107 protein-coding genes and 2 tRNA genes (1 of these 109 cut by a window edge) are annotated in these 113011 nt (G+C 64.2%); 56 read left to right on the top strand and 53 right to left on the bottom strand.

Annotated elements, in window-relative coordinates; all coding sequences use genetic code 11:
- The 4 genes from A8950_RS13635 to A8950_RS13620 all read left to right on the top strand — a co-directional run.
- On the top strand, window position 1 holds a 1-nt sliver of the coding sequence (locus A8950_RS13635; protein WP_133614230.1) for an NADH:ubiquinone oxidoreductase subunit NDUFA12. 353 nt of this gene lie to the left of the window's left edge; only 1 of the gene's 354 nt is visible here; its start codon lies off the left edge, out of view; the stop codon is cut by the window's left edge — 1 of its three bases falls inside, at window position 1.
- Between the two features lie 63 nt (window positions 2–64).
- Window positions 65–517: an outer membrane lipid asymmetry maintenance protein MlaD gene (gene mlaD / locus A8950_RS13630; protein WP_133614229.1), complete on the top strand. Its 453-nt coding sequence runs from the start codon at window positions 65–67 to the stop codon at window positions 515–517.
- Window positions 518–564: 47 nt separating this feature from the next.
- Entirely contained in the window at window positions 565–798 is a 234-nt protein-coding gene (locus A8950_RS13625) for a hypothetical protein (protein WP_133614228.1), read from the top strand.
- Window positions 798–1250, top strand: a complete 453-nt coding sequence (locus A8950_RS13620) for a DUF2155 domain-containing protein (protein WP_133614227.1) — start codon at window positions 798–800, stop codon at window positions 1248–1250. Before A8950_RS13625 ends, A8950_RS13620 begins: the two co-directional genes overlap by 1 nt.
- On the opposite strand, the gene aat is transcribed toward A8950_RS13620, so the two are convergent.
- The 4 genes from aat to aroQ all read right to left on the bottom strand — a co-directional run bounded on the left by aat (window position 1184) and on the right by aroQ (window position 4372).
- Complete coding sequence (gene aat / locus A8950_RS13615) at window positions 1184–1834, bottom strand: leucyl/phenylalanyl-tRNA--protein transferase (RefSeq protein WP_133614395.1); 651 nt, start codon at window positions 1832–1834, stop codon at window positions 1184–1186. The genes A8950_RS13620 and aat overlap by 67 nt on opposite strands.
- A 273-nt stretch (window positions 1835–2107) precedes the next feature.
- On the bottom strand, window positions 2108–3442 hold the full coding sequence (gene accC / locus A8950_RS13610) for an acetyl-CoA carboxylase biotin carboxylase subunit (protein ID WP_133614226.1): 1335 nt from the start codon (window positions 3440–3442) through the stop codon (window positions 2108–2110).
- A 19-nt stretch (window positions 3443–3461) separates the two neighbouring features.
- Window positions 3462–3914: an acetyl-CoA carboxylase biotin carboxyl carrier protein gene (gene accB / locus A8950_RS13605; protein ID WP_133614225.1), complete on the bottom strand. Its 453-nt coding sequence runs from the start codon at window positions 3912–3914 to the stop codon at window positions 3462–3464.
- Window positions 3911–4372: a type II 3-dehydroquinate dehydratase gene (aroQ, locus tag A8950_RS13600; protein ID WP_279513060.1), complete on the bottom strand. Its 462-nt coding sequence runs from the start codon at window positions 4370–4372 to the stop codon at window positions 3911–3913. Before aroQ ends, accB begins: the two co-directional genes overlap by 4 nt.
- A gap of 261 nt (window positions 4373–4633) precedes the next feature.
- On the opposite strand from aroQ, the gene A8950_RS19985 reads away from it, so the two are divergent.
- Window positions 4634–6358 carry a methyl-accepting chemotaxis protein gene (locus A8950_RS19985; protein WP_166645172.1) on the top strand — a complete coding sequence of 575 codons (1725 nt, stop codon included), beginning with the start codon at window positions 4634–4636 and terminating at the stop codon, window positions 6356–6358.
- On the opposite strand, the gene A8950_RS13590 is transcribed toward A8950_RS19985, so the two are convergent.
- Window positions 6355–7101, bottom strand: a complete 747-nt coding sequence (locus A8950_RS13590) for a DsbA family protein (protein ID WP_243735642.1) — start codon at window positions 7099–7101, stop codon at window positions 6355–6357. The two genes, A8950_RS19985 and A8950_RS13590, sit on opposite strands and share 4 nt — an antisense overlap.
- 149 nt (window positions 7102–7250) lie before the next feature.
- Window positions 7251–8624, bottom strand: a complete 1374-nt coding sequence (locus A8950_RS13585; protein WP_243735641.1) for a M48 family metalloprotease — start codon at window positions 8622–8624, stop codon at window positions 7251–7253.
- A gap of 194 nt (window positions 8625–8818) precedes the next feature.
- Between A8950_RS13585 and A8950_RS13580 the strand changes: the two genes are divergently transcribed.
- The gene (locus tag A8950_RS13580; RefSeq protein WP_166645171.1) at window positions 8819–10213 is read left to right on the top strand and encodes a gamma-glutamyltransferase; all 1395 of its coding nucleotides are present in this window, start codon (window positions 8819–8821) and stop codon (window positions 10211–10213) included.
- Between the two features lie 11 nt (window positions 10214–10224).
- Window positions 10225–11367 (top strand): pyridoxal phosphate-dependent aminotransferase, encoded by a 1143-nt coding sequence (locus A8950_RS13575; protein WP_133614220.1) that lies wholly within the window; start codon window positions 10225–10227, stop codon window positions 11365–11367.
- 3 nt (window positions 11368–11370) lie between these two features.
- Here the strand turns inward: A8950_RS13575 and tyrS are convergent, their stop codons facing one another.
- Entirely contained in the window at window positions 11371–12636 is a 1266-nt protein-coding gene (gene tyrS, locus A8950_RS13570; protein WP_133614219.1) for a tyrosine--tRNA ligase, read from the bottom strand.
- Window positions 12637–12736: 100 nt separating this feature from the next.
- On the opposite strand from tyrS, the gene A8950_RS13565 reads away from it, so the two are divergent.
- The 3 genes from A8950_RS13565 (at window position 12737) to A8950_RS13555 (ending at window position 15318) form a co-directional block, all read left to right on the top strand.
- Window positions 12737–13864, top strand: a complete 1128-nt coding sequence (locus tag A8950_RS13565; protein WP_133614218.1) for an anhydro-N-acetylmuramic acid kinase — start codon at window positions 12737–12739, stop codon at window positions 13862–13864.
- Entirely contained in the window at window positions 13861–14298 is a 438-nt protein-coding gene (locus A8950_RS13560; RefSeq protein ID WP_133614217.1) for a GFA family protein, read from the top strand. Before A8950_RS13565 ends, A8950_RS13560 begins: the two co-directional genes overlap by 4 nt.
- A gap of 120 nt (window positions 14299–14418) precedes the next feature.
- The gene (locus A8950_RS13555) at window positions 14419–15318 is read left to right on the top strand and encodes a DMT family transporter (protein WP_133614216.1); all 900 of its coding nucleotides are present in this window, start codon (window positions 14419–14421) and stop codon (window positions 15316–15318) included.
- Between the two features lie 28 nt (window positions 15319–15346).
- On the opposite strand, the gene A8950_RS13550 is transcribed toward A8950_RS13555, so the two are convergent.
- Entirely contained in the window at window positions 15347–16015 is a 669-nt protein-coding gene (locus A8950_RS13550) for an alpha/beta hydrolase (protein WP_133614215.1), read from the bottom strand.
- A 273-nt stretch (window positions 16016–16288) separates the two neighbouring features.
- On the opposite strand from A8950_RS13550, the gene epsC reads away from it, so the two are divergent.
- The 14 genes from epsC to A8950_RS13480 all read left to right on the top strand — a co-directional run bounded on the left by epsC (window position 16289) and on the right by A8950_RS13480 (window position 27899).
- Window positions 16289–17074: a serine O-acetyltransferase EpsC gene (gene epsC / locus A8950_RS13545; RefSeq protein ID WP_243735639.1), complete on the top strand. Its 786-nt coding sequence runs from the start codon at window positions 16289–16291 to the stop codon at window positions 17072–17074.
- A 64-nt stretch (window positions 17075–17138) separates the two neighbouring features.
- Entirely contained in the window at window positions 17139–17654 is a 516-nt protein-coding gene (locus A8950_RS13540) for an Rrf2 family transcriptional regulator (protein WP_133614214.1), read from the top strand.
- 9 nt (window positions 17655–17663) lie between these two features.
- Window positions 17664–18818, top strand: coding sequence for a cysteine desulfurase family protein (locus A8950_RS13535; protein ID WP_133614213.1), 1155 nt, complete (start codon window positions 17664–17666; stop codon window positions 18816–18818).
- 28 nt (window positions 18819–18846) lie between these two features.
- On the top strand, window positions 18847–20118 hold the full coding sequence (locus A8950_RS13530; protein WP_133614212.1) for an IscS subfamily cysteine desulfurase: 1272 nt from the start codon (window positions 18847–18849) through the stop codon (window positions 20116–20118).
- A 41-nt stretch (window positions 20119–20159) separates the two neighbouring features.
- On the top strand, window positions 20160–20582 hold the full coding sequence (gene iscU, locus A8950_RS13525; RefSeq protein ID WP_133614211.1) for a Fe-S cluster assembly scaffold IscU: 423 nt from the start codon (window positions 20160–20162) through the stop codon (window positions 20580–20582).
- Window positions 20579–20983: a HesB/IscA family protein gene (locus A8950_RS13520; RefSeq protein ID WP_133614210.1), complete on the top strand. Its 405-nt coding sequence runs from the start codon at window positions 20579–20581 to the stop codon at window positions 20981–20983. The genes iscU and A8950_RS13520 overlap by 4 nt, the downstream gene beginning before the upstream one ends.
- A 9-nt stretch (window positions 20984–20992) precedes the next feature.
- Window positions 20993–21631: a Fe-S protein assembly co-chaperone HscB gene (gene hscB / locus A8950_RS13515; RefSeq protein ID WP_133614209.1), complete on the top strand. Its 639-nt coding sequence runs from the start codon at window positions 20993–20995 to the stop codon at window positions 21629–21631.
- A 3-nt stretch (window positions 21632–21634) separates the two neighbouring features.
- Window positions 21635–23521 carry a Fe-S protein assembly chaperone HscA gene (gene hscA, locus A8950_RS13510; protein ID WP_133614208.1) on the top strand — a complete coding sequence of 629 codons (1887 nt, stop codon included), beginning with the start codon at window positions 21635–21637 and terminating at the stop codon, window positions 23519–23521.
- Between the two features lie 57 nt (window positions 23522–23578).
- Window positions 23579–23914: a ferredoxin family 2Fe-2S iron-sulfur cluster binding protein gene (locus tag A8950_RS13505; RefSeq protein ID WP_133614207.1), complete on the top strand. Its 336-nt coding sequence runs from the start codon at window positions 23579–23581 to the stop codon at window positions 23912–23914.
- A 6-nt stretch (window positions 23915–23920) separates the two neighbouring features.
- A complete protein-coding gene (gene iscX / locus A8950_RS13500) occupies window positions 23921–24127 on the top strand; it encodes a Fe-S cluster assembly protein IscX (RefSeq protein WP_208109861.1) in 207 nt (68 codons plus the stop codon).
- 21 nt (window positions 24128–24148) lie between these two features.
- Complete coding sequence (locus A8950_RS13495) at window positions 24149–25453, top strand: alpha/beta hydrolase (RefSeq protein ID WP_133614206.1); 1305 nt, start codon at window positions 24149–24151, stop codon at window positions 25451–25453.
- Between the two features lie 36 nt (window positions 25454–25489).
- Entirely contained in the window at window positions 25490–26662 is a 1173-nt protein-coding gene (gene mnmA / locus A8950_RS13490) for a tRNA 2-thiouridine(34) synthase MnmA (RefSeq protein WP_133614205.1), read from the top strand.
- 31 nt (window positions 26663–26693) lie between these two features.
- Window positions 26694–26996: an SCP2 sterol-binding domain-containing protein gene (locus A8950_RS13485; protein ID WP_133614204.1), complete on the top strand. Its 303-nt coding sequence runs from the start codon at window positions 26694–26696 to the stop codon at window positions 26994–26996.
- Between the two features lie 39 nt (window positions 26997–27035).
- A complete protein-coding gene (locus A8950_RS13480) occupies window positions 27036–27899 on the top strand; it encodes an amino acid ABC transporter substrate-binding protein (RefSeq protein WP_166645170.1) in 864 nt (287 codons plus the stop codon).
- Window positions 27900–27908: 9 nt separating this feature from the next.
- Here the strand turns inward: A8950_RS13480 and A8950_RS13475 are convergent, their stop codons facing one another.
- Window positions 27909–29078 (bottom strand): THUMP domain-containing class I SAM-dependent RNA methyltransferase, encoded by a 1170-nt coding sequence (locus A8950_RS13475; protein ID WP_243735638.1) that lies wholly within the window; start codon window positions 29076–29078, stop codon window positions 27909–27911.
- Window positions 29079–29131: 53 nt separating this feature from the next.
- Window positions 29132–29206: transfer RNA gene (locus A8950_RS13470), tRNA-Met, on the bottom strand.
- A 199-nt stretch (window positions 29207–29405) separates the two neighbouring features.
- Between A8950_RS13470 and A8950_RS13465 the strand changes: the two genes are divergently transcribed.
- The 3 genes from A8950_RS13465 to A8950_RS13455 all read left to right on the top strand — a co-directional run bounded on the left by A8950_RS13465 (window position 29406) and on the right by A8950_RS13455 (window position 36012).
- Window positions 29406–29756, top strand: coding sequence for a DUF962 domain-containing protein (locus A8950_RS13465; RefSeq protein WP_133614202.1), 351 nt, complete (start codon window positions 29406–29408; stop codon window positions 29754–29756).
- Window positions 29757–29845: 89 nt separating this feature from the next.
- Window positions 29846–31708, top strand: a complete 1863-nt coding sequence (locus A8950_RS13460) for an autotransporter assembly complex protein TamA (RefSeq protein WP_133614201.1) — start codon at window positions 29846–29848, stop codon at window positions 31706–31708.
- A complete protein-coding gene (locus tag A8950_RS13455) occupies window positions 31708–36012 on the top strand; it encodes a translocation/assembly module TamB domain-containing protein (protein WP_133614200.1) in 4305 nt (1434 codons plus the stop codon). The genes A8950_RS13460 and A8950_RS13455 overlap by 1 nt, the downstream gene beginning before the upstream one ends.
- Window positions 36013–36024: 12 nt before the next feature.
- On the opposite strand, the gene A8950_RS13450 is transcribed toward A8950_RS13455, so the two are convergent.
- Entirely contained in the window at window positions 36025–36798 is a 774-nt protein-coding gene (locus A8950_RS13450) for a ferredoxin--NADP reductase (RefSeq protein ID WP_133614199.1), read from the bottom strand.
- A 285-nt stretch (window positions 36799–37083) separates the two neighbouring features.
- On the bottom strand, window positions 37084–37713 hold the full coding sequence (locus A8950_RS13445; protein WP_133614198.1) for a DUF1989 domain-containing protein: 630 nt from the start codon (window positions 37711–37713) through the stop codon (window positions 37084–37086).
- 186 nt (window positions 37714–37899) lie between these two features.
- Between A8950_RS13445 and A8950_RS13440 the strand changes: the two genes are divergently transcribed.
- Window positions 37900–38409, top strand: coding sequence for a cytochrome b (locus A8950_RS13440; RefSeq protein ID WP_133614197.1), 510 nt, complete (start codon window positions 37900–37902; stop codon window positions 38407–38409).
- 16 nt (window positions 38410–38425) lie between these two features.
- Here the strand turns inward: A8950_RS13440 and A8950_RS13435 are convergent, their stop codons facing one another.
- From A8950_RS13435 to A8950_RS13425, 3 genes are all read right to left on the bottom strand, one after another.
- Window positions 38426–39355 (bottom strand): alpha/beta hydrolase fold domain-containing protein, encoded by a 930-nt coding sequence (locus tag A8950_RS13435; protein ID WP_133614196.1) that lies wholly within the window; start codon window positions 39353–39355, stop codon window positions 38426–38428.
- A 179-nt stretch (window positions 39356–39534) separates the two neighbouring features.
- A complete protein-coding gene (locus A8950_RS13430) occupies window positions 39535–39909 on the bottom strand; it encodes a hypothetical protein (RefSeq protein WP_133614195.1) in 375 nt (124 codons plus the stop codon).
- Between the two features lie 116 nt (window positions 39910–40025).
- Entirely contained in the window at window positions 40026–42587 is a 2562-nt protein-coding gene (locus A8950_RS13425; RefSeq protein ID WP_133614194.1) for a GcvT family protein, read from the bottom strand.
- Between the two features lie 318 nt (window positions 42588–42905).
- Here A8950_RS13425 and A8950_RS13420 point away from each other — a divergent pair, with 318 nt between their 5' ends.
- Window positions 42906–44483, top strand: coding sequence for a trimethylamine methyltransferase family protein (locus A8950_RS13420; RefSeq protein WP_133614193.1), 1578 nt, complete (start codon window positions 42906–42908; stop codon window positions 44481–44483).
- 53 nt (window positions 44484–44536) lie between these two features.
- Here A8950_RS13420 and A8950_RS13415 read toward each other — a convergent pair whose 3' ends face one another.
- The 4 genes from A8950_RS13415 to A8950_RS13400 form a co-directional block, all read right to left on the bottom strand.
- A complete protein-coding gene (locus tag A8950_RS13415; protein ID WP_133614192.1) occupies window positions 44537–45070 on the bottom strand; it encodes a PAS domain-containing protein in 534 nt (177 codons plus the stop codon).
- A gap of 153 nt (window positions 45071–45223) precedes the next feature.
- Complete coding sequence (locus A8950_RS13410) at window positions 45224–45745, bottom strand: PAS domain-containing protein (protein ID WP_166645169.1); 522 nt, start codon at window positions 45743–45745, stop codon at window positions 45224–45226.
- Window positions 45746–45892: 147 nt separating this feature from the next.
- Window positions 45893–46663 carry a sulfite exporter TauE/SafE family protein gene (locus tag A8950_RS13405; RefSeq protein WP_133614190.1) on the bottom strand — a complete coding sequence of 257 codons (771 nt, stop codon included), beginning with the start codon at window positions 46661–46663 and terminating at the stop codon, window positions 45893–45895.
- Window positions 46664–46670: 7 nt separating this feature from the next.
- Window positions 46671–47243 carry a septation protein A gene (locus tag A8950_RS13400; protein ID WP_133614189.1) on the bottom strand — a complete coding sequence of 191 codons (573 nt, stop codon included), beginning with the start codon at window positions 47241–47243 and terminating at the stop codon, window positions 46671–46673.
- Between the two features lie 91 nt (window positions 47244–47334).
- On the opposite strand from A8950_RS13400, the gene can reads away from it, so the two are divergent.
- Window positions 47335–48003: a carbonate dehydratase gene (gene can, locus A8950_RS13395; RefSeq protein ID WP_133614188.1), complete on the top strand. Its 669-nt coding sequence runs from the start codon at window positions 47335–47337 to the stop codon at window positions 48001–48003.
- Window positions 48004–48063: 60 nt separating this feature from the next.
- On the opposite strand, the gene A8950_RS13390 is transcribed toward can, so the two are convergent.
- The 5 genes from A8950_RS13390 to A8950_RS13370 all read right to left on the bottom strand — a co-directional run bounded on the left by A8950_RS13390 (window position 48064) and on the right by A8950_RS13370 (window position 54269).
- Window positions 48064–48942: a DMT family transporter gene (locus A8950_RS13390; protein WP_133614187.1), complete on the bottom strand. Its 879-nt coding sequence runs from the start codon at window positions 48940–48942 to the stop codon at window positions 48064–48066.
- A gap of 148 nt (window positions 48943–49090) precedes the next feature.
- Window positions 49091–49699, bottom strand: a complete 609-nt coding sequence (locus tag A8950_RS13385; protein WP_166645168.1) for a sarcosine oxidase subunit gamma — start codon at window positions 49697–49699, stop codon at window positions 49091–49093.
- The gene (locus A8950_RS13380; RefSeq protein ID WP_133614185.1) at window positions 49692–52706 is read right to left on the bottom strand and encodes a sarcosine oxidase subunit alpha family protein; all 3015 of its coding nucleotides are present in this window, start codon (window positions 52704–52706) and stop codon (window positions 49692–49694) included. The genes A8950_RS13385 and A8950_RS13380 overlap by 8 nt, the downstream gene beginning before the upstream one ends.
- A 1-nt stretch (window position 52707) precedes the next feature.
- Window positions 52708–52998 (bottom strand): sarcosine oxidase subunit delta, encoded by a 291-nt coding sequence (locus A8950_RS13375; protein ID WP_133614184.1) that lies wholly within the window; start codon window positions 52996–52998, stop codon window positions 52708–52710.
- Between the two features lie 17 nt (window positions 52999–53015).
- Entirely contained in the window at window positions 53016–54269 is a 1254-nt protein-coding gene (locus A8950_RS13370; RefSeq protein WP_133614183.1) for a sarcosine oxidase subunit beta family protein, read from the bottom strand.
- Window positions 54270–54684: 415 nt separating this feature from the next.
- On the opposite strand from A8950_RS13370, the gene A8950_RS13365 reads away from it, so the two are divergent.
- Window positions 54685–55689, top strand: a complete 1005-nt coding sequence (locus A8950_RS13365; protein ID WP_243735637.1) for a GlxA family transcriptional regulator — start codon at window positions 54685–54687, stop codon at window positions 55687–55689.
- A gap of 35 nt (window positions 55690–55724) precedes the next feature.
- On the opposite strand, the gene A8950_RS13360 is transcribed toward A8950_RS13365, so the two are convergent.
- From A8950_RS13360 to A8950_RS13345, 4 genes are all read right to left on the bottom strand, one after another.
- A complete protein-coding gene (locus tag A8950_RS13360) occupies window positions 55725–57626 on the bottom strand; it encodes an MASE3 domain-containing protein (RefSeq protein ID WP_133614182.1) in 1902 nt (633 codons plus the stop codon).
- A 155-nt stretch (window positions 57627–57781) separates the two neighbouring features.
- Window positions 57782–58042 (bottom strand): hypothetical protein, encoded by a 261-nt coding sequence (locus A8950_RS13355; RefSeq protein WP_133614181.1) that lies wholly within the window; start codon window positions 58040–58042, stop codon window positions 57782–57784.
- A gap of 342 nt (window positions 58043–58384) precedes the next feature.
- A complete protein-coding gene (locus A8950_RS13350; protein ID WP_133614180.1) occupies window positions 58385–58663 on the bottom strand; it encodes a hypothetical protein in 279 nt (92 codons plus the stop codon).
- Window positions 58664–58669: 6 nt separating this feature from the next.
- Complete coding sequence (locus A8950_RS13345) at window positions 58670–59248, bottom strand: HD domain-containing protein (protein ID WP_133614179.1); 579 nt, start codon at window positions 59246–59248, stop codon at window positions 58670–58672.
- 92 nt (window positions 59249–59340) lie between these two features.
- Between A8950_RS13345 and A8950_RS13340 the strand changes: the two genes are divergently transcribed.
- Entirely contained in the window at window positions 59341–60048 is a 708-nt protein-coding gene (locus A8950_RS13340) for a 4Fe-4S dicluster domain-containing protein (protein WP_133614178.1), read from the top strand.
- Window positions 60049–60063: 15 nt separating this feature from the next.
- Here the strand turns inward: A8950_RS13340 and A8950_RS13335 are convergent, their stop codons facing one another.
- Window positions 60064–60576 carry a DUF4410 domain-containing protein gene (locus A8950_RS13335; RefSeq protein ID WP_133614177.1) on the bottom strand — a complete coding sequence of 171 codons (513 nt, stop codon included), beginning with the start codon at window positions 60574–60576 and terminating at the stop codon, window positions 60064–60066.
- A gap of 570 nt (window positions 60577–61146) precedes the next feature.
- On the opposite strand from A8950_RS13335, the gene A8950_RS13330 reads away from it, so the two are divergent.
- Both A8950_RS13330 and A8950_RS13325 read left to right on the top strand, forming a co-directional pair.
- A complete protein-coding gene (locus A8950_RS13330; RefSeq protein WP_133614176.1) occupies window positions 61147–62094 on the top strand; it encodes a hypothetical protein in 948 nt (315 codons plus the stop codon).
- A 190-nt stretch (window positions 62095–62284) separates the two neighbouring features.
- Window positions 62285–63823: a trimethylamine methyltransferase family protein gene (locus A8950_RS13325; protein ID WP_133614175.1), complete on the top strand. Its 1539-nt coding sequence runs from the start codon at window positions 62285–62287 to the stop codon at window positions 63821–63823.
- 28 nt (window positions 63824–63851) lie between these two features.
- On the opposite strand, the gene A8950_RS13320 is transcribed toward A8950_RS13325, so the two are convergent.
- Entirely contained in the window at window positions 63852–64802 is a 951-nt protein-coding gene (locus A8950_RS13320) for a fatty acid desaturase (RefSeq protein ID WP_133614174.1), read from the bottom strand.
- Between the two features lie 141 nt (window positions 64803–64943).
- On the opposite strand from A8950_RS13320, the gene A8950_RS19665 reads away from it, so the two are divergent.
- The 6 genes from A8950_RS19665 (at window position 64944) to A8950_RS13285 (ending at window position 68910) form a co-directional block, all read left to right on the top strand.
- Window positions 64944–65807 (top strand): GFA family protein, encoded by an 864-nt coding sequence (locus tag A8950_RS19665; protein WP_208109860.1) that lies wholly within the window; start codon window positions 64944–64946, stop codon window positions 65805–65807.
- A gap of 22 nt (window positions 65808–65829) precedes the next feature.
- The gene (locus A8950_RS13305; protein ID WP_133614173.1) at window positions 65830–66645 is read left to right on the top strand and encodes a phosphate/phosphite/phosphonate ABC transporter substrate-binding protein; all 816 of its coding nucleotides are present in this window, start codon (window positions 65830–65832) and stop codon (window positions 66643–66645) included.
- Window positions 66642–67610, top strand: a complete 969-nt coding sequence (locus A8950_RS13300) for a DMT family transporter (protein WP_133614172.1) — start codon at window positions 66642–66644, stop codon at window positions 67608–67610. Before A8950_RS13305 ends, A8950_RS13300 begins: the two co-directional genes overlap by 4 nt.
- Window positions 67607–67834, top strand: a complete 228-nt coding sequence (locus A8950_RS13295; RefSeq protein ID WP_133614171.1) for a sulfurtransferase TusA family protein — start codon at window positions 67607–67609, stop codon at window positions 67832–67834. The genes A8950_RS13300 and A8950_RS13295 overlap by 4 nt, the downstream gene beginning before the upstream one ends.
- Window positions 67835–67845: 11 nt before the next feature.
- Complete coding sequence (gene crcB / locus A8950_RS13290) at window positions 67846–68223, top strand: fluoride efflux transporter CrcB (RefSeq protein ID WP_133614170.1); 378 nt, start codon at window positions 67846–67848, stop codon at window positions 68221–68223.
- 84 nt (window positions 68224–68307) lie between these two features.
- The gene (locus A8950_RS13285) at window positions 68308–68910 is read left to right on the top strand and encodes a cation transporter (RefSeq protein WP_133614169.1); all 603 of its coding nucleotides are present in this window, start codon (window positions 68308–68310) and stop codon (window positions 68908–68910) included.
- On the opposite strand, the gene A8950_RS13280 is transcribed toward A8950_RS13285, so the two are convergent.
- Window positions 68907–70043: a TAXI family TRAP transporter solute-binding subunit gene (locus A8950_RS13280; protein ID WP_133614168.1), complete on the bottom strand. Its 1137-nt coding sequence runs from the start codon at window positions 70041–70043 to the stop codon at window positions 68907–68909. The genes A8950_RS13285 and A8950_RS13280 overlap by 4 nt on opposite strands.
- A 124-nt stretch (window positions 70044–70167) precedes the next feature.
- Complete coding sequence (locus A8950_RS13275; RefSeq protein ID WP_133614167.1) at window positions 70168–71664, bottom strand: N-acyl-D-amino-acid deacylase family protein; 1497 nt, start codon at window positions 71662–71664, stop codon at window positions 70168–70170.
- Between the two features lie 110 nt (window positions 71665–71774).
- Here A8950_RS13275 and A8950_RS13270 point away from each other — a divergent pair, with 110 nt between their 5' ends.
- From A8950_RS13270 to A8950_RS13260, 3 genes are all read left to right on the top strand, one after another.
- Window positions 71775–73895, top strand: coding sequence for an acetate--CoA ligase family protein (locus A8950_RS13270; protein WP_133614166.1), 2121 nt, complete (start codon window positions 71775–71777; stop codon window positions 73893–73895).
- Between the two features lie 149 nt (window positions 73896–74044).
- The gene (locus tag A8950_RS13265) at window positions 74045–75235 is read left to right on the top strand and encodes a pyridoxal-phosphate-dependent aminotransferase family protein (protein WP_133614165.1); all 1191 of its coding nucleotides are present in this window, start codon (window positions 74045–74047) and stop codon (window positions 75233–75235) included.
- A 60-nt stretch (window positions 75236–75295) separates the two neighbouring features.
- A complete protein-coding gene (locus A8950_RS13260; RefSeq protein WP_133614164.1) occupies window positions 75296–76330 on the top strand; it encodes a histone deacetylase family protein in 1035 nt (344 codons plus the stop codon).
- Here the strand turns inward: A8950_RS13260 and A8950_RS13255 are convergent.
- From A8950_RS13255 to sfsA, 6 genes are all read right to left on the bottom strand, one after another.
- Window positions 76327–77862, bottom strand: a complete 1536-nt coding sequence (locus A8950_RS13255) for a sensor histidine kinase (RefSeq protein ID WP_133614163.1) — start codon at window positions 77860–77862, stop codon at window positions 76327–76329. The two genes, A8950_RS13260 and A8950_RS13255, sit on opposite strands and share 4 nt — an antisense overlap.
- Window positions 77859–78989 carry a DUF2336 domain-containing protein gene (locus A8950_RS13250; RefSeq protein ID WP_133614162.1) on the bottom strand — a complete coding sequence of 377 codons (1131 nt, stop codon included), beginning with the start codon at window positions 78987–78989 and terminating at the stop codon, window positions 77859–77861. The genes A8950_RS13255 and A8950_RS13250 overlap by 4 nt, the downstream gene beginning before the upstream one ends.
- Window positions 78990–79289: 300 nt before the next feature.
- Complete coding sequence (locus tag A8950_RS13245) at window positions 79290–80099, bottom strand: DODA-type extradiol aromatic ring-opening family dioxygenase (RefSeq protein WP_243735636.1); 810 nt, start codon at window positions 80097–80099, stop codon at window positions 79290–79292.
- A 12-nt stretch (window positions 80100–80111) separates the two neighbouring features.
- Window positions 80112–80840 (bottom strand): RadC family protein, encoded by a 729-nt coding sequence (gene radC / locus A8950_RS13240; protein WP_133614161.1) that lies wholly within the window; start codon window positions 80838–80840, stop codon window positions 80112–80114.
- Window positions 80830–81651: a type I methionyl aminopeptidase gene (gene map / locus A8950_RS13235; protein ID WP_133614160.1), complete on the bottom strand. Its 822-nt coding sequence runs from the start codon at window positions 81649–81651 to the stop codon at window positions 80830–80832. The genes radC and map overlap by 11 nt, the downstream gene beginning before the upstream one ends.
- Before the next feature lie 126 nt (window positions 81652–81777).
- A complete protein-coding gene (gene sfsA / locus A8950_RS13230) occupies window positions 81778–82458 on the bottom strand; it encodes a DNA/RNA nuclease SfsA (protein WP_243735635.1) in 681 nt (226 codons plus the stop codon).
- A 113-nt stretch (window positions 82459–82571) separates the two neighbouring features.
- Here sfsA and A8950_RS13225 point away from each other — a divergent pair, with 113 nt between their 5' ends.
- From A8950_RS13225 to A8950_RS13215, 3 genes are all read left to right on the top strand, one after another.
- Window positions 82572–82907, top strand: coding sequence for a hypothetical protein (locus A8950_RS13225; RefSeq protein WP_133614159.1), 336 nt, complete (start codon window positions 82572–82574; stop codon window positions 82905–82907).
- A gap of 8 nt (window positions 82908–82915) precedes the next feature.
- Window positions 82916–83677, top strand: coding sequence for a competence/damage-inducible protein A (locus tag A8950_RS13220; protein WP_133614158.1), 762 nt, complete (start codon window positions 82916–82918; stop codon window positions 83675–83677).
- A gap of 158 nt (window positions 83678–83835) precedes the next feature.
- Window positions 83836–83920, top strand: a tRNA-Leu gene (locus tag A8950_RS13215).
- Window positions 83921–83942: 22 nt separating this feature from the next.
- Here A8950_RS13215 and cysC read toward each other — a convergent pair.
- Genes cysC through A8950_RS13200 form a run of 3 tightly spaced genes read right to left on the bottom strand, consistent with a single transcriptional unit; the run spans window position 83943 to window position 87429 of the window.
- The gene (cysC, locus tag A8950_RS13210) at window positions 83943–85871 is read right to left on the bottom strand and encodes an adenylyl-sulfate kinase (RefSeq protein WP_133614157.1); all 1929 of its coding nucleotides are present in this window, start codon (window positions 85869–85871) and stop codon (window positions 83943–83945) included.
- 11 nt (window positions 85872–85882) lie between these two features.
- A complete protein-coding gene (cysD, locus tag A8950_RS13205; protein WP_133614156.1) occupies window positions 85883–86692 on the bottom strand; it encodes a sulfate adenylyltransferase subunit CysD in 810 nt (269 codons plus the stop codon).
- Between the two features lie 11 nt (window positions 86693–86703).
- A complete protein-coding gene (locus tag A8950_RS13200) occupies window positions 86704–87429 on the bottom strand; it encodes a phosphoadenylyl-sulfate reductase (protein WP_133614155.1) in 726 nt (241 codons plus the stop codon).
- Window positions 87430–87714: 285 nt separating this feature from the next.
- Between A8950_RS13200 and A8950_RS19495 the strand changes: the two genes are divergently transcribed.
- Together A8950_RS19495 and A8950_RS13195 are read left to right on the top strand one after the other, a co-directional pair.
- Entirely contained in the window at window positions 87715–87858 is a 144-nt protein-coding gene (locus A8950_RS19495) for a hypothetical protein (protein ID WP_166645167.1), read from the top strand.
- A 126-nt stretch (window positions 87859–87984) separates the two neighbouring features.
- A complete protein-coding gene (locus tag A8950_RS13195) occupies window positions 87985–88782 on the top strand; it encodes an enoyl-CoA hydratase-related protein (RefSeq protein WP_133614154.1) in 798 nt (265 codons plus the stop codon).
- Between the two features lie 70 nt (window positions 88783–88852).
- Here the strand turns inward: A8950_RS13195 and A8950_RS13190 are convergent, their stop codons facing one another.
- From A8950_RS13190 to A8950_RS13165, 6 genes are all read right to left on the bottom strand, one after another.
- A complete protein-coding gene (locus A8950_RS13190; protein WP_133614153.1) occupies window positions 88853–90013 on the bottom strand; it encodes an acyl-CoA dehydrogenase family protein in 1161 nt (386 codons plus the stop codon).
- Window positions 90014–90018: 5 nt separating this feature from the next.
- Window positions 90019–90516 (bottom strand): thioesterase family protein, encoded by a 498-nt coding sequence (locus tag A8950_RS13185; RefSeq protein ID WP_133614152.1) that lies wholly within the window; start codon window positions 90514–90516, stop codon window positions 90019–90021.
- Between the two features lie 4 nt (window positions 90517–90520).
- Window positions 90521–91480, bottom strand: coding sequence for an L-carnitine dehydrogenase (locus A8950_RS13180; protein WP_133614151.1), 960 nt, complete (start codon window positions 91478–91480; stop codon window positions 90521–90523).
- A gap of 25 nt (window positions 91481–91505) precedes the next feature.
- Window positions 91506–92396 carry a BKACE family enzyme gene (locus tag A8950_RS13175; protein WP_133614150.1) on the bottom strand — a complete coding sequence of 297 codons (891 nt, stop codon included), beginning with the start codon at window positions 92394–92396 and terminating at the stop codon, window positions 91506–91508.
- A 140-nt stretch (window positions 92397–92536) separates the two neighbouring features.
- Window positions 92537–93187 carry a MarC family protein gene (locus A8950_RS13170; protein WP_133614149.1) on the bottom strand — a complete coding sequence of 217 codons (651 nt, stop codon included), beginning with the start codon at window positions 93185–93187 and terminating at the stop codon, window positions 92537–92539.
- Between the two features lie 14 nt (window positions 93188–93201).
- Complete coding sequence (locus tag A8950_RS13165; RefSeq protein ID WP_133614148.1) at window positions 93202–94194, bottom strand: GlxA family transcriptional regulator; 993 nt, start codon at window positions 94192–94194, stop codon at window positions 93202–93204.
- A 128-nt stretch (window positions 94195–94322) separates the two neighbouring features.
- Here A8950_RS13165 and A8950_RS13160 point away from each other — a divergent pair, with 128 nt between their 5' ends.
- The 6 genes from A8950_RS13160 (at window position 94323) to A8950_RS13135 (ending at window position 102801) form a co-directional block, all read left to right on the top strand.
- Window positions 94323–95276, top strand: a complete 954-nt coding sequence (locus A8950_RS13160) for an alpha/beta hydrolase (protein ID WP_166645166.1) — start codon at window positions 94323–94325, stop codon at window positions 95274–95276.
- Between the two features lie 220 nt (window positions 95277–95496).
- Window positions 95497–97083 (top strand): ABC transporter substrate-binding protein, encoded by a 1587-nt coding sequence (locus A8950_RS13155; protein ID WP_133614146.1) that lies wholly within the window; start codon window positions 95497–95499, stop codon window positions 97081–97083.
- A gap of 120 nt (window positions 97084–97203) precedes the next feature.
- The gene (locus A8950_RS13150) at window positions 97204–98172 is read left to right on the top strand and encodes an ABC transporter permease (protein WP_133614145.1); all 969 of its coding nucleotides are present in this window, start codon (window positions 97204–97206) and stop codon (window positions 98170–98172) included.
- Between the two features lie 52 nt (window positions 98173–98224).
- Entirely contained in the window at window positions 98225–99115 is an 891-nt protein-coding gene (locus tag A8950_RS13145; RefSeq protein ID WP_133614144.1) for an ABC transporter permease, read from the top strand.
- Window positions 99105–100751, top strand: a complete 1647-nt coding sequence (locus A8950_RS13140; RefSeq protein WP_243735634.1) for an ABC transporter ATP-binding protein — start codon at window positions 99105–99107, stop codon at window positions 100749–100751. The genes A8950_RS13145 and A8950_RS13140 overlap by 11 nt, the downstream gene beginning before the upstream one ends.
- A gap of 25 nt (window positions 100752–100776) precedes the next feature.
- Complete coding sequence (locus A8950_RS13135; RefSeq protein WP_166645165.1) at window positions 100777–102801, top strand: CocE/NonD family hydrolase; 2025 nt, start codon at window positions 100777–100779, stop codon at window positions 102799–102801.
- 10 nt (window positions 102802–102811) lie between these two features.
- Here the strand turns inward: A8950_RS13135 and sseA are convergent, their stop codons facing one another.
- The 5 genes from sseA to A8950_RS13110 form a co-directional block, all read right to left on the bottom strand.
- Complete coding sequence (gene sseA, locus A8950_RS13130; protein ID WP_133614143.1) at window positions 102812–103666, bottom strand: 3-mercaptopyruvate sulfurtransferase; 855 nt, start codon at window positions 103664–103666, stop codon at window positions 102812–102814.
- 14 nt (window positions 103667–103680) lie between these two features.
- Window positions 103681–104391 (bottom strand): alanyl-tRNA editing protein, encoded by a 711-nt coding sequence (locus tag A8950_RS13125; protein ID WP_133614142.1) that lies wholly within the window; start codon window positions 104389–104391, stop codon window positions 103681–103683.
- A gap of 88 nt (window positions 104392–104479) precedes the next feature.
- Window positions 104480–105478, bottom strand: coding sequence for a cysteine synthase A (locus tag A8950_RS13120; RefSeq protein ID WP_133614141.1), 999 nt, complete (start codon window positions 105476–105478; stop codon window positions 104480–104482).
- A gap of 116 nt (window positions 105479–105594) precedes the next feature.
- Window positions 105595–107304: an adenine deaminase gene (ade, locus tag A8950_RS13115; protein WP_133614140.1), complete on the bottom strand. Its 1710-nt coding sequence runs from the start codon at window positions 107302–107304 to the stop codon at window positions 105595–105597.
- A 56-nt stretch (window positions 107305–107360) separates the two neighbouring features.
- Window positions 107361–110480 carry an EAL domain-containing protein gene (locus tag A8950_RS13110; protein ID WP_133614139.1) on the bottom strand — a complete coding sequence of 1040 codons (3120 nt, stop codon included), beginning with the start codon at window positions 110478–110480 and terminating at the stop codon, window positions 107361–107363.
- A gap of 341 nt (window positions 110481–110821) precedes the next feature.
- On the opposite strand from A8950_RS13110, the gene A8950_RS13105 reads away from it, so the two are divergent.
- Window positions 110822–111154, top strand: coding sequence for a hypothetical protein (locus tag A8950_RS13105; protein WP_133614138.1), 333 nt, complete (start codon window positions 110822–110824; stop codon window positions 111152–111154).
- Window positions 111155–111204: 50 nt separating this feature from the next.
- Here A8950_RS13105 and A8950_RS13100 read toward each other — a convergent pair whose 3' ends face one another.
- Window positions 111205–111540 (bottom strand): hypothetical protein, encoded by a 336-nt coding sequence (locus A8950_RS13100; RefSeq protein ID WP_133614137.1) that lies wholly within the window; start codon window positions 111538–111540, stop codon window positions 111205–111207.
- A 402-nt stretch (window positions 111541–111942) separates the two neighbouring features.
- Here A8950_RS13100 and A8950_RS13095 point away from each other — a divergent pair, with 402 nt between their 5' ends.
- Window positions 111943–112602 (top strand): ribbon-helix-helix domain-containing protein, encoded by a 660-nt coding sequence (locus A8950_RS13095; protein ID WP_166645164.1) that lies wholly within the window; start codon window positions 111943–111945, stop codon window positions 112600–112602.
- Window positions 112603–113011: the final 409 nt, after the last annotated feature.

Genomic DNA, 113011 nt, shown 5'->3' with positions numbered 1-113011 from the left:
ACTCGACCTTTCGTCCCGACGCCCTTTCCGCCACGCACCAGACCAGGACCAGCACGGGTGAAGCATGCAGCGTAATGTCCTCGAGACCATCATGGGCGCCGTGGTGCTGGTTGCGGCGGCCGCCTTCCTCTACGTCATCTATAGCGGCAGCGGCATGCGCGAGGATCGCGGCGGCTATCAGCTCACCATCCGCTTCGATCGCGGGGGCTCTGTCCTTCCCGGCACCGACGTGCGGATGAGCGGCGTCAAGGTTGGCGCCGTGACCTCGCAGGATTTCGACCCCAAGATGTACCAGGCGGTTGTCACCATCAATGTGCGCAGCGATATCGAACTGCCGCAGGACACCTCGGCGATCATCACCAGTGACGGTTTGCTGGGGAACTACTACGTCAAGCTCGAGCCCGGTGCCGCCGACGAGATCCTGAAGGATGGCGACGAGATCACCTATGCACAGGGTGCGTTGGATCTGGTCGAGTTGATCAACAAATTCGTGGTCGGCGGCTCGTCGATGGAATAGGCCGTTCGCCGGGCCATGTGGCTTGGGCGGCAAGGGCGGTGAATCTCATGAGCAATAAGAAGGCGCCGGAATTCCACATCCCGGTCTGGAAGCAGCCGGATGGCCAGCCGGTCTCATGCCTCGAAAAAGTCAAAGTCCTCAATCAGAATGTCATCGAGATCAGGCAATTGGCGCAGGACGCGCTGGAAGATGCCATCCTGATGGGCTGTGACGAGGACCAGGTGCGCGCCGTGTTCTACGATCTCGTGGCGAAGCTCGAGAATCCGTACGGAAAGAAGTGATGCGTCAGTTTTCCCGGTGCGCTTTCGCGGCCCTGGCCTTTTCGGGTGTGCTCTCTGCAATTGCTCTCCCGGCGGCGGCCATCCCGGCCGACAACGTGGTGCTGCGCGCGATGGACAAGATCACGGCGCGGGTCTCGACCGTTACCGTGCCGGTCGGCGACACCGTCGCCTTCGGCTCGCTGCAGATCACGGTCCGGGCCTGCGACAAGCGCCCGCCGGAGGAGACACCGGAAGCGGCGGCTTTTCTGGAAGTGGTGGAGGAGAGGCCCGGCGAGGCGCCGCAACCGCGCTTCAACGGTTGGATGTTCGCCTCCAGTCCGGCCCTTTCGGCGCTGGAACACCCGGTCTACGACCTCTGGGTGCTGGATTGCAGCGGCGGCGAGGATCAGGCCGTGGAACCGGCCCCGGCCGAGAGCGAGTCCAGCACCACCGAATCCGGCACCAATCCGTAGAACACAGCCGGTACGGCAAGGGCGGCGGACAGCTTCTGCCGGTATTCCTCGCGCGGGATCTCGATGGTGCCGAAGCGGGCGAGGTGCTGGGTCACGAATTGCGTGTCGAGCAGCCGATAGCCGCCATGTCTCAGTCGCGCCACGAGGTGGACCAGCGCCACCTTGCTGGCATCGGTCGCCCGGCTGAACATGCTCTCGCCGAAAAAGGCGCCGCCCAGGCTGACCCCGTAGAGGCCCCCCACCAGCTCATCGCCCAGCCAGACCTCGACGCTGTGGGCATGGCCCATGACGAAGAGCTGGCGGCAGAGGTCGAAGATGGTGTCGTTGATCCAGGTCTGCTGGCGCCCCGGCGCCGGTGTCGCACAGCCGCGCACCACCGCCTCGAAGGCCTGGTCGCAGGTGACGCGATAGAAGGGCGCCTTGCCGGCAAGACACTGGCGAACGGTCTTTCTGAGGCTTGCCGGGATGTGGAAGCCTTCCAGCTGCAGGATGCCGCGAAGCTCCGGATCGATCCAGTAGAGCTCCGGATCGTTGCGCGCCTCCGCCATCGGGAAGATGCCGATCGCATAGGCGCGCAGCAGCATCTCCGGGGTGATCTTCGGCTGCCTGGTCCGGTTGGACACGCGTCACCTCATGGTGGTGCGGGGCTTCGAATCGAAGCCTAGCGCCAAAAGGGGCGGTGAGTCATGTCTGCAATTACCACCCCTCACCCTAACCCTCTCCCCGCAGGCGGGGCGAGGGGATGAGGTGCCGATGGCAGTAGCCTGCGCGACTTATAGATTCTGTCCCATGCACGCGCGTAGCCCCTCGTCCCATTGGGGAGAGGGGGCAACTGGAGAATGAAGAAAGCGCCGCCCTTACTTGGCGACGAACTTCTCCAGCCAGCGGATGTCGTAATCGCCGTTGATGAAATCCGGGGCGGCGACCAGGCGCTGGTGGAGGGGGATGTTGGTCTTCACCCCCATGATGACCATTTCCTCGAGTGCCCGCCTTGCGCGCATCAGGCATTCGTTGCGGGTCTTGCCGTGGACTACCAGCTTGGCGATGAGGCTGTCGTAATTGGAGGGCACCTTGTAGCCGGCATAAAGTGCCGAATCGACGCGCACACCAAGGCCGCCCGCGGCGTGGAAATCCGTGATGCGGCCGGGCGAGGGCATGAACGTCTCGGGGTCTTCGGCGTTGATGCGGCATTCCACGGCATGGCCGTTGAAGGTGATGTCGCTCTGCGAGAGGCCCAAGGGAGCGCCGGAAGCGACGCGGATCTGCTCGCGCACCAGATCGATGCCGGTGATCATTTCCGAGATCGGGTGCTCGATCTGCAGGCGCGTGTTCATCTCGATGAAGTAGAACTGGCCGTCCTGGAACAGGAATTCGATGGTGCCGACCGAGCGGTAGCCCATGGCCTTCACGGCCTTCACAGCGATTTCGCCGATTTCGGCGCGCTGGCCGGCATTCAGAGCCGGCGAGGGCGCTTCCTCGAGCACCTTCTGGTGGCGGCGCTGCAGCGAGCAGTCGCGCTCGCCCAGATGCACCGCATTGCCGTGATTGTCGGCCAGGATCTGGATTTCGATATGGCGCGGATGAGAGAGGTACTTCTCCATATACATAGCGTCGTTGCCGAAGGCAGCCTTGGCTTCTGCCCGCGCAAAGGCAAGCGCTTCCTTCAACTCGCCGGCGCTGTTGGCCACCTTCATGCCCTTGCCGCCGCCGCCGGCCGCCGCCTTGATGAGGACCGGGTAGCCGATGCCCTCGGCGATCGATGCTGCTTCCGCATCGCTGATGGCGCCGTCGGAGCCTGGCACGCAGGGAATGCCGAATCTCTTGGCGGTGATCTTGGCCTCGACCTTGTCGCCCATCTGCGAAAGATGTTCCGGCGAAGGCCCGATGAAGGTGAAGCCGTGTTCCTCGACCATCGCCGCGAATTTGGCGTTTTCGGAGAGGAAGCCGATGCCGGGATGGATCGCATCGGCGCCGGTGATGGTGGCGGCCGAAATGATCGCCGCCATGTTGAGATAGGAATCGCGCGAGGGCGCCGGGCCGATGCAGACACTTTCGTCGGCGAGGCGCACATGCATGGCATCGGCATCGACGGTCGAATGCACGGCGACAGTGCGGATGCCCATCTCGCGGCAGGCGCGGTGGATGCGCAGGGCGATTTCACCGCGATTGGCGATGAGGACCTTTTCGAACATCGGCTGGGCTGCTTCCCGTTTACTCGATGACCAGCAGCGGCTCGGCGAATTCGACCGGCTGCGCGTCCTGGACCAGCACTTCCTTGACGACGCCATTGGCCGGCGCCGAGATCGGATTCATGACCTTCATCGCCTCGATGATGAGGACGGTCTGGCCCTTGGTGACGCGATCGCCCACCTTGACGAAGGGCGTGCCGCCGGGTTCGGAGGCGAGATAGACGGTGCCGACCATGGGCGAGGTGAGGGCGTTTTTCGGTGCCGCCGCCGGCGCTGCGGCGCCCGGATTGCCCGCCGCCGCCGGGGCCACGTTCTGCACGGTGGGCGCGGCATGCACGACGGTGGTGGGTGCAGCCTGCGCCGTCACCCGGATGCGCTGGTCGCCACTTTCGAACTCGAGCTCGGTGAGGCCGGTTTCCTTCAGCAGCAGGCCCAGCTTGCGGACCAGGGCCTCGTCGATGTCGAACTTGCTCATGCGCGTGCTTTCTTCGGATTGACAAGATTGGCCATCGCCTGCAGCGCCAGCAGGTAACCCTGGGCGCCCAGCCCGCAGATAACGCCGGTGGCGATCTGCGAGACGTAGGTCTGATGGCGGAACGGCTCACGCCGGTGGATATTGGACAGATGCACCTCGATCACCGGCAGCTCCGTGAGGGTGAGGGCATCGAGAATGGCGATCGAGGTATGGCCATAGGCGCCGGGATTGATGACGATCCCGGCCTGGCGCCCGCGGGCCTCCTGGATCCAGGTGACCAGTTCGCCTTCATGGTTGGACTGGCGGAAATCGACACCGAGGCCGAGCGTCTTCGCCTCGGCCGCGCAGGCCCTGGCGATGTCCGCGAGGCTGTCGCGGCCATAGACCTCCGGCTGGCGCACACCCAGCATGTTCAGGTTCGGCCCGTTGAGGACGAGAATGCTCTTTGACTTGGCCAAGGATCGGGTTCCGCTGGTGCCTGCCCAGAAAGTGCAAACCATCGCACGGATTCGCCTTTTTGGGGACGAAACCGGATGATTTCCGGCACTTATACCGGGGGCGCCCCATCAGGGCAACCGGAGCATGGCCGGTATCGCGATACCGGCGCCATACCGAGGCTCGATTGGCCTTCAAAAAAATTCACTGACAGGAAACGAATCCGCTATCCTGCTCGACGGATTCGCGACGCATGGGCGGAAAGCGGGGGAGGCATACTTCCAATGCGGGATGACGAAGCGATTGGCGGGGCGACTGGTGGGGCCGGTCCTGCCGCGCCGGCGGACAATCTGGGGCCGATGGGGGCTTCGGGGCTGCACGGCCTGGAAAGCCTGCAGCATGCCATCGGGCGCGCCCTGGAGGCACAAGCCCTGGCGCTGGGCGAGATTGCCGAACGCAGCGCCCGGATGAACCAGTCGCTGGAGAAATCGGCCGCCGAGGTGGCGGCGAGCGGCACCATCGCCAATGACCTGCGTCGCACCCTGGCTGCGGAAATGGACCGGGCCGTAGGCGCGATCAAGGCCGAACTCGATGCCGTGGTCAACGGCATTGAGGAGAAGGCCGGCGCCGCCATCACCGTGCTGCGCGAGATCGAGAGCATTGCTAAATCGGTCAATCTGCTGGCACTCAACGCCACGATCGAGGCAGCCCATGCCGGCGAGCATGGCAAGGGCTTCGGCGTGGTCGCTGCGGAAGTCCGCAACCTCGCGCAGCGCACCCTGCAGAGCGCCAAGGAGGCCGGAAAGAGCATCGATCTCAGCGATATCCAGCGTCGCGTGGCCGAGACGGCAGGCGCGGCCGACCGGCTGCTGCAGACCCTGTCCGGGCAGCTGGTGCAATCGCTTGACGGTCTCAGCGGCAATTTTGCCGCGCTCGACGGGCAGATCGACGACCTCAAGGCCAACAACCGGGTAATTGCGGTGGCTGTGCCGCAGGCGGCCGCGCGCAACGACAATGTCATTGCCAAGGCGCATTGGTCGCTGGAACTGGCGCGGGAACTCGCAAGGGCGCTGCCGTCGGGCGAAGGCGCGGTGCGCACCGTGCTGCGTCGCCACCAATTGCCGGACGATCCGGCTTTCGACCGCCTCGCGGACATCCAGCGGCGCGGCACGATCCGTATCGCCGTGGAACCGGCCTTCGTCGGCCTGTCATTCCGCCTGCGGCCGGGCGGGCCGCTCACCGGCCTCGACATCGACTATGCGACGGCTTTTGCGCAATGGCTGGGGGTCAAGCCGGAATTCGTCGAATATCCCTGGGACCAGTGTACCGAATTGCTGCATCTCGGCCCCAAACTTGGCGAGCGGCCGGTCGATCTGGTCTGGAGTGCGCTGCCGCCCAATGCGGCCTACCATGCCGTCGCCTTTTCCGAGGCCTATACCTATCTCAATTACATCCTGGCCCGGCGGGCGGGGGATGCACGCATCAACGGAATCGGCGATCTCGATGGCAAGGTGCTGGGCTGCATCAACGATCCCGGCGCCTTTGCAACGCTGGAAGCGGCCGGCATACGCTGGGGCGCCAATGCCGATGTCGCGGGTGGCCGTGTTCGGCTGGCCAATCTCATTGCCTATTCGGATCAGAGCCAGATCCATGACTGCCTGGTCGACGGCCAGGTGGATGCCTTCGCGGTCGACCAGCCGATCTATCACTGGGCGGCGACGGGGGCAGAGAGCCGCTGGCGCGGCAAGCTGGAAGTACTGCCGGGAAATCTCGCTGCGGCACCCTGGTACTATTCGGTCGGTGTCGCTGCTGCAAAATCCAGCCATCGCCTGCTCGCCAAGGTGAACGAATTCATCACCTGGTTCGCTACCCAGCCGGCGCGCGCGACCCTGGAGCGGAAATGGCAAGGCGAGAGTGTCAGCGGGACGGCCAGTTATCGCGACGAGGCCGGCGATCTTATGGGCGAGGCGGAATTGGCGGCGCTGGCCGCGCCCGTGGGGGACGCCTAGCTGCCGCGCGCTGCCGCGATCAGCGCCTTCATGTCATCGATCGAGATGGCGCCTGGCACGATCTGTTCGCCGATGACGAAGGTCGGTGTGGAGCGGATGGCCATGGCCTGGGCAAGGGCGTGGTTGTCGGCCAGTTGCTGATCCACCTCCGGTGCCTTCATATCGGCGCGCAGCTTGGCGACATCCATGCCGAGTGATTCAGCGATCGTGCCGATTGCGGCGTCATCGAAGTCGCCGCGATGGGCCATCAGGGCGTTGTGGAAATCGAAGTAACGGTCCTGCATCTGCGCGGCCAGCGCGGCGCGCGCTGCAAGCAGCGACGATTCTCCCAGGATGGGGAATTCCTTGAACACGACACGCACGCCCTTGTCGGCCTCGATCAGTTCGGCCAGGGCCGGCGTCACGCGCTTGCAGTAGGGGCATTTGTAGTCGAAGAATTCGACGATGGTCACGTCGCCCATGGGATTTCCGGCGACCGGCGAGGCGGGATCGGCCAGCAGGCGATCCTTGTGCGCCACCAGGGCGCCGGCCTGCTTGTCCGCCTTGGCGGCCTGTTCTTTGGCCTGCAGTGCCTCGATCGCGTCGCGGATCACCTCAGGATGCTCCAGCAGATAGGCGCGGACGATTTCCTCGATGCCCTTGGTTTCGGCCTCGTTGAACAGCGCATCCTGGGCCAGTACGGGCTGCGCCGGAACGAGCAGGACAAGGGCGAGGGTGGCAGCAAGCCGTCGCAGAAAACGCATCGTGGGCATCCTCGGTGTAGCAGGTTGGTCGGCACTTGATAGCAGGGCGCTGTCGCGCTGCCTATCGGCATACGGTCCCAGGCGACACCCCTCCCGCATATTCACGTATTCTTGTCCCGTTCACTTACTCTTTCTCGGGGCAGCGCTTGTTACGGCCCCTCGTAGCGATCCAGTCGCTGCTGTGCCTCGCCGATCACGTCGTTGGCGCGCAGCCAGCCCGGCGAGCCTGTGTCAAATCCTTCCAGCGCGCGCTTCGCCTGGCCCCAGGCCGTTTCCGGGTCGCCCTGCGCCATCGCCTGTTCGGCCAGAGCCAGATGTGCCATCGGCAGATTGCCGCTGCGGCCATAGGCCACCGACAGCAGATACCAGACGCGGGAATTGCGCGGTTCGACCCGCGTGATCTCCTCCAGGCGGCGGATGGCGGAGAGGTCGAAATCCGGCTGCTCCAGCCCAATCTCGACCTGGGCCAGGCCCATGGCGATCATGGTCTGCTGGGGCGCCCGCTCATAGGCTTGGGTATAGACCGGCAGGGCGGCCGCCAACTGGCCGCTGTCATAGAGGATCTGCCCCTTTTGCTCGAGAAAATAGGGGTCGTCCGGCGCTTCCGCCAGCAGGCTGTCCATCAGCTTGACCGCCTCCTGCATCTGGCTGGCGCGGTAGAGTGCCACGGCGCGGGCATAGCGGGCCGGCACCGAGGTGTCGCTCGGCGGGTATTCCTGCTCGACCCGCGAGAGCGGCCAGAGATAACCCTTCAGCTTGGCCACCATGCGCTGGTGGCGTGCCTGCAGGTCGGGTGCGTCCGTGATTGCGCTAAAGGGCGATTGGTCGACATGCTGCTGCACCGAATCGATGCGGTCGCTGGTCAGCGGATGCGTGCGCAGATAGGGGTCGCGCGGCTCGGAGAGGAACTCCTGTCCCGCCAGCTTGCCGAAGAACTCCAGCAAGCCGCGTGATGACTGCTTGGTGGCATCGAGATAGCTCATGCCGGCCTGGTCGGCGGCAGATTCCATGGTCCGCGTGTATTTGAGCAGGTTGCGCCTCGCGATCTCGCTGCCCAGCGACGATCCGGCGACCACGGCACCGGCATTGCCGCTGGCTGCTGCTGCGGCCCCGCCCAGGACCATGCCGATAATCTGTTCGATCGTCGCATTGCGCAGTTCGTCCTGGATTCGCGACAGGTGCGCGCCGGCGATGTGGCCGGTTTCATGGGCGATGACGCCGATCACCTGGTTGGCATTGTCGGCCCGCAGCAGAAGGCCGGTATGAATGAACATGCGCATGCCGCCGGCGACGAAGGCATTGATCGAATCATCGTTGACGAGGAACACGCGGATGCCGGCGGGGTCGAGGCCGGCGGCCCGGAAGAGCGGATCGGCATAGTCGCGGATCAGGGTCTCGGTCTCGGCATCCCGCAGCAGGCTGATCGGCCGCGATTGCGCCTGGACCGGACCGACGGCCGGGATCACCAGCAGCAGGGCCATCAGGCCGGCCAGCATTCGGCGCAAATTCGCTCGGTTGATCAAGCCGGGTTTCCTTCTCTATGCTCCGGCCCCTGGGTTGGGCCCCGCTATCTGTATCGGACCGGGAAAATGGGGCAACTTCAAGACGATATTCAAGAACGACCATGCCGGAGCCGGAAATGCCAGCGAACCATCTTAATTGCCCCCGGGGCGACAGCAAGCACCGCCACCCCGGGAACGGCGACCCTGCATGGACGGTGCGACGTCTCGCCGCCCTGGCGGGAATTGCCATCTTGCCGCTGCTGACCGCTTGCGAAAACACGCGCTCGATCGCCTCCGACGCGACCCAGATCGACGGCTTCCGGGCCGGCGTCGTAGCCGACGACCCGCGCGCGGCACTTATCGGCCGGACTGTCATCGCCAATGGCGGGAACGCGGCCGATGGGGCCGTGGCCGCCTATTTCGCCATGTCGGTCCTGATGCCGTCGGCCGCGGGGCTTGGCGGCGGCGGTGTCTGCATCGCCCACGACGCCGAAGAAAAGCGGACCGACGTGATCGATTTCCTGCCGCGCGCTGCCGCGGCCGGTCAGGTCGCCGTTCCAGGCAATGTGCGGGGCATGGCGGCGCTCAACGCGCGCTATGGCAACCTGCCGTTTGCCGGACTGGTTGGCCCGGCCGAGAATCTTGCCCTCTCCGGCTCCACGGTGCCCAAGGCGCTGGCGCGCGACCTGCAGGAATTCGATTATACGCTGCGCGAGGATCCGGCGCTTGCCGCGGTGTTTCACGACCTCAACGGCGCGCCGCTGAAGGAGGGCGACAATTTCCGCCAGCCGGAACTGGGCGCTTCGCTCGGCCAGGTGCGGGCCCTCGGCGTCAACGGGTTCTACAGCGGGCTGCTTGGCCAGAAGATCGCCGACGGCGCCCAGGCCATCGGCGCCCCGTTGACCATCGATGATCTGCGCAACCACAAGGTCCAGATCTATGCGCCGGTCGATACGCCCTTCCTCGACCTCAGCCTGTGGACCACATCGGCCCCGTCCGGTGGCTCGCTGGTGGCGCAGGCGATGGGCCAGTTCTCGGGCGACAATTCCCCCGGCGCCCAGGCGAATGTGTCGCGCCAGCTGATGCCGGCGCGGGCGCAGCAGGAAGGGCTCGGCGGTGCCACGGAAAATCCGAGTGCCGCCACGGTGGTGGCGGTTGATTCGGATGGCGTTGCGGTCGCCTGCGCCTTCACCATGAACGCGCCATTCGGGGCCGCGCGGACGGCGCCGGGGACCGGTATCATCCTGGCGCCGGCGCCCAATGATCAGGGCATCGGCTTCTCGGCCCTTGCGCCCGTCATGGTGGGCAGCAAGTTCAACGGCCAGCTCTATTTCGCCAGCGCCGCCGCTGGCGGCGCCCCGGGGGCGCTGGCCCAGGCTCTGGTGCTCGACGCCGTTATGCGCCGCGCGTTGCCGCTCGACCAGGCGATGCAGCTGCCACGCGCCTTCGACGATGGCGCCGGTCAGAGCTATGACGAAGCCGGCGGGCTGAGCCTCGGTCGCCTCAACAGCATCTTCTGCAGCCGCGGCACGCCGAGCAGCCCGGATACCTGCCAGCTCAGGAACGATTACCGCGGCAACGGCCTTGCCACGATCCTGGGTGAGGACTGACGGGCCGCGCGATGACCCTGAAGATCGCGCAGCGGGCCGCCATCGACCCGTTCATCGTGATGGAGGTGATGCGCGCCGCCAATGAGCGCGTGGCCGAGGGCGGCGACATCATCCATATGGAGGTCGGCCAGCCTTCTACACCGGCTCCGGTGAAGGTGCGTGAGGCGGCGGCACGCGCGCTGGCGGGCGACCTCATCGGCTATACCGATGCCTTGGGGGTGCCGCAATTGCGCCGGCGGATCGCCCAGCACTACCGCGAGTTCTATGATGCGGCAGTGGCACCGGAACGAATTGCGGTGACGACGGGGTCCTCCGGCGGATTCCTGCTGGCCTTCCTGGCGGCCTTCGATCCTGGCGACCGCGTGGCGCTGGCGGCTCCTGGCTATCCCTGCTATCGCCATATCCTCAGCGCCCTCGGTCTCGATCCGGTGCTGATCGAGACGCAAGCGGAGACCAAGTTCCAGCCGACGCTGGCGCAGCTTGATACGGCAGGAAGGATCGACGGACTCATCATCGCCTCGCCATCCAATCCGGTGGGGGCGGTGGTGGGCCAAGCCGACCTCGGCGGCATCGCCGCCTGGTGTGGGCGAAAGGGTGTCCGTCTGGTCTCGGACGAGATCTATCACGGGATTACCTTCGGCACCGAGGCGGCGACGGCGGCCGATCTGGACGGCGCTATCGTCATCAACAGTTTCTCGAAATATTTCAGCATGACCGGCTGGCGCCTCGGCTGGATGGTGTTGCCTGACGATCTGGTGAAGCCGGTCGAGCGCCTTCTGCAGAATTTCTTCATCTCGGCGCCGACCCTCTCGCAACTGGCCGGGATCGCCGCCTTCGACGCCCATGAGGAATTGCAGGCCAATGTCGCGCGCTATGGCCGCAACCGCGAATTGCTGTTGAACGAGCTGCCCGGCGCGGGATTCGGCAAACTGGTGACGACCGATGGCGCCTTCTACATCTATGCCGACGTATCTGGGCTGACCGATGACAGCTTGGCCTTCTGCCGCCGCATGCTGGCGGAAACCGGCGTCGCCGCGACGCCCGGCATCGATTTCGACCCGGCGCGCGGGCGCCACTTCATGCGCTTCTGCTTCAGCGGCGCGACCGGGGACATGGCCGAGGCCGCAAGGCGCCTGAAGGCCTGGCGGAAGTAGGGCCTAGCCAACCTTCACGACGACATGCTTCTTCTTGCCGGCCGAAAGCTTGATGACGCCCTCGGCATTGAGATCGCTGGTTGAGGCCTTCATCGCGTCATCGCCGATCGCCTGGTCGTTGAGGCGGGCGCCGTTCCCCTTGATGAGGCGGCGCGCGTCCGATTTTGACGTGGCAAGCCCGGCCTGGACCAGCAGATCGATCACCGGCAGGCCGGAATCGAGTGCCGCCTGCGCCACCGTGATCACCGGCAGATCGCCGCCAAGGCCACCTTCGGCGAAGACCTTGCGCGCGGTCGCCTCGGCGCTTCTGGCGGCCTCTGCACCCCGGCACATCGCGGTTGCCGCATTCGCGAGGACGATTTTCGCCTCGTTGATCTCGGCGCCTTCGAGGGATTCCAGCCGCTCGATCTCGTAGAGGGGCAGTTCGGTGAAGAGGCGCAGGAAGCGGCCGACATCGGCGTCCTCGGTGTTGCGCCAGAACTGCCAGTAATCATAGGCCGAGAGGCGTTCCTCGTTGAGCCAGACGGCGCCCGCCGCCGTCTTGCCCATCTTGGCGCCGGAGGAGAGGGTAATCAGCGGCGAGGTGAGGCCATAGAGAGTTTTGTCGTCGCAGCGGCGCCCCAGCTCGACGCCATTGACGATATTGCCCCACTGGTCGGAGCCGCCTAGCTGCAGGGTGCAGTTGTGACGCCGTGCCAGCTCCAGGAAATCATAGGCCTGGAGGATCATGTAGTTGAATTCGAGGAAAGTCAGCGCCTGCTCGCGCTCGAGCCGCAGTTTCACGGAATCGAAGCCGAGCATGCGGTTGACCGAGAAGTGGCGTCCGTAGTCGCGCAGGAAGCCGAGATAGTTGAGCTGGTCCAGCCAGTCGGCATTGTTGACCATGACGGCATCCGTCGGGCCGTCGCCGAAGGTGAGAAACTGCGAGAACACCTTCTTGATGCCGGCGATGTTGCGGGCGATGTCGTCGTCGCTCAGGACCTTTCTCATGTCGTCGCGGCCGGTGGGGTCGCCCACCTTGGTGGTGCCGCCACCCATCAGGACGATCGGCTTGCCGCCCGATTTCTGCAGCAGGCGCAGCATCATGATCTGCACCATGGAGCCGACATGGAGCGAATCCGCCGTGGCGTCGAAGCCGATATAGGCGACCAGCGGTCCCGCCTTGGCGCTGTCCAGGAGGCGCGCGTCGAGTTCCTCGAGCGCGGTGCACTGGTGCATGTAGCCGCGGGCGATGAATTCGCGCAGGAAGGGGGATTTGGGCTGGAACATGATCGGTCTCGGTTCGGCGTGACTTGTGTTGCGGGCGGTCATGTAACACATTCCGGAAGAAGCGGCCAAGCCGGGTCAAAATCGATTGGGAATCAGGTAAATGGCGGGAAAATGGGCAATCGGGCTGATGAGCGGGACCAGCGCCGACGGGGTCGATGCGGCGCTGATCCGGGCGGAGGCGGATGCGGTCCATGAATTCGGCCCGGCCTCGTCGGAACCCTATGACCGGGCCTTCGGGAACCGCATCAAGGCCTGCTATGGCGGCAGGGCGCCGGAAGCCGAGATAGACGCCGTGGCGCGAGAGCTGACCCAGCGCCATGCTGCGGCGGTCCGGAGATTGCTCCAGATGGCGGGTATGGCGCCATCCGGGATCCATGTCATTGGCTTCCACGGCCAGACCATCCTGCACGCGCCCCATGAGCGCCGCACATGGCAGATTGGCGACGGGGCCCTGCTGGCCAGCCTCACCGGGATTGATGTGGTCGATGATTTTCGCTCGGCCGACGTGGCGGCGGGCGGGCAGGGGGCTCCGCTGGTGCCCGTCTTCCACCAGGCGCTGGCCGCGATGCTGCCGCCGGAGGTGCCGCGCCCCATCGCGGTCCTCAATATCGGCGGCGTCGCCAATGTCACCTGGATCGGGCGCGATGGCAGCCTGCTGGCCTTCGATACCGGGCCCGGCAATGCCCTCATTGACGACTGGACGCAGCGGCATGAGGGGCGGCCGGTCGATCTCGGTGGTGTGCTGGCACGTGGTGGACGCATCGATGAGGACGTGCTGGCAACATTGCTGAGCCACCCCTATTTCGATCTGCCGGCGCCGAAATCCCTCGACCGCAACGCCTTCCATTCCGAAGTCGCCGATCGGCTATCACCCGCGGATGGTGCGGCGACGCTTACCGCCTTCACCGCCGCCGCCATCGCGCGCAGCCTCTATCTCTTCCCCGAAATGCCGCAAGTTTGGCTGGTCTGCGGCGGTGGTCGGCACAACCCGGTCCTCATGGAAGCATTGGAGGAGCGCCTCGACGCGCCAGTGAAGGGCGTCGATGAAATGGGCTGGAACGGGGACGCGCTGGAAGCCCAGGCCTTCGCCTATCTGGCGCTCCGCAGCCTCGCCGGGCTGCCGATCAGCTTCCCGACCACGACGGGTGTCCCTGTGCCGATGACGGGTGGCCGGCTGCATCGCCACGCGATTGCGGCGCAGGAAACTGCTGGAGGATCGAGGCCATGACAGTACGTCACGAAGGCGGATGCGTCTGCGGTGCCGTGCGGTTCTTGGTACTGGGCGATCCGGAGCGAGTCACGATGTGTCATTGCACCTGGTGCCAGCGGCGCACCGGCTCGGCCTTCGGCACCGAGGCGGTCTATCCCAAGGACCGTGTTACGGTCAGCGGCGAGGCGCTGCGCGTCTATCGCCACCGTTCTGATCTTTCGGGCCGCTGGCTCGACCAGCATTTCTGCGGTACCTGCGGCACCAATCTGGGGCTGACGCTGGAGGTGGCGCCGGAGGTCCGCTCGCTGCCGGCCGGTGCGTTCGACGATCCCGCCTTCCTGAAAGCGAGCGGCATACCCTTCCGCCACATCTTCCTGAGCTCATCGCGCGGCTGGGCCGACGTGCCGGATGGGATGGAAGCTCATGAAATGCATTTTCGCCCGGGTGGGTGATCTCCGCGTTCCATTGGATTTGGTGTAAACAATTCGTGGATGGCTCGCCTGCGCCGGCCATGACAGAGTGCTGGCAGCCGATCGCACCCACGCAATATCTTCAAACCGGAACCTCCCCGCATGACCACCACGTCCACCGCCGGCCACGGCACCGGCATCGCGCTTTACCTCGCCGGGGTGGCGCTGTTCGCGGCCAATGATGCGCTGGGAAAGTGGCTGGTGGCCGAATTCTCCGTGGCCGAGGTGATGCTGATCCGGTCGCTGGGCGCGGGGCTGCTGCTGCTGGGTCTTGGCCGTGCGGTGGGCGCCACGCTGAGAGTGCCGGCGGGGCAAGGGCGGCTGCATGGCCTGCGCATCCTGCTTCTGGCCGGCGACAGCTATTGCTTCTACTTCTCCACCAAGGCGCTGCCGCTTGCCGACGTCATGACCTTCTATATGTCGGCGCCGCTGATCATCACGGCGGCCTCCGCCCTGCTGCTGAAGGAGAAGGTGGGGCTGAAGCGCTGGGGGGCGATTGTTACCGGCTTCATCGGCGTCATCGTCGCCCTGCAGCCGACCTCGGCGGCCTTTTCGCTCTCGGCGCTGGTGGCCCTCACCGGGGCCGCCTGCTTCGCGCTTGCGATGGTCATCACAAGGCGCCTCAGCGATTGCCACTGGCTGACCCTGGTGGCGTGGCAGTTCATCGGCTGCGGCATTTTGGGCGCGGTGCTGAGCCCGGTCGGCTGGGTGACGCCGAATGCGTTCGATTTCTTCCTGATGGCCCTGGTCGGCCTCGTCGCCTGCGGCTGCTTCATGCTGATCACCAAGGCGCTGGCGCTGGCGCCTGCCTCGCTGCTGGCGCCCTTCCAGTACTCGGCGATCTTCTGGGCGAGCCTCTTCGGGTGGATCGTCTTTGCCGACAAGCCGACGCCGCCCATCATCTTCGGCAATGTCATCATCATCGCCAGCGGGCTCTTCGTGCTCTATCGCGAGCGCACCCTGAAGGTTGCGGTCAACACAAGGATCGAACCGATTCCGTAAGGCGCGCTCGCCGCACTGGCAGCCGGAGTTATTTCCCGGCGCGGGCCTTGGCCGCGGCTTCCGGCAGGGCGTCGTCGAGATAGGTGTTGGTGATGCGGGTGAGATCGTCGAGATGCTCGGTGAAGAAATGCGAGGCGCCGGGCACGATCTGGTAGTCGATCTTGATGCCGCGCTGATGAGTGAGCTTGGTCACCAGCTTCTGCACCGATTCCTGCGGCACCACCGAATCCTGGTCGCCCTGGATGACGAGGCCCGAGGATGGGCAGGGGGCCAGGAAACTGAAATCATAGATGTTGGCGGGCGGCGCCACGGAGATGAAGCCGGAGATCTCCGGCCGGCGCATCAGCAGCTGCATGCCGATCCAGGCGCCGAAGGAAAAGCCGGCGATCCAGCATTGCGGCGCATTGGGGTTCCAGGTCTGCAGCCAGTCGAGTGCCGCCGCGGCGTCCGACAATTCGCCCTCGCCGCGATCGAACTTGCCCTGGGAACGGCCGACGCCGCGGAAGTTGAAGCGCAGCACCGAAAAGCCACGCTGCTGGAAGCACTGGTAGAGGGTGTAGACCACCTTGTTGTTCATGGTGCCGCCATGCTGCGGGTGCGGGTGCAGCATGAGGGCAATGGGGGCGTTGGGAGAACTCGCCTGCTGATAGCGGCCTTCCAGCCGGCCTTCAGGGCCGTTCATGATGATTTCAGGCATCTCTCGTCCAATTAGCCCATAAGGATCAACGGGTTGGCGGCGGACCGCGACTTTCGGCCGGCAGGGCGGGCGCTGATCTTGCGATCATAGTTGACTTAGGCCAATGGTATTCGGCCCGCGCGCCCCGACCTTCCGGGATATCAATACTTGATCGCCGTAGTCGGAGATACTATATCAACTCTGACCGGACGAACCGGCCGGGACGGCGCCGATATAGTTGACTAAGCGAATCAGCTATTGAAGGCGCCAACCGGCGGCGCGCTAATAAACACGATGGCGATGATGTTTTTCAAGAACATTACGGCTGAACTGGATGCAATGATGGCGCGGGACCCCGCCGCCAAGTCGCGCCTCATGGTGGCGCTGACCTATCCATGCTTCCACGCCATCATGCTGCATCGCCTCGCGCGGCCGGTCTATCTGGCCGGATTCCCGACCATCGCGCGCATGATTTCCCAGCTTTCCCGCTTCCTGACTGGGATCGAGATCCATCCCGGGGCGCGCCTAGGCAAGCGACTGTTCATCGATCACGGCATGGGCGTTGTGATTGGCGAGACGGCGGTGATTGGCGACGACGTCACCCTTTATCACGACGTAACGCTGGGCGGCATCGCGCCGTCGATCAATTCCGCGGCCCAGGTCAATGTGAAGCGCCACCCGACGCTGGAGGACGGCGTCATCGTCGGCGCCGGCGCCCAGATCCTGGGCGACATCACGGTGGGCAAGGGGGCGCGGGTCGGCGGCAATGCCGTGGTGATCAAGAACGTGCCGGAGAACAGCGTTGCCGTGGGTGTTCCGGCGCGGATCGTCATGCCCAAAGAATGCGGCAACGAATTCGCCGCCTATGGCATTCCGACCCAGGATCTGCCCGACCCGGTCGCCCGCGCGATCGAGGGGCTGCTCGACCAGATCTCGCGCCTGCAGGGCCGCATCACGGCGCTCGAAAGCGAGCTTGAGACATTCGCGGCGGGAACCAGCGGCGCTGAGGCGCCGGAGAGCCCCGCCATCGTGAAACAGGATACCGGCGCGGATCTGCCGCGCCGCTTCGGCCGCTCCTGAGAGGGCTGCCGGCTGAAATGGCGGGCCCGCCGACCGGGTCGCGCCAAGCTGAGGAGACGACATCATGCGCTTGAGCACCAAAGGCCGCTACGCCGTCATGGCGCTCGTCGATCTGGCCACCCACAGCCAGGGCCGGCCGGTTTCGCTGGCGGATATTTCCGGTCGCCAGGAGATCTCGCTGTCCTATCTCGAGCAGCTGTTTGCCAAGCTGCGCCGCGCCGGCCTCGTCAAATCGGTGCGGGGACCAGGCGGCGGCTATCTGCTGGCGCGGTCAGCCGAGGATACACGCATCGCTGACGCGATCGTCGCGGTGGATGAGCCGATCCGGGCGACCCGCTGCAAGCCCAATGCGGCAACCGGCTGCCATTCCGACAAGTCGCGCTGCCTGACGCACGATCTCTGGGAGGAACTGTCGCGACAGATCCACCTGTTCCTGAGTTCGGTCACGCTCGCCGACGTGGTCGAGCGGCGCGTGCTCGGCACGGCGCACAAGATCGACGGCCAGATGATCGACGGCCAGAAGGCGGAAGCGAATGGTGCACAGCCGCGCGGCGCCGAAGCGGCAGCGGCAGCGGAGTAGATCGACGGCATGATGCGCGGCATCTACATGGACTGGAATGCGACCGCACCTTTGCGCCCGGCGGCGCTGGCGGCCATGTCGGCGGCATTGGCCGAGTTCGGCAATGCCTCGTCGGTCCATGCCTTCGGCCGACGCGCCCGCGCCTGGATTGACCAGGCGCGCGAGGAGGTGGCGGCGCTGGTCGGTGCCCGCGCATCCCTCGTCACGTTCACCTCCGGCGGGACCGAGGCCAACAATCTCGCACTGCTCAGCCGGGGTGCGCGGCCACTGGTCACCACGGCGATCGAGCATGAATCGGTATTGAAGCCGGCTCGCCTCGCTGGCGCCGAGGTAGCGCGCGTTGCGCGAAGCGGCGAGATCGATGTGGCGCACCTTTCCTATCTGATCGACCGGGCGAGCGATCGTGCCGGCAAGCCGGCCTTCGTCTCGGTCATGCTGGCCAATAACGAGACCGGTGTCATCCAGCCGGTGGCGGAGATCGCGCGCCTCGCCCATACCAAGGGGGCGCTGGTGCATTGCGATGCCACCCAGGCGGTGGGCCGCGTGCCGGTCGACATCAACGAACTCGGCGTCGACTACATGACCCTTTCCGCCCACAAGCTGGGTGGTCCGCAGGGCGCCGGCGCCCTTATCCTCGGCGATGATTTGCCGGTCGAGCCGCTGGTGATCGGCGGCGGGCAGGAGCGCAACCGCCGGGCCGGCACCGAAAACGTCGCCGCCATCGCCGGGTTCGGCGCAGCTGCAAAAGAGGCGCGCGCCCTGCACGACATGGACCGGATCGCCGACTTGCGCGATCACCTGGAGGACCGCCTGGTGTCGTTCGGCCAGCCGGTAACCGTATTCGGCCGCAACGTGCCGCGGCTGCCAAATACCACCTGCTTCGCCAGCGGCACCAAGACCTCCGAGACGCTGGTCATGGCGCTGGATCTGTCAGGCATAGCGATCTCGGCGGGTTCCGCCTGCTCCTCCGGCAAGGTGCGGCCGAGCCACGTCATATCGGCCATGGGATTCGATGCGGCCACGGCCGGTTCCGCCATTCGCGTCAGTCTGGGCTGGCAGAACGACATCGCCGACATAGATTCATTCATAGCGGCCTGGGGGCGCGTGCAGCGCGCTGGGCCGGCTCGCAGTGACGCGGCGGATGCGCACATTTCCGCAGCGTGAAGAGAAGGGTGACGACAGGATCATGAACATGGCAACGCAGAACACCAAGACGGCCAGCAGCACTGGCCTGGATCATGGCGTCAACGTGCCGAAACTGCCGATCTATCTGGATTACCAGGCGACGACGCCGTGCGACCCGCGCGTGGTCGAGGCGATGCTGCCCTTTTTCACCGAGCATTTCGGCAATCCGCATTCGCGGAACCATAAATATGGCTGGGATGCCGAAGCCGCGGTCGAGAAGGCGCGCGCCCAGGTAGCCCACATCATCGGCGCCGATGAGAAGGAGGTGATTTTCACCTCGGGGGCGACGGAATCCAACAACCTGGCACTCAAGGGTGTGGCGCATTTCTACAGGGACAAGAAGAACCACATCATCACCACGGTGACCGAGCACAAATGCGTGCTCGATTCCTGCCGGCATCTGGAACTCGAAGGCTTCGAGGTCACCTATCTGCCGGTGCAGCAGAACGGCCTCATCGATCTCGACGTGCTGCGGAATGCGATCACGCCGAAGACCGTGCTGGTCTCGGTGATGGCGGTCAACAACGAAATCGGCGTCATCCAGCCGCTGGCCGAGGTCGGCAAGATCTGTCGCGAGAAGGGTGTCTTCTTCCATACCGATGCGGCGCAGGCGGTGGGCAAGATTCCGCTCGATGTCGATGCCATGAACATCGACCTGCTCTCTATTTCCGGCCACAAGATCTATGGGCCCAAGGGCATCGGCGCGCTCTATGTCCGGCGCAAGCCGCGCGTGCGCCTGGAGGCGCTGATCCATGGTGGCGGCCAGGAGCGCGGATTCCGCTCCGGTACCCTGCCGACGCCGCTCTGTGTCGGTCTCGGCGAGGCCTGCGCCATCGCCGAGAAGGAGATGGGCGCCGAGGCGGAGCGCCTGCGCCGTCTGCGCGACCGCTTCTTCGATCAGATCAAGGCGCGGCTGCCGGAAGTCTATCTCAACGGCGATGCCGAGCACCGTATTCCCGGCAACCTCAACCTCTCTTTTGCCCATGTCGAGGGCGAGGGGTTGATGATGGGGATCAAGGATCTCTGCGTCTCGTCGGGTTCGGCCTGTACTTCGGCCTCGCTGGAGCCTTCCTACGTGCTCCGCGCGCTCGGCGTCGAGGTGGAAATGGCGCATACCTCGCTGCGCATCGGCCTTGGCCGCTTCACCACCGAGCAGGAAGTGGACTATGCCGTCGAACATCTGGTTGAGGCGGTCTCCCGCCTCCGCGAGATGAGCCCGCTCTGGGAGATGGCGCAGCAAGGCATCGACATCAAGTCAATCCAGTGGTCCGAGCATTGAGCAAGGCCAGGCGCTGGCATCGAAAGTAAGGGAGCAACACCATGTATAGCGAAAAGGTCGTCGATCACTACGAGAACCCGCGCAATGTCGGCGGTTTCAAGAAGGAAGAAGCCGGTATCGGCACCGGGCTGGTGGGAGCGCCGGCCTGCGGCGACGTGATGAAACTGCAGATCAAGGTTGGGGCCGACGGCCGCATCGAGGATGCGCGTTTCAAGACCTTTGGTTGCGGTTCGGCAATTGCCTCTTCCTCGCTCGCGACGGAATGGGTGAAGGGCAAGACACTCGAGGAAGCCGAGAGCATCAAGAACACCGAGATCGCGCAGTATCTGTCGCTGCCGCCGGTCAAGATCCATTGCTCGGTCCTGGCCGAGGACGCGATCAAGGCGGCGATCAAGGATTACCGCGAGAAGAGCGGTTCGCCGGCCGGTACCGACGGCAATGCGGCGGGCAAGGCAGCGGAATGAACGACGCCACCACATCGGCACCGGTGTCGGCTGAAGCGAAGGCTGCGCCAAAGCCGGCACGCAGACCCCTGCCGACGGCCATAACGGTGACGCCGGCGGCGATCGAACGTGTCCGCGCGCTCATCGACAAGCGCGGCAAGCCGACCTTCGGCATCCGCATCGGCGTGCGCTCGAAGGGCTGCTCGGGCCTGTCCTACACCATCGAATATGCCGACGAGCGCAATACCGGCGACGAGATGGTGGAACAGGACGGTGTCCGCATCCTGGTCGATCCGAAGGCATCGCTGTTCATCTTCGGCACCGAGATGGATTTCGTCGAGGAAAAGCTGCAATCCGGCTTCGTCTTCCGCAATCCCAACGAAAAGGGGCGCTGCGGCTGCGGCGAATCCTTCCACGTCTGAGAGTTCGGAATGGCCGTTGTCCAACAAATCGGCGGGAATGGCGCCAACGCCGGCTTCGTCTCATGCTGGGCGTGCAAGGGCCCTGTTGCAGGGCGCGCGCTGTTCTGCCATACCTGCGGCGCCGTGCAGCCGCCCGGTTCGGTCGACCATTTTGCGCGCCTGGGGCTGGAGCGCAGCTTCGACATCGATCACGACCACCTGGAGAAGCAGTATCTCGGCTTCCAGCGGGTGCTGCATCCGGACCGCTTCGCCGGCAAGCCGGCCAAGGAACGCGCCATCGCCGAATCCCAGGCGGTCGCCCTCAACGAAGCCTACGAGACGCTGGATGACCCGCTGAAGCGCGCGCAGTATCTGCTGCGCCTCGCCGGCATCATATCGGAAGGCACCATCGACAAAACCGTTGCGGATCAGGCGCTCCTGATGGAAGCGATGGAAAAGCGCGAAGCGCTCTCGGAAGCAGAGGGCGTCGATGCCATCGAGCAGTTGATGGTGGAGGAGGGGAAGGGCGCCATCGAATTGCTGAGCGTCATCTCGAAGGCCTTTGCGGCCGATGACCTGGCCGCTGCGAACCGTGCCGTGCTGCGCCTGACCTATGCCCGCAAGCTCCTGGAAGAAGCGCGCCTGAAACGCGCCGCGCTGGAAGAATAGACCATGCTGTTGCAGATCCATGAGCCGGGCGAGACGCCGGAGCCGCACGCACTTGAGCGCAGTCAGGCGATCGGCATCGACCTTGGCACCACTAATTCGGTTGTCGCCATGGTATCGGGCTCCCATCCCGAGGTGCTGCGCGACAGCCATGGCGAGGGACTGGTCCCTTCCGTGGTCGCGTATCTCGGCGAGGAGCCTGTGGTCGGGAAGGCAGCGCTTGCCGAACTGCCGCGCCACCCGGACCGGGTGATCGCCTCGGTGAAGCGACTGATGGGGCGCGGCCTCGGTGACGTGAAGCGCCTCGCCGGTGCCTTGCCCTACGAGGTGGCCGAGAACGACAAGGGCGGTATGGTGCGCCTCAGGGTCGGCGATCGTGTGGTGTCACCGGTCGAGATTTCGGCCGATATCCTGAAGGCTCTGAAGACTCGCGCCGAGGAGAAACTGGGCCACCGCGTCGAGAAGGCGGTCATCACCGTACCCGCCTATTTCGACGATGCTGCACGCAACGCCACCAAGGACGCGGCGCGCCTGGCCGGCCTCGAGGTGCTGCGCCTCGTTAACGAGCCGACGGCGGCGGCACTGGCTTACGGCCTCGATTCCGCTGCGGAAGGCATCTACGCGGTCTATGATCTTGGCGGCGGTACCTTCGACATCTCGCTTCTGAAACTGCAGAAGGGCGTTTTCCAGGTGCTGGCGACCGGCGGCGATTCCGCGCTCGGCGGCGACGATTTCGACCATGCCCTGGCCGAATGGGCGATGAAGCGTACGGGGATCGCCGGGCTGACCAGCGGCGAGGCGAAGATTCTGCTGCAGGCGGCGCGTGCAGCCAAGGAACGGCTGACGATGGCGCCAGGTGCCGAGTTGAAGGCCACCATCGCCGGCCACGAGATCCGCCAATCGATCGACCGCGGCACTTTCGAAGTGCTGATCGAGCCGCTGATCGGGCGAACCCTGCGCGCCTGCCGCCAGGTGCTGGAGGACGCCAGGCTGACGGCAGCGGATGTGAAGGGCGTGGTGCTGGTGGGCGGCTCCACCCGGGTGCCGTTGGTGCGCGCCTTCGTCGCCGATTTCTTCAAGCAGCAGCCCTTGGCCGATATTGACCCCGACGAGGTGGTTGCGGTGGGCGCCGCGTTGCAGGCGCATGCGCTGACGCGCGGCAGCGACACGCTGCTGCTGGACGTCATTCCGCTGTCGCTTGGCATTGAGACCATGGGCGGCATCGTCGAGAAGGTGATCGAGCGCAACACGCCCATTCCAGTCACCAAGGCGCAGGATTTCACGACCTATCAGGACGGCCAGACGGGCATGCTGATCCATGCCGTGCAGGGCGAGCGTGAGACGGTCGATGCCTGCCGCTCGCTGGGCCGCTTCGAACTCACCGGCATTCCCTCGATGGTGGCGGGGGCTGCGCGAATCCGCGTCACCTTTGCCGTCGATGCCGACGGCCTGCTGACGGTGAGTGCCGAGGAAAGGACCACCGGCGTCAAGGCCGAGATCGCGGTGAAGCCGTCCTACGGCCTCAGCGACGAGGAGATGGCAACCATGCTACGCGACAGCCTGACCCATGCCCGCGAGGACATGGAGCGCCGGCTGCTGCTGGAATCCCGGGTCGAGGCGGAGCGGGTGCTGCTGGCGCTCGCCGCCGCCCTGAAAGCCGATGGCGGCCTGCTCGGCCCGGCGGAACGCAGCGAAGTCGACCGGGCCGCATCGGGTCTGCGCCAGGCTGTCGCCGGCGAGGACCGCGCCCGGATCCATGCCGGCATGGAGGCCCTGGACCGGGCGACCCATGGATTTGCCCAGAAACGCATGGATCTGGCCATCCAGGCCGCCCTCAAGGGCCAGCGGCTTGACGAGGTCGAGGCGGGTATGGCAACTGACGGCGCGCCGTAGGCCCGTCCGGATGAAGGTTTTTCAGGGGGCGGGAGCCCATCAGGAGATTGAGACGAAATGCCGAAGATGACGTTTGTGAAGCAGGACGGAACGCGGGTCGAATGCGACGCGCCCCTGGGCCTGTCCGTGCTGGAAATCGCCCATCGCAACGGCATCGATCTCGAAGGCGCCTGCGAAGGCTCGCTGGCCTGCTCGACCTGCCATGTCGTGGTCGACCCGGAGTGGTACGAGGTGCTGGTGGAAGCCAGTGAGGATGAGGAGGACATGCTGGATCTGGCTTTCGGCCTGACCCATACCTCGCGCCTCGGCTGCCAGATCCGCATCACCGAGGAACTGGACGGTCTGGTGGTAAGCCTGCCTTCCGCCACCCGGAACATGATGGTGGACAAGTAAAAACCGATGGCGAAGAAGCTGCGCTGGACCGACATCCACGACATCGCCATCGAACTTGAGGACGCGCATCCCGACGTCGACGTGGTCAATCTGCGCTTCACCGACCTCTGGAAATGGGTGCAGGAACTGCCTGATTTCGAGGACGATCCGCAGAAGAGCAACGAGAAGATCCTCGAGGCCATCCAGATGGCCTGGCTCGACGAGCGCGACTAGCTGACAAAAATGGGGCGAGGCGTGAGCCAATCATCCACTCTCGCCCGCCTGTTCGCCAAACCCTGGGTCGATCCGCTGTGCCTCTGGGGCATGGGCTGGTTGTTGCCGGCGGCCCGTTGCTGGGGTGCCGCGTTCAGCGGCGATGAAGCCGAATTCGCGCGTGAGCTCGGGCTTTCCGATACTCCTCCTGCCATAGCGACGCGCGTGCGCCAGACCGGCGCCCTGCGCAAGCTTGCGCTCGTGGCGCAGGCAGAGTGGGAAGCGGCGGCCTTCGAGACAGCGGGCGACCTGCCGGCCCTGGAACGGACCCGGCGCGCGACGGCCCACGATTATCTCGGACATCGCTTCAGCTATCTGTGGTTCGCGCGGCGACGGCGCGTACCCGCGGCGCGGCTCGACGTGCCGGTGCTGGCCGAATTGGATACTCTGGATTCCGATCCCGACCGCTTCTTCGCCCTGGGCCAGCCGGTTCCGGTCACGCGCAGCGTGGTGATCGACCACGCCGATGTGCGGGAGTACTGGCTGCGCCTCAATTCGCCCGATGCGCCGGCCGATCAATGTTACGTCCATGTCTATGAGGGCCGGCGGTCGGATGGCCGGCCGCTCCCCAGCCTCATCTTCGGCCATGGCCTCGGCATGGAGATGGAGATGATGAAGGGAGACATGCGCGGCTACCGCGTACTGGCCGCCGCCCATGGTTGCCGCATCCTGCTGCCCGACGCGCCCGGCCACAACCGGCGTGTCGCGGCCGGTTCCTATGGCGGCGAGAGCTTCATCATGCGGCCGCCGCTCTCGGGCCTTCTCCATTTCCGCAAGGCGGCGCGGGAACTGGGCGCCATCATCGCCTGGTGCCGGGGAGAGGGGTCCGGGCGGGTTGCCCTGGGTGGGATCAGCCTCGGTGCCTTGACGGCACAGGTGACGGCACAGCGCATGGGAACCTGGCCGGAAGCAGCCCGGCCGGACGGCCTGCTGCTGCTGACCACCACCGATGCGGTCAGTGCACTCACCTTCCAGTCATCGCTGGCGCGGATTACCGGCTTGGCACCGGCCGCGGAGCGGGCCGGCTGGAACGCCGCTGCGGTCGCCCGCATGGGGCGCTATACCGACAGCGAGGCCCCGGCGCCGGTTGCCCCGGAGAACATCGTCCTGTTGATCGGCGAAAGGGACGATGTGACGCCCTATGACGGTGGTCGGCGCCTCGCCGAGAAGTGGCAAATTCCGCCGGAAAACCTGTTCGTCCGCAACCAGGGGCATTTTTCGGCGGCAATCGGCCTCGGCCCCGATCCCGCCCCCTTTTCGCGCATATTGGCCCTGCTGAACCGGTAGTTTGGCCGGGCGCGCCCCGGATGGTATAAGCGGGCCATGACCAAATCGTTCAACTCATTGGGTTTTGCCAAGGCGCCGGCGGAAACGCGGGTCGTCGTCGCCATGTCCGGCGGCGTCGACAGTTCCGTCGTGGCTGCCCTCCTCAAGGAGGAGGGCTATGACGTGGTCGGCGTCACCCTCCAGCTTTACGATCATGGCGTGGCGCTGGCGAAGAAGGGTGCCTGCTGCGCCGGTCAGGACATCTATGACGCGCGTCGGGTGGCCGAGCGCATCGGCATTCCGCATTTCGTGCTGGATTACGAGACCAAATTCTCCGACGCGGTGATGCAGGAATTCGCCGATTCCTATTTGAAGGGCGAGACGCCGATCCCCTGCGTGCGCTGCAACCAGCGTGTGAAGTTCCGCGATCTCCTGGCCCAGGCGCGCGATCTCGGCGGCGATTGCCTCGCCACCGGGCATTACGTGCGCCGGGTAATGGGAGCGCAGGGTGCGGAACTCCATCGCGGCACCGACCCCAACCGCGACCAGAGCTATTTCCTGTTCGCGACCACCCAGGAGCAGCTGGACTACCTGCGCTTTCCCCTGGGCCATCTGCCGAAGGCGGAGACGCGCGCGCTGGCGGAACGCTTCGGCCTCGAGGTGGCGGCGAAGCCCGACAGCCAGGACATCTGCTTCGTGCCCAACGGTAATTATGTGAGTGTCGTCGAGCGCTTGCGGCCGGGTGCCGCGGCGCCTGGCGAGATCGTCCATGTCGACGGCCGCGTCCTGGGCAAGCATCAAGGCATCATCCACTACACGATCGGCCAGCGCCGCGGCATTGGTGTCAACGAAAAGGGCACCAATAACGAGCCGCTCTATGTCGTGCGCCTGGATACTGCGCGCAGGCAGGTGATCGTGGGGCCGAAAAGCGCGCTCGCCCGCAACCTGGTCCATCTGCGCGAGGTCAACTGGCTGGGTGGCGCCATTCCGGCGACCGGCGAACTGATTTCCGTCAAGCTGCGCTCGATGAGCGCGCCGGCGGCGGGGCGCGTGCTGCTGGGCTCTGATGGCACGGCGCGCGTGCTGCTGGCCGAGGCGCAGTTCGGTGTGGCACCGGGTCAGGCCGCCGCCTTCTACCAGGGCGATCGCGTCCTGGGTGGCGGCTGGATTGCCGCCACGGAATGCTTGGCAAGCGAGGGTGAAGTAGGGCAGGCTGCAACTGCAGCTTGAAACGGGGCGGACGATCTCGAACGGGGGCTTGATGGAGACCGATGCACTGATCGAGGAGATGCGCCGGCGCGCCGGGCAGAACGTCAAGCTCGGCTACAAGGTCAAGTTTCTGGTCGAGGACGACATCATCTTCTGGGATGGCACCGAGCATCCCCCGGTGATCGAGGGCAAGGATCTTGGCGATGCCAACACCACCATCACCATCAATCCCGCAAACCTGCAGAAACTGCTGCAAGGGCAGCTCGACCCCACGCTGGCCTACATGACCGGCAAGCTGAAGGTCGAAGGCAGTATGGGTGTAGCCCTGAAACTGACCGCAATGTTCAGCGATTGAGGTGCTCCGGACCAGAGCGCCGATCCGAGGGGGATGACCATGACGTCTCGAATACCGATTGCCTGCCGTTCCTTGCTCGCCGTCCTTCTGATTTCCGTGTTCACTGCGCCCGCGCTTGCGGATGTGCTGGGCGACATCAAGTCGAGTAACGCTATCCGCCTGGCCGTCCGCGCCGATGCGCCGCCCTTTTCGTCGGCGGATGAGCAGGGGAAATACCAGGGCTATTCCGTGGCCCTGTGCGAGGCGGTCGTCGACGAGCTCAGACAGGCGCTGCAGTTGCCGGACCTTGGCATCGAGTATGTCCCGGTGACGGCGGAGAATCGCTTCGACGCCATCGCTGACGGCAAGGCCGATTTGTTGTGCGAGGCGACCACCGCCACGCTGGCGCGCCGCGAGAAGGTCGATTTCTCCGTTCCGACCTTCATGAGCGGTGCCGGCCTCATCATTCGCCCCGACGGGCCGCAGGACATTTACGGGCTGGCCGGCAAGAAGGTGGGCGTCCTCGACGGCACCACGACCGAGGATTCGCTGCGCATCACGCTGGAGCGCGAGAAGATCACCGCCGATGTGGTACCGGTCGGCAGTCATCTCGACGGACTGGCGGCACTCGAACGCGGCGAGACGGACGCCTATTTCGCCGACCGCACCATCCTGCTTTTCCTGATGGGCAAGAATGTGGAGCCGGGCAAGCTGCTGATCGCCGACAACTTCCTTTCCATCGAACCCTATGCGCTGGCCATGAAGCGGGGCGATGACGACATGCGGCTCGCCGTCGACCGGGCCCTCAGCCATCTCTATCGCTCGAAGCGCATCGCCACCATCTTCACCGACAGTTTCGGGCCTGAAGCCAAGCCGACCTCGCTGCAGCGCAGCCTCTACACGATTTCCGCCCTGCCGGAGTGAAGCACGGCGCTAGGCCATCGCGCTGGTCGGCGGCAACGGCCCGGTCTGGAACAGATGGACCCGTGTGCCGCCATGGGATACCGGGCCGAATGGCTCGCCGAAGGGTAGGTTGGTGGCGCGTGCCAGCGTCGCATCGCTGGTGATGACGGCGACGCGCCAGCCGGCAAAGCGCGCGCGCAAGGTATCGCCCAGCGAGCGATAGAGGCCATAAAGCCGCTTCTTGTCACCCAGCCGTGCGCCATAGGGCGGGTTGACGATGACAAGGCCGGGCTTGCCGCGAGGCGCCGTGGCCGCGGTGACGCCGCAATGGCGAAAGGTGGTGATGCCTTCGACGCCGGCGCGCGCGGCGTTGGCGCGGCTCATCTCGATGGCGCCGGCATCGCGGTCGCAGCCATGGAATTTGAGATCGGTTGCCACCGGTGCCGTCGCGGCCTTCAGTTTTTCCCAGGCGACTGGGTCGAAGCTCGGCAATTTCTCGAAGGCGAAGCTGCGCGTCCGGCCGGAATCGAGGCCGAGGGCGATCTCCGCCGCCTCGATCACGAAGGTGCCGGAGCCGCACATCGGATCCAGCACCGGCTCGGTCCCGTCATAACCGCATTGCTGCAGGAAGAGGGCGGCCAGCGTCTCGCGCATCGGGGCCTTGTTGACGGCCTCCTTGTGGCCGCGCTTGTGCAGCGATTCCCCCGAAGTGTCGATGCTGATGGTACAAAGGTCGTCCTCGATCCGCGCCTTGATCGATATGGCGGCGTCCGCCGAGGGCTGGGCGCCGAGGCTGGCTTCGATTGCCTTCCTGATCCGCTCAGCTGCGGCGCCCGAGTGATAGATCTTGGAATGGCGGCAGCTGGCCTCGACCTGGAAGGGCTCGTCCTTCTTCAGGAATTTCCCCCATTCCACCTTCCGCGCCCGCTTGTCGAGTTGCGCCAGGTGGAAGACCGGGAAGGCGGCGATGCGGACCAGCACCCGGCTCACCCCGCGCAATTGCAGATTGGCGCGCCACACCTCCGGCCAGCCTCCGGCAATGGTGACACCACCTGGAACCACGGCGGGCATGGCAAACCCCTTCGCCCGCGCCTCGGCGCAGAGCGTCGCCTCGAAGCCGGGATTGGCCACCAGGAATATCTCGAACTGGTCGGGGACGGATTGGTCGGGGACGGGCGGAGCGGGACGCATCGCGCTCATATATCGCGCCGGATGCGGTGCGGCGACTGATTTCATTGGTAGGGGAGGGAAGATGGTAGCACCGGAGGGATTTGAACCCCCGACCAAGGGATTATGATTCCCCTGCTCTACCGCTGAGCTACGGTGCCACGCGCGAGGGGCCGGATCTGCCCCCGAAAAAGCCGCGACACATCGGGGTGCCGCTGGCCGGGAGCGTATATATGCCCCTTGGGGGGCATGTCAAGAATAACACAATTCCTTGAAATATAAGCATGATATGGCCATCTGGATATAATGGAATCAGGTTCCGGCGCACGCCGGCGCCTGAGATCCGGGGGAGGTGCTGCGATGTCGCCTGAACGCCCACGGACTTATGGTGAATTCTGGCCCCTGTACCTGCGAGAGCACAGCCGGCCGGCGACCCGAGCCCTGCATGTGGCAGGGACGCTGGGTGGCCTCGGCCTCTTGCTCCTGGCGCTTTATCTCAAGGTTGGATGGCTGGTCCCGGGGGCGCTGGTGTTTGCCTATGGCCTCGCCTGGATCGGCCATTTCTGCATCGAGCGGAACCGGCCCGCCACCTTCCGTCACCCGCTCTGGAGCCTCCGGGCGGATTTCCACATGGTGGCCCTGGCGCTCTTTGGCCGGCTCGAGCCTGAATTGCGGCGCCATCTCGGCGCCGATCCAGGAAACCCTATCTGATTGGCCGAATTGGCAGATTTGGGGTCGCCAGCGGGAACCAACGCCGCCACAATGCGTCCACGTATTGACGGGACGGCGTTGGGGCAAAATTGGGATCGGTTCTGCATATCGATGGATGGACGGCCGGACTGCGCCCGGCAGTGCGCATCGCGGCGCAGATCCTTCTGCTGCCGGTGGCGTTGCCGGCCTCTGCCCTCGATTACAGGGTCGAAGTGACACCGCTGTCGGACGCCTCGCTGCAATCCGCGGTGGAGGCCAGTTCCACCCTGATCGAACTCAAGGACATACCGCCGGAGGATCTCTTCAGCCTGCAGCGCCGCGCCGAAAGCGACCTGCCGCGGCTCGAAAAGGCGCTGCGCTCCGCCGGCTATTATGGCGGGACGGTCGCCATCCAGGTGGCCGGGCGCGATGTCGAGGACCCGGCGCTGCTGGACGAAGAGGTCGCGCCGGAAGGCGTTTTGCCGGTCGCGATCGGGATCGAGCCAGGCAAGCTTTTCACCCTTGGGGCGGTCGAGGTGCGCGCGGCGCGGTCCGATGTGGTCCTGCCACCCGGGATCGGGCCGCAGATCAAGGCGGGCAATCCGGCCAGGGCCGCCAACATCCTCAACGAGCGCGAACGGCTGCTGAACGCGATCCTGGCCCAGGGTTATCCCTTCGCCAGGGTCGATCTGCCGCCGGCCGTGGTGGATCATGCCACCGGCACGGTGACCGTCGCCTTTGACATTGATCCGGGGCCCCAGGCGACGATGGGGCCCGTTACCATCAGCGGCCTCACCCAGGTCGATCCCGCCTTCATGCAGCAGCGAACTGCCTTCCGGCCGGGTCAGATGTACAGCCCGGCCGAGATCATGGCGCTGCGCGATGATCTCAGGAGCCTCGACGTCTTCGACAGTGTCAAGGTGACGACGGCGAAGGAACTGGATGCCAACGGGCAATTGCCGGTCGCCATCGAGGTGACCGAGCGCAAGCGGCGCTTCATCGGCTTCGGCGCCAATTATTCGACCAATGACGGCGCCGGCCTCAAGGCCTATTGGGGGCACCGCAATCTCTTCGGCGGTGCCGAACGCCTGCGCCTGGAAGCGGAGGTTGGCGGCCTCGGCGAGAACGACCTGACGGATACCAACTTCGCTGTCTCGGCCGCCTTCCGTAAGCCGGATTTCATCGAGCGCGACCAGGATCTGCTGCTCAATCTCTCCGCCATCGAGGAAAACGACGACGAAACCTTCGACAAGCGCGCCATTGGCGGTTCGGCAGGAATCGAGCGGCGCCTCAATGAGCAGATGAGCGTCGGCGCCTTAATGGATATCGAGGCCTCGCAGATCACGGAGGACGGCGAGACCGATGATTTCCTGCTGGTCGGCCCGCGCGGCACCTTCCGCTATGACACGACGACGGACCTCCTCAACCCGATCTCGGGCACGCGCCTGGTGGTGTCCGGCTTCGCCTATCCGCAGTTCCTCGGCTCCAGCCAGGACGTATTCGGCACCAGCGCTGACCTCTCGGCGTATTGGAACATGGTGGGCGAGGGGGATGTGGTGCTGGCCGGTCGCCTCGGCCTTGCCAATGTCTTCGGCGGGGATACGGCCGATCTGCCGGCCGACCGGCGCCTCTATGCCGGTGGTGGTGGCTCGGTCCGCGGCTATGAGTTCCGCTCCATCAGCCCGCTGGACGCGGATGACGAGCCTCTGGGCGGCCGGTCGCTGGTCACCGGCAGCATCGAATTGCGCTATCGCTTTCTCGACAATTTCGGCCTGGTGCCTTTCCTTGATTTCGGCACGGTGTCCGACGACGTCTTCTACGGCTTCGACGAGGAGGTCCAGTTTGCCGCCGGCCTCGGTTTCCGCTACTACACCGCCATCGGCCCGATCCGCGCCGATATCGCGGTGCCGCTCAACCCGCGCGACGACGACGAATTCGCCGCCTTCTACATCAGCATCGGCCAGGCCTTCTGATGCGGCGCGCGCTGAGATATGCCGGTCTCGCGCTGCTCTCGATCGCGCTGGTTCTGGTTGGCGCACTTGTCTATCTGCAGACCGATCACGGACGCGCGCTGCTGATAGCCGAGATCGAGGCTGCCGCGACCACGCCGGAGAGTGGCTTGAAGATCGGCGCGATCGAGGGTTTCCTGCCGATCGATTTCAGCCTGTCCGACCTGGCGCTTTCCGATCGGGAAGGAGATTGGCTCGGCATCGACCGTGTCGAGATATCCTGGTCGCCGCTGGCGCTCCTCGCCGGACGCGCGGCGATCGACCGGATCGCCGTCAATCGCATCGACCTGTCGCGATCGCCGGCAGCTTCGGCATCCCCCGAGCCGCCGAAAGACGAGCCCTTCACCTGGCCCAGCCTGCCGGTCGCCATCGACCTCGGCAGCCTGACGGTCGCAGAGATCGCATTGGCGGATGCGTTCCTCGGCGAACCGGCGCAGTTCACGCTGGCGGCGAAGGCGCAACTCGGCGATGCGGCGGCCGGTCTGGCGCTCGATCTCGATCTGCGGCGCATGGGCGGGCCCACCGACAACATCACGGTAGCCATCACCTTCCTGCCTGCACTCGACAAGCTCGATGTCGACTTGGCGATCCATGAGCCGCGGGGCGGCCTGCTCACCAAGACGCTTGGCCTCGCCGATGCTCCCGATCTCAGGATCGAGGCAAGCGGGGCCGGTCCGCTCTCCGACTGGCAGGGTCGGCTCGCTGCTACGCTCAACGGCAACAGCCTAATGGAACTCACTGCCGGCGTGAAGGGACGGGAGCGGCACGATATCGAACTGGCCGCGAGCTTGATGCCTGCGCCGCTATTGCCGCCCGACCTGCGCCCGATCCTGGCAGGCGGCCTCGATATCGTGATGGCGGCCGCCATACCGGCGGATGCCGAGGCAATCGATCTTGCCGCGTTGAATATCGACAGCGAGGCGGCACACATCTCGGCCAAGGGCCGGATCGGTCTGCAAGGCGGCAGCGATCTCGGCATTTCGATCCGGGCGGACACTCCCGCAATCCTGGCCGGCCTTCTGCCGGATATCGCATTCGAGAGCATTGCCCTTGATGGCAGGGCGACCGGCACCTGGCCGGCGCTGGATATTGATCTTGCCGCCTCCGTCCTGTCGCTCGCTGCACTGGGGAACAGGGTGGCGACGAGCGATCTCGCCCTGACGCTGAGCGGCGACGATCTCCTGCAGGAGCCGATCGCCTTCGACGCCCTGCTGAACGCCGCGGGGATCAGCCTCGGTCAGGCGCAAGCCGATGCGCTGCTGGCCGATGGCATCACGCTGGGGGTGAATGGCACGCTCGATCTTGCCGGCAATGCGCTGCTGGACTCCTTGGATCTCGTCGCCGGGCCGGTGGCGCTCAACGGCCATGCGGTGGCGGAAAACTGGGGTGCTGGCCTGACCGCGGCCCTGCACCTGACCGCTTCGGATCTGGCGCGGGTGGGGAAGGCGGGCACGATGAACCTCTCTGGCGCGATCGCCGCCGATCTCGGCCTTACCATGGATGCCGGGGCAATGTCGGTCGATCTCGACGCCCGGGCAAGTGCGCTCGCGACGGGTGTCTCGCAGGTGGATGGATTGCTGGGGCCGGCGCCGCAGATTGTCGCCGCCTTCAGCCGCGGCGCCGATGCCAGCATCGACGTGCAATCCCTCTCGCTCCAGGGGCAGGCAGTGACGGTGACGGCCAAGGGTGCGGTCATGCCAGCGCAGACCAGCCTCACCGCCGATATCAACATCGCCGATCTGGCCGCCATCGATCCCGGCGCCAGCGGCGCGCTCAACCTGAAGGCCGCGGTCGACGGCACCCTGGCGGCGCCGCGCCTGCAGGCCGACCTTTCTTCACCACGCCTCGGCTTTGGCGACATCGCGGCGGACAATCTCAAGGTCAATCTGACGGCAAGCGATCTGGCGACGGCACCGCAGGCCAGTATCAGTGGCAATGCCGACTTGCTCGGCTATCCCGCACGCTTGCGACTTGCGGTGGCAACGGAAGCAGCAAGCGGCGCGATCCGGATCGACAATCTCGCCTTGCAGCATGGGCCGAGTGCGGTGAGCGGAGCTGTGCGTGTCTTGAACGGTGTTGCCGATGGCAAGTTGAAGCTCGCGATATCCTCGCTCGCTCCCTATGCGCCGCTGGTCGGCAGCGATCTCGATGGTTCGGTCCTGGGCGACATCGCCCTCCGCGATGGTGGCGGTCAGCAGGATGTGGAGCTTGACCTGACCGCGAGCGGCATCGCCCTGTCGGAAGACTTGCGGATCGGCAGCATCCGGGTCGTCGGCAGTGTTGCGGATGCGAGCGGTATGCAGGCCATCGATGCACGCTTGGACGTCGCGGCCCTAGTGACGCCGCAGATCCAGTTTGACAATGTGGCGCTGACGGCAAGAGGCGATGCGGCGGCCATGGATGTCGATCTCGCGGCCGCCGGACCCGAAGCGAGCCTGGACATGCAGGCCGATCTGGCGCGATCGCCCGAGCAGATCGCGGCGGAGATCGCGTCCTTGCGCGCGACCCTACGTGGCGAAACGCTGGCGCTCAGGCAGCCGGCGCGCATCGTCCTGGCCGGGGAGAGGGTCGAGATTGCCGGACTCGACCTCGGCTATGGCGATGGTGGCATGGCGCTGGATGGTAGCCTGTCGCCGGTGGGCAATGATCTCGCTCTGCGCATCAACCGGCTGTCCCTCGGCATCCTGCGGATGGTCGATCCCGCCCAGCAGGTGGCGGGTACGATCGACGGCAATCTGTCGCTGGGTGGTCCGGCCGGCACGCCCGTGGCGGATTTCGACCTTTCGGCGTCGGACATCGCTCTCGACCGGACGAGCGGTCTCACCATCGGTGCCAATCTGCGCGGCGCCTGGCGCGACGACCGACTGCAGGCGACGAGCCGGGTGGATTTCTCGACCGGCGGTGGCCTCGATCTTACTGCGGCACTCGGCCTGCCGGCCGATCCGGCGAGCGGCCTGCCGCGGCTGGACGAAGATGCCGCGCTCGATGCGCGGGCGGCGGGCGATCTGGACCTTGCCGTCGTCAACCGCCTGCTGGCGGGTGGTGCCGACCGCATCGCCGGCAAACTGACAGTCGATCTTGCCGCCAGGGGCACGCTCGCCAATCCCAACGCCGCCGGCAGCGCCGTACTTTCGGAGGGGCGCTATGACAATCTGCGCTACGGCATCAAGCTGCGTGGCATGGCGATGGAGGTGCGTGGCAACGGCGACCGCCTCGAAATCGCGTCGCTGACGGCGCGTACGCCGGGCAAGGGCCGGATCAGCGGCAATGGCGGCATCACGCTGGGCGGCGACATGCCGGTCGAGATCGCCGTGAAGCTGGAGCGCGCCCTGGTGATCGACACCGATCTGGCGCGCGCCGTGGTCGATGCCGATCTCGGGATCATCGGCACGGTGAAGCAGGAACTGAGCCTCGCCGGCAGGGTCAGCGTACCGAAATCGGAAATCCGCATTCCCGACCGCCTGCCGGCGAGCGTCCAGGAGATCGAGGTGATCGAGGTGAATGCGCCGCCGGAACGGGCGCGGGCGATCAAGGCCGCAAAGGCGCAGCCGCCCAGGACCGTTGCGATCAATCTCGATGTCAGGATCGACGTGCGGCAGATGATGATCCGCGGCCGCGGCCTGGAAACGGAGATGGAAGGATCGCTCAAGGTAGCGGGTACCGCCGATCTGCCGATCGTCACCGGCGAGGTCGGCATGCGGCGCGGCACCTTCGACATTGTCGGCCGTCGGCTGACCTTCAATCGCGGCCGGGTGGAATTCGACGGTGGCGAAAAGATCGACCCGATCCTGGATTTCGAGGCCGTGTCGAAGGTCGATGCCTATGACATCTCGATCAATGTCGGCAACCGCGCCAGCCAGCCGAAGATTTCCCTGAGCTCGACACCGACATTGCCCGAGGACGAGGTGCTGTCGCAATTGCTGTTCGAAAAATCGAGCGGCGAGCTCACTGCCTTCGAGGCGCTGCAGCTGGCTCAGGCAGCGGCGGAACTGGCGGGCGTCAGTACTGGAATCGGCATGCTGGATGCGATCCGCGGTGCCACCGGCCTCGATCACCTCAGCGTCAATGCCGGCGATGGCAAGACCGGGCCCAGCCTCTCCGCCGGTCGCTATGTTACCGACCGCGTCTATGTCGGCGTCAAGCAGGGTTCGGCGGCAAATTCCAGCGCCGCCCAGGTCGAGATCGACATGACCGACAACATCAAGCTGGAAACCGAGCTCGGCGCCGATGCCGGCAAGGCCGGCATCAACTGGGAATGGGATTACTGATTCCGGCGGGCTCTACTGCTCGGCGAAGGCCTTCTCGATCACGTAATGGCCGGGCTGGGCGACGCTGCCTTCGGTGAAGCCGCGCGTCTCGAAGAGCGGGCGCAGATCGGCCAGCATGGCGGGCGACCCGCACAGCATGACGCGGTCTTCCTCCGCGTTGAGCTGGGGCAGGCCGATGTCGTCGCACAGCTTACCGTTCTCGATGAGAAGCGTGATGCGGCCGTTATGCCTGAAGGGCTCGCGCGTCACGGTCGGATAGTAGATCAGCTTCTCGCGCACCAGATCGCCGATCAATTCATGGGCCGGCAGTTCCTTCTCCAGGAAATCGGCATAGGCTAGTTCGTTGATGTGGCGCACGCCATGCACGAGGACGATCTTCTCGTAATGGTCATAGACCTCGGGGTCCTTCACCAGGCTCATGAAGGGCGCAAGCCCCGTGCCGGTGCCGAGCAGATAGAGATGCTTGCCCGGCAGCAGGTTGGTCGGCAGCAGCGTGCCGGTCGCCTTGCGCCCGACCAGGATTTTGTCGCCGGCTTTCAGATGCTGCAGGCGCGAGGTGAGGGGGCCGTCCGGCACCTTGATCGAGAGGAATTCGAGCATGTCCTCATAGGCGGCACTGGCGATGGAATAGGCCCTCAGCAGCGGCTTGCCGTTGACCTCGAGCCCGATCATCGTGAACTGGCCGCTGGCAAAGCGGAAAGCGGGGTCACGCGTGGTCTTGAAGGTGAACAGCCGGTCGGTCCAGTGATGCACGTCGGTGACTTCGGCCGTCAGCAGATTGCTCATGATATCCGTCGCTTGATGATGTCGCGCCGCGCCGTCTGTTGCGGCGCAGCATAAATCCGGTTGCCCGGCTGTCTAGCCGGGATGCGACCGGAATTCAACCACGAGGGCAGAGTTAACAACACATTAAATATGGAAAATAACCGCCCTAGTGGTAATTGAACTGGATATATTGCGAACCGGTCGCAATGCAATCGAAAACTGGCGGCGGAAGGCAGCCTTGCGCCAGCAGCATGGACGGCTTGTACCCACCCTCTCGGGGGGATGAGTTCGAGCCCGCCCGCTTGGTCACGGCTGCCAGATGACCACCCGGATCGGCTTGGGCTTGCCGTCGTTGCAGGGGTTGTTGACCTGCGGACAGTTGGAAATCACCGCCAGCGCATCCATCTCGGCGCGCAGATCGATGTAGTCGCCGGCCTGGGCCGGGCCGGCGACGAAGACCGTATCGGCAAGCCGGCGGTCATCGACCGGGACCGTACAGAAGAAATTGACGTTGGGCACGATATCCCTGCGGCCGAGCCCGTGGCGCCCCAGGGCGGCGAGGAAATTCTCGCGGCAGCCGGTGGTGCCGGCGACGCCATAGAGCATCTGGTTCGACGGGCCGGAGCAGCAGCCGGCGATGGTGTCGTGCCCGCCATAACTGTCCTCGACGATCGTGAACATCGGCCGCGCGATGTCGGAATAGAGCGTGTGCCCCCTGGTCAGCTTCAGGGTTTGGCTCTTCTTGAGGGTATTGGGCGCGTGATAGCGCTCTTCCGGATTTTCGGCATTGTAGCAAAGGAAATCCACCCCCTGGTGACCCTCAAGGTCGATCACCCGAAGCACCTGGCCACGGCGGACGATGCCGTCCCAGGGTTGTCCGGCCGGGACATGGTCGTCGCGCATGATGGTTCCGGGAATGGTGTTGCCTTCGGCCATGGCCTGCCTCCTGCGTGACATTTGCCGACAGGCTAGCCCGGCAAGCGCCCAAGGGGAAGGCGGAGGACCTTGCGGAGTCAGCGAACCGTCACCCGGATGCGCCTAGGGTTGTTGCGGCAGATCAACGAACCGGTCGGATCATCCCGTCAGAATTCAGCCAGTTGCTGCCTCAAGGAGAAAACCGTCATGGCACAGGTACAAACAAACGGGCACCCACGCCGCGGGTATTCGGGTTCGCAGATTCTGCTCCACTGGCTCATCGCGGCACTGGTTCTGTTCCAGCTGATATTCGGCGAAAGCATGGGCGAGGCGATGGAAGAGGCGGCGGAAGGAAAGTTGGTTTCGGCCGCCGAACAGTTCATGGCCGAAGCGCATTATTGGGTCGGCATCGCCATTCTGGCGCTGGTGGCACTGCGCGTCCTGCTGATGGCAAGGCGCGGCGCGCCGGCGCCGCTCGGCCATGGCTGGTCCGTTATCGCCGCCCGCATCGTCCATGGAATCTTCTATCTGCTCCTTGTCGCGGTGCCGGCAACCGGCCTGCTCGCGATCTATGTCTCCGAGGATTTCGGCGAGATTCACGAAATCGGCAAGCCGCTCTTCATCGCCTTTATCGTGATCCACGCTCTGGGTGCGCTGGCTCATCATTTCCTGTTTCGGGACAATACGCTGAAGCGCATGCTGGTTCCCGGCGCGTGATGCGCCGTGGCTGAAGTCAGCCGGCAATGAATGCAGCGATCTCCCTGAGCGAGGCGCGGGCTTCGGGCAGGTCGATGTAGAACTCGAAGACGTGCCACATGCCCTCCCAGACGCGCAGTTCCGCTTCGATCCCGGCGGCCCGCATCTTCGTGGACAGTCGCGCGCAATCGGAGAGGAAGAGGTCGCGCGTGCCGGTGGTGATCAGCGTCTTCGGGAAGTTCGCCGGGAATTCGGCATAGAGTGGCGAAATCAGCGGATCCTTGAGGTCGCGTGGGCCCGCATAGGCGCAGGCGGGGCCCTCCAGCGTCACCTCGTAATCGAGAAAGGGGTCGATGCCCTTCAAGGTCGCAATGGTGTCGCCGGTCGCACTGAGGTCAGACCAGGGTGAGAGCAGGACCAGCTTTGCCGGCAGCGCCAGCGCGTCCCGTGACGCCGCCAAAGCGAGGCAGAGGGCCAGCCCGGCCCCGGCGGATTCCCCCATCAGCGTGATCGCGGCAGCACCATGGCTGGCGAGGAGGGCGCGATAGACGTTGAGCGCATCCTCGAGCGCTGCCGGATAGGGATGCTCCGGGGCGAGGCGGTAGGCAGGCGCATAGACGACACGGCCGGTCTCATGGGCGATGGTCGCGGTGACACAGAGGTCCTCCTCCGGTGTCCCCTGCACATAGCCGCCGCCGAAGAGATAGAGCACGACGTCATCGCCGCGCTTTTCCCTGGGGTGCACCACCTGCACCCGCACGCCGCCGAGCGTCGCATGCACCGACCGGCCGCCGAGCTTCGAAAGCCACTTCTCCCCCTGCGGCGCATAAAGAGCGAAGGTTTCGCGCCGCCGCTCATTGAGGGCGGCGAGTTCCATCGACCGTGCCGTGAGTGCCGGCGCCGCATTCAGCACGGTCCGGGCGCGGCGGCTGACGGAAGTGGGGGCGGGAAAGCGGCGGGTGGGCATTTAAGCGACTCCAATAGTGGCAGCGAACTTTGTCATGCCACGTGCAGGAGGGGCACCCAAGAATTTCCTTTATCCTATGTCAACAAGCGCGTGGATGGCCCGCCTGCGCGGGCCATGACAATAACAGGGGTCAGTGTATAGAGGCAGAAACGGCGCGCAGGTCTTGCGGCCGGGCGTCGCTAGCGTGCAAGCGTCCGGCGAATGCACCATTTGACAAGCCCAACAATCATACCCGGCGCCGACCAGCGACAGGCCGCCAGCAATGTCAGCCGCAGGTCATCGGATTGCTGCAAGCACATGCCAAGGGAGACAAGTACCGAAAGGCCAATGAAGATCAGCAGCAGCGCGTAAGATAGTAGATAGGGAAACGAATCGTCCGGCGATGCGAGATCGGCAACCATCTGGCCGAGAGCCATGATCGCTACGAATTCCACCACCCAGATCACCGCGATCAGGATTGCTCCGAGAAACATGTTCAATGCCCGGCCGAGCAACGGGTCCATCGCGCTGGATGTCTTGAGCGACGCCTTGACGAGTTCGTCTTGAATATTCATCAACGTCTTCTCCTTAAACTAGAAAAAGCTATGGCGAGAGTGGTCTGGTAGCAAGCACAAAAAACGCCCCGGTCTTGCGGCCGGGGCGTTTTATTCTGGGGGGGGGATCCGGCGCCTTACGTGCGCGGCTTGAGGTTTTCCGGATCGTAGAGCGGCTTGTAGCCCACGCCAGCCACCTCGACCGGGTAGGTCTCGCCGAAATATTCGACGATCAGCTTGCGGCCCACCTGGCAGTAGGACCAGGGGAGATAGGCAAGGGCGATGTTCTTGCCGATGGTGGGGCCATAGGCGATCGAGGTGGTGAAGGAGCGGCGGCCCAGTTCATCCACCAGCGTCTCCCCGGTCGCCGGGTCCATCACCGGCAGAATGCCGACGGGATAGCGGGCCACACCCTTGCTATCCGTGTTCTCGGTCATGACGAGGGTGCAGAGCATCGCCACCTGGTTGGGCAGCGCGCGGTGCCTGATATTGGCCGCCTTGCCCCGGAAATCCGGTTCCTTGACCTTGGGGCGCTGCAGGTCGCTTTCGATCAGGTTGTACTCGGTGAGGAGATCGGCGTTCTGCAGGCGCAGGCTCTTCTCCATGCGGCGGCTGTTGGCGTAGGTCTCGACACCGAAGGCCATCACACCGGTCGAGCGCAGCGCGTCCCACACGGCGAGGCCGTCCTCGTAGCGCATGTGCAATTCCCAGCCCTGCTCGCCGACATAGGAGATGCGGAAGGCGGTGACCGGCTTGCCGCCGATCTTGATCTGCTTGATGGCGGCGAAGGGGAAGGCGGCGGGTTCGAGTCCGGCCGGGTCCTCGACGACCTTTTGCAGGGTGGTGCGGGCGTTGGGACCCCAGATGCCGATGGTGACGTATTGCGTGGAGACGTCGGTCACCTTGACGTTCATCCCCTTGTCCTCGGCCATGCGGCGGACATAGTGGAAATCGCGTGGGCCGGCATCGGCGCCGTCTATGACGCGGATGCGATCGGCCATCCGGATGACGGTGAGATCGGCGCGCACCATGCCCTCGTCATCGAGGAAATGCGTATAGATGCCCTTGCCGATATTGGCATCGCCGCCGATCTTGGCGGCACAGATCCATTCCATCAGCTCGACATGGTCCGGGCCTTCGACGTCGAACATGTAGAAGTGCGAGAGATTGACGATGCCGCAATCCTCGCTCATGGCGAGATGCTCGGCATTGGAGACGCGCCAGAAATGGCGGTTATCCCATTCATTGGCGCGGACCGGCACACGGTCGCCGTATTTCTCCAGCAGATGCTCGTTGGCCTTGTAGCCATGGGCGCGCTCCCAGCCGCCCAGTTCCATGAAATAGCCGCCCAGCTCCACTTCGCGCTCGTAGAAGGGCGAGCGCTTGACGTTGCGGCCGGTGTCATAGGGCTCGCGTGGATGGACGGCGGGATTGTAGATCTTGCGCGCCGCCTCACCGCAGCGGCCCTCGATGAACTTCTCCTCCAGCATGTGCGGATAGAAGCGGGCGAAGTCGATGCGGTTGTGGTCGATGGGGGTACGGCCATCGGTCATCCAGTCGGCGACCAGCTTGCCCATGCCGGGGCCGTCCTTCACCCAGATGCCGACCGCGTACCAGAGGCCGCGCACCTTCTGGCTTTCGCCGATCGAGGGGCCGCCATCGGTGGTCACCTGGAGGAGGCCGTTGAAGGAGCGCTTTTCCTCATAGCCGAGCTCGGCCAGGATCGGCGTCAGCTCGATGGCGCGTTCCAGGGGCTCGATGATCTGGTCCATCTCCAGGTCGCGCTGCGAGGGGGAGAGGCGGGCCTGTTCCTTTTCGAGAAGATCGCGCGGGTGGACCAGGCGCGGGTTCTTCTCCTCGTAATAGCCCCATTCGATCATGCCGCCCTCGGCGGTCTTGGGATCGCCGGTGTCGCGCATATAGGCGGAGTTGCCCTGGTCGCGCAGCAGCGGCCAGCCGATCTCCTTGCCGGTATTGGCGAACTCGGTATAGGGCCCGAAGAAGGTGAGCGGGTGGTCGACCGGCATGACCGGCAGATCCTCGCCCGCCATCTCGGCGATGAGGCGGCCCCAGAGGCCAGCGCAGACCACGACGTAATCCGCCATGATCGTGCCCTTCTCGGTCACGACGCCCTTGATGCGGCCATTCTCGATCACCAGCGACTTGGCCGAGGTATGGGCGAAGACCTTGAGCTTGCCGGCGGCCTCAGCCTGGTTGACCAGCTTGCCGGCGACAGTCTGGGACCGCGGGATGACAAGGCCGGCATCGGGGTCCCACAGGCCGCCCTGGACCTTGTCTTCCTCGATCAACGGGAATTTCTTCTTGATCTCGGCCGGGCCCACCAGCCGCGCGCGGGTGCCGAAGGCCTTGGCGGAGGCCACCTTACGCTTGATCTCGTCCATGCGGCCGTCATCGCCGACACGCGCCACTTCCAGGCCGCCGATGCGCTCGTAATGGCCGAGTTTGGAATAGAAATCGATGGAATAGAGCGAAGACCAGCAGGAGAGGAAATCGTGGCTGGTCATGTAGCAGAAATCGGAGGCATGGGCGGTCGAGCCGATATCGGTGGGGACACCGGACTTGTCGATGCCGACGATGTCGTCCCAGCCGCGCTCGATCAGGTGGTGGGCGACCGATGCGCCCACGATGCCGCCGAGGCCGACGATGACGACCTTGGCCCTTGCCGGAAACTCTGCCATTTGCCCATGACTCCGATAGTGGAAATTGGGGTGGAATTTTGCCCGACTATAAGACGGCCCCGTCCCGATTGCCGCCTGTTTGCGACATTCCCAAAATGCCCGGCGACAAGTCGGACACCAACCAGCGGAAATCATGGCGCAAACCGGATAATTCCAGCCATTGCCTCGCAAAATCAAGACGTTCAGGCATGACGCCTTTGGCGCGATCCGGTTAAGCCTTGTCGCGCCTTCGCTAGAGCAGACTGGGCCTCCGGGGCGAAATGGCGGAAGATTTTGTCATCCCGGCATTAGTTTGCTTCAAGCGAAAGGCAGCCCATCATGTCCAGTGCGGAACAGATCCCAGAAGCCGTCGAAGGCCAGCCCGTGACCGGGCGCCGGACGCGCGGCGGCGCCGATGCGCGCCGGGCCCTGCGCCAGAAGCCGACGATCGTCCAGAACCCCTATATCGTCCGCAAGATTCCGCTGGTGACGGTGCTGGACGAGGAGGGCCTTTCCATCATCGAGCGCAATGCCGACACCATCCTGCAGGAGGTCGGCATCGAGTTCCGCGACGAGCCGGAGGCGCTGGAACTGTGGAAAAAGGCCGGCGCCGATGTGAAGGGCACGCGCATCAAGTTTCCGCGCGGCCTGGCGCGCTCGATCATCCAGAAATCGGCGCCGAAGGAATACATCCAGTATGCCCGCAACCCGGAACGCAATGTGCAGATCGGCGGCAATGCCACCGTCTTCGCCCCGGTCTACGGCCCGCCCTTCGTGCGCGATCTGGATGGCGGCCGCCGCTATGCGACCATTGCCGATTTCCAGAACTTCGTGAAGCTCGCCTATATGTCGCCCTCGATCCATCATTCGGGCGGCACGGTCTGCGAGCCGGTCGATCTGCCGGTCAACAAGCGGCACCTCGACATGGTCTACAGCCACATGAAACTCTCAGACAAGCCGTTCATGGGCTCGGTCACGGCGCCGGAACGCGCCGAGGACACGGTCGAGATGGCGAAGATCCTGTTCGGCGCCGATTTCGTCGCCAAGAACACGGTCATCACCAGCCTGATCAATGCCAATTCGCCGATGGTCTGGGACGGTACCATGCTGGGGGCGATGAAGGTCTATGCCCGCGCCAATCAGGCCTGCATCACCACGCCCTTCATCCTGGCGGGCGCCATGAGCCCGGTGACAGCGGCGGGGACGCTCGCCCAGGTGCTGGCGGAAGTGCTGGCCGGTGCCGGCACCTCGCAACTCTATAACCCCGGTGCTCCGGTGATCTTCGGCGTCTTCGCCTCCTCCATCTCCATGCAATCGGGGGCGCCAACCTTCGGCACGCCGGAACCCACCCTGGTGAGCCTCGCCGCCGCCCAGCTGGCGCGTCGCCTCGGCATTCCGTTCCGCACCGGCGGCTCGCTCTGCGGCTCCAAGATCGCCGACGCCCAGGCCGCCTATGAAAGCGCCCAGACCCTGCTGCCGACCCTCCAGGCCGGCACCAATTTCGTGCTGCATGGCGCCGGCTGGCTGGAAGGCGGCCTCTCGGCCGGCTATGAGAAGTTCATCATGGATGCCGACCAGCTGGGCATGATGCAGACGCTGGCGAGGGGCATTGACCTTTCCGAGAACGGCCAGGCGCTCGACGCCATCCGCGAAGTCGGGCCGGGCAGCCATTTCCTCGGCTGTTCGCATACCCAGGCCAATTTCGAGACGGCCTTCTACCGCTCCAACATCGCCGACAACAATTCGTTCGAGCAGTGGGAAGCGGAAGGCAGCCTCGATGCCGCACAGCGCGCCAACAAGATCTTCAAACGCATGCTGAACGAGTACGAAGCCCCGCCCCTCGATCCCGCGGTCGACGAAGCCTTGCAGGAATACATCGCCAGGAAAAAGGCGGCGGTTCCCGACAGCAATGTCTGATCGGATTAAAAAAATTAGGGCGCTCGTGAGAGCGCCCTTTTTCTTGACGCGGCCTAAACCGCGCAGCCTCGTGCCGGCTCGATCATGGTGAAATCGTCCAGCCCGAGGCAATGGGTGATGGTGGTGCCGTCCTCGGCAATCGGAAAGCGGGCAAATTCAAAGATATGGTCGGGTCGTTCCTGCCATTCGATCAGCGACAGGCCGAATTGCGGCGCACCGGATTCGACGATGCGCCGGTAGGTCTCGTGGGTATCGACGATGTCCTGGTGGGGCCAGATGTCGTTCATCTGGTCGACCCAGCGGCCGCGCATTTCGGCGCCATAGAAGCGCGCAACCTCGGTGCCGACCAGGCGGTACTGGACGCGGAAGGGATCTCGCTCGATCGTGACCAGGGAGAGGTAGGGGAGTAGGGCCGGTCCCAGGGCCAGCGGATCGATATCACCGCGGGTGGGGAATTTCTTGCCCCCACGTCGGCCGTGCCAATAGGCATGCACCGTCGCGATCATCTGCGACCGGCCGGTTGGTCGCGGCAGATAGAGGACTTCCCCGTCCCACAGGGACGGATCGGTGAAGTGGCTCTCGTTCATGCGATTGCTGGGTTATGTATGCGGGCGGCCCGATATGCGACCGACGACAGGAGGCGCATGCAAACACAAGCCGGCCAATCTGTCGATCCCGATATATGTTACTTTTTTGATTTGGCGGCTTGCGATTCTGCAACCGGAGAATGCAGCCGGGTGTCAGATGGCGCGCGGGGGACGGGGCGCGATCATGGTGTAGTCGTCGATGCCGAGGCAATGCGTGACATTGCGGCCGTCCTCTGAGAGGGGAAAGCAGCCGAACTCGAAGACATGATCTGGGTTCTCTTCCCAGAGGCAAAGCGAGAGGCCGTAGACCGGGGCTGCGCTGTCATAGACGCGACGAAAGACGGCAAGCGTATCGGCGGTATCCACGTCGCTCCAATCCGGAATCTCGTCCAGCCATTTGCCGGTGACTTCGCTACCATAAAAGCGGGCAAGCTCACTGCCGACCAGGCGAAACTTGATGCGAAACGGGTCGCCCCGGGGCGTGGGCGGGGCGAATTCCATGATCGAGAGATAGGGCAGGACACCGCGGAGGCCGAGGGGATCAATGTCACCGCGTCGGGGAAAGCGCCCATCGCGGCATTGCGCGCGCCAGTAGTCGCGCACCTGCGCAATCATCGCCGACTGCCCGGTCGGCTCGGGCAGGTAGAGGATTTCCCCGTCCCAGTTTTCTGCCACGCAGATGTCCATCCTGCCTGCTTGCCCCGGCATGCACCCGCCGGGCTGGTACCTGGCTATCTCCGGTAATCCTAGAGGTCGAACGCTAATCAGGTGTTAATTCAAGGTGGATGTGCCAAGAATATATTCTTGCCACACTCATCTGGCCTAGGCTGGCAGCAGGGCGCGCAGGATGGCCACTACCGCGATGATCGCCAGAAACAGCAGTGCCACCCGCTGGTAGGTCGCGGTACTGGAGCGGTCGAATGCCCGGTCCCCAATCAGATTTCCGAGCGCCATCACTGGAATCATCAGCAAGGCAAGGACCACCGTCTTGATATCGAGCAGGCCGCCCAGGGCCTGCATGGCGATACTCCAGGCGGAAATGAAGAAGAAATAGATGAGCAGGCTTGCCCGTCCGATGGCGACCCCCTCGGGCGAAGCCAGGAAATAGAGGATGACCGGCGGCCCACCCATGGCTGTCGACCCGTTGAGCAGGCCGGAGAAAAGGCCGAGGCCCATCTGGGCGCCAGTCGGCGGCGTCACTTCGAATTTGTAGCCGCGCCAGAGCAGGAGGACGGCCGCCAGCAACACGGCACCAATGAGGAGGCGCATTGCATTGGCTGGCAGCCAGGCGAGGGCCGCAACGCCGATGGGTGCTCCCAGAACAGCGCCAACAAGCAGGCGTCGGACTGCCGGCCAGTTGGCCTGGCCCCAGGCGCGGCGCATTTGCTGGGTGCCGGCCGCCATGGCGACGATCGGGATGGCCGGGACAATTGCCGCGGGTTCCAGGAACAGGGTGATGACGGGCACGGCGGCCAAAGCGAAGCCGAAACCGGTGAACCCGCGCAGGATTCCCGCCAGGAACACGGTGCCGAAAACAAGCACCGCCGGCCCGGCGCTCAGATCCGGCAGGAGGTCGAGCAATGACGCCGGCATGACCTGCTCAGTTCTTCCCGCTATCGTTCCCGTCGATCATGTGCCGCTTCATCAGCGGCAGTTGCGCCAGCGAGAAGATCATGGTGAGGCCGACAATGCCGAACACCTTGAAATCGACCCAAAGATCGGTCGAGACGCTGCGCCAGACGATCTCGTTCAGCACCGCCATGGCAGCAAAAAACAGGGCGAAGCGCCAGGTCAGCTGTCGCCAGCCTTCGTTCGACAGGCGGATCGCCTCGCCCATCACATATTGGAGTGTCGGCTTCTTGAGAAGAATGCCGCCGAACAGGATGAGGGCGAACAGCGCCTGCACGATGGTCGGCTTCAGCTTCACGAAACGCTCGTCATCCAGCCACAATGTCAGCCCACCGAAAACGATTACGATCGCCGCCGTGATGAGGGGCATCAAGGCGATATGGCGGGTCAGCGCATAGTTGAGGCCGAGGAGCACGACGGTAGCGATGATCAAGGCTCCTGTCGCCGCCATCAATCCGGACATCTTGAAGGCGACAAAGAACAACACCAAGGGCCCGAAATCGACCAGGGGTTTCAGCCATTTGGGCGCGGTTTTGCCACTCATTTCGTGTACTTCCGATTGGGTTGTTCTGGTGCGGTGCGGCATGCTATGCGAGTGGCGTGGTCCTGCCTAGCCCCCAACCAAGCCAGACATCATGAGCGACGAATCCAAGAAAACCCATGCGGAGGTCTTCGCCCGCAACCGGGAATGGGCCGAGCGGCAGGTTGCCAGCGACCCCGATTATTTCAACCGGCTTGCCGAACAGCAGGCGCCGAAATACTTCTGGATCGGCTGTTCGGACGCCCGTGTGCCGGCCAACCAGATCCTCGATCTGCCGCCGGGCGAGATCTTCGTCCACCGCAATATTGCCAACCTGGTCTATCACATCGACACCAATTGCCTGTCGGTGCTGGAGTTCGCGGTCAATGTATTGCAGGTCGAGCACATCATCATCTGCGGCCATTACGGCTGTGGCGGCGTGCGCGCCGCCATGGGCAATACCGAGATCGGCCTCATCGACAACTGGCTGCGGCAGATCAAGGACATCTATGCCGCCAATCAGGGCCTGCTGGAAGCGGAGCCCAATATCGAGCGGCGCCTCAACATGCTTTGCGAGATGAATGTGCGCCAGCAGGTGCGCAACATCTGCCATACCACCATCGTGCAGAATGCCTGGAAGGCGGGGCAGAAGCTCAGCGTCCACGGCTGGGCCTATTCGGTCCGCGACGGTCGCCTGCGCGATCTCGATTTCTGGGCCGACGGCGTCCACGACCTCGACCCCATCTACCAGATGCTCTCCTTCGAAGAGACGCCGAGTTTTTGATCTTTGCCTGCTTCAACTTGTCATGCCCCGCCTGCGCGTGGGATGGCAGTAAAAAGCGGGCTACCCCCCCTTCCTCTTCGCCTCGCGCTGGGCAATGTAGATGGCGCTGGCGATGATGATCGCGGCGCCGATGAACACCTGGATGGTCGGGATCTCGTCCCAGAAGATGTAGCCGAACAGGCCCACCCAGATGAGCGCCGTGTATTCGATGGGCGCAAGCAGCGAGGCTTCGCCCTGGCGGAAGGCGCGGATGATGAACATCTGCGCGATCGTGCTGGTGCCGCCCTGGGCCAGGAACAGCAGCCAGCCGGTTGTGTCGGGTGTCCGCCATTCCGCCAGTGCCCAGGGCATGGCGATCAATCCGCTGAAGAGGGTCGTATAGAAAATGATGTTGTGGCTGGTCTCGCGCCCGGCCAGCGGGCGCAGCCAGAGCTGCAGCAGGGCATAGGCGGCTGCCGCCACCAGTGCCAATGCGGCGCCATAGCTGATGCCGTCGGCACCCGGCTGCAGGGCGATGATGACGCCGACAAAGCCTACCAGCACGGCGCTCCAGCGATGCCAGCCGACTTTCTCCTTCAGCAGCGGGCCGGAGAGCGCCGTCATGAACAAGGGTGCGGCGAAGGCGACGGCGACCGCATAGGCGAGTTCGATGTAGCGCAGGCATTCGAAGAACGACCAGGTCGTCGCGATCACCAGCAGCGAGCGGCCGATATGCGTGCCGATATTGCTGGAGCGCAGGACGGCAATGGTGCGGTGGCTCTGCAGGACGAAGGCAAGGATCAGCGAGGTGGTGACGACACGCGACAGAAAGATGATCTGCCAGGTGCCGTAATCCTCGGTCAGGCGCTTGGTGAGCGCATCCAGCACCGCGAAGCCGAAGATTCCGAGCGCCATGAAGAACATGGCGTGGAGACTGCTGCGGGAGGCGGGAACGGACATCGGTTACTGCCTGACGGATGGGCTCGTGGCAGGATGCGCCCGGCCTCTTGACCGTCTGGATAGCATGCCGACCGGGGCAGCGCCATGTCGCCGCCAAACAAAACGGGCCGCGCTGGACGCGGCCCGTTCTGTGTTCCGGTATCCGGTATCAATCGGCCCGGATCGCGGCGGTGAAATCCCGGTGCACCAGGCCGAACCACTGCCAGAGATAGTCCGAGAAGCTTTTCAGCACATAGATGTCATAGCTGGTCGCATCGCGCTGGTCGATCAGCACATTGGCCTTGGCAAGGCCGGTCTGGGCGCATTGGCCGGGACCGAAGACGCGGGGATGCAGATCCAGGCTGCAACCGCGCGCCAGCACCTCGCGAGCATCGGGGCCGGAGAGCGTGATGATTGTACGGCTTTCGCTCACGTCGATCACCGCCGCATGCTGGCCGGTGAAGGCCTGGCGCAACTCCGCAGCGAGCTTTTCCTCGGAACCGGCCGGCGCCGTCACCCAATATTCGGTGGGGCCAAGCCAGAGCAGGCGGAACTCGCCGGCTTGCGAGGTCGTGTTCGGCTTCACCGGCAGATCGGCGCCGGTCACGGCCTTCACCGCCTGCAGGAAGGCCGGATCACCCGGATTGCCGCGGACGTTGACGATGGCGCGGTGTGCGGCCTCGCCGATGAAGACGCGGGCATCCGCTGGAGATTGCGCGGCGGCGGCCTTGAGGCCGAAATGCTGCAGCGCCGAGCGGCGGTTATAGGCTTCAGGCATTGGCGGCAGCTCCATCCTGGAGGAAATCGGTCTTGGCGATGCGGGCGGCGACGACCTTGCCGTCATAGGGCAGGTAGACGGTCTGGCCCATGCGGTTGCGACCGTTCTTGATCACCGCCATGGCGATCGAGCGGTTCGCGTTGGGGCTCCAATAGCTCGAGGTCACGTGGCCGATCATGGTCATCGGCGGCTTGTCCTTGACATGTTCGACGATCTGCGCGCCCTCGGGCAGCACTTCCTGCGGGTTCTCGGTAAGGAGACCCACCAGGTGCTTGCGATCCGGCCGCGCCGTGTCCGAGCGCAGATGCGAGCGGCGGCCGATGAAGTCCGGCTTCGCCTTGCCGATGATCCATTCGAAGCCGAGATCCTGCGGCGTCATGGTGCCGTCAGTCTCCTGGCCGACGATGACGAAACCCTTCTCGGCGCGCAGCACGTGCAGTGCCTCGGTGCCGTAGGGGGTGATGTTGAACTCCTCGCCGGCGCTCATCAGCGCACGCCAGACATGGAGCGCATAGCTCGGCGGCACGTTGACTTCGAAGGAGAGCGCGCCGGTGAAGCTGATGCGGAAGATGCGCGCCTTCACGCCGGCAACCTCGCAATCGCGCCAGCTCATGAAGGGGAAGGCTTCCTCCGACAGGTCGATGCCGCTGACGACCTTTTCCAGCACCTTGCGGGAATTGGGGCCGTTGAGGGCGAAGACCGCCCATTGCTCGGTGACGCTGGTGAAATAGACCTTGCGGTCGGGCCATTCGCACTGATGCCATTCCTCCAGCCAGGACAGCACGCGGGCGGCGCCGCCGGTGGTGGTGGTCATGTGGAAATGGTTTTCCGCGATGCGGCTGGTGACGCCGTCATCGAACACCATGCCGTCCTCGCCGCACATGAAACCATAGCGGCACTTGCCTGGCTCCAGCTTGGTCCAGGCATTGGTGTAGACCATGTTGAGGAACCAGGCGGCATCCGGCCCCTGGATGTCGATCTTGCCGAGGGTCGAGGCATCGACGATGCCGACCGAATCGCGTGTCGCCTTCACCTCGCGGTTGACCGCGTCGTGCATGCTTTCACCGGCCTTCGGATAGTACCAGGCGCGATGCCACTGGCCGACGCATTCAAAGGCGGCGCCGTGATCGGCGTGCCACTGGTGGATCGGTGTCTTGCGGATGGGATCCAGGAAATCGCCCTTGTCGGGTCCGGCGAAGACACCGAAGGTGACCGGCGTATAGGGCGGGCGGAAGGTCGTGGTGCCGACCTCCGGAATGTTCATGCCGCGGAGGCCCGCCATGATGGCGAGCGCGTTGACGTTGCTGGTCTTGCCCTGGTCGGTCGCCATGCCCATGGTGGTGTAGCGCTTCAGGTGCTCGACCGAGAGATAGCCCTCGCGATGCGCCAGCATCACGTCGGCGGCGGTGACGTCATTCTGGTAGTCGACGAAATGCTTGCCGCCCTGGCCGACCGGCTTGTCCGAAGGGACGATCCACATCGGGCGCAGAGGCTCTGCCGCCGGTTCCGCTTCGGCGCCGGCGGCGCTGCCGGCGGCATTCGTAAAGCCGAAACGCCTGGCTGCCTCGGCGCCGGCCTCATGGCCCTCCGCCAGGCAATCGGCGAGGCCGAAGACGCCCTTGGCAGCGCCCACCGAGACGTTGTTCTGGCCCGGCATCACCGGACCCGGCACGAAGGCGTGCAATTCCTCGTTCCACACCACCTTGGCACGGGTCTGGGAATGGAGATGCACGGTCGGCTGCCAGCCGCCCGAGCTCAGCACCGTGTCGCAATAGATATGGCGCACGCCGCCCGTCACCGACTTGCCGTCGGCGGAAAGCGACATGACGTCGACTTCCTTGACCTGCTTCGCGCCCTTCACATGGGTAATGGCGGAGTTTGCGATCACCTCGATGCCCTTGTCGCGGGTTGCCTGGACCAGGGCGCCCTGCGGATTGGCACGCAAATCGACCACAGCCGCGACCGAGACGCCGGCTGCGGCGAAATCGAGCGCGGTCTGATAGGCCGTGTCGTTATTGGTAAGGATCACCACGCGCTGGCCCGGTGCCGTGCCATAGCGGTTCACATAGGTACGGCCGGCCGAGGCCAGCATGCAGCCTGGGCGGTCGTTGTCGCTATAGACCAGCGGCCGCTCGATCGAGCCGGTGGCGAGGATGACTTCCCTGGCGCGGATGCGCCACAGGCGCTGGCGCGGGCCGCTCGCATTGGGGCCGATATGGTCGGTGATGCGCTCGACGCAGGAGAGCATGTTGGCGTCGAGATAGGCGAAGGCGGTGGTACGCGTCAGCACCTTCACTTCCGGCATGGCGGCAAGTTCGGCCTCGGCCGCCGCGACCCAATCCATGGCCGGCTTGCCGTCGATGCTGCGATCGCGCTCGGAAAGCAGGCTGCCGCCGAGTTCCGATTGCTCATCGACCAGGACGACGCGGGCGCCGGCGCGGCCGGCGGCGAGGGCAGCCGCAATGCCGGCGGGTCCGCCGCCAACGACCATCACGTCGCAATGGCCATAGACCTTGTCATAGCGGTCGGGATCCGCCTCGGTCGAGCCGGTGCCGAGGCCGGCCATGCGGCGGATGAACTTCTCATAGAAGAGCCAGCCATCCTTCGGCCATTTGAAGGTCTTGTAGTAGAAGCCCGACGGGAAAAAGCGGCTGAGGCACGAATTGACGGCGCCGAGGTCGAAATCAAGGCTGGGCCATCGGTTCTGGCTGGCGGTGGTGAGTCCGTCATAGAGCTCGATCTGCGGCGCGCGGGTGTTGGGTTCGCGACGGTTGCCGGTGCCGACCTCGATCAGCGCATTCGGTTCCTCGGCTCCTGCCGAGACGATGCCGCGCGGGCGGTGATACTTGAACGAGCGGCCGACCAGGGTGACGCCATTGGCCAGCAGGGCGGAAGCGAGGCTGTCGCCCTGATAGCCGTAATAGGCCTTGCCGTCGAAGGTGAAGCGCACCGGGCGCGAACGGTCGATGCGGCCGCCGGTTGCCAGGCGGTTCTTCTGCGCGCTCATGTTACTTCTGCTCCAGGTTCGGGGCCGGCTCGCCCATCGGATAGACCTTGATGATTTCGTGCGTCACCGTGTGGCGCGCGACGTTGAACCATTGGCGGCAGCCGCGGCTATGGACCCAGCGCTCGAAATGGACGCCCTTGGGGTTCTTTCGCATGAACAGGTAGTCGGCCCATTCCGCATCCGACATGGTCTGCTGCTGCTCCAGCGTCGGGCGCGCGATATGCGCCTCGTGGCCATAGGAGAATTCGTGCTCGTCGCGGGGTCCGCAATAGGGGCAGGAAATGAGAAGCATGTGGGTATGTCTCTCGCTTAGTGCGCTACGCCGGCGGCGCCGTGCTCGTCGATGAGGTAACCGCTGGTGAAGCGGTCCAGGGCGAAGGGGACGGCCAGCGGATGCGGCTCGCCCCGCGCGATGGTATGCGCGAAGACGTTGCCGGATCCCGGCGTCGCCTTGAAGCCGCCGGTACCCCAGCCGCAATTGATGAACAGGTTCTCGACCGGCGTCTTGCCGATGATGGGCGAAGCGTCCGGGCAGGTGTCAACGATGCCGCCCCATTGCCGCAGCATGCGCAGGCGGCCAAAGCAGGGGAAGAGGTCGGTCAGCGCATTGAGCTGGTTCTCGATGATGAAGGGCGAGCCCACCTGCGCGTAGGAGGTATAGGCGTCGATGCCGGCACCCAGCACCAGTTCGCCCTTGTCCGACTGGCTGACATAGACGTGGACCTGGGGCGACATGACGACGGTATTGAGAATCGGCTTGATCGGCTCGGAGACGAGGGCTTGCAGCGGATGGCTCTCGACCGGCAGGCGGAAGCCGGCCATGCCGGCGAGCACACCTGAATGGCCGGCGACGACGATGCCGACCTTCTTCGCGCCGATAGGCCCACGCGTGGTCTCGACGCCCTTCACCACGCCGTTTTCGATCCTGAAGCCGGTAACCTCGGTATTCTGCAGGATGTCGACGCCACGCTCGTCGGCCTTGCGGGCGAAGCCCCAGGCGACGGCATCATGGCGGGCGACACCGCCGCGGCGCTGCAGCGACGCCCCCATGATGGGATAGCGGGCGGTTGCCGAGCAATCCAGGATCGGCACCATTTCCTTGATCTGCTCGGGTGTCAGGATCTCGCTGTCGATGCCATTGAGCTGGATCGCATAGACGCGGCGGCGCAGGGCCTGCATGTCATGCTGCGTATGCGCGAGATTCATCAGGCCGCGCTGGCTGAACATGACATTGTAGTTGAGGTCCTGGGTCAGGCCCTCGAACAGTTTGAGCGAGTGCTCGTAAAGGTGCGCCGATTCATCCCACAGATAGTTGGACCGCACGATGGTCGTGTTGCGCCCGGTATTGCCACCACCCAGCCAGCCCTTTTCGAGCACCGCGACATTGGTGATGCCGTGTTCCTTGGCCAGGTAATAGGCTGTGGCGAGGCCATGGCCGCCGCCGCCGATGACGATCACGTCGTATTCCGGCTTGGGAGCCGGGCTGCGCCAGGCCTCCTGCCAGTCCTGGTGATAGTTGAGGGCGTTCCGAACCAGGGTGAAGATCGAATAATTCTGCTTCATGGCGATCCCGAATGGGGTGGCGAGGATGTCGTGGTCCAGGCCGGATTTTGCACTGCAATATCGATGACGCCGGATCATGGCAAGACGGGCCAGCGGATTCCGCCGATGCCGCGCCATCTATTGTCCCGTTAACGCCGCCGGTCAAGGCGTCGCAGAGAGGGCAGCCAGGAACAGGTGGGGCGGCCGCTTCAGCGGCAACCAAATCCCCGAAGAAATTGGGGCTGCCGGGTACATTTGCACGCCGATACAGGAAATTGGACGGAGCAAGCTGCGACATCAGCGGATCAGAAAATCTTGACCATTGGTATGATTAAATGTTCCCGTCGCGCCATTTTGCCTATGGACGACATGTCGGAAATACGATAATTGGCGTCCGCTCGCCGCTTTGGCCAGCCATTCGCTCCGGAGGATACCCGTGTTCGGTGACATGCCCGCCAAGTTGCCGCAGAGAATTGCCTTCCTGCTGGTGCCGAACTTCTCGATGATCGCCTTCACCTCGGCGGTCGAGCCCCTGCGCCTCGCCAATCGCGTTGCCGGCAAAGAGCTCTATTCCTGGCACCTGTTGTCGCCGGACGGGAAGCCGATCAATGCCTCCAACGGCATCCTGCTGACGCCGGAGGGCCCGACGGACCAGATCGTCAATTTCGACACGATCATCCTGTGCAGCGGCGTCAACGGCCATCTCTACGAGGACAAGAACGTCTTCGCGCTGCTGCGCCGGGCTGACCGGCAGGGGGCCGATATCGGGGCGCTGTGTACCGGTGCACACATCCTGGCGAAGGCCAACCTGCTAAACGGGTATCGCTGCACGATCCATTGGGAGAATCTGGCGAGCTTTGCCGAGAACTTTCCCGAGATCGAGGCGACATCGGAACTGTTCGAGATCGACCGCAACCGCTTCACCTGCTCGGGCGGCACGGCGGCGCTCGACATGATGCTCAACCTCATTTCGCAGCAGCATGGCCATGAACTGGCCGCGGCGGTATCCGAGCAGTTCATCCACGAACGCATCCGCGACCGCCACGACCACCAGCGCATGGCGCTGACCGCGCGGCTCGGCGTGCGCCATCCGAAGCTGATCCAGGTCATCCAGCAGATGGAGGCCAATCTGGAGGAGCCGCTGGACCGCGCCGACCTCGCCGAGGCGGCCGGGCTTTCCAGCCGCCAGATGGAGCGCCTGTTCGCGAAATACCTGCACCGCTCGCCGGCGCGCTATTACGTGGAATTGCGCCTGCATCGCGCGCGCCTGCTGCTGTTGCAGACCAACATGTCGGTGATCGACGTAGCGCTGGCCTGCGGCTTCGTCTCGGCGTCGCATTTCTCGAAATGCTACCGCGACTTCTTCGGCAAGACGCCGCGCCGCGAACGGGCGACTCCGACGCCACTACCGCGCATGTCGATGGCCAGCGCCGCCGCCTAGCAGGCGATCAGGCCAGGGCGGTCAGGCCAGGGCGGTCAGGCCAGGGCGGCGAGGGAAGGGGGAGCGAGGCGCGTGCGGGGCAGGATGACCTTGACCGTCGTCCCCTGGTCCGGCGCGCTGTCGATGATGAGTCGGCCGCCATGCAGTTCGGTCAGTGCCTTGGCGATGGCGAGGCCGAGGCCGATACCCTGGTGGCGCCGTGCATGCGAGGATTCGACCTGGACGAAGGCTTCGGTGACACGCGCCAGGTCTTCCGAAGCGATGCCGATTCCCGTATCGGCGATCGAGAGCGTGATTTCCCCGGTCGGACCAACCTGGCTGGAAATTTCCACGCGGCCGCCGGCGGGTGTGAACTTGCAGGCATTGGACAGCAGATTGAGCAGGATCTGACGCAGCGCGCGTTCGTCTGCACGCAGGGTGATCGTACCCCGCGGTGGCTCCACCGTCAGATTGAGGTGCGCAGCCTGGGGTGCTACCAGGCGGACGCAATCGGCGATCACGCTGGCGAGGTCTAGATCGGCCTCGTTCAGCACGATCTGTCCGCTCTCGATGCGGGCGATATCCAGCAGGTCGGCTACGATGGCCAACAGGTGTTGGCCGCTGTCATGGATGTCGCCGGCATAGTCGCGATAGCGCTCATTGCCGATCGGGCCGAAGCTCTCGCGGCGGATGATGTCGGAAAATCCCAGAATGGCATTGAGCGGGGTGCGCAGTTCGTGGCTCATGTTTGCCAGGAACTCGCTCTTGGCCCGGCTGGACCGCTCAGCATGCGCGATCGCCTGGCGCAATTGCTCCTCGTGCCGTTTGCGCTCGGTGATGTCGCGGATGATGGCCTGGATCTCGCCACTGGCGAGGTGTCGGGCATTGATCTCCAGCACGGTATCCGGGGCGTCCTTGGCCCGCAGACGGCTTTCCCACAACTCGAATTCGTCGGCATTGCCCCCGGCAGGGGCCGAACGCCAATCGGCGATCAACTCCTTGATCTGGTGACCGAGGACGCCGGTGGCGGAGAAAATCTCCAGGGCACGTCGGTTGGCATCGACAACCCGGCCCGCTGCATTGACGCGAACGATCGCATCGGCCGCCTGCTGCAGGATCTGCCGGTACTTCTCCTCCGATTGCCGCAGCCTGACATAGGGCAGCATCAGCGCGTTCACGAAGACGGCACGATAGAGCAGATAGGTCGCCAGCACCTTGTAGACATGGCCGAGCAGGTTGAAAGTGTCATAGACACTGGCATAGAGCGTGAAGGCCAACTCGCTGACGGCAAAGATCAGGGCGGCTGCCACCAGCGCCGGGCTGCGGAAGGAGGACTGGCCTTGTTCCGGTCGCAGCCAGATGGCAAGTGCCGCCAGCAGATAGAGGCCGCAGATGGTGTATTCGAGGCCGATCTTCAGGGGGGTGAGGCCGCTGTCGGGAACAAAGGTGCTGGGCAGCCGGCCCTGATGAAACAAGATCAGGAAGAAGCTGATCGCGACATAGCCCAGAGCTGCCCCCGCCGCGATGCGTCGCAGCCTGGGGCCGGCCATCCATTGCGTTGGCGCAAAGGCGACGACCAGCAGGGTGACGACACTGGCCAATCGTGCCGCCAGCCAGAACAGAATCGCCTTTTCCGCCCCTGACGGGGTGACGAAGACCGGCATGCCGGAATAGGAAAGCGTGTGGGCGGTGTCGAGCAGGGCGACCGCCAGAAAACCCGCGGCCAGGACAGCCAGATGCCCCGAACGGCTGTCGCGATGCGCGTTCCAGCCGATCCCCGTCACCATAACAGCGACGGCGATCGAGAACAGTTCGATGAAGGTATGGACCGGCAGGTAGCTGTCGGCGTCCGACAAAAGTTGGAAGTCCACGACGACAAAGGCAACCGGGAAGAGCAGCGCCGTCGCCGCGGCCAGCATGAAAGCCTGGCGATTGTTGGTTGGGATGGGGATGGTCACGGACGGCACCCCGCAATATTGCGGGGTGTCAGATTGGCGCAATGAAATCGGCTGTCTGGCGCTGCTTCGGGCATCTGGCAATCGGCGTCGGAACGGCCCCCGATTACCGCATAAACAACGTTAACAATCCATTACATTATTTAGGGATATAAGCCTCAACAGGCGAGCGTATCGAAAAAACTCTGCTGCGGCTCCTCGACCTCTTGCGCGTCGACCGGATTGGCCGGCCTTGTGCCGGGCTGCTGCATGTACTCGCGGAAATAGTCGCTGAAATCGTAGACGTCGACCGCCGCGGGGGCATTGCCTGCATTGTCGTTGGCCGGCGTCTTGACCGGATCCGCCAGCGCGATGCTGGCGCCGACAAAGAAGCAGACCAGGATCATGACCAGCGTGGCGATGCTCATCAGGCGGAACATGGGAAATCTCTCATCCAGCTTCGGCGCCGCGGCGCCCTTTGATGCTGGGAGAGTAAGCCCGCCCGCGCCAGAAATCTGTGACGGCAGGCACAATCGCGCGTGGCAGGTTTTCCGTCTTGTAGAGTTTGCCGCTGGACCGTCAATCCCGGGTGCAATGACCGCAGGCAAGCCAGATGCCGAGGGCGGCCAACGGGGCGGCATACATCAGGGTGCCGCCCAGTCCCGGCCGCCGATCCTGATCACCCCGCCGCAGGACCGCGCCCGCAACTCATTTAATCGGCTGGGTGATTGCTTTCCTCCGAAAACCAGCGAGGCCGAGGTTCGTCCGGTCTGGAGCCAATGCTACCCGCCGAACGTCACCTTCCAATACTCCAGCGCGCAGGAGACGAGCGGCGGCAGATTGGGGTGCTTGTCCTTCATCGCCGCCTCGGCGACGGCGCCACCGGAGAGGTTCTGCATCAGGGCCGCGCCGAGGTCGCTGCCGAGTTGGCTGCCCTTTGCCTCGCGGGCCACCATTTTCTGCTCCAGCGCGTCGCAGGCGCCGGAGGCCGATTCCAATACCTGCGGCGCCCAGAGAAAGGCGACGGCCAGCAGGACAATGACGAGGACAAGGCGACGCATGGCTCGTTACTCCATGCTGGCGCGCTTGACGCCGAAGGGCGGCCGCGCAAAGAGGCGCTGCACCATCGGCTCGAACACCTCGATGGGGGCGGTGTCGTAATCCGGGTCGAAGCTGTTCTGGTCGTATTTGTGGCAGAAATCGGCGGTATGCTGGAAATGCGGGTGGCCGCGGTATTTGTCGCGCTCGTTGCGGTCCATCCCCAGGTGGTGGAAATAGTAGTAGCCCTGGAAGATGCCGTGATGCTCGATCATCCAGTAGTTCCGCTCGCTGACATATGGGCGCAGGATGCTGGCCGCGAGCTGCGAATGGTTTTCTGGAGCCAACAGGTCGCCGATGTCGTGGAGCAGGGCGCAGACGATCATTTCCTCGTCCTGGCCGTCGCGCATCGCCCTTGTGGCGGATTGCAGCGAGTGCTGGTAGCGGTCGATCCTGTAGCCCATCCTGTCGCCGGCCAGAAGCTTCAGGTTGGCCAGCAGATTGTCCGCCAAGCCGTGATTTAGCTTCTGATAGATCCGGTCGAGAAACTGGTATTCCTCGTAGGTGCCATCCTCCATGCGGATGAAACTGACGGTTTCCGAATCCATGACGACGCTTCCTGGCTATTGTAGGCAAGTGGCTGCAGGCACTCTAATGACTCTTTCCCCGATCGGTCCAGAGCGGCATTAACGAATTCCTCATGGCCCAGGAATCCACCATCCTTGCGACGTTGCGTGCCGCCCTGGCGGCGCACGGCCTTGAGATTCGGGGTGGTTTCGCTATCCGGGACGACGACGCGCTGCCAGCACTGCCGGATGGTGCGCCGGCACGGAGCGTCATCCTGATCGGCAATGTCGGCGGCGCGATGTGGCCCGCCTTTGCCGCATCGCGCGAGCGACTGGTGCCGGCGGGGAGCACCGATCCACTGGACGACTGGACCCGGGCGGTGATCGGTCCGCTGTCTGGCCGACTGGGTGCGCTGGCGCTTTATCCGTTCGAGGGGCCGCCCTATTTTCCGTTTCAGCGCTGGGCGGAACGCGCCGAAGCGGTCCACCCATCGCCGCTCATGATCTATATCCACCCGCAGCATGGCCTGTGGCACGCCTATCGCGCGGTGCTGCTGTTGCCGGACGAGGTCAGCTTTGCGCGGGAGCAGACGGCGCGGCCCTGCGATACCTGCGCCGGGCAGCCATGCCTCTCTGCCTGTCCGGTCGGTGCCTTTACTGGAACGGGCTTCGACGACATGACCTGCGCGCGGCATGTCGACAGTGACGCCGGCACGGAATGCCGGGAACGCGGCTGCCTCGCCCGGCGCGCCTGCCCCGTGGGCGCCGGGCTGGCCTATCCGCGCGCCCAGATGGCATTCCACATGGAAGCCTTCCTCGCGCGGCGGCGAAACCGGTCGTGAGCAGTTCCGTTCGATTCAGCGCAGCGAGGCGACGATCTTCTCGACAACCTTGCCGATGGCGTCGTCCATGTCGTTCTCGGAGGAAAGCGGGTGCGCTGCAGAGGCACCCGTGACCGTGAAATCTGCCACCTTCTCGCCATTGACGCTTTCGGTCAGCAGGCAATGCGCGGCCAGCTGGTTTTCGCCGGCGAGAACGCCAAGGAAGATGCGCGCCCCTTGCGATACGGCGCGGACGCCGTCGATCGACACGACCAGGCGGTAATCCGCCGGATCGCTCGGATGCACGACCTGCTTGAAGACGCCATTGGCCACCAGGCCGCCGAAGAGGGAGGAGCGCAGCTTCTGCAGGACGGATTCAGTGTCCTCGTCGGCTTCGCTGCCGACTGCCTTGACTTCGAGGGCGACGACGCTGTCGCTGGAGATGGACGCGGATTTGGGCTGGCTGACGGCCACTTTGGCGGAGGCGCTGCAGGCGGCAAGGGTGCCGGATATGACCAGCAGGACGGCGAACTTCAGAAGGGCGTGCATTTGGATTTCCGATGAAGATGGGGCCCTGCCGCAGCGGGGCGGATTTCGGTGGCGGCAGATCTTAATCCCATCCGGCAGCGCAAGTACAGCTATTACGTGTAATTATTATGCTTAATATTCGCTTTCAGGCCTGTTCAGTGCGCCGCTCAGTAAAGCGAGCCACGAACCGGCCGGCGGGTTTATGCGACCAAGGCGCGGGTTCCCTGCTATCTTAAATGAGGAATATCGTGCTTCTCGACGGAATTAAACCATTTCTGTTACTCGGCCTGGCGGCTTGCCTGATGGTGTGCGGCGCCCTCTTTGCCGGATTTCTCGCAGGCGGCGGCATGAATGGTTAGGCGACATCCGGTCTGGTCGAACATTCTCTTGGGTCCGGAATGGCGCCGCGCGGCGCCGTTTACCTTCGCCAGCTCCGGAACGATATCTACCGGACACGGTGTAAAATCCTGTGACATAAAGAGAAATCTGCCCCCGAGGGATCACGGGCCGGCCATTCCTGCTTGTCCCGGCAGGAGTCGATGGGTTATCTACAAGACCAACTGATCATCGACCAAGCAGGGGGAGGGCCACTTGCGCTCACTCGTTCGTAGGCTGGCGCGCCTTGGCGCCGGTGCGGCCATGTCTCTTGGCCTGACACTCGGGGCCGCGCAGGCGGCTGAAGTGACCATCATGGCAGTCGAGGCTGCCGGCGGTCCGCAGGTCAAGGAGGCCGTCGCCTGGAGTATCGTCCGGATCGACAAGGAAACCGGCAAGCCGGAAAAAGCACCGACCCTGTCAGGTACGGGGGCACAGCTCAAGGGCAAGCTTGAGCCGGGGCAATATATCGTCACCGCCGCCCTCGGCCAAACCAAGGCAACCCAGGCCATCCTGGTGGGCGAGAAGGCGACCACGCGTTCGATCGTCCTTGCGACGCCCGGCAAGCAGGTTGCCTCGGCTGCTGTCGCCAAGCCGGTTTCCGGCCTTCCGGCCGAGGTTTCCATCAATATGAAGCTCAGCAAGGGCGAGAAACCGGTCAAGGACCCGGTCCACTGGGAAGTATACGAGTACCGCAAGGGTGCGACCGAATCGGGCGCCCTGGTGATGGAGCAGAAGGCCGCCGTGGGCAAGTTCGTCTTGCCGGCAGGTTCCTATGTTGTGCGCGCAAAGTTCAAGGGCACCCAGGCTGATCTCGTCATTCCGCTGGAGCCCGGCAATTCCTTCAAGTACACGCTCAACCTTTATGCCGGCTATGCCAAGCTCTCTGCCCTCAAGCCGGGCAAGAAGAAGGCGCTGGGCGAAGTGACCTGGCAGGTGCTGAAGCAGCACCCCAACAAGCCCGGGGTCTACGAGGAAGTCGCCAACAGCAACCAGCCCAACCCGACCATCATGCTGCGCGAAGGCCGCTATATCGCCGTGGCCCGCGTCGGCAAGGAGCTGTGGGGCAGCGAGAACATCCAGGTGATCTCCGGCGAAACGATCTCGAAGAAGGTCAACCTCAAGGAAGGCGTCGGCGCCCCGGAAGTCGCCTCGGCCAACTAAGCCGGGCAGCTGGAGCCCATTTTCTCAAGGGTGCCGGAGCCACTAGGTTCCGGCACCCTTTTTCATGCGGCCAAATTCCGCGCCGGCCAAATTCCTCGCCGGAATGCCGTCCATGAGACTTTCTGACGCCCCTCACGCACGGCGTTTGCTAGGGTAGCCGCAGAAACAACTCATCGGATCGAGGCACATCATGTCCCGCGAAGCGGCGCGCGAGGCGCGCGGTCGTCGCAACACCAGGCAGGCGAAGGGGCTGAAGCAGCTTCCCTGGCGAACCTACCGCAACAATTACGATCCCATCCGCGTGCTTTCAGAGGACCAGCTGGAGGCGATCCACCAGGCCTCGCTCCGGATCCTCAAGGAGATCGGCATCGAATTCCTTGAGGAGAACGCTCTCCGCATATTGAAGGAGCAGGGGGCCGATGTCAGGCCGGGCTCGAACCTGGTGCGTTTCGATCCCGACCTGATCCTGGAAAAGATCAGGACGGTCCCGAAGACTTTTACCCTGCATGCGCGCAACCCGGCACACAACCTGACCTTCGGCGCCAATCACGTCAATTTCGGCTCTGTGGCCTCGGCACCCAACGTCTCCGATCTCGATCGGGGACGCCGGCCCGGCAATTTCGAGGATTACTGCAATCTGCTGCGCCTCGCGCAGTCGCTCAATGTGGTGCAGTTCCTCGGCGGCTATCCGGTCGAGCCCGCCGATCTGCCGCCCAATACGCGCCATCTCGATGCGCTATACATGGCGGCGACGCTGACCGACAAGGTCTGGCATCCCTATTCGCTGGGCAATGAGCGGATCGAGGACGCGATCGAATTGATGGCACTTGCCCGCGGCATCTCGAAGGAGCAGCTGGCGAAGGAGCCATCGGTCTTTTCGATCATCAACAGCAATTCTCCGCTGCGCCTCGACACGCCGATGCTGCAGGGATTGCAGGCGATGGCGAAGGCCGGCCAGCCGATCGTGTTGACCCCCTTCACCCTATCGGGCGCCATGGCGCCGGCGACGATCGCAGGAGCGCTGGCCCAGGCCAATGCCGAGGCGTTGGCCGGACTCGCTTTCACCCAGATGGTCAATCCGGGGGTGCCTTGCGTCTATGGCGGCTTTACCTCGAATGTCGACATGAAGACCGGGGCGCCCGCCTTCGGCACGCCGGAATACACCCGTGCTGCCATGGCCGGCGGCCAGCTGGCGCGCAGATACGGCTTTCCCTATCGATCGTCCAATGCCTGCGCTGCCAATGCGGTCGATGCCCAGGCCGCCTATGAATCCGAGATGTCGCTGTGGGGCGCCGTGATGGGCCACGCCAATCTGATCCTGCACGGTGCCGGGTGGATGGAGGGCGGCCTCGTCGCTTCGTTCGAAAAGATGGTGATCGATGCCGAGATGATCCAGGGCATGGCCGAGTTCCTGCAACCTCTCGACACGTCGGAGGCGGCGCTGGGGCTTGATGCCATGAAGGAAGTGGGGCCTGGCGGCCATTTCTTTGGCTGCGCCCACACGCTGGAGCGCTATGAGACCGCTTTCTATTCGCCGCTGGTTTCCGACTGGCGCAATTTCGAGAACTGGCGCTTGGCCGGCGCGCAGGATGCGGCGCAGCGGGCGAATGCGCTCTGGAAACAGGCGCTCGGCGATTACGAGCAGCCGGCGATCGATCCCGCCATCGACGAAGCGATGCGGGCCTTTGTCGCCCGGCGCAAGGAAGAGGGCGGGGTAAAGCAGATATAGGAGGCCGTCGCGGCTGCAGCCCCGACGGTTAGGTGCCCGGATGGATGATCGGTTCCTTCGGGCGCAGCAGGTAGCTCCGCGCCAAGGCGAGATAGCCGCCGGGAACGAAGTAATGCCCGTTGCCCTCGAGCAGCGCCGGCTTCAGATCACGATAGCGCTGCGGGCGCTTCCACCAGGCGAGGCCAGGCTCGCGGTGATGCAGCGCATGGAGGTTGTTCCACAGGAACATGACGCTCCAGAAGGCGCCGGCTTCCAGGATGATGGTGCGGTGGCCTTCCTGCGGCATGGCGCGATGTTCGGCATAGGAGCGCAACAGCGCCATCGCGGTGCCGGGATAGGCGATAAGGGCGACATACGCCCAGAAGGGAATCTGGCACAGACCGACAACCCAATAGAGGATGAGGGCGGTGGTCGGGACATGCCAGGCCCAGGCCATCAGCTCCCGCCGGTCGCCGACCCGGATCGCGTGCGGAATGCCGGCGAAGACTCCGGCAGTGAAATAAGCCGGACCAAGCAGCAGGCGGCCCGCCATGCTGCGCATGGCTTGCCGTACCAGGCGATGCAACGTCGACATGGCGTCGTATTGCGCCTGAGTCAGGTAGTTGGATTCGGGATCGATGCCGGGGGCAGTCAGATCCTCGTCGATATGGTGCTTCAGATGGCTGCGGACATAGAGGTCGTAAGGCATCCACAGCCACAGCGACCAGCCGGCAAACAGCCGGTTGAGCGCGGCAGCGCGGAACGGGTAGCCGTGGACGGCTTCATGCTGCAATGAGCCGTGCAGGCAGATGAGCGGGGCGCCAAGCGCCAGCACCGCCCACCAGGGCAGGGTGTGGTAGTTCCAGGTGAGCAGGAAAAAGCCAAGATAGATGGCGAGGCCGAGGAAAAGTGTAGGCAGGTCGGCGATGTACTCGTGCCGACCGGCATCCCCCTTGTTCAGTATCCGCGCGGGGGTCGCGGCGATGGTCTCAGCCGACATGGTCCGAAAGAGCCTAAGGAAGTTACGGGGTTATCATTCTCCAATTGTGACATTTCAGCAATGAAGAAAAACTACTACCCCGTTGAATTGCCGCCGCTATGCTCGACCGGGTCCGAGAAAATTGGTTAAAGGCAGGACGACGTGACGGAAATACAGACCCGGCGGGGCGAATGCCTGTGCGGCGCAGTCCGGTTCGAGACGCTGGGGCAGCTGACGGCGCCGACGGCGTGCCATTGCGGCATGTGCCGTCGCTGGCACGGGGCGCTGGGCGTATATACTTCGGCATCGAACGCCGCGTTCCGGCTTTCCGGCGGGGAAAACCTCGGCTGGTACCGCTCCGGCCCCGAATCCGAGCGTGGCTTCTGCCGGATTTGCGGCTCCAGCCTGTTCTGGCGCCTGGTCGACGGCGATCAGATCGACATCGCCATGGGCGCAATCAACCCGCCGACCGGCCTCAGGCTTGACCGCCATATCTGGGTCGCCCACCGGGGCGACTATTACGGGATTGGCGATGGTCTGCCCCAATATGCGGCGTCTTCGACCGGGGCGGAGCCGGCCGCACCCGCGCCGCCCCTGCCGGCGGTTGGCATCCAGCCGGACCGCCACAGCGGCAATTGCCTGTGCGGCAGTGTGCAGTTTTCAGTCAACGGATCGATGCGCGACATCAGCACCTGCCATTGCCGGCAATGCCAACGCTGGCATGGCCATGCGGCCGAGTACAGCAAGGCAAGGTGGGTGCAGCTGGATCTTATCGGCGCCAATTATCTGCTTTGGTACCGTTCGTCGGATACGGCGCGACGCGGCTCCTGCCGGGTCTGCGGTGCCAGCCTGTTCTGGGAACGCCATGGCGCCGATGCGGTCTCGATTGCTGCCGGCGCGCTCAATCCCCCCACGGGTCTGCGAGTGCGCCACCATATCTTCGTCGTCGAGGGTGAGGATTACAGCGACATTGTCGACGGGTTGCCGCAATACCCCGGAACCGGCGGCGACAGCTTGCCTTTCTAGGCGACAGGAGAATGGGGAAAAGATGAGCGCCGATACGGTTGTCGCCCTGCCGATGTACGATCTGCCGGAGGTGGCGGCCGCCACCGACGCGTTCTGGGCCGGGTTACGCAGCCATCTGGTCGCAGCCGGTGTCACCGAGCTGCCGCAGCAACGCATCCAGCCGGATGAAGCCTATGCCCATTGGCTCGACGACCATCTGCTGTTGTCCCAGACCTGTGGCTATCCGCTGACACATATCCTGCGGGATCGCGTTCGCTACCTGGCGACGCCGAGCTATGCGGCCGAGGGTTGCGGTGAGGGGACCTATTGCAGCTTCATCGTCCTGCGCAGTGACGATGCGGCACGGACCGGCATCGATCTGGCCGGACGCAAGGCGGCGTTCAACGGCACGGATTCGCAATCCGGCTATAACGTCCTGCGGCTCTATCTGGCGGAAGGCGGACTTGCACCGGGATCGTTGGGCGGCGCAGTCGAGAGCGGGAGCCACCGCCGCTCGGTCGCCATGGTCAAGACGGGTGTGGCCGATTTCTGCGCGGTCGATTGCGTCACCTGGGCGCTCCTCGAAAAACATGCGCCGGGCGAGGTCGCCGGGCTGAAGATCGTGGCGCAGTCCGAGCCGGCCCCCTGCCTGCCGTTCATTACCGGCCTGCGGACGCCGGTGGAGAACATCGGTTGTCTGCGCGTCGGCCTGATCGCCGCCGGCAACGACCCGGTACTTGAAACTGCGCGCGCGGCACTGCTGCTAGATTCGGTACTGGTGCTCGACGAATCCGCCTATGACGTGATTCTGGATCAGGAACGTCGTGCCGCCGCCGCCGGTTGGAGCGCGCTCGCATGAAAGCGGCCCACAACATTGCCGCACCGGCCGGGAACGGTGTCCTGCTGCCGAGCCTTGCCATGGTCGGCTCCACCCTGTTCTGGGGTACGATGTGGATCGGCCTGCGCGAGATCGACGCCGCCGGCATGCCGGCAACGCTGGGCGGCACCATGGTCTATGGGCTGCCGGCGATAGTGCTGTTGCCGGTGTTGCTGTGGCGCTGGCGCGGCCTTAAGGGCCAGCACAAGGGCTTGCTCCTGTGCGGCGCGCCGCTCGCCCTCTGCAATATCCTCTTCGCCATGGCGGTGGTGACCGGCGAAATCGGCATGGTCGTCCTCATGTTCTACCTGTCGCCGATCTGGTCGACCGTGCTGGAGCGGATATTGCTGCGCGTCCACATTTCGCCCCTGCGCTGGGCCGGGATCGCGCTCGCCATCGCCGGCCTGCTGGTGCTTCAGGGCGGCAACGGGCGCCTGCCGCTGCCGTCGAATGCGTCGGAATGGATGGGACTCGTGGCCGGCCTGTGCTGGGCGGTTGCTCTATTGGCGGCGCGGATGTGGCCGCAGGTCTCGGTGTTCGACAAGTCCATCGTGCAGTTTGTCTGCGCCCTGCCGATCGGGATCGCCGTCTTCCTGTTGGTCAGCGCCACCTTTCTGCCGGGCGAGTGGCCGGAGCCGGTCAGCTTCTTCAATGCGCTCCCCTGGGCGGCGATCACCATCTGCCTCTGGGTGATCCCCTCGCTATTGCTGAGCCTCTGGGGCGCGGCGCGCCTGTCGCCCGGACGCGCCAATATCCTGATGATGTTCGAGGTGGTAGTGGGCGTGGGCTCCGGCGCTCTATTGGCCGGCGAGGCGCTGGGCTGGAGCAAGGTTCTGGGCGGTGTCCTCATCATCAGCGCCAGCGTGCTGGAAAGCTGGCAAGCGACACGAGAGGCGAGAGCCGCACATAAGACCGGGGCGGCCGGGCGGAAAGGGGCGACAACATGATCCGGCAATACGATGCGCGTGGGCTCAAATGCCCAATTCCGGTCCTGAAGGCCCGCAAGATCATCAAGGAGTTGCAGCCGGGCGACATCCTAGAGATCGACGCCACCGACCCGGGTGCGCCGAAGGATTTCGCCCATTTCTGCGAGGTGACGGGCAACCGGCTGCTCGACGGCGGAGAGCCGGAACCGGGCGTCTTTCGCATCCGGGTCGAAGTGGCGGGCTAGCGGAGAATGCGATGAGCTACCTGATCGTTTTCCTCGGCGCCGGCATCGGCGGTGCCCTGCGTCATGGCGTAAATCTCGGATCCTTGCGCCTGTTCGGGCAGGGTTTTCCGCTGGGCACACTTGTCGTCAATGTCCTTGGATCGCTGCTGATGGGCCTGATCGCCGGCTACTTCGCGTTCAAGGGCGAGGCCCCGCAATCGCTGCGCCTGTTCCTGACCACCGGTATCCTCGGCGGTTTCACAACCTTCTCCGCCTTCTCGCTGGATGCAGCCCTGCTTTACGAGCGCGGCGCCATCGGCCAGGCGGTGTTGTATGTGCTTGGGTCGGTGTTTCTGTCGCTGCTCGGCATCGCTCTCGGCCTTGCCGCCATTCGCTGGGGCGTCAAGTGAAGTCCGTCGCTCTCACCTGGCAGTTCTGGGCATGGCGTTGATCGCCATGGGTGCAGTGCTGGTTACCTATCGTGGGTAAGACCCATGCCCCTTGACCGGCTGACAACGAGTTTGCGGCGGGCCGTCGCGATTGTCGCCGGCGCTAATCTGGCCTATTTCTGTGTTGAATTCTGGGTTGCCCACTCGATCGGATCGGTCGCGCTGTTTGCCGACAGCATCGATTTCCTCGAAGACACCTCGGTCAATTTGCTCATTCTGGTGGCGCTGGGATGGTCGGTCGCAAACCGGGCGCGCGTCGGCATGGTGCTGGCCGGATTGCTGATGGTTCCCGCCGGTGCGGCCCTGTGGACCGCCTGGGAGAAGCTGGGCGAGCCTAGCGTGCCGGCGGCCTCTCTCCTGGGTTTAACCGGATTCGGCGCACTTGTGGTCAATCTCGGCTGCGCCCTGCTGCTGGCGAGATTTCGCGCTGCCGAGGGAAGCCTGACCAAGGCGGCGTTCCTCTCGGCCCGGAACGACGCGTTGGCCAACGTGGCGATCATCCTGGCCGGATCTCTCACGCTGTTCTGGCCGTCGGTCTGGCCGGATGTCATCGTCGGCATCGGCATCGCCGTGATCAATGCGGATGCTGCCGTCGAAGTCTGGCGGGCGGCGCGGCGCGAGCGGGACGGCGGAAAGCTGCGTGCCTAGTTTGTCGGCGCGCTTTCACCGACATTGCCGTCCTTGTCGGGACGCAGGGCCGCCGGCAGGAAACGGGTGACGCCCTTCTCGTCGTAGTAGCGCAGCGCGCCGGGATGGAACGGCACACTGACCCCGGCGAGGGCGAGGTCGAGATCGAGCGGCCGGCCGCTGGCCAGGGCCTGGTCCTGCAGGCGGCGGCTGGTCATCGCCCAGACAGCGCGCGTGAGCTCATAGGCGGTTTCGTCATCCAGGCTCCGTGACACCAGCCAGACGGCGACCAGTTCCAGGGTCTGGGTCTGGCCGACACCCTTGAACCGCTCGGGCGAGATGGCGCCGGCTGAGTAGTAGGGCGTGGACTTGACGATCTTGTCCGCCACTTCACCCACGATCGGCAGCAGGCGGATCGGCATCGCTTCGGCCAGGGCCGTCACGTCGCGGCTGTCGGGGGCATCGACCACGATCATGGCGTCGATCTTGCCGGCCTTGAGCGCCTCGCCAGCGGTGGCGACGTCGTCATAGCGTCCCTTGTAGCTCTTGGTGGTCAGCCCGTAATGGGCCAGGACCTGGCGCGCCGTCAGCATGTTGTCGCTGTTCTCGAGGCCGAGATTGACCTTCTTGCCCTTGAGCCCGGCGATGTCGGCGATCTTGGATTCAGCCGGCAAGATGATTTTCACATTGATACGCCCCAGGCCGGCGATGGCGCGAAAATCCTTGGCTGCGCCCGGTTTCTTGAAGGCATCCTTGCCGGCGAAGGCCAGATAGGCGATGTCGGCCTGGGCGACCGCGGATTCGATGGCGCCGTCGCGCAGCAGGGCCAGATTGTCGACCGAGCCGGTAGAGGTTTGCGCCAGGCCGATCATGCCCGGAATGCCGCAGGAGCCGCCTTCCTCGCAGCTGCGCGAGCCGGGCGGGTTGCTGATGGCGCCGCTGACCAGACCGGCGAGGTCGGAGACTGGCGTGCCAGGTGCGCCGGCGCCGATGCGGAAATAGCTCAGATCCTGGGCCAGTGCCGTGCCGGGCTTGCCACCCGTCCCCTCGCCAAAACCGATCCGCGTGAGACCGAAGGCGACCGCGGCGCCGATTGCGGCCAGACCCAGCAACAAGGCGCACCGCGCCAGCAACCGACGGGTCGCAGCGGGCATGTCATTCAGCGGGGATCGGGACACGGCAGCCTGCCAAAACGCACGAGAACTTTAGTCCTTGACATATAAGGTCAAACCCCATGAGTCGCCAATGACAACACGGCAATCATGGTGTGCGTTTTGATCAAAAGTCTGCGAGCGCCATCACACGTGGTTGCGAAAGGGCCGAGTTGCCAAGCGCCGCCTTGCGCCGCAGCGGACGGCCGCCGCGGATCCCCGTCGGTTTGCCGCCCCGCCACACAAAGGCCCCATTTACAAGCACATCCGTTATGCCCTCGCTCTGCGCCGTCGGCTCGGTGAAGGTGGCACGGTCGACGACCCGAGCGGGATCGAATAGCGTCACATCGGCAAAGGCGCCGACAGCCAGTTTGCCGCGATCGATGAGGCCAAAGCGGCCTGCGGTCAAACCCGTCATCTTGTGGATCGCGGTCTCGAGGTCGAACAGGCCGAGGTCACGGGAATAATGACCCAGCACGCGCGGGAAACTGCCCCAGGCGCGGGGATGGTTGAATTCGCCGCCCGGCAATCCATCGCTGCCGATCATGGTCGGCGGATAGGACAGGATCGCTTGCACATCTGCCTCGTCCTGGCAGAAATAGATGGCGCCACCGGGTGCCAAGCGTTCAGCGGCGGCGATGCGGTCGAGGCCCCATTCGGCGGCAATGTCGTCGAGATAACGGTTGGCCGCGTCGGGATGCGGTTTCGAGAAGGTGACGAGAATCCGCGATGCCGAGATCACGAAGGCCGGGTCGATGATCGTGCAGGCGGCGTTGTAGGGATAGACGTCGAGGCCGACCGCCTGTTCCTGGCGCACCCGTTCGATCTGCGGCAGCGACCAGGATACATGGCCGATATTGTCCGGTCCGTCTCCTTGCAGGTGCGAGAGGATTACCGGCGCCCCCGACCGGCGGCCGATCTCCAGTGCCTCGTCGAGGGCGGCACGGAAATGGTCGTCGTAGTTGCGGGCGTGGGTAGTGAAGAGGCCGCCCATTCCGGCCGCCACTTCGGCCAGGGCCACGACCTCGTCGGTATCGGCCGCCTTGTTGCTGGGATATTCGAGGCCGGTCGAGATACCGACGGCGCCATCTGCCAGCGCCTCTGCCAGCAAGGCCCGCATCGCGGCGATCTCGTCCGCCTTGGCCGGGCGGTCGAGGTCGCTCATGCAGCCGACACGAAGTGCCGAATGGCCGACCAGGGCGACCGTGTTAACGGCCGCCGGCGTCGCCTCGAGCGCGGCGAAATAATCCGCCATGCGGGGGAAGCGATACCAGGCCGGGTCGCCCAGCAGGAAATCCGCCGGGTATGAATCGCGCGGCGCGAGTGGGGCAGCGCTGAAGCCGCAATTGCCGATCACCGTGGTAGTACAGCCTTGCGAGGTCTTGAAGACCATGTCCGGCTGGGTGAAGAGCGCGATATCATCATGGGAATGGGCATCGATGAAGCCAGGCGCCACGATCAGGCCGCTGGCATCGATCTCAGTCCGGCCCCGGGCAGCGGCCAAATCACCGATGGCGGCGATGCGATCGCCGTCCACGGCGAGGTCGGCCTCGAAGCGTCGCGCGCAGGTTCCGTCGATGAGCGTCCCATGGCGGATGATGATGTCGTGAAGGGAACCGGTCATGGCATGCTACCTGTCGTAATTAATCATGGAGATGGCGGATTGTCTCAAGCCCGTCGATCCCCCAATCAGCCACTTCTAGCCGCAACCGAGCGACATTGGAATCCCCGCCCATGAACAGCCTTTCGCCGAGCAAGCCCGTCAACCAGGCCAAGCGCCAGGCCAATATCCGCCGCCTGCTGAAGCCGCGCCACGTCTGCATCGTGGCGGGCCAGGCCCTCAGCGACGCCATCGCACGCTGCGACGCCGCCGGCTTCGGCGGCGAGGTCTGGGTGGTGAACCCGAAATACGAAACGCTCGGTGGGCGCAAATGCTATCCCTCCATCGCCGCCCTGCCGGAAGCGCCGGATGCCACCTTCATTGCCGTGCCGCGCGAGGCGACGATCGAAATCCTGAAGGAGCTGAACGCGCGCGGCGCCGGTGGCGCCATCTGTTATGCGGCGGGCTTTGCGGAAGTGGGTGGCGAGGGTGTCGGCCTGCAGCGGCAGCTGATCGAGGCGGCGGGCGACCTCGCGGTGGTGGGGCCGAACTGCTACGGCATCCTCAATTATCTCGACGGCATCATCCTGTGGCCGGCCGGCCATAACGGACAAAAGGTCGAGACCGGCTGCGCTCTGGTGGCGCAAAGCGGCAATATCGCCCTAAACCTCACCTATAACGACCGCTCGGTGCCGTTCGCCTATGTCATCACCTCGGGCAACCAGGTGGTCCTCAACGTCGCCGATTTTGTCGATGCGTTGGCCGAGGACCCGAAGGTGACCGCGATCGGCCTCTATATCGAGGCGGTGAGCGACATCCCGGCCTTCAGCCGCGCTGCTGCCAAGGCGCTCGCCGCCGGCAAGCCGCTGATCGCCCTCAAGGCCGGCAAGTCGGAGTTGGGTTCGGCGCTGGCGATGAGCCATACCTCGTCGCTGGCCGGCAGCGACCGCATGTATGCCGCGCTGTTCGACCGCCTGGGCGTCATTCGTGTCAATTCCGTCCCTGACCTCCTCGAGACGATGAAGTTCATTTCCATCGCCGGCCTGCCCAAGGGCGACAGCCTCGCCGTCTTCACCTGCTCGGGTGGCGACGGGCTGATGACGGCCGATCTGGCCGAGGAAATGGGCCTGACCCTGAAGCCGCATGCGCCGGACCAGGTGACGGATTTGAAGGCGCAGCTGCCGAATTTTGCCAGCGTCACCAATCCGCTGGACTACAACACCTCGCTCTGGGGGCATGAGGACCTGCTGACCAAGTGCTTCGGCACCGTCATGCGCGGCCATTACGACGCCGGCATGCTGATCATCGACTATGCAGTCGATGGCCAAGCGGCGCTTGATGCCTGCAACGCCTCGGTGAACGCGCTGATCGCCGCCTGTCAAGCGCATGGCAAGATGCCGATCGTCACCGCGACCATGCCGGAATTGCTGCCGGCTCATGCGCGCGAGATGATGGCGCCGCGCCATGCCGCCCCCATGCAGGGCCTACCCGAAGCGATGCGCGCCTTTGCCGCCACCGCCCGTTTTGCCCGCCAGCGCGCCCATATGGGCGATGAAACCCTGGTCCTGCCGGCGACGCCGGTGCTGGAAGGCAAGACCCGGGTCGTATCGGAACACGACGCCAAGCAGGCGCTGGTGGCGCACGGGCTCAACGTGCCCAAAAGCCGTGTGGTCGCGCCGGCCGAGGCCGCCAAGGCGGCCGCCGAACTGGGTTTCCCCGTTGTGGTGAAGGTGGCTACCCCGGTGATTGCCCACAAGACCGAAGCGGGCGCCGTCGCGGTCAATCTGAAATCGGCGGCGGAGGTCGATGCGGCCGTCGCCCGCATGCACGAATCCGTCGCCGCCTATGAAAAGGGCCTCAAGATCGAGCAGGTACTGGTCGAGGCGATGGTCAAGGACGTCGTCGCCGAACTCATCATCGGCGTCAAGCGCGATCCGCAATTCGGCCTCGCTTTGGTGATCGGCGCCGGCGGCATTTTGGTCGAGATGGTCGAGGATTCGGCGCTATTGCTGCTCCCCACCACAAGGGACAAGGTCGAGGCGGCGATCCGGGAACTCAAGATCGCCAAGCTGCTGCAGGGCTATCGCGGCAAGGCGGCGGGCGATGTCGGCGCCGTGGTCGATGCCGTGATGGCAGTGGCAAGCTATGCCGAGGCGCATCGCTGCGACCTGGTCGAGCTTGACGTCAATCCGCTGATGGTCCTGTCGAAAGGTGCGGTGGCGGTCGACGCACTCATTGTCCAAGCGGATAAATAGCGCAAAGATTACGCTGTCATTTTGCGGTTCCCGCCATTCGCGGCGTTGCATCATTGAAGCGCGTCGCTTTCGAGCCAGCGCGACGATCCAGCTGCACCTGACGATGCGTATCAAGACAACGCAACTCAGCCAGGGGCGGCGCGAAGAAAATGGCTTATCAACCAGGTCGTCAGTTTCTCCAGATTCCCGGCCCGACCAATATTCCCGATCGGGTGTTGCGGGCCATCGCCCAACCGGTGCTCGATCATCGCGGCCCGGAATTCGCGAAGCTCGCGGCCGAGCTGCTGGTCAGGATCCGGCCGATATTCAAGACGCGGCAGCCGGTGCTTATATTCCCGGCCTCGGGCACCGGCGCTTGGGAATCAGCCCTCGTCAACACGCTCTCGCCGGGCGACAGGGTGCTGGGCTTCGACAGCGGCCAGTTTGCGCTGCTCTGGACCCAAATGGCGCGCAAGATGGGTTTCGAAGTGGAAACGCTGGCAACCGATTGGCGTCGGGCACCCGACCCTGCCGCGATCGAGGCGGCGCTGTCCGCCGACCGCGAGAAGACGATCAAGGCGGTGCTGCTGGTTCATAACGAGACCGCCAATGGCTGCATGAGCCGGGTGGCAGAAATCCGTGCCGCCATGGACCGGGCGCATCACCCGGCCTTGCTGCTGGTCGATACAATCTCGTCACTGGGTTCGGCCGATTTCCGCATGGACGAATGGGGCGTCGATGTCGCCATCGGCGGTTCGCAGAAGGGGCTGATGCTGCCGGCGGGACTTGCCTTCTGCGGCGTGAGCGAGAAGGCGATTGCCGCGTCGAAGCAGGCGAAGAGCCCGCGCTGCTTCTGGGATTGGGAGCCGCTGCTGGCCAATACCGGCGGCAATTTCCCCTATACGCCGGCCTGCAACCTGTTCTTCGGTTTGCGCGAGGCGCTCGACCTCATTGATGCCGAGGGGTTGGAGAACATCTTCACCCGCCACGCCCGCCATGCCGAGGCGACGCGCCGGGCGATTCGCGGCTGGGGCCTCGAGATCGTCTGCGCCGAGCCAAGGGATTACAGCCAGTCGATCACGGCAGCCTTCATGCCCGACGGCCATTCCGCCGATTCCTTCCGCAAGCTGGTGCTGGAGCGCTTCAACATGCCCTTGGGCGCCGGTCTCGGCCGTCTCGCCGACAAGGCGTTCCGCATTGGCCATCTTGGCGATACCAATGATCTGATGTTGGGCGGGACCCTGTTCGGTGTCGAGATGGGCCTTGTTGCGGCAAATGTGCCGCACAACGCCGGCGGTGTGATGGCGGCGCTTTCCTATCTTGCCGAACGCAGCGGCGAGGCAGGCCGCATCGCCGCCTAGCGGGGCTTGCCAGAACCGGCTCCGCCGCCCGATGCTGCCTGCGCAGCAGCGGAGTCGGTCATGCAGGTATACTTTTCGGATGTCCAGTTGCGCCACGCACCGCACGAATTCCTCGTGCGGGGGCGCTGGCAGCCTTGCCCGGAGAAGCCGGAACGCGCCACGGCGCTGAAGTCGGCGCTGGAATCGGCGGGCCACGCCATCGCGACGCCGAAACGTGGCGATGACACGCATATCGCTGCGGTCCATGACGGGCGCTATCTCGCCTTTCTGGAATCAGGGCACGAACGCTGGCGGGCTCTGCCGGGGGCATCCGAACTGATCGTGCCCAACATTCATCCCAACGGCCGTCCGCGGGGGCATCTCGGCGGCTATCCACAATCCGTGGTGGGGCAGGCCGGCTATCACATGGCGGACACCGCCTGTCCACTGGGTGCCGAGAGCTGGAAGGCGATCCGCGCCAGCGCCGATTGTGCCATCGCCGCCGCCCTGATGGTACGGGACGGTGCGCCTGCGGCCTATGCCCTCTGCCGCCCGCCGGGGCACCATGCCTTTGCCGACATGGCGGGCGGCTTTTGTTACCTCAATAACAGCGGTATCGCGGCGCAGATCCTGCGCGGCAAGCATGACCGGGTCGCCATCGTCGACGTGGATCTCCATCACGGCAACGGTACGCAGGGCATGTTCTATAATCGCGGTGACGTGCTCACAGTCTCGGTGCATGCCGACCCCGCCAACTTCTATCCATTCTTCTGGGGTTATGCCGATGAAGCGGGCGAGGGGGATGGACTGGGTGCCAATCTCAACCTGCCGCTGCCCCTGGGTGCTGGCGACGACGACTTCCTGGCGGCACTCGAAATCGGATTGCGGAAGGTTGATGACTTCGGTGCCGAGGCGATCGTCGTCGCCCTCGGCCTCGATGCCTTCGCCGGCGATCCCTTTGCCGGACTCAAAGTTACGGAGGCGGGATTCCGTGCCATCGCAAGCCGCCTCGGCCGGCTGCAGAAGCCGACCGTGCTGGTGCAGGAAGGCGGCTATCTCTGCCCGGAACTCGGCGGCAACCTCGTGGTGTTTCTGGAAGGATTTGACGCGCTCTAGCGCAGTCTCTCTGGCGGAATGTGCAGGCCGACGGTTGTGCCCTTGTCGGGCGTGCTGATCAATGTAAGGCGGCCGCCATGCAGTTCGGCGAGGCGGCGGCTGAGGGCGAGGCCGAGGCCGGTCCCGCCAAATCGCCTGGCTCGATGGGATTCCAGCTGCACGAAGGGTTCCAGCACCCGGTCAATATCCTGCTCCGGGATGCCGATGCCGGTATCCTCGATTTCAAGCACCAGGTCGCCGGTCTCGCCGCGATAGGCGCGAAGGGTGACCTGGCCGCCCTGCAGGGTGAACTTGACCGCGTTGGAGAGCAGGTTGAGGAGGATCTGGCGCGTCAGGCGGTGATCGACAATGACCAGCGGCAGATCTGCCGGAAATTCGGTTGTCAGGGCGAGATCGGCGGCACGGGCGCGATCCGCCATCATGCGGATCGCCGGCTCGCACAACAGCGGCACGGAAATTTCCTCCTCGTTCAGCATCAGGCGGCCGCTCTCGATCTTGGAGAGATCAAGGATGTCGTTGATCATGGCGAGGAGGTGCTGAGCACTGGTCTGGATATCGGCGGCGTATTCGCGGGCTCGGTCGGGCGTGATGGGCGCCATGCCGCCATCCTGCAACTGTGCCGCCAGCAGATCGGCAAAGCCGATGATCGAATTGAGCGGCGTGCGCAATTCGTGACTCATATTGGCAAGGAAGTCCGACTTGGCCTTGTTGGCCATCTCGGCCGATTCCTTTGCCTGGATGAGTGACATCTCGCGCCGCATCAACTCGGTGATGTCGCTGGCCGTGCCGCGGAAGCCCAGATGGGCGCCGGTGTCTTGGTTGAAGACTGGCACGCCGGAGAGCAGGAACAGGCGCGCCTCACCCGATTTTGTCAGTGCCTCGAAATGATGGTCGCGGAAAGGCGTCAGGCTGCCGCAGCGCCGTCTGAGCGCGCGTCGCCCCGCGTCGTTATCGGCGAGATCGCAGAGCGGCTTGCCCAGCAATTCCTGCGGCAGATAGCCGAGCACCTTGGTGACGCGTTCGGAGATCAGTGTCACGGTGAGGTCGACATCCGTCTCCCACACCCAGTCGGAGGTGAGGCGAACGATGTCATCGAAGCGCTCATGGGCGCGGGCGAGTTCGATCTGCAGTTCCGCCGTGCCGTCAATCGGCTCGATCAGGCCGGCAAGTCCGGTATGGCGTCCCTGCCGGTCGGTCAGCGCCACATGATGGGCATGCAGCGTGTGCTGGCGGCCATCCAGCACGACCTGCACGTCGCGACGGATCACGCGATGGCTGCTTTCGGCCCGCAGCAGCATTTCGGTCAGCGGCAGGAGGGAGGCCGGCCCGTCGCGCAGCGCAAGGCGTTCGCCCAATTGCCGATAGGGCAGGTTGGACCAGGTGACACGCCCCTGGCGATCAACCATGTAGAGTGGCGAGGAGAAATCGAACAGCCTTTGCGCGAAGATCTGCTTGATCTGGTCGGCACTCGGCTGGCGGTTGGCACTCGGCTCGGACTTGACGAGCCTGAGTTTCTCCCGCGCCGAACTCATCCCCGTGGCCTCTGTTCGAGGCGGCGGATGGATTTCAGGAAATAGGGGTTGATCTTCCAGCGCTCGACCACCTTGCGGGCGGTTTCCGGCTTCAGGCGGTCGAACATCTCCATGGAGCGCGACAGCTGGTAGGGATTGTTGGCAAGTTCGTTCGGACGCGCCCGTTGCAGCATCAGGAAGAGGGCGGTGAAATCAGTGCGGTTGATGTTGCAGGCGCGGCAGCCGATGACGAGGCCCTCGCCACCATCCTCGTAGATCAGCTTGCGCGCCACCTGGGGACGAAGACTCAGCATCTGTGCGAGCATCGCCTCGAAGAGCGCGATCTCGCCGCGGCGCAGGGTCTTCACCAGCATGTCGGCAGTAAGTTCATTGCGACGCGCCAGCTGCTCGGCCAGCGCCATGGCGGCGTCGTCGCCACGCCGCAGCTCGTCCTGGTTGCTGACCTCCTCGGCCACCTTGGCGACGGTGAGATCGAGTTCGGACTTGTCGACCGGGAAGTTCTCGACGATGTATTGCCGCAGCGCCGCCGAAACCCAGACATACATCTTCTTGGACAGATCGACCGGCAGGTCGCTTCGGCGCAGCAGGGGTTCCTGGAACTCGTCGACATTTTCCGACTGCTGCACCAGATAGGCCATGGTCGCGTCGCTGATCTGCGCGCCGTGATTCTCGAGCAGGGCCTTGATGACGTCGACCGAGTTGGTGCCGACCAGGGCGTCCGAGACCAGCGTCGAAACGCTGCGGCGCATGGCAATGGCGAGGCGGTGGCTGAGGGTCCGGTGGCGGACGATCTCGACCAGGTCCTCGTCCGACAGCAGATCGCTGTTCAGGAGTACCGGTGAGGCGATATCGAATTCGTCATTGGCCAGGAGCGATACGACTTCGTGCGGCGCGTTGTGCGATTGCGCAAGCTTCTCGGCCAGCGCCTTGCGGATCGGGCGGGCGACGTCCTGAATGAGTTTCTTCAGGATGTCATTCATCAGGGCCTTTTCCTGCAACGTCAGGATGCGGCCGGAATCATCCATCAGATCGCCGATAGCGCTGACAAGACTGGCGCGGCCCTGGCTGGACTTGTCGCGGGCGAGGTCGACCAACTTGCGGATGTCGGTGGCGATCACGGTCTTCATGCTCACAATCCACCCCGCCGCCGGTCGACTGGAACCTGGCGCGCGCGGCAAAAAACCATTTGTTGTTAAAACGATAGGGTCGGGGTCGTTACCAGAGTATTAAGAAGCGGGAAATCTGCTCACAGCATGGTGTGTGTCGAGAGGCAGGCAAATTATCCCAGAATACCCTCTTTGCGACAAATCTGCTCAGTTTTCATCTAATATATCAATCAGTTGAAGCATCCATTGGATCGATTAAAAATACAGACAATAAGCATTCTGTCCGGTTGACCTGTGAAAAATTCGACCGAATGGACAGTATCAGTCAAGGCCCCAAGCATAGGCCGCCATGCCGAGACTGCCAAAGGTGAAACTGGCATGGATCTGGCGCCCGGGCGCTTTGTCTGCCGTGCCGGCGGCGGCACCCAGGGCGACAAAGACCGGCATCAGGTGTTCTTCGGTCGGATGCGCAAGGGGTGCAGCCGCGGATTGGCGCCGATAGTCCGCCAGAACGCCGAGATCACCGGATGCGATCGCTGCCTGCAGCCAGCAATCGAAATCCTGGGCCCAATCCGGCGGTGCGGCACGGCCGTTCCATTCAACCGCGCGCAGGTTATGGACGGCGCCGCCGGAAGCGACCAACAGGATGCCTTCCCGCCGCAGCGACGCCAGCAGCCGACCAACAGCGATATGGTCCAGCGGCGAACCGCGCTGGATCAGCGACAATTGCAGCACCGGAATGTCCGATTGCGGATAGATCAGCATCAGCGGACTCCAGGCGCCGTGGTCGAGCCCGCGCTCGGAGTTCTGCAGCGCGTTGATGCCGCCCGCTTCCAGCATGGCGGCGATGCGCGCGGCCAATTCTGGATCGCCCGGCACATCGTATTGCAGGTCGTAGAGCGCGTCCGGAAAACCGTGGAAGTCATGAATCGTGGCGGGTGCGCGACTGGCGGTAATGCTGGGCAGGGCGGCTTCCCAATGCGCTGAAACGCACAGGATCGCTTGCGGCCGCGGCAGTCTGCTACCGAGGCGCATCAGGAAGTCGCGCGCCGGTACATTGTCGAACGGCATGGTCGGACTGCCATGCGACAGGAACAACACCGGCATCATCTGATCGGCCTGCTGGGTCAAATCGTTTTCCTTTCAGCGTGCCGCCTTGGCGGCGTCCATGTAGCCGAGTGAGCGCAGGCTGGCATGGCCCTTGCGGCCGATGATGATGTGGTCGTGCACGCTGACACCGATTTCGGCGAGGGCGCGCTGCACGGCGCGGGTCATCTCGATATCGTCGCGCGACGGGGTGGGATCGCCGGTCGGGTGGTTGTGCGCCATGATGATCGAGACGGCACCGTGTGCCAGCGTCCGCTTCACCACTTCGCGGACATAGACCGGGGCATGGTTGACGGTGCCCTGGCTTTGCACCTCGTCGGCGATGAGGGCATTCTTGCCGTCGAGGAACAGCAGGCGAAACTGCTCGTTCTTTTCATTGGCCATGATCGAATGGCAGTAGTCGAGCACCGCGCGCCAGGAGGAAAGCACGGGATTCTTCAGCACATCCTGCTTCTGCATCAGGATGGCGGCGGCCTGCACTGTCTTGATCGCTGCCGCCGTGTTCTCCTTGATGCCGCTTACTTCCATCAGTTGCTCCGGTTCGGCCGCCATCACGGCGGCGAAACTGCCGAAGCGGCTGATGAGGTTCTTCGCGATCGGCTTGACGTCGATGCGCGGCAGGGCCAGGCAGAGCAGCAATTCCAGAAGTTCGTAATCCTGCAGCGAACCCGCCCCGCTTTTCAGCAATCGTTCGCGCAGACGCTGGCGGTGGCCGAGATAGTGCGGCTTTTCCTTGTCAGGTTCGGCTTTCGTCTCAGGCGGCATAAGGCGGGCGGTCGAGGCCGGCCGGCGAAAGAGTGAAGATCTCGTAGCCCGACTCGGTCACGGCAATGGTGTGCTCGAACTGGGCCGAGAGCTTCTTGTCCCGCGTGACCGCGGTCCAGCCATCGTCCAGGATCTTCACCTGCCAGGTGCCGGCATTGATCATCGGCTCCACCGTGAAGAACATACCGGGCTTCAGTTCGGGGCCCGTATCCGGCCGGCCGAAATGCAGGATCGACGGATTGTCATGGAAGACCTTGCCGATGCCGTGGCCGCAGAAATCCCGCACCACGGAAAAGCGCTGCTTCTCGGCAAAGCTCTGGATGGCATGGCCGATATCGCCCAATCGCTTTCCGGGCTTCACCACCTCGATGCCGCGCATCATCGCCTCATAGGTGATGTCGATCAGCTTCTGCGCCTGCACGCCGATCCTGCCCACCGGGTACATGCGGCTGGTGTCGCCATACCAGCCATCCAGGATGACGGTGACGTCGATATTGATGATGTCGCCCTCGGCCAGCTTCTTCGGCCCCGGGATGCCGTGGCAGACGACATGGTTGATCGAGGTGCAGATGGATTTCGGGAAGCCGCGATAATTGAGTGGCGCCGGGATCGCCTTGGCGGCCAGGATGTAGTCATGGCACAGCTTGTCCAGCGCCTCGGTCGTCACCCCCGGCACGACATGGGGCGTGATGAAGTCGAGCACCTCGGCGGCCAGTTGGCCGGCCCGGCGCATCTTCTCGTAATCCGCCGGCCGGTGCAGCTTGATCTTGCCGTCCTCGATCCAGTCGTCTTCCAGGTCTTTCTTCTGCATGCGGCGGCTTGGCTCATCGGCTGCTGGGTTGCTTGGTTAACGTTAGATACGCCGCGCCTTGACTCGTGACAAGTCCCCCGGCGCTGGATAGCGGCGTTCGTCAATCCAGAAAAGCCACTGATTTCGTTAGAAAAATGCCGGTCGGCGCAATGCTGCAATGATGACAATGCAATTCCAGTCCGTCCGCCCGCGCAGCCTCGAGCGCGGCGGCATAGGCCGGATCGATGTCGGCGCTGCGGGGGCCAATCTGTCGCAGTCGGCCCGCTGCACCAGGAAGAGCAGCACGGCGCGGTGGCCAAGGCGATGTGCCGCCACGAGTTCGCGCAGATGCCGCGCGCCGCGCTCGGTCCGGGCATCGGGAAATTCGGCGAGCCCCGGCTGGCGGGAGAGGGTGACGCTCTTGACCTCGAGATAGGTGAGGCCACCGTCCGGCGCGGTGTGGGCGAAGTCGAACCGGGTGCCCGGACCGAACGCCACCTCGCGCACCCAGCCATCGCCCGACGGCAGGCCGGTAATGCGCCCGGCGGCAAGGGCCTCGGCCGCAATTCGGTTGGCCTGGCCGGTATTGATGCCGACCAGGGCGCCGGCCGGCGTTTCGACCAGCTCCCAGCCGAAATCCAGCTTGCGGCCCTTGCCGGTCTTCGGCGACAGCCAGCAGCGCGACCCGGGCTCGGCCAGGCCCATCATGGAGCCGGGATTGGGGCAGTGCGCCGTGACCGCGCGGCCGTCCGCCAAAATCATGTCGGCAAGGAACCTCTTGTAGCGGCGCACCAAGCGGGCGGGGATGAGCGGCGGATCGAACTGCATGGAACCGGATGCCTGTTGATTTCGTAACACAGGGCGGTTGTTGCATCCGGACGGGGTTCCCGGCAAGTTAGCGCCGTGTTCTCCCGGGCCCCCAATTTGACGAGGATGGGTCGATGATTTCCCTTGCCGGTCGCCCCCTGGCGATCCTGCTCCTGGCGGGCGCCCTGCTCGCCGGATGCTCCTATTTCTCCCACAACATGACCTGGACCAAGCCGGGGGTGGGGAAGGACGAGGCCCGGGCGGACCTCGAATCCTGCGAACGCCAGGCGCATGCCGCCACCAAGGCCGATCGCGGCATCGACCAGGACATCGCTGCCACCCAGGGCGGTGTCTCCGGCGCCTATGACCCCGGCCTCACCACCAATATGAGCGGCTACCAGACGCAGGAGCGCTATCACGCCTGGGTCAATGAATGCATGTTGGGATTCGGCTATCAGCGGGTGCAGTGACAATCATCATGAACGAGCCCAGAATCGTCACCGCGGCGGTGATCGTGATCGGCAACGAGATCCTCTCGGGCCGCACCAAGGACAGCAACCTCAATTATCTGGCGACCGGGCTGACCGAGATCGGCATCCGCCTGATGGAAGGCCGCTTCATTCCCGACATCGAGGACGTCATCGTCGCCACCGTGAACGAGTTGCGGGCGAAACACGATTATGTCTTCACGACCGGCGGCATCGGCCCCACTCATGACGACATCACCTCGGCCAGCATCGCCAAGGCATTCGGGCTCAACTGGGTCCTGCATCCGCGCGCCGAGAAACTGCTGCTGGATCACTATGGGCGCGAGAACCTGACCGAGGCACGGCTGCGCATGGCGCATACGCCGGAGGGGGCCGACCTCATCGACAACCCGGTCTCGGTCGCCCCCGGCATCAAAATCGGCAATGTCTATGTGCTGGCCGGCGTGCCCAGGATCTGCCAGGCCATGTTCGATGGCCTGAAGGCCCAGCTCAAGGGCGGGGACAAGGTGCTGTCGCGTACCGTCTCCGGCTATGTCGGCGAAGGCACCATCGCGAGGGATCTCGGCGCACTCCAGGAGCGCTATACGATGCTGGACATCGGCTCCTATCCCTTCTTCCGCGGCGGCAAGTTCGGCGCCTCCTTCGTCATCCGCGGCACCGAGCAGGCGAAGATCGACGCAGCGGCCATCGAGCTTCACGACATCATCCGCAACCTCGGCGCCGAACCGATCGAGGGTGAACCGGCGGCGTAAGGTGCCGCCAACTTGGCAACCCCTCCGCCGTCGTGCCCGGGCTTGTCCCTGGCATCAAGTCTCTCAGCCGAAAAATGGATCCCCGGGTCAAGCCCGGGGATGACGGAAGGGAAGGCAGTTGCCGTTCAGGTTGCAAACGGCTATCCCCTTCGACGGGCGCCCGCTTGATGGAATTGGTAGACATACGGGACTTAAAATCCCGAGGCGAAAGCCGTGCCGGTTCGAGTCCGGCAGCGGGCACCAATGCGGTCCGAAGACTTCCCGGTTATTGCTTGCCAACCACCTGCCGCAAGTCGGCGGTACGGGCCGAGATCGCTTTTTCCACATAGCTGACGAGTTCTGCCAGCGCAGCGTCCTTCGAACGCAGCGCGGTGTCCACTGCGAGGTCCGGGTTCTCCGGCGCTTCATAGGGCGAGTCGATGCCGGTGAAATTCCTGATCTCGCCGGCGCGGGCCTTGGCATAGAGGCCCTTGGGGTCGCGGGCCTCGCAGGTGGCGAGGTCGGCCTTCACATGAACCTCGTGGAAGTTCGCGCCGACAATAGCGCGCGCCTTTGCGCGTTCGGCGGCGAAGGGCGAGATCAGCGAGGTGATGACGACGAGGCCGGCATCTGCGAAGAGCCTCGCCATCTCGGCGGCGCGGCGGATGTTCTCGGCCCTGGCCTCGGCGCCGAAGCCGAGATCGCTGTTGAGGCCGGTCCGCAAGGTGTCACCATCCAGCACATAGACCTGGCGACCGCGCGCGAAGAGCTCGCGTTCCAGCGCCATGGCGAGGGTCGACTTGCCGGAACCAGAAAGCCCGGTCAGCCAGATGACGGCACCCTGATGGCCGTTTGCGGCGGCCCGCGCCGCACGGGTGACATGATGGTCCGGGCTGAAGAGATGGCGCGGTTCGGTGGCGATGGCATCACTCGCGGCTTGGGCGCTGCGGCTGAGGATCACGGCGCCGCCGACGATGTCGCCATGGCGGGTCAGCACCGCGCGGCCGGTGCGCGTGATCTCGTCCACCTGGTCGATCGCCATCGGCTGGCGCGAACGTACCGTCACCTCGGCGATGCCGTTCTGCGGCACCCGGTCCGCGACCTGGCGCCCGAGACTCTCGACATCGATCACGGCGCGGATGCCCTCGACCGAAACGCCGTAATCGGAGGTGCCGATCTTGAGGCCGATCCGGTCGCCGGGTTCCAGCGAGGCGGCATCCAGCCAGAACAGACGCAAGGTCGCCTCGTGGGTGAGGCGCGGCGCCCGCTCGGGATGTGCCGCGACATGGCCGCGCTCGATGAACAATTCGTCGTCGAGGGTGATGGCGACGGATTGTCCGGCGACCGCTGCGATCTGCGGCGCGGCGTTCCAGGACTCGATGCTGGCGATGCGCGCGGACTTGCCGGTGGGGGCGAAAGTGAGCCTATCACCGACCTTCAGGCGCCCGCTTTCGATACGGCCCACCACCAGCCGGCGATGGTCGAATTTGAAAACGTCCTGAACGGGAAGGCGCAAAGGCTGTTCGGTGGCCGGTTTCGCCGCCTCGAAACCGTCCAGCAATTCGACCACCGTTTCGCCGCTGTACCAGGGTGTCTGGGCAGAACGGGCGGCGATGTTGTCGCCATGCCGGGCGGAGACCGGGACTACTGCCTTGGGGCTGAGGCCAAGTTCGCCAAGGAAGGCGGTGATTTCGTCGGCGACGTGCTGAAAGCGGGCCGCGTCGAAATCGATGAGGTCGATCTTGTTGACGATGACGGCGACCTGGCGCAGGCCCAGCAATTGCAGGATGAGGGCATGGCGGCGCGATTGTTCGCGCACACCCTCGGCCGCGTCGATGACAAGGAGGGCGGCCTGTGCCTGGGCGACACCCGAGACGGCGTTCTTCAGGAATTCCTTGTGTCCGGGCGCGTCGATGATGACATAGGGGCGCGAGGCCGTCTGGAAGAAGATCTGCGTCGTGTCGATGGTGATGCCCTGGTCGCGCTCGGCCTGGAAGGCATCGAGCAGGAAGGACCATTCCAAGGTGCCGCCGCGCTTGTCGCTGGCGGCCTGCAATTCGGCGAGCTTGCCCTCGGGGAGCGAGCCCGTGTCATGCAGCAGGCGGCCGATCAGGGTCGACTTGCCGTGATCGACATGGCCGACGATGGCGAAGGGAAAGCGAGCCTGTTGCGGAACGGAATCATTGGCGGCGTGGGGGAAGTTGAGCGTGGTCATGGCGTAATCCCTTACATATAGCCGCTGGCGCGCAGGCGCTCGAAGGCGTCCTCGCGCTCGTGATCCATGGCACGGCCGGCGCGTTCCGACGTCCTGGTGGTGCGCAGCTCGTCGATGATCGCCTCCAGCGTGTCGGCATTGGACGCGACCGGCGATGTGATGTCCTGGTCGCCCAGCGACCGATAGCGTTTGCCGTCGCGCGCGAAATAGAGCGGCACCAGCGGAATGCCCTCGCGCTGGATGTAGCGCCAGATGTCGAGTTCGGTCCAGGAGAGCAGCGGGTGGATGCGCATATGGGCACCGTCGGGCAGGGCGGCGTTGAAATGGTCCCAGAATTCGGCCGGCTGGTCGCGGAAATCCCAGGTGCTGCCATCGGCGCGGGGGGAGAAGACGCGTTCCTTGGCGCGCGTTGCCTGCTCGTCGCGGCGGATGCCGGCAATGATGCCCTTGAAGGCGAATTCGTCGATCACGTTCTTGAGCCCCACGGTCTTGCGCGCGGCGGATCGCGCGGCCGGGGGCAGGGTGGGATCGACCGAGTCGACCGGCGGGCAGTCGCGCACGATCAGATTGAGGTTCCAAGCCTTCGCATAGGTGTCGCGGAAGGCGTACATCTCCGGGAACTTCTTGCCGGTATCGACATGCACGACCGGGAAGGGGACATGGCCGAGGAAAGCCTTCTTGGCCAGCCACAGCATCACGTTGCTGTCCTTGCCCAGCGACCAGAGCATGGCGATGGGCTTCAATCGCGCATGGGCCTCGCGCAGGATGAAGATGCTCTGCGCTTCCAGCTGGTCGAGATCGGTCTGGTGATCAGTGCTCATTTTCTGTTCTTTCACTGGCGATGGATGCCGCATTCGGTCTTGTCGCGGCCGGCCCAGCGGCCGGCGCGGATATCGTCGCCCTCGGCGACGCTGATGGTGCAGGGTTGGCAGCCGATCGATTTGAAGCCGTCATAGACAAGCGGATGCTGCGGCAGCCTGAATTCCTTGAAGCCGGCCGCGATGTCGGCGGCGGTCCAATGGGCCAGCGGGTTGACCTTGATGCGGCCGTCCAGCGCCTCGAATACGGGCAGCGCCGCGCGGGTTGAATTCTGGTAGCGCTTGCGCCCGGTAATCCAGGCGTCGAAAGGTGCAAGACCTCGGACCAGCGGGTCGACCTTGCGCAGCTGGCAGCAGAGGTCCGGATTGGTCGACCAGAGCGTTCCCTCGGGGTCGGCCGCGGCGATTGCCGCCTGGTCGGGCTCGAGGGCACGCATGTCGGTGAAATCGAATCGCCCGCCGAGGATATCGCGGTACATCAGCGTCTCGATGAAATGCTTGCCGGTATCGAGAAAGAGGATCGGCACATGGCGGTCCACCTCGGCCAGGAAATGCAGCAACAGGGCGGATTCCGCGCCGAAGGAAGAGACGAGGGCGATGCGCCCCGGAAACAGCTCACTTACCGCCGCGCGCAGGATGTCGATCGGGTGTGCCCCGGCAAATCGTGCATTGAGGTGCGCTGCCTGCGCCGGCAGGGCGCCAGAGGCAGAATCGACAGTGTCAGCAATTGCCAGGGCCATGGTCAGCAGCTTCTAAAATACGCTTGAGTTACAGTGAAATGGTTATCTCTGTGTAAATTCATTTAGCACTGCTGCCGTGGGGGTCAATTGAATAAAACAGGGTGAGTGTAATATAAAATCTAACAGATAAAATTTTTTGTGTGAAATATGGAGCGCTCGCCCCTTTCGTTGGCGCTTGCGGGTTTGGAGCGGGCTCAGCGATCCGGCCTTGAATTCGGCCCCAACCGACAGATTTCTGCCCTGTAGTCACTCAATTGGTGTCAACGGACCTACCGGAGGAAATCAATGCAGGGTTCTTTCGTGCTGCTTCTCGTCACGCTTTCCCTGACCCTGGGGACGATGACGGCCTGCAAGCCGGGGCAGCCGACACCGGATGCCGTGCGCGAGATGCGCGATGGCCGCGTCATCGGTGGTCATGGGCAGAACTGATCTGCCGGCCAATTGCTGCGGCGAAAAAGGTCATTCTCTTGTCGAAATTCGTCACTTGAGAGCCTGAACCCCCGCCTATGCAGACGTCGGGTCAGGTCAATTGCCGTTCAGGATGAAGGGGGTCTCATGTCCGAAGCCGTGAAGAAAGTGCGCCGTGGCCATGTGCTGGAAATCACGCTGGACCGGCCCAAGGTAAACGCGATCGACATCGAGACGTCACGCGCGCTGGGGCATGCGTTCTGTGAATTGCGCGACGACCCGGACCTGCGCGTTGGCATCGTGACCGCCGCCGGTGAGAAAATCTTCTCGGCCGGCTGGGATTTGAAGGCCGCTGCCGCCCAGAACCTGGTCGGCAAGTGGTGGAAGCATGATTACGGCCCAGGCTCCTTCGCCGGCCTCACCGAACTCTGGGATCTCAACAAGCCGGTGATCGCGGCCGTCAATGGCTTGTGCATCGGCGGTGGCTGGGAACTGGCGCTGGCCTGTGACCTGGTGATTGCGGCCGAGCATGTCGAGTTTTCACTGCCCGAACTGCCGCTCGGCATCGTGCCGGATTCCGGCGGCGTGCAGCGTTTGCCGAAGCGCCTGCCGCACAACATCGCCATGGAGATCCTGCTGCTCGGCCGCCGCATGCCGGCGCAAGAGGCCGCGCATTACGGCTTCGTCAACAAGGTGGTGCCGAAGGAAAAGCTGATGGAGGCGGCGCGCGAATGGGCCGACCTCATCGCCACCGGCGCCCCGATCACCGTCCAGGCGCTCAAGGAATGTGTCCGCGAAATGGAGGACAAATCCATCCGGGCGAGCTTCGACCTGATCCGTTCCGGCACCATGAAGACCTATGAGGCGGCGGATGAATCGGCCGATGCCAAGGAAGGCGTCAAGGCATTCGCCGAAAAGCGTAAAGCAGATTTCAAGGGCGGCTGATCTCAATCCACCCAGAACGAAAACGGGCCGGGAAGGGGGTGCTTCCCGGCCTTTTTTGTTTCTGTCCGATTCAGGCCTCGTGCGGGCGCAGTACCGCGCGCGAGATGATGTGGCGCTGGATTTCCGAGGTGCCGTCCCAGATGCGTTCGACGCGTGCGTCGCGCCAGAAGCGCTCGATCCCGGTTTCTTCCATCAGCCCCATGCCGCCGAAGATCTGCACGGCCTGGTCGGTGACGCGGGCGAGCATCTCGGTCGCATAGAGCTTGGCCATGGCGTAATCCTGGTCCTGGGCGGTGCCCTCCGCCGTTTTCCAGGCGGTCTGCAGGACCAGAAGGTTGGCCGCCTCGATCTCGGTCGCCATGTCGGCGAGCTTGAACGAGACGCCCTGGAACTTGCCGATGGTCTGGCCGAACTGCTTCCTGGTGGCCGCCCACTGGGTCGCCATCTCCATCGCCCGCTGCGCCCGGCCGACGCATTGCGCCGCCACGGTCAGGCGTGTCGCACCCAGCCAGGTATTGGCGACGTCGAAGCCGTGATGCACCTCGCCCAGCACCTGACGCTTGTGCACTCGGCAGTTGTTGAAGACAAGTTCGCAATGATGGAAGCCGCGATGGCTGACCGAGCGCGAGCCCATGCGCACCTCGAGGCCTGGCGTGTCCTTGTCGACCAGGAAGCTGGTGATCAGCCGCTTCGGCCCGCGCTTGGTGTCCTCGATGCCGGAGGAGGCGAAGAGGATGATGTAGTCCGCGACATCCGCGTAGGAGATGAAATGCTTGGTGCCGTTGATGACGAAATCGTCGCCTTCCGGGACCGCGCGGGTCTGCATTGAGCGCACGTCGGACCCGGCATTGGGCTCGGTGATGGCAAGGCATTCCACCCGCTCGCCGCGGATGGTGGGCAGCAGATAGCGCTCCTTCTGCTCGTCATTGCAGGCGCGCAGGATGTTGGAAGGGCGATGCACCGCGTATTGCAGGGCGAAGGAGGTGCGGCCGAGTTCCCGCTCGAACAGGGTAAAGGCGAAATGATCGAGCCCGCCGCCGCCCAGTTCCTCCGGCATGTTGACGGCGTAGAATCCCGACTTGATCGCCTGGGCATGGATCTGCTTGATGAGTTCCGGCCGAACATGGTCGGTCTTCTCGACCTCGTTCTCGTAAGGTACAAGTTCCGCTTCCACGAAGGCGCGCGTCGCCTCGACGAGCATCTGCTGCTCGCTGGTCAGTCCGAAGTTCATGTTCGTCACCCTTTTCTAGGCGGCATTCCGATCGCGCGACCCATCTGTGGCGGTCGCGGCAGCTTGGCGTGTTCGGCGGCAATGGCCTCGATGCGTGCCAGCACGTCGGGCTGAAACGGGGCGACGCGCGGGCCGGTCATGTCCATCGAGAGCTGCATCTGCTCGTTGGTCGCGACCGGCTCGGTGCCGTCGCCGACATACATCGTATGAAAGATGTGGAGGCGCTTGGCGTCATGGCCGAGAAACGTCGTCTCCACGCGCACTTCCGTGCCCGCTTTCACCTCCTTCAGATAGTTGAGGTGCAGCTCGGCCGTGAACAGCGAATGGTTGCTGCGCTCCCGCCCCGCCGCGTCGAGCCCGATCTGGTCCATCATATGGTCGGTCGCGTGACTGAAGATGACTAGGTAGAAGGCATCGTTGAGGTGGTTGTTGTAATCGGCCCATTCGGGCCGGACCACCTCGCGATGCGGCTTGAGCGCGACGGGGTGGGGCAGGGCGCTCATCCTGTCAGTCCTCGTACTTCCAGCCGTGCTTGGCCTTGGCCTCGGTGATCGCGTTGATGACCGAGATGATGCAATCATCGCGCAGTCGCTCGAGGTCCTTGATCGAATGCTTGCCCGCCTGGGCCTCGGTCCCCTCGACAATCTTGTCGATGAGGTCGTCGGTCAGCGGCGGCGCCTTCAGATGCGTCCAGGGGAGATCGAGCGCCGGGCCGAACTGCTCCAGGAAATGACGCATGCCGGCTTCGCCGCCGGCCATGTGATAGATCATGTACATGCCGAAGAACGACCAGCGGATGCCAAAGCCGAAGCGGATCGCATCATCCAGCTCGCCCGTGGTGCAATAGCCGTCCTTCACCATATGAAGGCCTTCGCGCCACACGGCCTCGAGGAGGCGGTCGGCGAGGAAGCCGGGAACTTCCTTGCGCACATGCAAGGGGCGCATGCCGAGCGATTTGTAGAATGCGATCGCGGCCTGCACCGCTTCCGGCGAGGTCCATTTGCTGGGACAGACCTCGACGAGGGGCAGCAGATAGACCGGGTTGAACGGATGGCCGACCATGCAGCGCTCGGGGTGCTTTGCGTCCTTGTAGAAATCGGACGGCAGCAGGCCGGAGGTGGAGGAACCGATCATCGCGTCGGGCTTTGCCGCCGCCGTGATCTGGGCGTGCAGCTTCAGCTTCAAATCCTCGCGCTCGGGCGCCGATTCCTGGATGAAATCGGCATCCTTCACCGCTTCCTCGACGGTGGCGACGAAGCTCAAGCGGCCCTGCGAGGCGCCGGGCTTCAGGCCGACCTTTTCAAGGGCTGGCCAGGCATTGGCGACATTCTTGCGGAGTTGCTCTTCCGAGCCCTTGCCGGGATCCCAGGCAACCACGTCGAGACCGGCGGCGAGAAAGCGCGCGGCCCAGCCGGAGCCGATGACACCGGTGCCGATGACGGCGCACTTCTTGATGTTGGTGATCATGATGCTGTGTCCTTGAAGAGACGGGTTAGCCGCGCGCCTTGAGGCCGAGCTTCTTGCGACCCTCGGCCGGGGTCAGCGGCCGGGCGCCGAGGCGGGTGATGATCTCGCAGGCACGCTCGGTGAGCGAACCGTTCGAGGCATGGACGCCTTTGTCGAGCCAAATGTTGTCCTCGAGCCCGACGCGCACATGGCCGCCCAGGAGCAGCGCCTGCGCCAGCATCGGCATCTGGTTGCGGCCGATGCCGAAGCCGGCCCAGATGGCGCCTTCCGGCAGATTGTCGACCATTGCCTTCATCGTGGTGGTGTCGGCCGGAGCGCCCCAGGGGATGCCGAGGCAAAGCTGGAACATCGGGTTGGCGTCGAGCAGGCCTTCCTTCAGCATCTGCTTGGCGAACCACAGATGGCCGGTGTCGAAGATCTCCAGTTCCGGCTTCACGCCCAGTTCCTGCACCTTCTTGGCACCGGCGCGCAGCATGTTCGGGGTCGAGATATAGGTATAGTCGCCGTCGCCGAAATTGAGCGTGCCGCAGTCGAGCGTGCAGATCTCCGGCAGCAGCGCCTCGACATGGGCGAGGCGGGTGATCGGGCCGACCAGATCGGTGGCCTTGCCGAATTTGAACGGCTCCTCGCCCGGGCCGATCTCGAGATCGCCGCCCATGCCGGCCGTCAGATTGATGATGATATCGGTGCCCGAGGAGCGGATGCGGTCCACGACCTCGCGATAGAGGTTGACGTCGCGGCTGCCCTTGCCGGTTTCGGGGTCGCGCACATGGCAATGTGCAACGGTGGCGCCGGCCTTGGCGGCCTCGATGGCGGCATCGGCGATCTGCTTCGGGGTCACCGGAATGGCGGGGTGCTTGCCGACGGTATCGCCGGCACCGGTGACGGCACAGGTGACGATGACTTCGTAATTCATGGGTTTGGCTCTTTCCTTGCGACTTGGTCAGGTCTTTGACCCGGGATGTCCATTGGGGATTCTTGGCTGGCGGCGATGCTGGCGCGGCGGGGTTGCGACGGGTTGACGCATTCCGACAAGCGTTTGACTAATTTCGCCATTCACAGCAGGCCGCTGGCCCGCAGCCCCACAACCCCGTTGATGACGATCTGCACGCCGAGGCAGAGCAGAATAAAAGCCGCCAGGCGCTGCACGACATCGACACCGCCGGCGCCCAGCCGGTTGAGGATGGTCTCGCCATAGCGGTAGCAGACATAGATGAGGAAGGTGATGGTGAGCAGGGCGGCAACACCGCCGAGGGCCAGAAGGAAAAATCCCGGTGCGCCCGCGGCACGTGACCCCAGCGTGATGGCAACCGAGATCGTACCCGGGCCGACCGTCATCGGCATGGTGAGCGGCACGAACCACTGCTGCTGGATGCCAGCGTCGGAGCCAGCATGGTCGACGGCGTCCGGCCTGGGCGCTTTCACCCTGTGCAGCAATTGCCAGCCCGTCGACATGACGACGAGGCCTCCGCCGATCTGCACGGCCGGCAGCGAAAGGCCGAAGAATGCCAGCACATGGGAGCCGACAAAGAGCGAGACGGCCATGATCAGAAAGCAGCTGAGCGCGATCCGGCCGGCAAACTCACTGCGTATGCGGGGCGAGCAACCGGCCGTGGCGCTGATGAAGAAGGGCGCCATGCCCGGCGGGTTGACGATCGGGAAGATGGCTATGAAGACGGCGAGGAAGGCTGTGGAGATCTCTGTCATTCCATTCCCCGCCGCTAGCGCATCGCCGGCATGATGCCGAGTGCCGGCCGGCGCCGCTCCGCGCTGGGTGCCTTGCCGGCCCAGCCGTGATAGGAGCGCGAGAAATGCGCCGCCGAGCCGAAGCCGCAGGCGACGGCCACCTCGACGATCGACATGTCGGTATATTGCAGCATCGAGCGCGCCCGCTGCAGCCGCAGATCGAGGTAGTAGCGTCGCGGCGACATGCCGAAATGCTTGTCGAACAGGCGTTCGAGCTGGCGCAGCGACAGGCCGGCGGTCTTGGCCAGGACCGTGCTGTTGACCGGGTCCTCGAGGCGCGATTCCATCAGCTTGATGACGCGGTTGAGACCGGCATGGCTGATGCCCTGGCGCTCCTTGGGCTCCATGCGCTGTCGGCTCTCCGCGCCGCGGATCTCGGGATGAATGAATTGCTCGGAGACCGCCGCGGCAAGGCGATGCCCGTGCTGCCGCCGGATCATGTGCAGCATCAGATCAAGGGCGGCGGTGCCGCCAGCGCAGGACCAGCGGTTGCGGTCGATCACATAGAGCGCATTCTCGACCTCGACCTTGGGAAAGGCTTCGGAGAAGCTGTCGAGGCTTTCCCAATGCGTCGTCGTACGGTATCCATCCAGCAATCCTGCCCGCGCCAGCAGGAAGGCGCCGGTATCCATGGCCCCGATCTCGATCCCGGCGCTGTTCTGCCGCTGCAGCCATTGCTTGAGCGCGGCATCGAAATAGCGCAGCGGGTTGAAGCTGGCGCAGATTACCACCATCGGATAGGGCGGATGCTTGGCAATCGAGTGATCCGCCGCGAGCGACATGTTGTTGGAGGCCGTCACCGGATTGCCGTCGCGGGATAGCACCTCCCAGCGATACAGCTGACGCTCGGCCATGCGGTTGGCGACGCGCAGCGGCTCGACGGCGGAAACGAAGGCCATCATCGAGAAGAGCGGCATCAACAGGAAGCCGATGGTCATCGGCTGGTCGTTGGCTGGGGGCGGTGGCATGGGTCCGGGCGATGCAGCAGCTGGATTGTTGCGGGTCGGCCAAATGCCGCCCGGCACGCAAGAACCTCTTGTGGCACCGCATGATGCAGTGTCGAATAGATGCAGGCAAGCCAGTGGGACGGATTCCGATGAGCGATATTGCGGCGACCGCAGGTCCGGCTGACGCCGCCATTGCCGAGTTCATGGCGGCGAGCGATGCCACCTTCACGGCTGCTTTCGACGCGCTGCCGATCGATCGGCAGCGCGCCATCTATGATCTGTTCTGGCAACGCTATCACGCACCACGCCCGGCCGGCATCGCCGTGAGTGAAATCAACATTCCCGGCCCCGCCGGCGCGGTTCGGGCGCTGCACTATCGGCCGGAGGGCGCAGCGACCGGTTCGCTGCCGGCGGTGGCCTATTTCCACGGCGGCGGCTGGAGCCTGGGCTCGCCTGAGAGCCACGATATCGCCGCCGCGCGCCTTTGCCAGAGGGCCGGCGTTATGGTGCTCAATGTCGATTACCGGTTGTCGCCCGAGCATCGGTTTCCCGATGCCTTGATGGACGCTCTGGCCGCGGTCAACTGGCTCGCCGGGGAAGAGGGGGCAAGGCAGGGGATTGACCCGGCGCGCCTCGCCGTCGCGGGAGACAGCGCCGGCGGCAATTTGGCGGCGGCTCTCTGCCTTTGGCTCAGGGACAAAGGTGGCCCGAGGCTGCGTTTCCAGGCACTGATCTACCCGGCGTTGACCGCCGCTCCGACGCCCGGCGGGTCAGGCGACATGTCGCCGGCCGCGGTAAGTCATTATTTGCAGGCCTATTTTGGCGGCCAGGACCTGAGCGCAAATCCCTACGCCATGCCGCTTTCTGCCAAATCGCTTGTCGACCTGCCGCCCGCCTACATCCTGACGGCAGAACTGGACCCGATCCGTTTTCATGGCGAGGACTACGCCCGGCGGCTTCGTCATGCTGGCATTACCTGCAGTTATACATGTGCTTCGGGCCTGCCCCATACATTCTTGAGGATGCTCCATCTCAGTTCGCGGGCGGCCGGCGCATTCGCCGACTTGTGCGACGCAACAAAGGCTGCGTTGTCATACGATTGAGGAATAACGTTGGAAAAGTCCTTCTCGATCCGGTGATTATGTCGCATACCAATGATGCGATGTCGGAATTCATCAAGAAACCATAACGCAGTGCCATAATCTCGAATGACGATAAAAAGATGGTGCCGCCATCGATGCGTGGACGGCCCACAAATCGCAGGGTGTTTGCCGACCGGCCGGCATGGTGTCGCTCGGTGCGGACGTTAGGGAGAGGCAAGAAATGAATCAGTGGGAAGAATTGCAGCGCGCTGCCTTCGGCAAGCGCATTTCGCGCCGCGACTTTATGCGGCGGGCGACGGCGCTCGGCGTCTCAACCGCGCTGGCAACCGGTGTGCTGAGCAAGGCCGGCTATGCGCAGGAGCCGAAGAAGGGCGGCAAGTTCGTCATCGGCATCGGCCATGGTGCCACGACCGATTCGCTCGATCCGGCCACCTATCCCGACCAGATGACGGGTGTCGTCGGCTGGGGCGCATCTGCCAACAGCCTCACGGAGATGGACGAGAAGGGCAATGTCGTCCCCGATCTGGCGGAGAGCTTCGAGCCATCGGACGACGCCAAGACCTGGGTCTTCAAACTGCGCAAGGGCGTGACGTTCCATGATGGTCGGACGGTAACCGCGGATGACGTCGTCGCTTCCTACAAGCACCACATGGGGCCGGATTCAAAGTCGGCGGCGAAGTCGATCCTGGCCTCCGTTGCGGAGATCAAGGCGGACGGCGACAACATTGTTTTCACGCTCAATGGCGGCAATGCCGACTTTCCGTTCTATGCCAGCGACTACCATCTGCCGATCATGCCGGCGAACCAGGACGGGACGGTCGACTGGCAGTCCGGCAACCGCACCGGCCCGTTCTCGATCGAGAGCTTCGATCCGGGTATCGGCGCAAAGCTGAAGCGCAACCCGAATTTCTACAAGGATGTCTGGTTCGACGAATTCGAGGTCAAGGTCATCGCCGACGTGGCGGCGCGCACCAACGCGCTCACCTCGGGTGAGATCCATTTCATGGATCGCTGCGACCTCAAGACGATCAACATGCTGAAGCGCAACCAGGACCTGGAAATCAACCAGGTCACCGGCTATGGGCATTACATCTTCGTGATGAATACCCAGCAGGCGCCGTTCGACAACCCGGACGTGCGCAATGCGCTGAAATATGCGATCGACCGCGATGAGATCCTGCAGAAGGTGTTCCTGGGCTACGGTACGGTCGGCAATGACAATCCGATCGCGCCCAGCATCCAGTACGCCATCAACCCCGAGCCGATTCACTCCTACAATCCGGACAAGGTGCGGGAGCTCCTGAAGAAGGCCGGCCTCGACAGCCTGACGGTCGACCTGTCGGTCTCCGACGCGGCCTTCTCGGGCGCGGTCGATGCCGGTACGCTCTTCAAGGAGAGTGCCGCAAAGGCGGGTATCAACATCAACGTGATTCGCGAGGCCGACGATGCCTATTGGGATGCCGTGTGGCTGAAGAAGCCGTTCGTCGCTTCCTACTGGAACGGCCGCCCGGTCCAGGACTGGATGTTCACCACGGCCTATGCGGCCGACGCGGCGTGGAACGACACGTTCTGGAAGAATCCGCGCTTCAACGAGCTGCTGGTTGCGGCTCGTTCTGAGACGGATTCCAACAAGCGCGCGGCGATGTATGCTGAGATGCAGCAATTGCTGCACGATGACGGCGGTCTCATCAACATTGTCTTCAATTCCTATGTCAGCGCCAATTCTAAGAAGGTCGCCCACGGACCGCTGCTGTCGAATTGGGATGTTGACGGAATGAAGATCGCGTCGCGCTGGTGGTTCGCGTAATATCGGCCTAATAATCCACGGGATCCTGTCGCAGGGCGGGGTCCCGTGGATCTCCTTTCCGGCGTGCCGCGCGGCCAGAAAATTGAACAAGGGGGCGTCGCCTTCGGGCGACGGGGGCATATGCATCCAATTCTTCGCACCGTCCTTCAGCGCCTGGGACTCGGCCTCCTAACCCTCTTTATCGTCTCGCTCGTCATCTTCTCGCTGATCGAGATGCTGCCGGGCAATTTCGCCAAGCGCATCCTGGGCCAGGCGGCAACCCCGGAAACGGTCGCCGCATTCGAGAAGGAGATCGGCCTCGATAAGCCGGCCCATATTCGCTATGTGACCTGGGTTGGCAATGTCGTGCAGGGCGATTTCGGCGCCTCCTTTGCCAGCCGCGTCGGCTACAAGCGGCAGGTCTCCGACCTGATCACGCCACGCCTCAAGAACACGCTGTTCCTTGCCTCCCTGACCGCGCTTATCGCCGTGCCGTTGGCGATCGGACTGGGCATTCTGGCGGCGCTCTACCGCAACTCGCCTTTCGATCGCATCGTGAATTCGGTGACATTGACGACGATTTCGATGCCCGAGTTCTTCATGGCCTATATCCTGATGCTGTTTCTGGCGGTCAAGCTGCAGATGTTTCCGAGCCTCGCCTCGGTCGATGCGGACACCCCGCTTTGGGAACGAATCTATCGCTGTGCCCTGCCGGCGCTCACCCTGACGCTGGTCATTGTCGCGCACATGATGCGCATGACCCGTGCGGCCATCATCAATCTGCTGGCCAGCCCCTATATCGAGATGGCGCGGCTCAAGGGCATCAGCAAGTCGCGGGTCATCCTGCACCATGCCCTGCCCAATGCCTGGGCACCGATCGTCAATGTGATCGCCTTCAACCTCGCCTATCTCGTGGTTGGCGTGGTTATCGTCGAGGCGGTATTCACCTATCCCGGAATTGGCCAGTTGATGGTGGACGCCGTCCGCACCAAGGACATGCCCGTGGTGCAGGCCTGCGCGCTGATCTTCGCGGCGACCTACATCCTGCTCAACCTGATCGCCGATATCATCTCGATCTCGACCAACCCGCGCCTGTTGCACCCGAGGTAAGGACGATGCAGCGACGAATGAAGCCGGAAATTTTCATTTGCAGGGGGCGCGCATGACGGCAGCCAGCACCGAAGCCAAGATACCCCGTGCCCGCCGATCAAAGTCCGAGATGATCCTGCGTGAGCTGCGCAAGGCGCCGCTGACAGCCTGGTTCGGCATGATCGTGGTCGCCGCCTATGTCTTCGTCGCCCTGTTCGCGCCCTGGATCGCCCCCTATGGCGAGTCCGAAGTGGTCAGCGACGAGCCGTTCGCCCTCTGGAGCAGCGAGTTCCTGTTCGGTACTGACCAGCTGGGCCGCGACCTGTTCTCGCGCATGATCTATGCGGCGCGCAATTCCATGGGTATCGCCTTTGCGGCGACGGCGGTGGCCTTTCTGACCGGCGGGCTGATCGGCATCGTCTCCGCTTTGCTGCGCGGCTGGTTCGACCAGCTGGCCAGCCGCCTCGTCGATGCCGTGATGGCAATTCCCAGCCTCATCTTCGCGCTCATGGTGCTGGCGATCTTTGAACAGCCTACGATCCTCAACATCATCCTGGTGATCGGCCTGGTCGACGCTACGCGAGTCTTCCGCCTGACCCGCGCCGTGGCGATGAATGTGGTGGCGCTCGACTTTGTCGAGGCGGCCAGACTGCGCGGGGAAAAGACGCCCTGGATCGTGCTGCGCGAAATCGTCCCCAATATCATGCCGCCGCTGGTGACCGAGTTCGGCCTGCGCTACTGCTTCGTCTTCTTGACCATCAGCTCGCTGTCCTTCCTCGGCCTCGGCATGCAGCCACCGACTGCCGATTGGGGCCTGATGGTGAAGGAGACGGCGACGCTCATCACCTATGGCGACATCACGCCGCTGCTGCCGGCGGGCGCCATTGCCCTTCTTACCGTGGCGATCAATTTCATCGTCGACTGGTTCCTCCACAAGACAAGCGGGTTGCGCGATGGCCAATGACAACATGAAGCAGCCCCAGCGCGAAAAGGGCTCGGTCCTGCTTGAAATGCGCGGCCTCAAGATCGAGGGCGAGAGCGACGACGTCTGGCATCCGATCATCAAGGGGATCGATCTGACCCTGCGCCGGGGCGAGGTCCTGGGCCTGATCGGCGAATCCGGCGCCGGCAAGTCGACGCTCGGCATTGCCGCCATGGGGTTCGTCCGGCCGGGCTGCCGTTTCACCGGCGGCAGTATCGTCTTTGACGGCATGGACTTGATCGCGGCCAGCGACGAGGCGAAGCGCAAACTGCGCGGCTCGCGCATCGCCTATGTGGCGCAGAGTGCCGCCGCCGCCTTCAATCCCGCACACCGCCTGATCGACCAGACTATCGAGACGGAGACCCAGCACGGAATCCGCGATGAAAAAACGGCCGTGGCCGACGCGCAGGATCTCTATGGCCGGCTGCGTCTGCCCAATCCGACCACGATCGGTGCGCGCTATCCGCATCAGGTATCCGGCGGCCAGTTGCAGCGCGTCATGACGGCAATGGCGATGACCTGCCGGCCCGATCTCATTATCTTCGACGAACCGACCACGGCGCTTGACGTCACCACCCAGGTCGAAGTGCTGGCCTCGATCCGCTCGATCGTCGAGCAGTTCAACACGGCCGCGATCTATATCACCCACGATCTCGCGGTGGTGGCGCAGATGGCGCATCGCATCATGGTGCTGCGTTACGGCAACCTGGTAGAAGAGGCGCCGACGCGGGAAATGCTGAGCGCGCCGAAGCAGGAATACACAAAATCCCTCTGGGCGGTACGCGGCCTGGCCAAGCCGGAGAGTCCGAACGAGGACGCCATCCTCAGCATCGAGCACGTCGATGCCGCCTACGGCAATGCGGTGAAGATCCTGGACGACGTCTCGGTGCGCATTCCGCGCGGCCGCACCGTCGCCGTGGTCGGCGAGTCCGGCTCCGGCAAGTCGACCCTGGCCCGGGTCGTCACCGGCCTGCTGCCGCCGAGCAGAGGCCAGGTCGTGTTCAATGGTGCGGCATTGCCGCCGGCGCTCAAAAACCGCGACAAGGAATTGCTGCGCCGCATCCAGATGATCTACCAAAGCCCGGACACTGCACTCAATCCGCGTCACCGCATCTATGACGTGATCGGCCGGCCGCTGCAGTTCTATCATGGCCTGTCCGGCGCCAAGCTGGAGAAGCGCATCATCGAGCTACTCGAGATGATCGAGCTCAACGAAAGCTACATTGATCGCCTGCCGAGCGAGATCTCCGGCGGTCAGAAGCAGCGCGTCTGCATCGCCCGCGCACTGGCGGCCGAACCGGAACTCATTATCTGCGACGAGGTGACCTCGGCGCTCGACCAGATCGTGCAGGAGGAGATTCTCAAGCTCCTGCTGCGGCTGCAGGCCGAGTTCGATATCTCCTACATGTTCATCACCCATGACATCGCGACCGTGCGCGCCATTGCCGACGAGATCGTGGTCATGAACCAGGGCAAGGTTGTCCAGCAGGGGCCAAAGACGGAGGTGCTTTCGCCACCCTATCCCGCCTATACTGAGCTTCTGTTGTCGTCGGTCCCGGAAATGGACCCCGACTGGCTGACTAATCTCCTCGCCAAGAGGAAGGTCGCAAACCAATGAGCCCAGGGAGCCAAGTGAGCAGATCATGGCTGTCGCGGTCGATACGCCCCTGAAGGTCGAGGTAACCGAACATTTCTGGATCACGCTGAAGGACGGCTGCCGTCTGGCGGCGCGACTCTGGCTCCCGGAAGGGGCCGGCAAGAAGCCGGTGCCAGCGATCCTCGAATACATCCCCTATCGCAAGCGGGACGGCACCCGTTCCCGTGACGAGCCTATGCACGCCTATTTCGCCGGCCACGGCTATGCCGTGCTGCGCGTCGACATGCGGGGTTCCGGCGAAAGCGACGGGCTGATGTGGGACGAATACCTGCAGCAGGAGCAGGACGACGCGCTTGAGGTTATCGCCTGGATGGCGTCACAGGCCTGGTGCGACGGCAAGGTCGGCATGATGGGCAAGTCCTGGGGCGGCTTCAACTGCCTGCAGGTGGCCGCCTTGCGACCGCCGGCCCTCAAGGCGGTGCTCTCGGTCTGCTCGACCGACGACCGTTACAAGGACGACATTCACTACATGGGTGGCTGCCTGCTCAACGACAATCTGTGGTGGGGCACCATCATGCTGGCCTATCAGGCCCGCCCGGCCGATCCCGAACTTTTCGGCGCAGATTGGCGGGCGAACTGGCGCGAAAGGCTGGAACAGATGCCGTTCTGGCCGGCATTGGCCATGCATCACCAGCGCCGGGACGACTATTGGCGGCATGGCTCGATCTGCGAGAATTGGGATGCGATCGAGGTGCCGGTCTATCTGGTCGGCGGCTGGGTGGATTCCTATACCAACACCGTGCCGCGGATGCTCGAGCACCTCAAGGTGCCGCGCAAGGGTGTCATCGGCCCCTGGGCGCACATCTACCCGCAGGACGGCACGCCGGGTCCGGCCATCGGCTTTCTGCAGGATGCCGTCGCCTGGTGGGATCGCTGGCTCAAGGGCATCGAGAACGGCGTGGAGCGGGAGCCGATGCTGCGTGCCTGGCTGCAGGACTACGCCGCGCCGGAAACGACGCGCCTGTCTCACCCCGGGCATTGGATCGCGGAACAGAACTGGCCGTCGGAAGGCATCCAGCCGGACTATCTATATCTCAACAGGGAGGGGCTCTCCCCGGTCGGCGGCGCAGAACAACTCATCGCCTTGCGGTCGCCGCAGCATGTCGGCATTCAGGGCGGCGAATGGATGGGGGCTGGCTGCGTCGGCGAGTTGCCCGGCGACCAGCGTCTCGACGATTTCGGCTCGCTGACCTTCGAGACGGAGCCACTCAACGAGGCGATGCAGATTCTGGGGGCGCCGGAACTGGAGCTGGAATTCACCAGCGACAAGCCCGTGGCTCAGCTCTGTGCGCGGCTTTGCGACGTGGCGCCGGATGGCAAGGCCCTCCGTGTCAGCTTCCAGGTCATCAACCTGACGCATCGCGACAGCCATGCCGACCCGACGCCGCTAGAGCCCGGCCGGCGCTACAAGCTGAAGCTGGTCCTCAATGCCTGCGCCCACCGCTTCGCGGTCGGTCATCGCCTGCGCGTCTCGTTGTCCAGCGCCTATTGGCCGTTGATCTGGCCGGCGCCCGAGCCGGCGACGCTCGGCATCGTGGCGGGTGCCAGCCGGCTCATGCTGCCGCATCGCCGCCCGCAATCCATTGATGGCAGCGAGCCATTCGCGAAACCCGAGGCGGCGCGCGCCACGCCGGTGACACAGGTGAGCGAGGGCAGCGTTACCCGAACGGTCACGTTCGACATCACCTCGGGTGCCGTCACCACGGTGACGGATACCGAGGGTGTTTTCGGCGAGGGCCGGCAGCGTTTCGATGAAATCGGCACCGAGGTCCTGCACAATATCCGCCGCGAATTGAAGATCGCACCGGACGATCCGCTTTGTGCCTCCTTCTCGTGCCGGCAGACCTATGTGCAGTCACGGCCGGGATGGGATATCCGCATCGAGGTAGCGACGCGGCTCCATGCCGATACCGACAATTTCCATGTCAGCGGCACGCTGGATGCCTTCGAGAACGATACCCGCTTCGCCAGTCGCGAGTGGCGCGAGACGATCAGGCGGGATCTGGTCTAGCGATTACTCCCTAGGGCTCCACCGGATTGTCGCCAGGCAGTCCCCATTCCGCCCAGGATCCGTCATAAACCGAGACGTCGCGGTGGCCGACGAGGGCGAGGCCGAGCGCCAGCACGCTGGCGGTGATGCCCGAGCCGCAGGTGGTGGTGACCGGTTTCCGCAGGTCGATTCCCGCGGCCTCGAACTTGGCCCTCAGCGTGTCGCCATCATGGAAGGTCTGGTCGGGCCGAAGGAGTTGCGTATAGGGCAGGTTCCTCGAGCCGGGGATATGGCCGCCGCGGCGGCCAGGCCAGATTTCGGGCTCGGTCGCGTTGAAGCGGCCGCTTGCGCGAGCGTCCAGCACCTGGTCACGCTTGCTGGTCAAATTGCTCAGCATCTGCGCCTTGCTGCGCACCTGGGTATTGTCGAGGCGGGCGCTGAAATGGCGCTCGCGCGGGGCGGGAGCATTGTCGTCGACCGGGCGTCCCTCGGACAGCCATTTCGGCAGGCCGCCATCCAGCACGGCCACGTCCTTCGCCCCGAAAATGCGGAACATCCACCAGACGCGGGCGGCACTCATCATGCCCTGGCCGTCATAGACCACGATGCGATTGCCGTCGCCGATGCCAAGGCGACGGACGCGCGAGGCAAACTTTTCCGGCGGCGGCAACATGTGCGGCAGGTCGATACTGGTATCGGCAATCTCGTCGATGTCGAAAAAGACAGCGCCCGGAATGTGCCGTTCCTCATACTCGGCCCGCGCGCTCTTGTTCTGCATGGGGAGGTAATAGGTCGCGTCGACGATGCGTAGATCCGGCTGATCGAGATTCCTGGCAAGCCATTCGGTCGAGACAAGGAATTGCGGGTTGGCGTAATTGCCGGCCATGACTTCGGTGCCCCTTATGCGAGGAATGCGATGTTGACGCGCTTGTTCATCTTGCCCTTGCTCTCGATCTTGGTGACCTCGACGGGGCCGATCTCGCCGGTCCTTCGGACATGGGTGCCGCCACAGGGCTGCAGATCGATGCCCGCGATCTCCAGCAGTCGCACCTGGCCCTGGCCGCTTGGCGGCTTCACCGACATGGTGCGGACAAGTTCGGGCTTTGCGGCCAGTTCCTCGTCGCTGATCCAGCGCGGTTCGACCGCGCAGTCTTCGGCAACCAGGCGGTTGAGTCGCTCGGTCAGCGTTGCCTTGTCGAGGATTGTGTCGGGCGGAAGATTGAAGTCGAGCCGCCCCTTGCCGTCGCTGATCTGACCGCCGGTTACGTCGCCGCTCACCAGCGAACAGAGCAGGTGCAGGCAGGTATGCATGCGCATCAGCCGGTGGCGACGGTCCCAGTCGATGATGGCGGTCACCTCGGCCCCGGCAGGTGGCAACTCGGCACCCTCGGCCGGAATGTGCAGGATTTCGCCGGGTGCCGCACCCTTGCGGGTATCGAGGATCGTGATCTCGCGTCCGTCAGCGAGGCGCAGGCGACCGGTATCACCTGGCTGGCCGCCGCCGGTCGGATAGAAGACGGTGCGGTCCAGCCGGATGCCATCCGCATCGGCGCCCGTCACCCGGGCCGCGCAGTCCCGAAGGTAGGAATCCTGACGAAAAAGCTCTTCCATCCCGGCCGTCTTCTTTTCGTTGCGGTCCCGATCATAAATGCGGGCGGTACTCGGTCAAGACGGGGGATTGTGCGGGGACGATTTCGGCCTAGAGCCAGCCCGGCGTCGGCAGTCCCTTGCCAACCAGGAAGGCCGGGTTGAACAGCTTGGACTGGTAGCGTGTCCCGAAGTCACACAGCACGGTCACGATGGTGTGGCCCGGACCCAATTCCCTGGCAAGGCGAATGGCGCCGGCGACATTGATGCCGCTGGAGCCGCCGAGGCAGAGCCCTTCCTCTTTCAGCAGATCGAACACGATCGGCAGCGCTTCGGCATCCGGGATTTGGCAGGGGAAGTCGACCGGCGTCCCTTCGATGTTCTTCGTGATGCGGCCCTGGCCGATGCCTTCGGTGATCGAGGAGCCGGATGCCTTGAGCTCTCCGGTCTTGAAATAGGAATAGAGCGCAGCACCTTCCGGATCGGCGAGGCCTATCTTGACGTTCTTGTTCTGATCCTTGAGGAACATCGAGATGCCTGCCAGCGTGCCGCCGGTGCCGACCGCACAGATGAATCCGTCGACCTTGCCGTCGGTCTGTCGCCAAATTTCCGGGCCGGTGGTGCGATAATGCCCCTGGCGATTGGCCACATTGTCGAACTGGTTGGCCCAGATCACGCCATTGGGGTTGGTGTCCTTCAATTCCTCGGCAATGGTTTCCGAGGCGCGCACGTAATTGCCCGGATCCTTGTAGGGCAGGGCCGGCACTTCCCGGAGTTCCGCGCCGGCGAGGCGCAGCATGTCCTTCTTCTCCTGGCTTTGCGTTTCGGGAATGACGATGAGGGTCTTGTAGCCGCGCGCATTGCCGACCAGCGCCAAACCAATTCCGGTGTTGCCGGCGGTGCCCTCGACGATCAGGCCGCCCTTGCGAATAAGCCCCTTCTGTTCCGCGTCCTGGATGATGGCCAGTGCCGCACGATCCTTTACCGACCCGCCGGGATTGAGGAATTCCGCCTTGCCCAGGATAGTGCAGCCGGTGATTTCCGATGCCTTTTTCAGCTTGATCAGGGGGGTGTTGCCGATCGTGTCGACGAAGCCGTCACGGTAATCCATCTCGATCCTCGCGGAATGCGTTTCTTGGTGTGAAACCTAGGCGCTTTGCCGGGGGGGATCAAGGGTCACCGCAGGTCGGTTTCTGGCGCCTGCTGGCTGGTCTCGATTGCCTGGCCTCAGGCGGCCAGCAATTCGAACTTGTCCACATCCACCAGGCCGAGATCGGTGATCTTGAGGTGTGGAATAACGGGCAGCGGCAGGAAAGCCATCTGCAGGAAGGGTTCGGCCACCAGGCAGCCAAGGTGGCGCACGGTGCGGCGCAGTTCCCTGATCTGGGCAGCGACGCTCTCGAAGCTCTGGTCGCTCATGAGGCCGGCCAGCGGCAAGGCCATCTCCGACAGCACCTTGCCACCCTCGGCGAGGACAAAGCCGCCACCGAGTTCGATCAGCCGGTTGACGGCCAGCGCCATATCCGCATCCTCGCTGCCGACCACACACACATTATGGCTGTCATGGCCGATCGACGAGGCGATAGCACCACGCCGCAGCTGCAACCCCTTGACGAAGCCGCGGCCGATGCTGCCGCGGCGTCCGTGACGTTCCAGCACACAGACCTTGATGACATCCTGGGCAATGTCCACCAGGCGCTCGCCGTTGCGATAGGGCAGCGTAAGAGTGAGGAAGTCGGTCAGCACCTGCCCCTCGCGCAGGCCGATCACCGGCCCGGTCGGACCGCTGGCCGGCACCCGGAAATCCGTGGCATCGACCTTTCTCAGTTTGACCGAATTGTAGCCGACCAGCGGCACCGAGGCACGCGCCGCGAAAAGTTCGTCATCGACGATGCGGCCGCCGGCGATGACCTGAACCACCGCACAATCGTCAAGATCGCCAAGGAGGACGATATCGGCGCGTTGGCCCGGCGCGATAAGGCCGCGATCGGCCAGGCCGAAGCCGCGCGCCGCCGACCACGACGCCATCCGGTAGACATCGGCCATGGGCGCACCCGCCTTGATGGCACCCCGGATCAGAAAATCGATATGGCCTTCCTCGGCGATGTCGAGCGGGTTGCGGTCGTCGGTGCAGAAACCCAGGAATGGCGCGGTCCGCGTATTGATGATGGGTGCAAGCGCGTGCAGATCCTTGCAGGCACTGCCTTCGCGGATGAAGACCTGCATGCCCTTCCTGAGCTTCTCCCAGGCCTCGGCCTCGCTCGTGGTCTCGTGGCAGTTGCGGATGCCGCAGGCAAGATAGGCATTAAGTTCGTAGCCCTTCATCAACGGCGCATGGCCGTCGATATGGGCCCCCCAGAATGCCTCGATCTTGTCGATCACTTCCGGCACCTTGCGGAAGATGCCGGGCGCGTTCATGAATTCGGCAAGGCCGATCACCTTGGGTTGCTGCCGGTAGGGCACCAGGTCGGTTGCCGCCAGCGTCGCGCCGGCGGTCTCCAGATGTGTCGCCGGCACGCAGGAGGAGAGCTGTACCCTCAGATCCATCGCCGTCGTCTCGGCGCTCGCCAGGAAAAACTCGAGGCCCGTGCGGCCCAGCACGTTGCACATCTCGTGCGGGTCGCAGATGGCGGTGGTGGTTCCGCGCGGCAGGGCGCAGCGGTCGAATTCGGCCGGTCCGACCAGGCTCGATTCCACATGCAGGTGGCAATCGACGAAGCCGGGCACGGCGACGAGGCGGCGCCCATCGATCTCACGCCGGCCGCGATAGTTGTCATAGGTGCCGACGATGCGCGTGCCGCAGATTGCGATGTCGCCCTGCGCGATCTCGCCGGTGACGACATTGAGGAAGCGCGTGTTCTTGATGACCAGATCGGCTGCCTCGCGACCCAGGCCCTGGTCTATGCCGCGCTCGATCTGTTGCCGTTGATTGCCCATGCCGCGTCTCCTTGCCCGTTGACCGTAGCACGGGCTTCGCTGCGGCGACAGGGTTGCTAGCTTTTCTGGAACTTCTGCCGGTTCTTGGCCAGGAACACGGAGGCCTCGGTGGCCGGCAGCGGCTTCGACCAGAAATAGCCCTGGCCATACTGGATGCCGAGTTTGGCGAGGAGGGCGGCCTGTTCCTCCGTTTCGACGCCTTCCGCCACGACGTCGCGTTCAAGGATGTGCGCAAGGCTGGAGATGACGCGCACGATCTCCAGTCCCTCACGGCTTTCGGCAATGCGCATGACGAAGGAGCGATCGATCTTCAGCGTGTTGAAGGGAAAGCGGTGCAGATGACTCAATGACGAATAGCCGGTGCCGAAATCGTCGATCGACACCTTGCAGCCCATCGTGATCACCTTGCGCAGGATCTCGGCCGTGCGCTCCGGGTTGTCCATGATGAGGCTTTCGGTCACTTCCAGTTTCAGCGATCCTTTGGGAATGCCCGTCTTTTGCAGCGTGCGCTCGATATCCTCGAGCAGCCCGGCTGCCATGAACTGCTTGCCCGAGACGTTCACCGCGATCTGGGGCGGATCGCCTTCGGCGGGCATCCAGGCGGCGATCTGGCGGGCGGCCTCCATGATCGAGCGGCGGCCGATCTCCACGATCATGTCGGTGTCTTCCGCCAGCGGGATGAAATCGACCGGCGAGATCATGCCGCGCTCCGGATGGCGCCAGCGGATGAGTGCCTCGAAACCGTGCAGGCGGCCGTCCTTCAGTTCGATGATCGGCTGGTAGAAAAGTTCCAGCTGGTCACCGGCCGCGATTGCGCGTTTCAGATCGGCTTCCAGCCCGAACCGCTTCATGGCGGATTGATGCATGCTGGGTTCGAAGCGGACCACCTGGTTGCGCCCCTGCGCCTTGGCCCGGTAGAGCGCCAGGTTGGCATCGCGCAGCAATTCATCGGCGGCGGCACCGGCCGCCTGGGACGCAATCACGACGCCGATCGAGGCCTCGATCTCCAGCAGCCGGTCGCCGATCTCCAGCCGCTGGCCAAGAACGGATTTCAGCGTTGCGATCAGTTCCTCGACCTGCGCCTCGACATTGCCGGCAGCAAAGCGCGTGATGGCGAACTCGTCCTCGCCTAGATGGGCCAGGGTATCGTCCGGCCGCATCACCGCCTCAAGGTTGCGCGCTAGCATGATGAGGATGTCGTCGCCGACCCTCTGGCCAAGGCTCTCGTTGAAATGCCCGAAGCGGTCGAGATCCAGCACCGCCAGGATCACGTCAGCATTCCGGTCGCGCGACCACAACTGCAGTGCCTGGTCCGTGCGGTCGATCAGCAGGGCGCGGTTGGGCAGGCCGGTCAAATGCGAATGCAGCGCGTTGAACATCAACTGCCGCTCGGCCAGTTTGCGCGCCGTGATATCGGTCATCGAACCGGCGAAGCGGGCGGCGCGCCCGTCCGCATCGCGCACAGCCATGCCGCGCACCGTAACCCAGCGGTCCTCGCCATCGGCATGGCGCATGCGCAGCTCTTGCTCCAGATGCGCTGACGAGCCGCTGAGATGCGCGTCAATTGCAGCCCGCAGGATATCGATGTCGTCCCGGTGCACGCGGTCGAACCAGTCGCCCGGCAGATTGGACATGCGCTCGGCGCGCAGGCCCAGCATCTGTTGCCAGCGCGGGCTGGTATAGAAGGTGCCAGCCAGCATGTCCCAATCCCACAATCCGTCATTGGCGCCGCGCGCGGCCAGGGCATAGCGCTCTTCGCTCCGCAAGAGATCGGCTTGTGCCGCGCGTCGCTGGCGCTCCTCCTCGACGGCCCGTACGGCAATCTGCAGGGCGGTGCCGAGCAGGATCGCGGCGATGGGGTAGAGGGCATTGACCCAGATGCCGAATGGGAACAGTGCGACGTAGCTCGCCACGAACCAGCCCAGCGCCAGGCCGGCATTGGCCGCGACGCCAGGCCCGGCCGCCAGCTTGCGGGCGAGGAAGGCAGCGAGGCCGCCCAGGACCAGGATGGCGGCAAGGCTGAGATAGAGGGAACCGGCCGGGCGCACGATGCTGCCGCCATGCAGCAGCCGTTCCGCGATGGTGGCGTGCCGCTCGACCCCCGACAGGGTAAGGTCGAAGGGCGAGCGGAACTGGTCCGTGCCGCCGAGGAAATTGGTGCCAAAGAAGACCAGTTTGCCGTCGAAAACGTTCAACGGCAGTCGGCCGCTGATGACGTCGCCGAAAGAAAATGTCCGGATGGTTCCACCGGGGCCGAAGTAATTCACCATGACCTGGTTTTCCAGGTCGATGGCGACCTCGCTGCCGGCCAGCGACACATGCTGGCCAAAGGCGACGCCGACCTCGGTCCACGGAATTTCCCGCATGACCGCGGTCCCTGCCAGCGACAGCGGGGCAAAGCAATATCCATCGATGGCGGATGTCATGAATTCGAAGCGCGGCGCGCCATCGACATCGAAATTTACGTTTACATTGCCGCCCAGTGCCGCGGACCCCGCCAGACTTGGGATCGGCGCCTGCAATCTGGCGGCGATCTCGACGACGTTCGGCTGGGCGCAGGCGCCGCTGTTCCGGACGATGGCCCAATCGACCACCTCGTCGGGAATCTCGGCTATTCCGGCATCCGGCGAATAGGCGAAGGCGAGGACGACATTGCCCGCACGCGCAATCGAATCCGCAAGGCGGCGGTCTGCCGCATCGTCTTCGGCAATGCGCCGGGCCTCGGCGCGCAGCGGATCGTCGCCTGGCAAGCCGGTGATCACGCGTCCCAGGAAATCGCGGATCTCGTGACTGGCCGATTGTTGTGGTTCGAGAAACAGATAGTCGAGTGCAATGGCAGCAGCGCCTTCGGCGCTGACCCGGTCGATCGCCTCGGCCAGGAGGGTCCGGCTGGGAGGCCAGCGGCCGAAATGGCGGATCGACACCTCGTCATAGGCGACAATGACCACGTCGCCGCTCGGCGCCTCGGGCCCGCGGATCAGGAAGCGCCAGTCGAGCAGCAGGCGCTCCATCCGCTCCAATTGATCCGGCGCCATGAGATGTGCCAGTGCGACCAGGAGGATGAGGACGACGGCAGCAAGCTGGGTGGGTCCAACGCGCCGGGCCTTCCCGCCCGGCTTGGCCGGTCGAGCCTGACGGTGTGGCGACGCCTGCTCCTGCTGTGAAACCTGATCCACGCCGCCTGATTCCCGTACATTAAGTATTTGCGATAATGAGGCGAAGTCGGGGGTGGACTCAACCTTTGCCGCGACTCCCGGCTGTCATTTTTACTAAAAACTCACATTTTTGTCCTAGCGAATGCGGATCGATCTAAAGGGTGAGTTTTTTGTAATGATATTTTAATATCAATATGTTGAATGAGAAAATTGATGTAAAGTCTCGGCGCGTGAGCCGGCGCTGCCATTTTGGTGAGGGGATTGCGCAGTAGAATCGATTCGATTAGCTTTTATCTGGGATTTTAACTTATCCGGCGCAATTGGGACGGCGCGAGAGCGCAAAAGATGGGATGGGCGCAGAGATGAGTCAGGCGGAAATGAACGATTCACAGGTTGAAGACGCGAGCAGGTCGGAAGCGGCACCCTTGATGGCGGCACCCGATGATGCCCTGACCCTCAACCTGTCTGATCTGCTGCCGGATGCGAATGGCGAGATCGTCATCCTCAACGAGGGGGACGATCCGGGCCTCAACATCGTGACCGAGTTGCGGCTGCTGGAAAGCGGCATCGCCGAATCGCACATCACCGATGGCGGGATCGATGTGAAGGGCCTGCAATACTGGGTGTTCGAGGACGGTACCAAGCTGTACTACTCGCCCGGCCTCAGCATCTCGGTCGACCACGCGACGGTCTAGCGTCGCGGCTTGGCCATCGGCGGACGCCCGGCTATCCCCACCTTCGTAGCCTAAAGCAAATCTTCCTCTTCCTGGTCGGAGCCGCCGAGCAATTCGGTGATCGGGCTCAGGGAGGAGCGCAGCCGCTTGCGGCGAATCAGCTTCTCCTGCGCCGCCGGCGGGAAATCCGTCAGCATGACGATGTTCTTGCCGATCAGGATATCGGTGAGATCCTCATACACACGGATCATTTCCAGATCGGATTGCAGCATGCTGGACTTGTCTGCATCCGTCGTCTCGCGCAGGAAATCGACCACCTCGGCGTGATCCGGGGGTAAATATTCCTCGGCCTCGGATGCCTTTTCACGGAAGATCGCAGCAACACGTCCTTCCTGGTCGCGCTTCACGAATGGCATCGGGATCCCCTGGATCAAAATCTGAAGGAAAAATTTCTGGCGGCATTCTAGTCAGTTGCCGGGGAGAGCTAAAAGCGGAAATGAGAGTCTAGCCAGGCCGCCCGGTTTTGTGTCACACTGTCGTGTGTGTCCCCTGGGTGCGTGGCTGCTCCGGTTTGGTAGACTGTGGCCATGTCTCGGCGGGTGACGCGTCCGGAATGGGGAAGCATGCCGGCGCGGCCTTCCCCAGTGGAAGGCGAATCGGGGGCGGCGGCAATCGGGTTTGCTGCCAACTGGGGCACCCTGCGGTTATTGCCGAACCTCTGCCGATGGACTGCGCCGAGCTGGCCGCGGTCAGGGGCAGGCGGGTTAGGGCCAAGAAGACAGACACAAGAAAGGTCGCAAGGTATGGAGTTGCAGAACGAAGTCCCGGCCGCTCAGCCCCAATCCAATCTGGCCAAGGCGCTGCCCGATCCGAAGCTGGTGCACCGGGTCGTGCAATATCGTGGCCGCCGCTATTCCCTGAAGCTCGACCAGGCTTCCTGGGCGGCACTTGAACAGGCCGCCAACCGCCGCCGCATGCGGCTCAACCAGCTGGTCGACGAATTGTCGGTCGCGACCAATCACGAAGGCAATTTCTCGGCCACCGTGCGGGCCCAGTGCCTGGCGGAACTGAAGCAGCAGATTGCCGATCTCGAAGACCGCGCGCGGCAGCAATCCATGTCCGGCCAGGGTGTCTCGGCGGCGCTGATTGCCGATGCCTGCCCGGTGCCGACCTTCGTCGCCAACGGGCAGAGCGTCATGCTCAAGGCCAACGCCGCCGCGCAGAAATGGCTCGGCCTCGGCGAATCGGCCCTGGTGGGCAAGCCGGTCGACCAGTACTTCCAGGTCAAGTCGTCCTTGCCCCTGGCGCAGATTGTCCAGCAATTTTCCAGTGGCAGGAACCAGGTCTTCCCGGCGCGCATCGTCTGCCTGCGTCCGGGCCGACTCATCATGGCAAAGGCCAATATCTGCCCCGTCCTGCGCCGCGCCGAGGGCGACCTGGCATACGTTCTAATGATTGAAACGACTTGATTTTTTGACTTCTGGCGAGCCTGGACTCGTCACTACCGCGCGCAAGGCCGGCCCTGCCCAAGGACGGCCTTTGCCTTGAATGCGGTGATAAAACAGTACGATTGCCAGCGGCAATTATTCCAAATTTTCCCAAAAAACGAACCTGCACATACGATTGTATGTCGTTTCCGGCTTAGCTCGCGTTGAGCCCGGGATAGCGGCGCCATATTGTCACTCCATCACAGAGGGGAAGCGGCATCGGCCGCATCGAATTGGCCACCAGGCGCTTCCCTCCATCCGACGTCCATCCGACTGATTGGAGCGAGCCATGGCTACCGACACCACCAACATCACGACCGAAACCACCGGCGTTACCCATGAGGGCGATGTCGAGCGGGCGACGCTGACGCAGGGGGTGACCCAGGTCCAG

Origin of the sequence: Dongia mobilis (assembly GCF_004363235.1) — a bacterium.
In the GTDB taxonomy this organism is placed as follows: Bacteria; Pseudomonadota; Alphaproteobacteria; order Dongiales; family Dongiaceae; genus Dongia; species Dongia mobilis.
The sequence above is the reverse complement of the archived record's forward strand: the minus strand, read 5'-3'. Positions and strand labels throughout refer to the sequence as shown.

What these genes read in the sequence shown, in the direction of transcription:
- mlaD (WP_133614229.1), top strand. Translation starts at nt 65, where the DNA reads ATGCAGCGTAATGTCCTCGAGACCATCATGGGCGCCGTGGTGCTGGTT.
- A8950_RS13625 (WP_133614228.1), top strand. Translation starts at nt 565, where the DNA reads ATGAGCAATAAGAAGGCGCCGGAATTCCACATCCCGGTCTGGAAGCAG.
- A8950_RS13620 (WP_133614227.1), top strand. Translation starts at nt 798, where the DNA reads ATGCGTCAGTTTTCCCGGTGCGCTTTCGCGGCCCTGGCCTTTTCGGGT.
- aat (WP_133614395.1), bottom strand. Translation starts at nt 1,834, where the DNA reads ATGCTGCTGCGCGCCTATGCGATCGGCATCTTCCCGATGGCGGAGGCG.
- accC (WP_133614226.1), bottom strand. Translation starts at nt 3,442, where the DNA reads ATGTTCGAAAAGGTCCTCATCGCCAATCGCGGTGAAATCGCCCTGCGC.
- accB (WP_133614225.1), bottom strand. Translation starts at nt 3,914, where the DNA reads ATGAGCAAGTTCGACATCGACGAGGCCCTGGTCCGCAAGCTGGGCCTG.
- A8950_RS19985 (WP_166645172.1), top strand. Translation starts at nt 4,634, where the DNA reads ATGCGGGATGACGAAGCGATTGGCGGGGCGACTGGTGGGGCCGGTCCT.
- A8950_RS13590 (WP_243735642.1), bottom strand. Translation starts at nt 7,101, where the DNA reads ATGCGTTTTCTGCGACGGCTTGCTGCCACCCTCGCCCTTGTCCTGCTC.
- A8950_RS13575 (WP_133614220.1), top strand. Translation starts at nt 10,225, where the DNA reads ATGACCCTGAAGATCGCGCAGCGGGCCGCCATCGACCCGTTCATCGTG.
- tyrS (WP_133614219.1), bottom strand. Translation starts at nt 12,636, where the DNA reads ATGTTCCAGCCCAAATCCCCCTTCCTGCGCGAATTCATCGCCCGCGGC.
- A8950_RS13565 (WP_133614218.1), top strand. Translation starts at nt 12,737, where the DNA reads ATGGCGGGAAAATGGGCAATCGGGCTGATGAGCGGGACCAGCGCCGAC.
- A8950_RS13560 (WP_133614217.1), top strand. Translation starts at nt 13,861, where the DNA reads ATGACAGTACGTCACGAAGGCGGATGCGTCTGCGGTGCCGTGCGGTTC.
- A8950_RS13555 (WP_133614216.1), top strand. Translation starts at nt 14,419, where the DNA reads ATGACCACCACGTCCACCGCCGGCCACGGCACCGGCATCGCGCTTTAC.
- A8950_RS13550 (WP_133614215.1), bottom strand. Translation starts at nt 16,015, where the DNA reads ATGCCTGAAATCATCATGAACGGCCCTGAAGGCCGGCTGGAAGGCCGC.
- epsC (WP_243735639.1), top strand. Translation starts at nt 16,289, where the DNA reads ATGGCGATGATGTTTTTCAAGAACATTACGGCTGAACTGGATGCAATG.
- A8950_RS13540 (WP_133614214.1), top strand. Translation starts at nt 17,139, where the DNA reads ATGCGCTTGAGCACCAAAGGCCGCTACGCCGTCATGGCGCTCGTCGAT.
- A8950_RS13535 (WP_133614213.1), top strand. Translation starts at nt 17,664, where the DNA reads ATGATGCGCGGCATCTACATGGACTGGAATGCGACCGCACCTTTGCGC.
- A8950_RS13530 (WP_133614212.1), top strand. Translation starts at nt 18,847, where the DNA reads ATGGCAACGCAGAACACCAAGACGGCCAGCAGCACTGGCCTGGATCAT.
- iscU (WP_133614211.1), top strand. Translation starts at nt 20,160, where the DNA reads ATGTATAGCGAAAAGGTCGTCGATCACTACGAGAACCCGCGCAATGTC.
- A8950_RS13520 (WP_133614210.1), top strand. Translation starts at nt 20,579, where the DNA reads ATGAACGACGCCACCACATCGGCACCGGTGTCGGCTGAAGCGAAGGCT.
- hscB (WP_133614209.1), top strand. Translation starts at nt 20,993, where the DNA reads ATGGCCGTTGTCCAACAAATCGGCGGGAATGGCGCCAACGCCGGCTTC.
- hscA (WP_133614208.1), top strand. Translation starts at nt 21,635, where the DNA reads ATGCTGTTGCAGATCCATGAGCCGGGCGAGACGCCGGAGCCGCACGCA.
- A8950_RS13505 (WP_133614207.1), top strand. Translation starts at nt 23,579, where the DNA reads ATGCCGAAGATGACGTTTGTGAAGCAGGACGGAACGCGGGTCGAATGC.
- iscX (WP_208109861.1), top strand. Translation starts at nt 23,921, where the DNA reads ATGGCGAAGAAGCTGCGCTGGACCGACATCCACGACATCGCCATCGAA.
- mnmA (WP_133614205.1), top strand. Translation starts at nt 25,490, where the DNA reads ATGACCAAATCGTTCAACTCATTGGGTTTTGCCAAGGCGCCGGCGGAA.
- A8950_RS13485 (WP_133614204.1), top strand. Translation starts at nt 26,694, where the DNA reads ATGGAGACCGATGCACTGATCGAGGAGATGCGCCGGCGCGCCGGGCAG.
- A8950_RS13480 (WP_166645170.1), top strand. Translation starts at nt 27,036, where the DNA reads ATGACGTCTCGAATACCGATTGCCTGCCGTTCCTTGCTCGCCGTCCTT.
- A8950_RS13475 (WP_243735638.1), bottom strand. Translation starts at nt 29,078, where the DNA reads ATGAGCGCGATGCGTCCCGCTCCGCCCGTCCCCGACCAATCCGTCCCC.
- A8950_RS13465 (WP_133614202.1), top strand. Translation starts at nt 29,406, where the DNA reads ATGTCGCCTGAACGCCCACGGACTTATGGTGAATTCTGGCCCCTGTAC.
- A8950_RS13455 (WP_133614200.1), top strand. Translation starts at nt 31,708, where the DNA reads ATGCGGCGCGCGCTGAGATATGCCGGTCTCGCGCTGCTCTCGATCGCG.
- A8950_RS13450 (WP_133614199.1), bottom strand. Translation starts at nt 36,798, where the DNA reads ATGAGCAATCTGCTGACGGCCGAAGTCACCGACGTGCATCACTGGACC.
- A8950_RS13445 (WP_133614198.1), bottom strand. Translation starts at nt 37,713, where the DNA reads ATGGCCGAAGGCAACACCATTCCCGGAACCATCATGCGCGACGACCAT.
- A8950_RS13440 (WP_133614197.1), top strand. Translation starts at nt 37,900, where the DNA reads ATGGCACAGGTACAAACAAACGGGCACCCACGCCGCGGGTATTCGGGT.
- A8950_RS13435 (WP_133614196.1), bottom strand. Translation starts at nt 39,355, where the DNA reads ATGCCCACCCGCCGCTTTCCCGCCCCCACTTCCGTCAGCCGCCGCGCC.
- A8950_RS13430 (WP_133614195.1), bottom strand. Translation starts at nt 39,909, where the DNA reads ATGAATATTCAAGACGAACTCGTCAAGGCGTCGCTCAAGACATCCAGC.
- A8950_RS13425 (WP_133614194.1), bottom strand. Translation starts at nt 42,587, where the DNA reads ATGGCAGAGTTTCCGGCAAGGGCCAAGGTCGTCATCGTCGGCCTCGGC.
- A8950_RS13420 (WP_133614193.1), top strand. Translation starts at nt 42,906, where the DNA reads ATGTCCAGTGCGGAACAGATCCCAGAAGCCGTCGAAGGCCAGCCCGTG.
- A8950_RS13415 (WP_133614192.1), bottom strand. Translation starts at nt 45,070, where the DNA reads ATGAACGAGAGCCACTTCACCGATCCGTCCCTGTGGGACGGGGAAGTC.
- A8950_RS13405 (WP_133614190.1), bottom strand. Translation starts at nt 46,663, where the DNA reads ATGCCGGCGTCATTGCTCGACCTCCTGCCGGATCTGAGCGCCGGGCCG.
- A8950_RS13400 (WP_133614189.1), bottom strand. Translation starts at nt 47,243, where the DNA reads ATGAGTGGCAAAACCGCGCCCAAATGGCTGAAACCCCTGGTCGATTTC.
- can (WP_133614188.1), top strand. Translation starts at nt 47,335, where the DNA reads ATGAGCGACGAATCCAAGAAAACCCATGCGGAGGTCTTCGCCCGCAAC.
- A8950_RS13390 (WP_133614187.1), bottom strand. Translation starts at nt 48,942, where the DNA reads ATGTCCGTTCCCGCCTCCCGCAGCAGTCTCCACGCCATGTTCTTCATG.
- A8950_RS13385 (WP_166645168.1), bottom strand. Translation starts at nt 49,699, where the DNA reads ATGCCTGAAGCCTATAACCGCCGCTCGGCGCTGCAGCATTTCGGCCTC.
- A8950_RS13380 (WP_133614185.1), bottom strand. Translation starts at nt 52,706, where the DNA reads ATGAGCGCGCAGAAGAACCGCCTGGCAACCGGCGGCCGCATCGACCGT.
- A8950_RS13375 (WP_133614184.1), bottom strand. Translation starts at nt 52,998, where the DNA reads ATGCTTCTCATTTCCTGCCCCTATTGCGGACCCCGCGACGAGCACGAA.
- A8950_RS13370 (WP_133614183.1), bottom strand. Translation starts at nt 54,269, where the DNA reads ATGAAGCAGAATTATTCGATCTTCACCCTGGTTCGGAACGCCCTCAAC.
- A8950_RS13355 (WP_133614181.1), bottom strand. Translation starts at nt 58,042, where the DNA reads ATGTTCCGCCTGATGAGCATCGCCACGCTGGTCATGATCCTGGTCTGC.
- A8950_RS13350 (WP_133614180.1), bottom strand. Translation starts at nt 58,663, where the DNA reads ATGCGTCGCCTTGTCCTCGTCATTGTCCTGCTGGCCGTCGCCTTTCTC.
- A8950_RS13345 (WP_133614179.1), bottom strand. Translation starts at nt 59,248, where the DNA reads ATGGATTCGGAAACCGTCAGTTTCATCCGCATGGAGGATGGCACCTAC.
- A8950_RS13340 (WP_133614178.1), top strand. Translation starts at nt 59,341, where the DNA reads ATGGCCCAGGAATCCACCATCCTTGCGACGTTGCGTGCCGCCCTGGCG.
- A8950_RS13335 (WP_133614177.1), bottom strand. Translation starts at nt 60,576, where the DNA reads ATGCACGCCCTTCTGAAGTTCGCCGTCCTGCTGGTCATATCCGGCACC.
- A8950_RS13325 (WP_133614175.1), top strand. Translation starts at nt 62,285, where the DNA reads ATGTCCCGCGAAGCGGCGCGCGAGGCGCGCGGTCGTCGCAACACCAGG.
- A8950_RS13320 (WP_133614174.1), bottom strand. Translation starts at nt 64,802, where the DNA reads ATGTCGGCTGAGACCATCGCCGCGACCCCCGCGCGGATACTGAACAAG.
- A8950_RS13305 (WP_133614173.1), top strand. Translation starts at nt 65,830, where the DNA reads ATGAGCGCCGATACGGTTGTCGCCCTGCCGATGTACGATCTGCCGGAG.
- A8950_RS13300 (WP_133614172.1), top strand. Translation starts at nt 66,642, where the DNA reads ATGAAAGCGGCCCACAACATTGCCGCACCGGCCGGGAACGGTGTCCTG.
- A8950_RS13295 (WP_133614171.1), top strand. Translation starts at nt 67,607, where the DNA reads ATGATCCGGCAATACGATGCGCGTGGGCTCAAATGCCCAATTCCGGTC.
- crcB (WP_133614170.1), top strand. Translation starts at nt 67,846, where the DNA reads ATGAGCTACCTGATCGTTTTCCTCGGCGCCGGCATCGGCGGTGCCCTG.
- A8950_RS13285 (WP_133614169.1), top strand. Translation starts at nt 68,308, where the DNA reads ATGCCCCTTGACCGGCTGACAACGAGTTTGCGGCGGGCCGTCGCGATT.
- A8950_RS13280 (WP_133614168.1), bottom strand. Translation starts at nt 70,043, where the DNA reads ATGCCCGCTGCGACCCGTCGGTTGCTGGCGCGGTGCGCCTTGTTGCTG.
- A8950_RS13275 (WP_133614167.1), bottom strand. Translation starts at nt 71,664, where the DNA reads ATGACCGGTTCCCTTCACGACATCATCATCCGCCATGGGACGCTCATC.
- A8950_RS13270 (WP_133614166.1), top strand. Translation starts at nt 71,775, where the DNA reads ATGAACAGCCTTTCGCCGAGCAAGCCCGTCAACCAGGCCAAGCGCCAG.
- A8950_RS13265 (WP_133614165.1), top strand. Translation starts at nt 74,045, where the DNA reads ATGGCTTATCAACCAGGTCGTCAGTTTCTCCAGATTCCCGGCCCGACC.
- A8950_RS13260 (WP_133614164.1), top strand. Translation starts at nt 75,296, where the DNA reads ATGCAGGTATACTTTTCGGATGTCCAGTTGCGCCACGCACCGCACGAA.
- A8950_RS13255 (WP_133614163.1), bottom strand. Translation starts at nt 77,862, where the DNA reads ATGAGTTCGGCGCGGGAGAAACTCAGGCTCGTCAAGTCCGAGCCGAGT.
- A8950_RS13250 (WP_133614162.1), bottom strand. Translation starts at nt 78,989, where the DNA reads ATGAAGACCGTGATCGCCACCGACATCCGCAAGTTGGTCGACCTCGCC.
- radC (WP_133614161.1), bottom strand. Translation starts at nt 80,840, where the DNA reads ATGCCGCCTGAGACGAAAGCCGAACCTGACAAGGAAAAGCCGCACTAT.
- map (WP_133614160.1), bottom strand. Translation starts at nt 81,651, where the DNA reads ATGCAGAAGAAAGACCTGGAAGACGACTGGATCGAGGACGGCAAGATC.
- sfsA (WP_243735635.1), bottom strand. Translation starts at nt 82,458, where the DNA reads ATGCAGTTCGATCCGCCGCTCATCCCCGCCCGCTTGGTGCGCCGCTAC.
- A8950_RS13225 (WP_133614159.1), top strand. Translation starts at nt 82,572, where the DNA reads ATGATTTCCCTTGCCGGTCGCCCCCTGGCGATCCTGCTCCTGGCGGGC.
- A8950_RS13220 (WP_133614158.1), top strand. Translation starts at nt 82,916, where the DNA reads ATGAACGAGCCCAGAATCGTCACCGCGGCGGTGATCGTGATCGGCAAC.
- cysC (WP_133614157.1), bottom strand. Translation starts at nt 85,871, where the DNA reads ATGACCACGCTCAACTTCCCCCACGCCGCCAATGATTCCGTTCCGCAA.
- cysD (WP_133614156.1), bottom strand. Translation starts at nt 86,692, where the DNA reads ATGAGCACTGATCACCAGACCGATCTCGACCAGCTGGAAGCGCAGAGC.
- A8950_RS13200 (WP_133614155.1), bottom strand. Translation starts at nt 87,429, where the DNA reads ATGGCCCTGGCAATTGCTGACACTGTCGATTCTGCCTCTGGCGCCCTG.
- A8950_RS19495 (WP_166645167.1), top strand. Translation starts at nt 87,715, where the DNA reads ATGCAGGGTTCTTTCGTGCTGCTTCTCGTCACGCTTTCCCTGACCCTG.
- A8950_RS13195 (WP_133614154.1), top strand. Translation starts at nt 87,985, where the DNA reads ATGTCCGAAGCCGTGAAGAAAGTGCGCCGTGGCCATGTGCTGGAAATC.
- A8950_RS13190 (WP_133614153.1), bottom strand. Translation starts at nt 90,013, where the DNA reads ATGAACTTCGGACTGACCAGCGAGCAGCAGATGCTCGTCGAGGCGACG.
- A8950_RS13185 (WP_133614152.1), bottom strand. Translation starts at nt 90,516, where the DNA reads ATGAGCGCCCTGCCCCACCCCGTCGCGCTCAAGCCGCATCGCGAGGTG.
- A8950_RS13180 (WP_133614151.1), bottom strand. Translation starts at nt 91,480, where the DNA reads ATGATCACCAACATCAAGAAGTGCGCCGTCATCGGCACCGGTGTCATC.
- A8950_RS13175 (WP_133614150.1), bottom strand. Translation starts at nt 92,396, where the DNA reads ATGAATTACGAAGTCATCGTCACCTGTGCCGTCACCGGTGCCGGCGAT.
- A8950_RS13170 (WP_133614149.1), bottom strand. Translation starts at nt 93,187, where the DNA reads ATGACAGAGATCTCCACAGCCTTCCTCGCCGTCTTCATAGCCATCTTC.
- A8950_RS13165 (WP_133614148.1), bottom strand. Translation starts at nt 94,194, where the DNA reads ATGCCACCGCCCCCAGCCAACGACCAGCCGATGACCATCGGCTTCCTG.
- A8950_RS13160 (WP_166645166.1), top strand. Translation starts at nt 94,323, where the DNA reads ATGAGCGATATTGCGGCGACCGCAGGTCCGGCTGACGCCGCCATTGCC.
- A8950_RS13155 (WP_133614146.1), top strand. Translation starts at nt 95,497, where the DNA reads ATGAATCAGTGGGAAGAATTGCAGCGCGCTGCCTTCGGCAAGCGCATT.
- A8950_RS13150 (WP_133614145.1), top strand. Translation starts at nt 97,204, where the DNA reads ATGCATCCAATTCTTCGCACCGTCCTTCAGCGCCTGGGACTCGGCCTC.
- A8950_RS13145 (WP_133614144.1), top strand. Translation starts at nt 98,225, where the DNA reads ATGACGGCAGCCAGCACCGAAGCCAAGATACCCCGTGCCCGCCGATCA.
- A8950_RS13140 (WP_243735634.1), top strand. Translation starts at nt 99,105, where the DNA reads ATGGCCAATGACAACATGAAGCAGCCCCAGCGCGAAAAGGGCTCGGTC.
- A8950_RS13135 (WP_166645165.1), top strand. Translation starts at nt 100,777, where the DNA reads ATGGCTGTCGCGGTCGATACGCCCCTGAAGGTCGAGGTAACCGAACAT.
- sseA (WP_133614143.1), bottom strand. Translation starts at nt 103,666, where the DNA reads ATGGCCGGCAATTACGCCAACCCGCAATTCCTTGTCTCGACCGAATGG.
- A8950_RS13125 (WP_133614142.1), bottom strand. Translation starts at nt 104,391, where the DNA reads ATGGAAGAGCTTTTTCGTCAGGATTCCTACCTTCGGGACTGCGCGGCC.
- A8950_RS13120 (WP_133614141.1), bottom strand. Translation starts at nt 105,478, where the DNA reads ATGGATTACCGTGACGGCTTCGTCGACACGATCGGCAACACCCCCCTG.
- ade (WP_133614140.1), bottom strand. Translation starts at nt 107,304, where the DNA reads ATGGGCAATCAACGGCAACAGATCGAGCGCGGCATAGACCAGGGCCTG.
- A8950_RS13105 (WP_133614138.1), top strand. Translation starts at nt 110,822, where the DNA reads ATGAGTCAGGCGGAAATGAACGATTCACAGGTTGAAGACGCGAGCAGG.